Source organism: Streptococcus sp. FSL E2-3488, from assembly GCF_038003585.1.
GTDB classification, from domain to species: domain Bacteria; phylum Bacillota; class Bacilli; order Lactobacillales; family Streptococcaceae; genus Streptococcus; species Streptococcus thermophilus.
Window position 1 is genome coordinate 1,441,786 of record NZ_JBBOPL010000001.1, and the last position, 115,343, is coordinate 1,557,128.

Consider the following 115,343-nt stretch of genomic DNA (forward strand, 5'->3'; position numbering starts at 1 on the left):
ATCAGCATCCAAGGCAATTTTCTTAGAAGGTCCTTTAAAATCTTCTGTCAAATCGGTTTGTTGATCAGCCAAACCAAGTACACGAACTGCTAAACGGCGAGGTGTTGAGAAGGTTTGAATGCTTTCATATGAAAGGCGATTTTCACCCAAGAAAGCTGCCATTTTCTCACCCAGTTGTTTTTCACTTGGTGTGACTACGTAGGCTGGCAACTCTTCAAGTCCTAGTTCTACTAATAAGTTTTTTGTCATGTTTTTTCCTTTACATCTTCTTCTTTTTGATAGGCACCTTAAGATACTGGGGACGTTGCTAACCAACTTTGTGAGGGGCTGTAGGGAAATACTATGTCTACTTGCCATAGATTTCCAACAGTCTCATCAAAGTGGATTTAATCAACTGATTTTTGAACTTGAGGTTTCAAAAATCTCCACCAGGCAGTACGGCGGCACCTCTATCCCTTTAGCAAGCCTTTGACTTGCCTCTGGGTACCAATATGGGCTCACTCTGTTCGCCCTTTTCCTTTCTTGTAACTCTCTTTATTCTTCCTCTTCTGCGAGGAGTTTTTTGCGTGTGGCTTCGTCGAGAAGTGGGTAACCAAGTTTTTTACGTTCTGCAACGAAGGTCTTGGCTACAACACGCGCCAAGTTACGGATGCGAGCGATATAGCCAGCACGTTCTGTAACAGAAACAGCACCACGAGCATCAAGCAAGTTAAAAGTGTGTGAACATTTCAATACGTAGTCGTAGGCTGGGTGAACAAGACCCAATTCCAAAGCACGTCCTGCTTCTTTTTCAAATTTTTCAAAGTTCTCAAGAAGCATATCTTGGTCTGAGACTTCAAAGCTGTATTTTGAGTGCTCATATTCTGGTTGAAGGAAGATTTCTCCGTATTTAACACCTGGAGCCCACTCAATATCGTAAACAGAGTCTACTTCTTGGATGTAAGAAGCCAAACGTTCCAATCCATATGTGACCTCAGCGGTAACAGGTCCAGTTGCCAAGCCACCAACTTGTTGGAAGTAGGTAAACTGAGTAATTTCCATACCGTCAAGCCAAACTTCCCAACCAAGACCAGCTGAACCAGTTGATGGGTTTTCCCAGTTGTCTTCAACGAAACGAATATCGTGTTCCAATGGGTTGATGCCCAATTTTTCCAATGACTCCAAATAAAGTTCTTGAATGTTTGATGGTGATGGTTTCATGACCACTTGGAATTGGTGGTGTTGGTAGAGACGATTTGGGTTTTCCCCGTAGCGACCGTCTGCTGGACGACGAGATGGCTCAACATAAGCCGCATTCCATGGTTCCGGACCAATGGCACGAAGGAAGGTGTAGGGACTCATCGTACCCGCACCCTTTTCATTATCATAAGCCTGCATGAGCATACAACCCTGGTCATTCCAGTATTGTTGCAAAGTAAGGATGATCTCCTGGAAAGTCAATTTTTTAGACATGATTTACTCCTTTATCTTTGAGACTCAGGATGCAAAAAGAACCTTGTCTCTGCTCCCAAGTCGTTCGACCTAGGGGCGTCAGAAACGCGGTTCCACCCTAATTTATTACTTCATTTTATCTGTTTGTACTCAGCTCTTCGCTGAGAGAAAGCGCCGTTGCCTACTTTGTTCTACTTGGCTTTCACTATCCCAAGCTCGCTAGAAAAACGCCATAAGCTTTTCTTTCTTATCAGTATTATAGCAAAAATAGAGAAACTTGTAAAATAAAATTCTAACCCTTCTTACCAAGTCCCATTTCCTGACGGACATGTGCATGGGTATCTTCATGGAGAATATCATTATCAATAATCGAAGCTTCTCGAAGTTGTTTTGCCTTTTCCTTATCCTGAGATGTTAAATCTTGTTCAGAATCATAAGCTTTCTCGACAATACCTAAAAGATGATTTCGAATTTCTTTTTCCTTGCGAATTCCGCCTTTTTTGCGGTAGCTAGCTACAACTAGGACAACCAACATCAACAACCCCAGATAACCAATAATGGGATACATAACTGCCACCAGTTGACGGAAACCCATAAAGGATATAGCAAAACCAGCCAGGGCAAAGGCAGCCACAAAGAACTTGTATCGTTTATCACTCCACGCTGAGAAGCGTTTTCCAAGGGCATAGTAAAGACTAAAGACGGTATTGAAAATCAAACCAAAAATCACAAAGGCGTAGAGTTGTCGCAAAGATAGGGTTCACTTCCTTAGCAATAGCCAACATAGGAACATCCGATCTAGCAATTTTATCACTGTTAGCAAAGAGAATCAAGGTCGTGATGAAGAAAATCATACCAACCATGAAGCCTCCCCATGCTCCGCTCTTTTCAGCTTCATCAATTTTGAAAATAGAGCCTCCCATAACAAAGGCCATCGCTATAGCCGACATGACACAAACAGAAAAATAATTGATCACAGACATCCAAACGCTTGGGAAGGGTGATTGAATGGTTTGAGACACCTTATTCATCTCTACAAAATCCCAGTTACGCCCCAGAAACATTGGTCACGAAAATCATGGCAATCATAATCAAAATCAGAGGGGTAAAGACTCCAATAACACCGATGATTTTCTTGAAATCTAATAAACTAACAAAGATAGTCAAGGCTGTACAGAGGAAGACGCCTACCCAAATCGGCATACCAAACTGCTGATTTAAATTAGCCCCTGCACCTGCCGTCATAACAAAACCAAAAAGAAAGCATGTGATAATCAGAGCAATGTCCAGAATACAGAATACGATAAATAACGGGATGGCTAATCTCAGCCAGAACGACTGAATGGTCATCAGAACGGTAATAACTTCCTAGAGAAATCATCAAACGGCCAAAACCAACATGTAGAACGCCAAGGACAATAACACCTATCAACCCCCAGACTCCAAAACTGACAAAATACTGCAAGAGGTCCTGTCCAGAAGATACTCCTGCACCAATCATTACACCGATATAAGCCAGGGCAATGCTCCAAATACGTTTTGACATATTACCTCCTATAAAATAAAAGCTATTTCCATTTTACACCTTTACTGTTATAATTCTGTAAAAAACAAAAAAAGTACTTAAATAAGAAAGCACTGCTTATAGTATTACTTCTCCCAACCTTTACACCCATCAATATAGGTTGCTTGTAACTCCAAGGAATCATCTAAGACGATGAAATCGGCTGGGAGACCAGCTTTAAGGCTGCCACAAATATTTTCTAGTCCAACCGATTTAGCAGGAATACTAGTTGCCATTTGTAAGGCTTGAGCAACCGTCACGAGTCCCCAATCAACCACATGTTTGACACCGTCTTTGAGTTGTAGGATAGAGCCAGCTAGGTTACCACCTTTCTTAAGACGAGCGGTACCATTTTTCACAATAACAGGGAGCTCACCTAGCATATAGTCACCATCAGGACAACCTCCCGCTGACATACAATCTGTAATAAGGGTAACTCCTTGAGGCGTTTTTTGCTTGATGAGTACCTTACAAGCTGCAGGAACCACGTGATGACCATCCGCAATCAGTTCACCAATCGTCTCAGGAGTATCAAAGGCTGCACCAACCATACCAGGCTCACGGTGACTAAAGCCACGCATTCCATTGTAGACGTGAACCCAGACTGAAGCACCAGCTTCCACTGCTGCCATGGCTTCTTCATAAGTAGCATTGGAGTGTCCTAAAGCAATCGTTACACCTTGTTTAGTCGCTTCTTTAATAAAGTCAGCCACTCCTTCACGCTCGGGAGCCAGGGCTAATTTGATTAACTTTCCTTGAGCCGCTTCTTGCCAGGCTTGCAACTGTTCGATACTTGGGTTGCCCATGTATTTAGGATTTTGCGCTCCCCTATAGGTCTCAGTGAAATACGGTCCTTCAAAGAAGAGTCCCTGGATTTTAGCACCAGGCTCCTTACCAGCCGTCTCTGCTGTTGTCTGACAGATAGCTTTTAGCTCTTCAAATGGCGCTGTCAATACTGTCGGTAAGAAAGAAGTCACACCTGCTGAAAGCAAGGCTTGACTCATGCCTAGAAGACTTTCCTCAGAATTATCCATAACATCGTACCCCGCAAAGCCATGAATGTGAGTGTCCACAAGGCCAGGAGCAATCTGATAATCACTGTAATCTAGCACTTCTGCACCCTCTGGTACATTTTCTGTCCACTTACCAAAACGACCATCTGTGACCGCCAAGTAGCCACCTTCTTTGACCTTATGATCAAAATAAAAACGTTTGGCTGAAATATAATAAGTCATAGGACTACCTCTCATCAATTTTCTATGTTCTCAATACGCCTTCATTATATCAGAAAAGCCGAGAAAAGTTCTCGACTTTCGATATTAAATCACACCTTCTGTAACCTTTTCAACAAGGTTGATGGCATAGTCTGCGATACGTGTGTAATATGAGAGGTAATCAACATAGTTGATACCTGCCTGCGCAGTACATTCACCATTATTAAGACGTTTGGTATGAAATCATACGCAATTGTTTTTCAAGTTTTTTCAACTCTTCATGACGAAGGATAACTTGACCTGCAAGCACTTTGTCATCATCCACAACAACACGAATACTATCAAGATCAATACGGTGCGTGCGATTATAAACATCCTCAAGCTCAGCCTTAGCAGTCCCAGAGAATTCAATTCCTTTATTATGAATATGTTGTGAAAGGTTGGCACTTGCAACTGCCAGGTCACCAATACGCTCCAAGTCACGAACAGAATCTAAAACACTTACCAAAATTTCGTTTTCATAAACACTAAGAAATTCGTTAGAGATTTCAATCAAGTAAGTTGTTAACTCTTCATCAATACTGTTAACAGCTGTTTCATACTTCTCTACCTTGTCAAAGTATTTCTCATCACCTTTATCAAAGAAAGCGTATGAATCCTCCAAAGATTGAATGGCATATGATGCTAAGTGAACCAACTCTTTCTTAGCATTACCAAGGGCAATGGATGGCGCTTATGTGATAAGCAAACGATTCAAGTAAAGCGCTTCGTACTTGTTAACTTCATCCTCACCAGGAATAATTTTAGTTAACGGATAGATATCATCGAAATAAATCCTTCTTTCTTGTGATATAAGAAAGGAAAAAATGGAAGTTGCATCATGACAATCTTACCTTCTAGCACAAGTACTCTCAGCCATTGGAACCCTCTGTGTTGCCATATCCTCTTTTACAAAATCAAAAATAAGATGCCCGTCTGGCAAATTACCGACTACATTTTCACTGCCGCTGCTAACCTCTTATTGGGTGGCTATACCAGTGCCTTAACCATTAGTATTTCCATCATCAGAAATCGTTTGATGATCAAAAAGAAAATGACCAAGACTATTTTGTCCATCCTCATTATTCTTCGAACCATCGTAGGATCCTTATCTCAATCAACTTGGGGTTATTGGCTATTTGCCAATCATCTCTTCAGTCTCTTATAGTCTATCAATTGCTATCACACGAAACCTCCAGTAGCTTCGTTGGGTCATTATTGAGAATATGTTACTCTGGCTAATTTACGATTTGATCATTAAGGCTTACCCCGCTGCCATCATAGATATCACCATTACACTAACCACTCTCATTGCCATTATCCGAAATCGAAAGACCTTTAGCAATTAAAAGCTAAAGGTCTTTTTCTTATAAAGCCCAGGTGCGAATGGCGTAGGCTACACCTGCCTGATCATTTGTCAAGGTCACATATTTACTCAAAGACTTGATGTCATCACTAGCATTTCCCATGGCAACACTTTGACCTACAAACTGTAGCATTTCAAGGTCATTGGCAGCATCACCCAAAGCCATGATTTGATCCCGGTTAATGTCAAGCTTTTCAGCTAAATGTTTAAGCCCGCTAGCCTTAGTTGCCCCCTGTGGCATGACTTCAAAAATATATTCTTGACTACGAACTGTGCTATAGCTCTGATCAAGTCTATCTTGCACAGCATTTTGGAAGGCGTCCAAAGGTTCAGATTCAGCCATATACATAGCTTGGAAAATCACTTGCCCTTCCTCAAAGATTTCTTCCAAACTCCTAGCTTTCGCTTCTGTAAAAACAGTCCCAGCATCATAAGCTACTAGCTCAGGTACCTCATTACCCACAACATAATAACTTTTTTCACCAGTAAAGGTTAGAGCCACCCCTGGGAAATCTTCACAAGCCTGCAAGAGTTCTTCCATTTCAGAGCGAGATAAACTTTCAGATTCAAGCAAGGTCCAATTTTTAGTTTCATAAGTTGAACAACCATTGTTCATGATAATGTACTCTTCTTCACTAAGACCCAATTTTTCAAAATGGGGAACAATGCCTGAACGTGGGCGACCTGTACATAGTACGATTTTAATACCTGCTGCAGTCGCCTCTTGAATAGCCTTGATGTTCTCTTCAGGTATCTCTTTTTGGCTATTTAAGAGGGTCCCGTCCATGTCAATTGCAATGAGTTTCACTTGGTTCTGGTTCATATTTTTCTTATCCTTCTTAACCCTAATATGTGTCATAAATAGTTAACTGATATTGTTCAATGATGCTGTTCAACTTATCACCATAGGTCGTGTCGGTGGCATAAACACCTGTTAGGGCTGCAGTCGCATCTTTGTAACTTCTCGTTTTGGAGCGGTGTACTCCGACATAGTAGCTACCCTCAAGAAACTCCACATAGTCCTGTAGAGAATTTTCCACAGAACCATAGGAACGAAAGGCAGCATCGATATGGTAGGGATTTCCCTTACCATCATCCTCCCAGGTCGGTAAGGTTACACTTTGACCATTGTATTCTCCTTTAATTCCAAAGAAATTGTAAAGTGGCTTTTGACTTAATTGTGATTGTCCAGAGTCAGATTCTAGAATAGCCTGAGCTATCATGACAGATGCATAAAGATCATTTCTAGCTGCCAAATAGCGCGACGTCTCACCAATCTCAGCAATAAAAGCAACCGTCGTCTCATCCGTAGGCGTCATATTTTTTTCCATAGTCAATCTTGGAAAATTTAAACTAGCTAAGAGGCCCAATAAAGAAAATAGGCCAATAAAAATCAGACTCCACTTTTGGAAAAATTTAGGAAAAAGCAAGACAGACTTCTTTTTCTTTTTAGATTTCTTAGGTCTAGCTTTCGACTTAGTTTTCTTTTTTCCTTTCGGCAATCAGTCACCCCCTCAATCATACTAACTCCTGTAAGTATATCAAAATTCACTAAAAAAGACACAAACCAACTGGTTTAAGCCCTAATTCAATATGACATTAAATAGCGTCTCCGCCCCGTTCGCCAGTACGAATACGAATGACATCATCAATAGGAACAATAAAAATCTTCCCATCACCGACTTCGCCTGTCGCCACAGCGCTACGGATAGTATCCACAACCTCATCAACTGCCAGATCCTTGACTACTATTTCCACCTTAACCTTAGCCAATAAGGTCGGAACAATCCGTTGACCACGGACAAACTCCGCAAAGCCACGTTGGGTCCCATGACCCAAGACCTGACTCACAGTCATTCCCTTAGTCAAACCACTACCAGTCAAGGTATTTTTCAAATCTTCCAATTTATCCGAACGAATAATCGCTTCGATTTTTTTCATCAGTATCCTCCTACGAATCCATACCCATAAAGGTTGGGTAGGCTGTTTCCTTGTGTTCACAGTCATCAAGACCAATAGCCTCATCACGGTCACTGACACGCAAAGGTATATAGTGGCCAATTACTTTTATGATACCATAGGTTACCAGCCCCGACCAAGTAACTGTGAAAACAATGGCTAGAACTGTCACTACAAACAAACGAGCATTTCCATAGATAAGCCCAAAATTAGCCTTATCTAGGGCTAGATTTGGTGTTGTAAAAACAGCTGTACACAAACCACCAAAGATTCCTCCGACACCATGGCAACCAAAAACATCCAAAGCATCATCATAGTTAGTGCGTTTTTTCAAGACAGAAATGGCATAGAAACAAACCGGACTAACCATGGCTCCTATTAGAATGGAACTCCAGATGGAAACGAAGCCAGCCCCAGGCGTGATGGCAACAAGCCCGGCTACTAAACCGGTCGAAGCACCGACCAAAGTTGGATGACCTGTCACATATTTTTCAAGAGCTAGCCACGAAAACATGGCAGCTGCTGCAGAAAAATGCGTAGTCACAAGAGCATGAACTGCTAATCCATTGGGCGCTAGGGCAGAACCTGCATTAAAACCAAACCAACCAAACCACAGAAGACTCGCTCCCAACAGAACAAAAGGAACATTATGAGGACGGTGCTCTAAAATCCCATAGTCACGACGTTTTCCAACAACAATTGCCAAAACCAAAGCCGAAACACCTGAAGTAATGTGGACCACATCACCACCCGCAAAGTCAATCGTCCCCCACTTGACAAGAATTCCGTCTCCCCATACCATATGTGCAAAAGGATAATAGACCAAAAGTAACCAAAAGACTATGAAAATAGCTAAAGGAGTAAAGCGCATACGTCCTACTACTGAACCTGTCAAAATCGCCACACAGATAATGGAAAACATCATCTGAAAAGCCGAAAATAAGAGATCAGTAATAGCTAGACCACGACTTGAAGTCGTTTCAGAGACTCCATGTAAAAAGAGATGACTAATATTCCCAAAGAAATAGCCTTGACCACCAAAAGAAAGTGAATAACCAGCAACAACCCACAAGAGAGAGGCAATTGCTAAGGGAAGAACAGACATCATCATGGTATTAATGACATTTTTTCGACGCCCCAGACCACCATAGAAGAAGGCCAAAGCTGGTGTCATCAAGCACACCATGGCTGAACATATCAATATAAAGGCAGTACTACCTGTATCCATAAAACCACTCCAATCAAAAGAAATTATTTTTATGTTAAATAATATCACACAAAAAAAAATCCCACAAGCTTATTTATGGAATTTTTTGATAATTTTTTATTTTCTAACATCTTATGTTACCATAAAAAAAGAGCTTCTTACACTCCATGAAAAAGGTTATAAAGCTCTTGTCTATTTATTTTCCGTTCTTTAGCAATGGTTTTTATAGCCTGATTAGGCTTCATGCCAGAAGCAATTAAACCTTCAACAGCCTCGATTGGAGCAACATCTGATGTTAGATATCCTTCCCTATCATTTTCAGAAGCCCCAGCTACAATCAGTAAACATTCACCCTTGAGTGGATTACTAGCAATATAATCTAAAATTTCTAAAATAGTTCCTCGTTGGTACTCTTCGTAAAGCTTGGTCAGTTCTCTAACTAGTGTCACTTGGCGATTGCCATAGATCTCATGCATATTTTCAAGGGTATCTGCCACACGATAAGGCGACTCATAAAAAATCTGTGTCTCAGGATAAGACAGCTTTTCCTTGAAAAAATCAATCTGCTGACCTTTTTTACGGGGGAGGAAACCATAAAAAATATGAGGTTGAGGCGCTAGACCACTAGCAATCAAAGCAGTAATACCAGCTGATGCGCCAGGTAGGGCTACTACAGGAATATCCTCAGCAATGGCGGCTTTGACCAGATCATGACCAGGATCCGAAATAGAAGGCATACCCGCATCAGAAACCTGAGCCAAAGAAAGGCCTGACTTCAAACGTTCCAGTAAATCTGGAATTTTCTCGTAAGCATTGTGCTCATGAAAAGAATACTGCTTGGTTTCAATTTCAAAATGTTTGAGCAAGAGACCCGTATTACGCGTGTCCTCCGCACAAATAAGATCCACCTCTTTCAAGATTTGCACACTGCGAAAAGTCATATCCTGCAAATTCCCAATAGGTGTGGGAACCAAATAAAGGGTACCGTAGTTAGATTGTCCCTTAAAACTCTTTTGAACCTGCATGCTTAATCTCCGTACAACAATTCTGCACAGAATCCACAAGCTTCATTATTATCACGACGTTGACCATAAAAATCTGGACAAATGTGGAATCCATCATCATAAATAGCCTCGAGGTTCACCTTGCCATGAGACATTTTAGTCCCTGTCTCCTCTTGAACCACTTGACTCAAGTGCTCACGTAACTTGTCGTTCTCCAACTTGAGAGCCGTATTTTCCTCGAAAATCCCTGAGAAGTTCGCCTTAATCGCTTCTACCTCTGCCAACATTGACATCAAATTTTGTGATAATTCTTCGAATTTATCATACAATTCACGCTTTTCCATTTAGCTGAACTTCCTCCACTCCATAAGTTAGGGGAGCTCCCCCTTTTTCAAACATAACTTTAACAGTCCCTGCAATCACATCAATAGCAATGACTTGACCTCTACCTTCCTTGGTCTCAATCTCTTCACCCAAGTCAGGATAACTAGCCTTACTGTCTCGGTAAAAATCATCTTCATAACTGAGACAACACATGAGACGTCCACAGACACCGTTCATCTTACCAGAATTCAAGGATAAACTTTGATTTTTAGCCATCTTAATCGATACCGGTGGGAATTCGCCCAAAAAACTAGAACAACACAGTGCACGTCCACAAGGACCTAAACCACCATAAATTTTTGATTCCTCACGACTGGAAATTTGACGTAACTCAATTCGCGTCTTAAAATAAGCCGCCAAATCCTCGAGCAATTGACGAAAATCTACCCGCTTTTCAGCCACGAAACTGATAAGCACATAAGAGCTATTTAGAGGAAAGACTATGTCCACCACTTTCATATCTAGCTGATTTTGAGCAATTAAATCAGCCACTACTCTCATACTCTGTTCAGCCTTTAAAAGATTTTCATCATATCTAGCGAAATCTCTCTCACTAGCCAAGCCTTCGACCCTATTCAAATCCACGGGTAAACTAACCTCTGGAAAAACAGTATTTTCCATAACAACCTGGGCTAGACGCTTATCTTTTTTCTCCAAAACGACTACAAAGTCACCTTTGGTGTAATTTTTATCAGGAACAACGTATTCTACCGCTCCATTTTCTTCAAATTTGATTCCAATGACTTCTGTCATGATAATACCAAATACTCCATCGCATTTTGAAAGCTGACATTAGCAAGCCACATTTCACGTGCCTTAAAAACTAAATCTAACCATCGTCGTGCTTGTGGATTTTGTATCTCCTTTCCCAATTGATAAGTTAAAAAAGCCCATACCATCTCTTGTTCCGATTTTTCACTACACTGGACGGCCAACTTTGCAACATCCAAATAAAGAAGGTCGTGATTAGCCAGCAAGGATTGTTCAAAACGCTCCACTATATCGATGACATCAAGAACCTTTTTATCTTTAGACAAACTCAAAGCTTGCGTTTCATCCTTAGCAAAATCCGCTAAAACTTTGGCCTGTGTCAGCAACAAACCTTCTCTCTGGAGTAAGTCTTCTAAATAGGCCTTGTTCTTAGGAAAATAAAAGAGTTGCACTCGACTTTTTATCGTAGGCAAGATACGACTATCATCAGCTGTTAACAGAAAAATATAAATCTGACTCTGAGGTTCTTCGATAAACTTCAAGAGACTATTGGCCGCATTAACATGCATTTTATCCGCATCACGAATGATAAACACTTGAGCGTGGCCCTCGAAACTCGATTGGCTAAACTCTCTTGTCAGTTGACGAATAATATCTGTTTTTATAATCTGCCCTTGCGGTTCAACCAATTTAACATCTGAAAAATCTCCCTGTGCAATCAAACGACACGGACGACAGTGGCTACAAGGAAGACCATCCTCAGGAGTCAGGCAAAAGCGACTCTGCGCTAGCCAAATAGCCATGTCGAGACTTCCAAAATCACCCGAGAATAAATAAGCATGACTCAAACGATTTTCTCTGATAATTTGTGAAAACTCTTCAAAAAGTTTTCTTTGACATTCAGATAACTTCATCTTGCTCCTTATAAATAACTTTTAATAATTTCCCAGGTATCCTCTACAACTTCTTCCAAAGTTTGCGAGGCGTCGATTCTCTTAATACGTTCTGGCTCAGCTTCAGCTAAATCTAAGTATCCTTGACGTACACGTTGGTGCATATCAATTTTTTCTAAATCCAAACGATTGACTTCTCGCTCACCGTTTGCCGCAATACGAGCTAAACCAGTTTCAGAATCCACATCAAACAACAAGGTCAAATCAGGTTTATGACCATCCGTCGCATAATTATTTAACCAAGCAACTTCATCTTGATCAAGCCCTCGGCCTGCTCCTTGATAGGCTACCGAGGAATCAATAAAGCGATCCATGATAACCATATTGCCATTTTCAAGTTCTGGTAAAACTTTTTCAACCAAATGTTGGCGACGAGCAGCAATATAGAGCAAAAGTTCTGTTTTAGCATCCATAGCCGTATTATCTATATCCAGAATAACTTCACGGATTTGCTCTGCAATAGCCACGCCACCCGGCTCACGTGTCGTTATGACCTGAGCTGGATAAACCTCTCTTAAACGTGGCAAAAGCACCTTCAAAACTGAAGTTTTTCCAGCCCCATCTGGTCCTTCGATTGAGATTAGTAACCCTTTAGACATGATATTTCCTTTGTTGTTTATTCACCTTCTATTTTATCAAATTTTAGGCTAAATGAACAATCTCAGAAAGCATATAGCCTATGGTAAAAGAGTGTACATCTTAGCATGTCATCAAAACCACAAAACGTTTCAAAACTCTATTTATATAAACCACATATTTATCTTATTAGGTTTAGTTTTTTAGACATATGTTTACAAACAGAAAAGTTCGAGAACAGTTCTCGAACTTTTTATTCATTATTTAACGAAGTCAAGCAATGCCAAGAAACTTTCAGGTTCAAGTGATGCACCACCTACAAGAGCTCCGTCAACATCTGGACAAGCCATGTATTCAGCAACGTTTTCAGGTTTAACTGAACCACCGTATAGAACACGTACTTTGTCAGCGACTTCTTGACCGAAGTCAGCTGCCACAACATCACGCACAACTTTACACATTTTTTGTGCATCGTCTTGTGAAGCTGATTTACCGGTACCGATAGCCCAGATTGGTTCGTACGCAATAACTGATGAAGCTACTTGCTCAGGAGTCAATCCAGCTAAAGCAGCTGAAACTTGAGCACCTACGAATTCTGCTGCTTTACCAGCTTCGTAAGTTTCAAGGGATTCACCACAACAGATGATTGGAATCATACCGTTAGCAAAGATTGCCTTAGCTTTTTTGTTGATGTCTTCATCGGTTTCGTGGAAGTAGTCACGACGTTCTGAGTGACCGATAACAACATAGTCAGTACCGATTTCTTTCAAAACTTGTGGGCTAGTTTCACCAGTGAAAGCACCTGAATTTTCAAAGTAAGTGTTTTGTGCAGCAACTTTAAGGTTTGAACCTTTAGCAGCAGCAATAACAGTTGTCAAATCAACTGCAGGAACCGCAATACCAGCTTCAACAAGGTCAGCTGAAGGCAATTTTGACGCTACAGCTTCAACAAATGCTTTTGCTTCTTCTGGATTTTTGTTCATTTTCCAGTTACCAGCGATAAATGGTTTACGTGACATTTCACATACCTCTTCTTTTTTTATTTACTCGTTTATTTTATCACAAATCCCTTACTATTACTAGGTTTTTAGGAAAATTCCGAAAACTCGACTTGCTTTATTAAGATTGTTCTCTATAAAAGCTAACTTTAGTCAACTAAATGCAAACAAAGAAGACTCTCAGATATTTAAAGACCAAAAAGAGCCGAGTAAACTCGACTCTCTCAATTATTGTCTGACTAATAATTGTATTGGGAACTTAATATTAATTAAGCTTCGATTTCAGTTACGATACCTGAACCAACAGTACGTCCACCTTCACGGATAGAGAATGTTGTACCTTTTTCAACGGCAATTGGGTGGATCAACTCAACGTCGATAGTCACGTTATCACCAGGCATAACCATTTCAGTACCTGCAGGAAGTTCGATTGAACCTGTTACGTCAGTTGTACGGAAGTAGAACTGTGGACGGTAGTTATTGAAGAATGGAGTGTGACGTCCACCTTCTTCTTTAGAAAGGATGTAAACTTCACCTTTGAATTTAGTGTGTGGCTTGATTGAACCAGGCGCAGCCAATACTTGACCACGTTCGATTTCATCACGTTGGATACCACGAAGAAGGACACCGACGTTATCACCGGCAATACCTTCATCAAGTTGTTTACGGAACATTTCTACACCAGTAACAACTGCTTTTTGGCTTTCTTCTTTAAGACCAACAATTTCAACTTCGTCATTAACACGAACAACACCACGGTCAATACGTCCTGACGCAACAGTACCACGACCAGTGATTGAGAATACATCTTCGACCGGAAGCAACAATGGTTTGTCAGTGTCGCGTTCTGGTTCTGGAATGTATTCGTCAACAGTATTCATCAAGTCCATGATGATGTCTTCATATTTAGAATCACCTTCAAGAGCTTTAAGAGCTGAACCTTGGATAACTGGAATGTCATCACCTGGGAAATCGTATTCTGAAAGAAGGTCACGGATTTCCATTTCAACTAATTCAAGCAATTCTTCATCGTCAACCAAGTCAACTTTGTTCATGAAGACGATAAGGTGTTTAACACCAACCTGACGTGAAAGAAGGATGTGCTCACGAGTTTGTGGCATTGGTCCGTCAGTAGATGCAACTACAAGGATCGCACCGTCCATTTGAGCGGCACCAGTGATCATGTTTTTAACGTAGTCCGCGTGTCCTGGCGCATCGATGTGAGCGTAGTGACGTTTTTCAGTTTCGTATTCAACGTGTGCAGTGTTGATTGTGATACCGCGTTCACGTTCTTCTGGAGCAGCGTCGATTGAAGCGTAGTCTTTTGGTGTGTTAACTGCGCTAGGAAGACGACGAGCCAATACAGTTGTGATTGCAGCTGTCAAAGTAGTTTTACCATGGTCAACGTGTCCGATTGTACCAATGTTAACGTGTGGTTTACTACGATCGTATTTTTCTTTTGCCATTTAGGAAAAGCCTCCAATAAAATATATTTTATAGATAGACAGTAGGCAATACAGTCTAACTTTACTCTACTATTCTATCAAAATGTCATAGAATTGCAAGTATTTTATATAGTTTTCAGTTTTTCTTTATAGTAATCACAAATATTTCTTTCAATAATCCTCTTTCTACTACTTTTATAATCTTTTCATTCTATCCAAACCATGACTACACTCCAAAAGACAAAAAGAAGTCGTATGCTAACGACTTCTTCTCAAAGGTACAATTTTTTCATTTTGATTTTCAAGTTCTTGAGTCTGAGACAACCCTTCCTCAATAGCCTGAACAATATTATCTCGTTTTTCATTAGCAGCAATGTTCAAGACAAAAGCAATACCAACGGAAGTTACCAGAAGAGAGTTACCACCTTGTGAAAGGAAAGGGAAGGTAACCCCTGTCGATGGAATCAAACCTGAGATTCCACCGATATTAACAAAAACTTGCATAAGCATGAGAGCCCCCACACCAAGTGCCATCATAGAGTTAAATGGATTTCTAGCTTTTACTCCTACAATCATAATACGAAGAATAAGGAAAAAGAGAAGGGCAAGAATCAAACCTGCTCCAATGAGACCTAACTCTTCAATAACAATTGAAAACACAAAGTCTGTCGTTGCTTCTGGAAGATAACCGGTTTTCTCAATCGAATTTCCGAGACCAAGACCGAACCACCCCCCATTACTCATAGCATAGTAAGAATGAGATAACTGAAGTCCTGAACCTGTTAAATCCTTAAAAGGATTAAAATAAGCTGCAAAACGCTTGGCAACATATCCAAAGACAGGTACCTTAGCCATGTTTTGTACTCCAACCAAAGCAATCAATCCAAGAAAAGCAGACGACAGCCCTACAATACCAGCAAACAGTGCCGTGAACCAGCGATAACCAACACCAGAAATTGAAAACATGACAACCGTTGTCAATACGATGATAGCCGCATTTCCCAAGTCTGGTTGGATGGCAACTAAGCCAATCATTACCAGCAAATAGTAACGCCAGTCATTAAATTCTTCTTTAGTCCTCGGTATCCACCTATTTTTAGTTAAAGCCTGATAGTCATAATGTTCTATAGCAGACTGTTGTTTTGAGAAGGTGTGCGCCAAATACCAAACAACAATAACCTTAAGATATTCCGCTGGTTGGAAAGATAAGGGACCCAGTACAATCCATCCGTTCGCTCCATTAATTTCTTTAGTGAAAAATTTCGCAACAACCAAAAGTATAATTTCGACAATTATTACAGCTCCTAAGACCTTATCTTTTCTAAGGAAATTCAATTTCAATCGATAAATAAAAAAGATAAATAATAAGGATACTAGCCAGAAGGCACCTTGGTTCATAACTGATGCGAAAGGATTGGCTCCAAAAGTTACTAAACGAGCACTCGTTGTTGAATAAACAACAATCAAACCAACCACTGATAAAATTAAATAAGGTATCAAGATGGTATAGTCCAAAAGATGTTTCTTTTCAATTTTCATATCTAAAAAACTCATACTTTCTATTATGTTACCCTACATTTCATAAAAAAACATAAAGCTAACAGCTTATATTATAACACTTTGATATCTTAAACTAAAGTAAAATCTAAATTAACCGTTTTCATCTTTAAAACTTTTATTTAATCTTTTATACTCAAATTAATTTGTAAACTAGCTTTCTGTGGTAATATTGCTAGTTCTCATATTTTCTTTAAGGATAAATAAAAAAACGAGACTTAGGTCCCGTTTTTTTATCTTATTTTTGTACCGACATTGATACGATTAAGTGCTCGACGGAGAGCAACCTGAGCACGTTGAACATCAACATTACGATCAGATTTTGTTGCTTCTTCCAAGACACGTTCGGCACGTTGCTTGGCACGTTCGGCACGAGAAACGTCAATGTCGCGATCACGTTCTGCTGAATTGGCAATGATAGTAATGAAATCATCTTTAACTTCGATGATACCACCGTTTACGGCAATCCAATCGACGTGACTCTCGTCATCCACACGACGAACCTTGAGCTCATCCACTTCAAGTGGAGCAATCAAGTTAATATGGCCTGGCAAAATACCAATTTGACCATCTTTAGTAACCGCGTGGATAAAGCTGGCATGGTGGTCATATTTAAGACCATCTGGAGTTACCACTTGTACGGTCATTTGTGCCATATCTTCACCTCATTAGTAGCCCATAGCTTTAGCTTTAGCTACTACATCCTCAATTGGCCCTACGCTACGAAAGGCATCTTCAGGAAGATTGTCATATTTACCTTCAAGGATTTCTTTAAAGCCACGAACAGTTTCAGCAACTGGAACATAAGAACCTGGTTGACCTGTAAACTGTTCAGCAACATTGAAGTTTTGTGACAAGAAGAATTGGATACGACGAGCACGTCCAACCAATGTTTTATCTTCGTCCGACAATTCATCCATACCAAGGATAGCGATAATATCTTGCAATTCACGGTATCGTTGAAGTACTCGTTGAACTTCAGTCGCAACAGCATAGTGTTCTTCACCAACAATTTCAGGTGAAAGGGCACGTGAGCTTGATGCCAATGGGTCAACAGCTGGATAAATACCCATTTGTGTCAACTTACGTTCAAGGTTAGTTGTTGAATCCAAGTGAGCGAATGCTGTTGCTGGCGCTGGGTCAGTGTAGTCATCGGCCGGGACATAGATAGCTTGGATTGAGGTAACAGAACCTTTTTTAGTTGATGTGATACGTTCTTGCAATTGACCCATTTCAGTTGCCAATGTAGGTTGATAACCAACGGCTGATGGCATACGACCAAGAAGGGCTGATACTTCAGAACCTGCTTGAGTGAAACGGAAGATGTTATCAATGAAGAGAAGCACGTCTTGTCCTTCAACATCACGGAAATATTCAGCGATAGTCAAACCAGTAAGGGCAACACGCATACGTGCTCCAGGTGGTTCATTCATTTGACCAAAGACCATGGCTGTTTTTTCGATAACGCCAGATTCCTTCATTTCCCAGTAAAGGTCATTACCTTCACGTGAACGTTCCCCAACACCCGTAAACACGGAAATGCCACCGTGTTCTTGAGCAATGTTGTGAATCAGCTCTTGAATAAGAACAGTCTTACCAACACCGGCACCACCGAAAAGTCCGACTTTACCACCTTTAAGATAAGGGGCAAGCAAGTCGATAACTTTAATCCCTGTTTCAAGGATTTCAGTACTTGTTGACAATTCATCGAAGGTAGGTGCTTTTTTATGAATTGGTTCACGCTCTGCATCATCTGCAAAAGGTGCTTCCATGTCAATGGTATCTCCAAGCACGTTAAAGACACGTCCAAGAGTTTCTTTACCAACAGGAACACTGATTGGACGACCTGTGTCCAGAACTTCTAGCCCACGAGTCAATCCATCAGTAGATTCCATGGCAATGGTACGAACCACACCTTCTCCAAGTTCAAGAGCTACTTCGAGCACGATACGTCTAGACTTTTCTTCATCAGTGTAAACGACCAATGCATTGTTAATCTCAGGAAGTTTATCGCCAGTTGCAAACGCTACGTCTACAACAGGACCAACAACCTGAGCAATTTTGCCTGAGCTCATTGTTTTCTCCTTATGATAGTTTTCTGGATGACAATCATCCCTTTTTATTGTATGTCAAATCAAGACAAATCTCTAGCTATTCAAGTGCACTAGCACCGCCAACAATCTCAGTGATTTCCTGAGTAATGGCTGCTTGACGTGCACGGTTGTATTGAATTGTTAAATCGTTAATTATTTTCTTAGCATTATCAGTGGCAGTCTGCATTGCGGTCATACCAGCAGCATGCTCAGCTGTTTTGGCATCTACGATAGCACCGTAGATAAGACTCTCAGCATATTGTGGCAAGAGTTGATCCAAAATAGTATCACGATCTGGTTCCAATTCAAACTTGGTCAATACATGGCCTTCAGATTCATTAGGATCAAAATCAGCAATTGGAAGCATTTTTTCAACACGAACTTCACGAGACAAACTATTAATATGATGATTGTAACACACATAAAGTTCATCAAAAAGCTCATTTTGATACATTCCTACAGCTTTAGAAATGATTTTCCCGACTTGATCGAAACTAGGTTGATCTTCAAGGCCACGAAGTTCAAAAGCAACATTCATGTTACGAGCTTTGAAGAAATCTGAACCTGTTCCACCAATAGAGATGATAGCATATTCATCTTCAGAATCATGGTCACGTTTAATCATATCCAAGACAGCTTTAAGAATGGTTGAATTATATCCTCCAACTAATCCCTTATCTGAAGTAATGACAATATACCCTGACTTACGAACTGGACGTGCATCCAACATCGGATTTGAAGAACCATTAACCAATTCTGAATGTAGAAGATCTGTTGTGATCTGTCTAATTTTTGAGGCATAGATTTGGAAATCTTTAGCAGCCTGCTCAGAACGTGTCAATTTAGAAGCAGAAACCATTTGCATGGCTCCTGTAATATGACTCGTTTGCTTAATTGAAGCAATTTTTGCTTTGATTTCTCTTAGAGAGCCTGCCATATGCTGTCCTCCCTATCTCTATTTGTATTCCGATTGATCTTTGAAAGCTTGGATAGCTTCATTAAGCACAGCTTCTTCAGGAAGATCCTTAGTTGAACGGATTGTTTCAAAGATATCCTCATGATGGCTATCAAAGTAGTCATAGAGGGCTTCTTCAAAATCCAAGATTTGATCAACCGGAACACTGTCCAAGAAGCCATGTGTCAAAGCGTAAAGAATAAGAACTTGTTTTTCAACCGGAAGTGGTTTATGAAGTGGTTGTTTAAGCACTTCAACTGTACGACGTCCACGATTAAGTTTAGCTTGTGTTGCGGCATCCAAATCAGAACCGAATTGTGTAAAGGCTTCAAGTTCACGGTAAGAAGCCAAGTCAAGACGAAGGGTACCAGCAACTTTCTTCATTGCTTTGATTTGTGCTGAACCACCAACACGTGATACTGAAGAACCAGCATCAATCGCAGGACGAATACCTGAGTTGAAAAGATTTTCTTGCAAGAAGATTTGTCCATCTGTGATAGAAATAACGTTTGTCGCGATATAAGCTGAGATATCTCCTGCTTGTGTTTGGATGATTGGCAAGGCAGTAATTGAACCACCACCAAGATCATCTGAAAGCTTAGCTGAACGTTCCAAAAGACGTGAGTGGAGATAGAATACATCCCCTGGGTAGGCTTCACGACCTGGTGGACGACGGAGAAGCAATGAAAGTTCACGGTAAGCCACGGCTTGCTTAGACAAATCATCATAAACAATCAAGACATGTTTTCCGTTATACATGAACTCTTCAGCCATTGCAACACCAGCGTAAGGCGCGATGTAAAGCAATGGTGATGGTTGTGATGCTGAGGCAGTCACAACGATTGTGTAATCAAGAGCACCATGTTTACGAAGTGATTCAACTTGTGTACGAACAGTTGATTCTTTTTGACCAATAGCAACATAGATACAAATCACATCTTGTCCTTTTTGGTTCAAAATTGCATCAATCGCAACAGATGTTTTACCTGTTTGACGGTCACCGATGATTAACTCACGTTGACCACGTCCAATTGGAACCAAAGCATCAACCGCTTTAAGACCAGTTTGGAGTGGTTCAGAAACTGATTTACGTTGCATAACGCCTGGTGCAGGTGCTTCAACTGGACGAGTTGCAGTTGTCTTGATATCTCCAAGACCATCAATTGGTTGACCAAGTGGGTTTACGACACGACCAATAAGAGCTTCACCTACTGGCACTTCCATAATTTTACCAGTACGTTTAACTTCATCACCTTCACGAATTGTATAAAAATCTCCAAGAATAATGATACCAACGTCATTAGACTCAAGGTTTTGAGCCATACCGAAGACACCATTTGAAAATTCGAGAAGTTCTCCACTCATGGCATTATCAAGTCCACGAGCACGGGCAATACCATCACCGATATAAGTGACTACACCAGTTTCTGTGACGTCAAAATTTGGCTGGAAGTTTTCAATTTGCTTTTTAATTAAAGCGCTAATTTCTTGTGCATTAATTGCCAAAAGTCACACCACTTTCTATTTCAAATTCATTTTAAATGCTTGTAATTGACTACGAATTGACGTGTCAACAAACTTATTCTTTGCTTTGATGACGAATCCTCCAATGAGTTCCTCATCAATTTTTTCTACTAAACGACGTGTCTTAATCTCAAATTTTTGTGAAACTATCGTCAAAAGTCTAGTTTTTTGTTCTTCAGACAAGGGACTTGCTGATGTCACAGTGACATCGTAAGTGTTGTCTTCTTGATCAAAGAGCTCAAGGACCAATTTCAAGACATCATAAAGAATGTTAGCTCGGTCATTGAGTGAAATTACCTCAAGAAAATTGTTCATGTATACTGAACAAGACTCTTGAAAGAAACTTAAACTTTCTTTCTTAGCCTCGCTTGTCACATTTACTTGAGACAAGAAGGTTTTTAGATTTGTTTCAGCAAAAACTGTTAGGATTTGCCTTACTTCTTCTTGGATTGTTGACACGGCGTCTTGTTCAAAAGCGACTTCTACCAGACTTCTGGCATACTGCCCAACAAGAGCTTGTGTTTTCTTATCCATTAAGCATCTCCTAATTGATCAAGATAGCTATCAATCAAGTCAGATTGCGCTTTTGCATCAAGGTTTTGTTTCATGACTTTTTCTGCCAAAAGGACAGTCAAGTCAGCAACCTCACCTTTAACGCCAGCAAGTGCTTCCAACCAGCTTTGGGCGATATCTTGATTTGCTTTCTCTTTCAAGCGTTTAGCTTCATCATATGCTTCTGCAATGATTTTTAACTCTTTAGTTTTACCAGTTTTCTTGGCCTCATCAATAATCTGAGTTGCTTCTGTGCGAGCGGCAGCTAACTCATCTTGACGTTTTTGTACCAAGATTTCTGCTTCTTGACGAGCTTTTTCAGCACTATCAATATCTGTGGCAATTTTCTTTTCACGAGCGACAAAGATTCCTGTAATTTGATCCCATGCGAATTTACGAATGAGGTAATACAAGAGAAAAACTGAGCCGAGCGTAATAATGATATTACCAAGTGTCGTACTATTAATCAGTAATGACATTTCATTTCTCCCTTTCTTAATTATTCTTCGTTGACTTTATCACCAATGTAGTTAGAGCTTAGGATAATAAAGACATAGGCTTGAATGAACCCAATAAAAGCTGAAAAGGCAACCCAGACAAGGTTCAAAGCAAAGGATATAGGTGCTGCAAAAACAGACCATTTCACTAATTGAAGAATCAAGTCAATTAGTACCTCACCAGAATAAATGTTACCAAACAAACGCAAGGCCAATGATGCAAGGTTGGTAAATTGTTCCAAAATGTTCATTGGGAGCATAGCTGGGTATGGTGAAAGGTAACCTTTGAGATAGCCTTTAAACCCTTTTTTACGAATCCCCTCAATATGACTAACGAGGGTAATAATCAAAGAAAGAGTGATAGTGACACCGAAATTCGATGTTGGAGAAGACCAAAAATTGTAATGCTCACTTTTAACAGATACAAGCAAACCTAAGTTGTTTGCTGTAAACACAAAGGTGAAAATTACAAACAAGAGCAAACTATAATTTTTTGTGAATTTTCCAAGACTTTGAGAAATGGTGTTGTTCACAAATTCATAGATGAACTCGAGTACATTTTGTTTTCCCTTTGGTTTAATGGTCATATCACGACTTGACCAAAAAACCACTCCAAAAACGATAATTACTGTCAAGAGAGACATGGCAAGGATCGTCAAGTCAAAATCAATCCCAAATAATGAGACGGTTGGATTACTTGTAGTTTCCACTGCTCATCCCTCCTCCATCTTTTTTATTTGTCTATTAGACAATGTAGCTAAGGGCAAACAATACGAAGAAAGTACCTTCGATGAAGGCAACACCAGTAAACATCAATGTTTGAAGTTTACTAAACATCTCAGGTTGGCGAGCTGCAGCCTTAGCGATATTGGCAACGAGGATACCCTCACCAATAGATACACCCATAACGGCCAAACCGAGGGCTAAGATAGTTAAATTCATAGTAGAATTCTCCTTTTAATTATTTTTACCAAGCTATTTTAGTCCTATTTTCCACGAAAGTCAACGAATTGACGGTTTTTTGGACATTTTCACTGACTTTGCCTAACATTTTCATTCTTTTTGTATAAGCGTTTACTTTCAATAAAAGACACGGCATTTCACCGTGTCTCTTTGTTCTATTTCACCAATTTCTTCATCTCATCAATACGCACTACTATCGCATCGTATTTAGCTTGGTAATCTTTTTGTTTGTCGCGTTCTTTTTGGACGACTTCTGGTTTGGCATTGGCTACGAAGCGCTCGTTAGAGAGTTTCTTACCAACCATGTCAAGTTCTTTTTGCCATTTGGCCAATTCTTTTTCAAGACGAGCCAACTCTTCTTCGACGTTGAGAAGGTCTGCGAGTGGCAAGTAAATTTCTGCGCCTGTGATGATGCTTGACATAACCAAGTCAGGTACTTCGACATCTGCTGCAATTTCCAAGTGTTCTGGATTTGTGAAGCGTTTGATGTAATTGATGTTGTCATTAAAGAAGGCATCGAGCTTGCTGTCGCTAGTCTTAATCAAGATGGTGATCGGCTTGCTTGGCGCTACGTTAACTTCTGCACGTGAGTTACGAACTGATCCAATCACGTCTTTAAGGGCCTCAACGCCAGCTGCCGCTTCTTCATTTTCAAATTCTGGACGAACCACTGGGTATTCAGCTGTGACGATAGAGCCTTCTGAGATTTGACCAAAGATTTCCTCTGTCACGAATGGCATGATTGGGTGAAGGAGACGCAAGATTTGGTCCAAAGTGTAAAGTAGGACAGAACGAGTGATGACTTTCTCGTCCTCGTTATCGCTGTAAAGCACTTCCTTAGTCAACTCAACATACCAGTCCGCAAACTCATCCCAGATAAAGTTGTAAAGGATGTGTCCAGCCACACCGAATTCAAACTTGTCAAAGTTTTCAGTAACTTTTCCGATAGTTTCGTTGAGATTGTGGAGAATCCAACGGTCTGTGACATTACCTGCTTGACCAGCAGCCACTTTAGCTACATTTTCACGCGCCACATCCAAGGTCAACCCTTCATTGTTCATAAGGATGTAACGAGAGATGTTCCAAATCTTGTTAATGAAGTTCCAAGAAGCATCCATTTTCTCGTAGGAGAAGCGCACGTCTTGACCTGGTGCAGAACCGTTTGAAAGGAACCAACGAAGGGCATCAGCACCGTATTTTTCGATAACATCCATTGGGTCAATACCGTTACCAAGGGACTTAGACATCTTACGTCCTTGCTCGTCACGGATAAGACCGTGGATAAGGACATTCTTAAATGGTTGGCGACCTGTGAATTCCAATGATTGAAAGATCATACGAGACACCCAGAAGAAGATGATGTCATAACCAGTGACAAGTGTTGAGGTTGGGAAGTAACGCTTGAAGTCTTCTGAGTCGACATCAGGCCAGCCCATAGTTGAGAATGGCCAGAGGGCAGAACTGAACCAAGTATCCAAGACATCTTCGTCTTGTTTCCAGCCGTCACCTTCTGGTGCTTCTTCGCCAACGTATATTTCACCTTCAGCATTATACCAAGCAGGGATTTGGTGACCCCACCAAAGCTGACGAGAGATAACCCAGTCGTGGACATTTTCCATCCATTGAAGGAAGGTATCATTGAAACGAGGTGGATAGAAATCAGCCTTATCGTCTGTGTCTTGGTTAGCGATGGCATTTTTAGCCAGTTGGTCCATCTTAACGAACCATTGTGTAGACAAACGTGGTTCAACAGGCACACCTGTACGTTCTGAGTGACCAACTGAGTGAGTCATCTTTTCGATTTCGACAAGGGCACCGATTTCTTCCAATTTCTTAACAACGGCCTTACGTGCTTCAAAGCGGTCCATACCGTTGAATTCGCCAGCCAATTCATTCATGGTGCCATCATCATTCATGACATTGACTTGTGGCAAGTTATGGCGTTGACCAACTAAGAAGTCGTTAGGGTCATGAGCAGGAGTGATTTTAACCACACCAGTACCAAATTCAGGGTCTGCGTGTTCATCGCCAACGATTGGGATTGGCTTGTTCAAAATTGGCAAGATAACATTTTTACCAATCAAGTCTTTATAACGATCATCATTTGGGTTAACAGCTACGGCAGTATCCCCAAACATGGTTTCAGGACGAGTTGTTGCCACTTCCAGGGCACGTGAACCGTCTTCTAACATGTAGTTCATGTGGTAGAAGGCACCTTCCACATCCTTGTGAATGACCTCAATATCAGAAAGGGCTGTGCGGGCTTTTGGATCCCAGTTGATGATAAACTCACCACGGTAAATCCAACCTTTTTTGTAAAGCTCTACAAAGACCTTGCGAACGGCTTTTGATAACCCCTCGTCAAGGGTGAAACGCTCACGAGAGTAGTCTACAGAGAGGCCCATCTTACCCCATTGTTCCTTGATAGTTGCCGCATACTCGTCTTTCCACTCCCAGACTTTATCAAGGAATTTTTCACGACCAAGGTCATATCGAGAAATGCCACTTTCGGCCAAACGAGCTTCAACCTTAGCTTGAGTGGCAATTCCAGCGTGGTCCATACCAGGAAGCCAAAGCGTATCAAAACCTTGCATACGTTTTTGACGGATAATGATATCCTGCAAAGTTGTATCCCAAGCGTGACCCAAGTGAAGTTTTCCGGTTACGTTTGGTGGTGGAATGACGATGGAATAAGGCTTAGCCTTTTTATCGCCTGAAGGCTTGAAAACATCTTCATCAAGCCATTTTTGGTAACGACCAGCCTCAACCTCAGCTGGATTGTATTTAGGTGAAAGTTCTTTAGACATGTGTGTGTCCTTTCTAGTTATTTCTATTTTTAATGTTGGTCTTGGACTTCCCATTCACTCTTCAGCAATCCATATATCAGACTGTCACAACGGTTGCCCTGGGCATCTTTGCGATCCCTTATGCGAGCTTCATGGGTGAAACCAAGCTTCTCTGCGACTCGTTGACTTTGGACATTGTCCCCAAACAGGCCAGTTCAATCTTATGAAGGCCCAACTCCTTAAAAGTTAGGTCAATCAAAGCACGCACGGCTTCTGGTACATAACCTTGCCCCCAATAGTCTGGGTGCAAAGTATAACCAATCTCCAGCACATCATCGTCGTGGCGATGATTGAAATCAACAGAGCCAATAACTGTATAGATCCCTTTAACCACAATGCCATAGTCTGCTAAGAGATTGTCTTTTCGATTACGCTCAGGAAGGATATGCTCTAGATAATAAATCTCATCTTCCAAGGTATGGACAGGCTGAAATCCTGCTGGATAGGGGACTTCTGGCAAACTAGCGTAGGCATAGATATCCGCAGCATCTGCCACTTTGCGGACTCGTAAAACGAGACGCTCCGTCTCAATTCAATCAGGTGGTAATACTGCTCTTGTCATCTTTCTTCCTCGCTTTCTTGATGAAGCTTCCCATGGGTTCAACTCGGTTATCCAGATAGCAATAGACACGCTTATGACCATCACCCATAAAGTAAGTCGGTGCAAAGCGGTCATTTTTAAAAGGGCCCCTGCCATCTAGCAAATCAGAATCAGCAAGGCGATCTAAAATCTTAGCAAAGATATGGCAGGTACCATCTTCCTCAATAATTCTGTCGACCTTACAATCCAGAACGACTGGGCAGGCATCCAAGATAGGTGCTTGTGTCAGTTTAGAAGGTCGGAAATCTAAGCAGAGTTCAGCAATCTTTTCACGGTGACTAATAAATCCAGCCTGCTCCAGCTGAAGTATGAAACTTTCATCAGGAATATTCACAGTGAACTTCTGATAATGTTTAATCTGGTCTGCTGCATTTTCCTTGCTACCTACTCCGAAGACAAGCCAATCTCCTAAACTGTAGGAAGAACTACAGGTCGTCACATTATAACCATAGGTCTGATCCTGATAACCCAAGATAAAAATAGGAAAACCATAATACAATTTACTAGTCTCAAAAGATTGCTTCATGACAACCTCCTTTGATAGCAATGTTGACCTCGCTTTCGCTCCGTCTGCACCAATATCTTTAAATTCACCTGCGACCTTCGGTCTTGGTTCTTTAAAAGCTATAAAAAACCCCTGTCATAAACATGACAGGGACGAATATGTATCCGCGGTACCACCCAGTTTTGAGTGGCAACCACTCACACCTCTCTTTATTCAATTTGACCATCAGCAACCAGCTTTGACATTTGTGCGGATTTCTCAGTACCACCGCTTCCTGTGACAAATGGGCTTCAAAGCACCTCTGAATAGTCTTATTCTATCACATTTTTAATCTCAAGACAAATGAAATTGTGGGGACCTGAATTTGCAAATAAGTTAGACTACCGATTTTACCTTAAAAGATGAATCCATTTCCTCATTTTATTCTCATTAGAAAAGTCCTGTCTGTCGATAAGGATCTCATCTTAATTTTCTTCCTTAGCTCTTTCTTCTTTGAGCCATTTTTCATAGCTTTCAAGTAGATTTATAGCCATTTGGGTTGCCAAGGCAACTGAGAAGGCTTCCGTACCTTCGGTTGTTTCATTTTGGACTTCCAATTTACTTTCTTCGTAAATGTCTTTGAGAGTCTTATTGCTAAGCGTATCTTTAAATGCTTGGAATTCTTTCATGGTCAAATTTTCCTTTATTCTACGGTACTCTCTAAAATTGCTGTTATCGTTTTCACTTTAAGTTTACAACATTTCAGAGAAATTGCAAGGCTTCTCCTTAATAAATAAGGAGAACTTTCCCACTATCTACGGATCTATTGCGCAGCTGCAGTAGCTTCTGTGAGATACTCTGTCGTATAGACTACAATAGCTCCTGAATCAGCATTTACCGCGTATTTATAACGTAGTCCACTAGCAGCATAATCAAAACTGATATTGTAGACTTTACCGTCTCCTTCGGTCTTCAACTCCGTTTTCAAGTTTGTTACAGAGCCTTCATCTAGGCCAGCATGATTAAGAGCTGTCGTTTGTGCAGTTTCTTTGGACACTGCCGTCTCGTCCTTACTTTCGCTAGATTGAGTCTCGTCTTTAGGCTCTCCACCTTTTTGAGCACCGTCAACATCTTTAGACATTGAATGGTCACTCTTATATTTCAAAATAGACCCTGACAGACCGTCAATCGTATACTCAAAATGATTGTCTGACGTTGTGAAACTAATCTCATAATTTCCATGAAATCCAGAACGTGATTTTGAGACTGTTGATTGAGATATCTCAGAAGTTTTGACACCTGCATTTTTGTAAGCAATGTCTGCAGCATCTTGTTCTGACAAGCGATAACCTGAGCCGTTAAAAACAAACAAGGCTGCAGCGATGGCAACTGGAATAGCGAGCAGAAGCAGATACCTCACTAGCTTTTTCATTTTTCGCATAAAATTCTCCTCTATTTTAATCTAATACTACTATTATATCTTAAAGTTCTAAAATTGTCAGATAAACTTGGCTCATTTTTAGGTCGGCATTATAAAAAGTTCCCGATAGCTATCAGGAACTTCTACGAAATGTTACTATTTGGCCAGTTACAAAGACTAGTATGGCCATCCAGATAAAGAAGAAGCCTTTCAACTCTCCAAAGCTGACCGTCTCACCAAAAATGAGGATGGCTACGAGAAGTTGAATCGTAGGACTAAGATACTGGATGAAACCAATAAGGTTAAGCGGTGCCCTTTTGACTGCCTCTGAGAAGCAAAGCAATGGAACGGCCGTCACCACACCGGATATGGCTAGGAGAAACATTTCCATGCTCGAATAGGAAGAAAATGATTCTGGAGAAAAGAAAACGAGATAGATAGCTACAAAAGGTAGTAGCAAGCCACTTTCTACTAGCATGGCTACGTCACTGGAAATCCTAACCCCTTTTTTGATTAGACTATAGAAACCAAAGCTCAGAGCTAACCCCAATGAAACCATGGGAAGTTTTCCTGTATTGGCAATAAGAACCAGTACTCCTATAAAGGCCAATACTACTGCTGCCCACATGGTCCTACTCAATGATTCACGAAGAAAAATGAGGGCAAACAGGATAGAAACAATAGGCAAAATGTAATAGCCCAGGCTAGCCTGCGTCGCTTGACCATGACCCACAGCATAGATATAAATCAACCAGTTAGCTGCTATGAAAAAACTAGCAAGTAGCATACGAAGCAAGGCTTTCTTATCTTGCCAAAGTTCTACAAGCTCCTTTTTGAAACGTGTATTTTGCTTAGCGACTAGGGCGTAAATCAGCATAGTCACCACTGTAAAAACAATCCGCCACGAGAAGGTGTTGTAAGCCGAAACACCTGCTAAAAGCTTCCAAAAAAGGGATAGAAATCCCCATTGAATATAGGTGGCTAGACCAAAGAGTAGCCCTTGATTTTTTCTAGTCAACGACAACACCTCCTTTATCCACAGATAGGATGAGGGTTTCACCATCTAAACCAAGACCATCGATAGCCGTTTTTAGAGCCTCAGCTTGATCATTTGGTGTCAAGGTCATAACTGTTGGGCCAGCCCCTGAAAGATAGGTCGCATAAGCACCGTATTGACCTGACAATTCCTTAATAGTCGCAAATTCTTTAACCAATTTTTGACGGTAGCGTTCGTGGAACATATCCCCTTGAATAGCATGTCCCGCCTTAACCAAATCGCCTGCAAAGAGGGCAGCAATGGCAACGTTGGCAATAGATGATGCAGCTACAGCTTCTTTGTAAGACAGGTTACTTGGAAGTACCCCACGTGAATCAGACGTTTTAAGTTCATAGCTCGGAATGAAGGCTACAAAGGCACACTCTGGAAAGTCTGTCACGATGCTATTAACATGTTCATCCACATAAGAGGCTACAACGAGATTCCCAAAAATAGCTGGGGCAACATTGTCCGGGTGACCTTCAATCTTGGTTGCAATATCAAGTTTATCGTCATCTGAGAGCTTCAGATCTGCCAATTGATTGGCTAACTCAATCCCTGCGACAATAACTGAGCTAGAAGAACCTAGCCCACGCGCCATGGGAATATCTGAGGCCATCACCAATTTATGGGGCTGCAAATCAGACTTAACTTGCAAGGCCGTTGAAATGAGGAGGTTATTTTCATCTAAAGGAATATCTCCCAAATCATGTTCAATATGCCATGCATCCGCTGGTTCAAGCACCTCGATTGTCAAATATTTAGAAACGGCAACACCCACAGAATCAAAACCTGGACCAATATTGGCAGATGTTGCTGGAACAGTAATTTTCATAATAATACACCGAGAGGAGGAAAGCCATCAGCGACTTTTCTCCTTGAATACCTTTCTTATACGCACCAGTATGGGCTTATCAATTAGTTAGACAAAACTTTCAATGTATTGACAACTGTGAAATCTTCTGCTGCTTCAAGTTTTTCAGTAACAGCTTTGAGTTGTGTCTTAGACATAGCATGTGTAATCACAACGATACGAGCTGTTGTGCCATTTGCTTTTTGTTGCAAGACTTGTTCAAACGAAATATCTTCTGAGTTGAAGATTTCAGACAAGTGAAGGATTTTACCTTTTTCATCTGGCGTATCAAGGGCAAAGTAGTAATTGCTCTTAACGTCCGCTGGATTAGCCAATGGCAAGTCACGACGGAACTCATTAAATGGTTTACCCACATTGCCATCTGAAAGACGACGAGCAATACGGATAATGTCTGCCAAAACAGATGTTGCTGTTGGTTTTTGACCAGCACCTGGACCGTAATACATAGATTCACCGATACCGATAGATTCAACAAAGACTGCATTCATAACATCGTTGACGCTAGCAAGTGGGTGATTTTTTGGCAAGAATGTTGGTGATACTTCTGCTGAGATACCTGATTCTACTTCACGCACATCACCAACCAATTTGATAACATAACCCAATTCTTGAGCAACAGCCACATCGTCTGTAGAGATGTTCGTAATGCCTTTGTGAGAAACGTCGTCAAAATCAATTGTAGCACCAAAACCAAATTGGCTAAGGATAACAGCTTTATAAGCGGCGTCATACCCTTCAACGTCGTTGGTTGGATCACTTTCAGCATAACCAAGTTCTTGAGCAGTCTTGAGGGCGTCCTCATATGACCAACCTTCATCAACCATCTTAGTCATCATAAAGTTAGATGTACCGTTAAGCACACCAAGGATACGAGTCACCTTGTCAGACGTCAAAGAGTTAGCCAAAGTACGCAAAATTGGAATACCACCGGCAACAGCAGCTTCGTAGTAGAAAGCCACCCCCTTATCTTGAGCAAGAGCAATTAACTCTTTTCCATGAGTAGCAATCAAGTCCTTATTGGCAGAGACAACGTTTTTACCTGCTTCAAGCGCTTTTGTGATGAAGGTACGAGCTGGCTCGATACGTCCCATCAATTCTACAACGATTTGAATCTCTTCATCGTTAAGGATTTCGTCAACATTTGTGACAAAATTGTAGTCGTTTCCGGCAGCGATAAGACGATCTTTTTCCTCGTCATCTTTAACCAAAACTTTGGCAATTTCAAGTTGGTCACGTGAAGCTGCAAAAACCTTTTCACCATTTTCCTTCAAGAGAAAAGGAATACCGCTAGCTACTGTACCAAAGCCAAGCAATCCAATTTTAATAGACATTTATGATCTCTCCTTAAAAACATACATTTTTTTAATTGTACCATATTTCTATCGGAATTGACAGAATATTTCTGTCATTTAAGGAGACAAGTATTCTTTTTTTACTGAAAATTCTGTGCATTTTCACCCCATTTTTGTTAGAATAATAGCTTGACCTATTTGAAAGGGGATACAATGACTTCTCAAAAGAAAAAAACAAGTCAAGTTAAAAGAAAAAAATTGAAACTACTTCTGCTTGTCCTAAACCTGGTCCTTCTTGGTCTATTGGCCGTTTTTATGCTAAACCGACCAAATCAGTCGACAAACAACCAACAACAGAATCAGACCAGTCAATCTAAGAGTACAGCTAAGTGGAAAACCTATGATGACCCTGTTCAAATCCCTATCCTCATGTACCATGCTGTTCACGTTATGGATCCATCTGAGGCCTCTAACGCTAACCTCATTGTTGCTCCGGACAATTTTGAAGCGCAAATTAAGGCCATGGTAGATGCAGGATACTACTTTCTAACGCCTGAAGAAGCCTACAAAGCCTTCTCTGAAAATGCCCTACCTTCTAAGAAGGTTGTCTGGCTGACCTTTGACGATGGTAACGAAGACTTCTATACAATTGCCTACCCGATTCTCAAAAAATACAAGGCGAAGGCAACCAATAATATAATCACTAGCTTTGTTAAGAAAGGGAACGTTGGAAATCTGACCGTTAAACAGATGAAGGAAATGATGGCACACGGCATGAGCTTCCAATCTCATACGGTCAATCACCCTGATTTGTCTGTCACTGACAAGGCGACGCAAAAGGATGAATTAACGAATTCTATTGACTTTCTTGAGGACAAACTCAACATCAAGGTCAACACCATTGCTTATCCATCAGGTCGCTACAATCAAACAACACTGGACCTAGCTAAAAAAACTTACAAGTTAGGACTGACAACTAACGAAGGATTAGCGAGTGCCAATGATGGCCTTCTCTCACTTAATCGTGTCCGTATTCTGCCAACAACAACAGCTAAAGGACTTCTAAGCAAGATTACTACTGACAATAAGTAAAAGAAATCACTTGACTGTAAATCAAGTGATTTCTTCTTGTCTAGTCAAATATTTCTGATAGGATAGCCACACCTTTTTCGATTTCAGCATCACTTAGAGTGATTGGAGGCAGAAGACGGATAACATTTGTCCCTGCAGTTAAGACAATTAATCCCTTATCTCTAGCAGCTTGTACCAGTTCACTTAGATTTCCAGTAGTCTCAATTCCAATCATGTAGCCCAATCCACGCACAGAGGTCACTGTCTCTTTATCAGACAAGACCTCTTGCAATTTAACTTGTAGCTTGTTCCCATTTTCAAGGGCAGTATCCAGAAAACCTGGAGTCAACATGACTTCAAGCGTAGCCTTGGCCGCTGCCATAGATAGTTTATTGCCACCAAAAGTAGAGCCGTGACTTCCATAAGAGAAAGCCCCTCCAAGAGATGACTTAGCAAGCATGGCACCAACTGGTACACCATTTGCCAAACCTTTGGCCAGGGTAAAGATGTCTGGCTCAATATCGTAATGTTCATAAGCAAAGAGCTTACCAGTACGACCAATACCAGTCTGAACTTCGTCTACGATGAGATAAATACCAGTTTCCTGACAGTAATCAGACAAAGCCTTGACAAAGGCCTTGTCCGCTGGTTGAACACCTGATTCTCCTTGAACCAACTCAAGCATAATGGCCGACGTTTCTTTATTGGCTAGAGCCTTAACACTGTCCATGTCGTTAAAAATGGCATAGCTAAAGTGGGGCACGCCTTCACCAAAACCTTGTTTGATTTTATCCTGACCAGTGGCAGACATGGATCCGAAGGTTCGACCGTGGAAGGAATTTTGGAAGGTAATGATTTCTTGTTTACCCGATGCCTTACGGGCGATTTTTATGGCTGCCTCATTGGCTTCTGCACCACTGTTACAGAAAAAGGCCAGATAGTCCTTGTCACCAGTTAAAAGACCGGCAACATCTTCTTGCAACTGATTGTAATAAAGGTTAGGCTGGTGCAAAATCTTGCCTACCTGATCTGTTAGAGCTTGATTGACACGGGGATGATAGCCAAGATTAGTCACCCCGATACCAGATGAAAAATCCAAATAGGTCTTGCCAGTGGTATCTGTCAAATAATTGCCTTGAGCCGAAGCAAAATCAATCGCTGCCCGTTTATAATTTGAAAATAATTTTGTCATCGTTTACTCCTTGATTATTGTACCATCTGTAAGGTTATCACCAATAATGACCTGATCAACACCAGATTCAACCGTCTGAACAGCGCTTTGAATTTTAGGAATCATGCCTCCAGTAATCACACCTGAATCTACTTTTTTCTGAACATCTACAATATTCAAATGATTCAAAACCTGCCCATTCTCTAAAACACCCTTGACATCTGTCATGAGAATAAGCTTTTTGGATCCTAGACTAATAGCCACCGCTCTTGCAAGGTAATCGGCGTTGATATTCAGCAAATCACCCTGCTCACTGTAACCTAAGCTAGGAATCAATGGTATCTTGCCTTGAGATAGAAGTGCCACTAGGGTCTGATTAGTAATAGACTTGACCTCTCCCACGTAACCATAGATCTCTTGATCTAAAAAATCAGCATGAACAAGATCTGGCAGCTCATCTACAACCTGATAGATTGGAAAACCCGCTTGTGTCAACTGACCCGCCAAGTTTTTCCCAACTATGTCAACCAAGGCTTCTTTAATTAAGACCATATCTGACTGACTCGTCACACGTAGACTATTGACCTTGTGAATTGTGATGTCATGTTCCTCCATGAGTTGATTGATAGCAAAGCCACCCCCATGGACGATGATTATTTTTTGACCAGCCTGCTGCCATTCTGACAGTTTAGCCAGTATCTCAGGAGTTAGCTGTTTACTGGCTACTCCACCAATCTTAATTACAATATATTCGGTAGTCATTAGTTAACTCCTTTGTCATAAATAGTCTAGGTGTGGTAGAGAGCGTTAATTTTAACGTAATCGTAAGAGAGGTCACAACCCCATGCCGTCCCTTTTTCTTGGCCCGAATGAAGGTCTACTGTTATGGTCACTTCATCCCCGTGCATGATGTCTTTCATTTCTTCATCATCAAAGGTCACAGGACTAGAGGCTAGCATGACTGGCAGACCGCCAAGCATGATATCAACATTGTCCACAGGCACATCCACACCGGCATAGCCAACAGCAGCTAAAATACGCCCCCAGTTAGGATCTTCACCAAAGATGGCTGTTTTGACCAGACTTGAACCGACTACAGATTTTGCCATCATACGGGCATCAAGGGCATTAGGAGCATTGACCACATCAACCTGGATGAGCTTATTGGCGCCTTCACCATCCTTGGCAATCTTCTTAGCCAGTTCTTGCATCACGAAATTAAGCATTTTCGAAAATTTATCGAACTCTGGTGTATCTGGCAGAATCTCATCATTGAGCGCGCAACCATTGGACATGACAAGAACCATATCATTGGTCGAAGTATCCCCATCAACCGTAATCTGATTAAAGGTCTTTTCAACATTTTGGCTCAAGGCCAATTGAAGAGTATCGCTAGAAATATTAGCATCACAAGTAATAAACCCAAGCATTGTCGCCATATTAGGGTGAATCATACCTGAGCCCTTAGCAACACCAGCCATAGTGACTACATCACGTCCAAAAGTCTCCGTCACAGCAATAGTCTTAGTCGCTGTATCTGTCGTCAAAATCGCCTTGGCAAAATCATTCGCGTTTCCATTTACCACCAACTTGGAAAGACCATTTTTCAAGGTATCCATTGGTAGCAACTCACCGATAATCCCTGTAGAAGCCACACCAATCATATCAGGTTCAACACCTAGCTTTTCAGCTGTCCACTCCTGCATGGTGTATGCATCTTCTAAGCCTTGGGTCCCTGTACAAGAATTGGCTACACCTGAGTTAACGACAATAGCCCTCATTTTACCAGCTTTTTTCACCGAGGTCTTGGTTACAATCAGAGGAGCTGCAATAACCTTGTTGGTCGTGTAAACACCTGCAACACTAGCTGGCTTTTCAGAGACAATCCAACCAAAATCCATCTTTCTCTTTTTAAATCCTGCATGTAGCCCATCTGCTGAGAATCCTAGCGGGCTAGCAATTGTTCCATCTATGACTTTCATATTTTTTCTCCTAACTCTATGCTTACATCTACAAGTATGACGGTTTCATATGTAAACCTTCCGTCTCATCCCACCCCTGCATGAGGTTGAGATTTTGCACTGCCTGTCCAGATGCTCCTTTTAGCAGATTATCAATGACTGAAATAACTGTCATAACATTGGTTTTCTCATTATAGGCAAAGCCGATGTCTGTAAAATTCGATCCAATGACATTATGTAGTTCTGGTAAGTTTTCTTGTACACGTACAAAAGGTTTATCATCATAGGCTTTTGCAAAGGCTGAAGCGATATCAGAGACAGCTACGTCCTTCTTCAATTTGCAATAAACTGTAGCCATGATTCCACGATTAACCGGTAAAAGCGACGTTGAAAACTGAATCTCCGGCATATCAGCATCAAAAGCCTGCAAAGTTTGTACAATCTCTGGAATATGCTGATGATGATTGAGCTTATAAGTCATGTAATTATCGTGAACATTAACAAAATGACTAGACTCACTCAAAGCTTTACCCGCACCAGTTAAACCAGACTTGGCATCTACAATGATACTATCAGTCTCAATAAGACCGGCTGCCACCAAAGGAATCATGGCTAACTCTGTCGCTGTCGCATAGCATCCAGGATTGGCAATAAATTTCTTACCCTTAACATCTGTATATTCTGACAATGCATATGTAAATTTATTCAAAATCATTTTCTTGGCAGGTGATTTTTTATACCATTCTTGATAAACATCTGCTGGCAAGCGATGATCACCAGACAAATCAATAATAGGAAAATCAGCCTGAACAAATTCCTCTGCTAGCGAACTAGCAACTCCAGAAGGTGTAGCAAAGAAGACTAAGTCTGCCTTTTCTATAATCTCTTGCGCATCAAAATATTCTATTTTTAAATCACAAACACCTGCCAAATAGGGGTACACATCAGACAATCGTCGGCCCACTTCCTTGGTTGCGTGAATAGAAACAAGTTCTACTTTTTTATGATTATTCAAAATTTTAACTAACTCTAAACCACTATAACCAGTGATACCAACGATTGAAACTTTCATTTATGCGCTCCTTTTTTATAAATATGTGATTAGTTTATTGTATTTTTATTCATTTGTCAAGAAGGAAGTGCAAAAATATGAAAAACAAGCAGTGTTTTTTTAACTGCTTGTTTTCATAATTGCTATCTACTTATTAAATAAATGCAGGTCGGCAATACGATTGACAGCTTCGACCAGACGCTCCGGCTCTACCAAAAGCCCGATACGAACATAAGCATCACCTGCTGGTCCAAACCCTTTTCCTGGTGCCACAGCAACATGGGCCTTCTCAAGCAAAAGATCTGCAAAACTTTCACTGGTATAGCCCTTAGGTACAGGCATCCAAGCGTAAAAGGAACCTCTGGATGGGAAGGCTTGCCAGCCAATCTTAGCAGCTACCTGAACAAAAGCATTTCGACGGCTATCATAAACCGCATTTAGTTGGGCCACTGCCTCTTCAGATTTAGGATCTAAAAGGGCTGCAATCCCAGCTTCCTGCAAAGCGGGAAAAACCCCCACAAAAAGATGGTCTTGAATCAGATTCAAGGCTTCAATCATTTCAGCATTTCCACCCGCAAATGCCAAACGCCAACCTGCCATATTAAAGGTTTTTGAGAAAGTATAAAACTCAATGCCTACATCCTTGGCACCAGGAGTTGCCAAAAAACTAGGATTCTCATAACCCTGATAGCCCAAAGCCCCGTAAGCCAGATCACTCACCACCCCTACCTCGTAGGTCTTAGCCCAGGCAACCAATTTTTCATAAAAATCCTTTGTCGCTACAGCCCCCGTAGGATTATTAGGGTAATTGATATAGATAAACTTAGCACGGCGAGCTATCCCCTCAGGAATAGCTTCCAAATCTGGCAAAAAATCATTTTCAGCCGTCAAAGGAAAAGTTTCATAGGCTACACGACCCAGACTCACTCCCGACAAGTAATCAGGATAACCTGGATCAGGTAAGAGCAGGAGATCACCAGGATTCATCAAAGCTAGGGGCAATTCCACAAGACCAATCTTAGCCCCACCCATGACACAAATTTCACGCTCCGAATCCAAATCAACCCCATAATGGTTCTTGTAAAAACTAGCAGCTGCTTCCTTAAAAGGACGATTGCCACGAAACTGCGAATACTTGTGATTGGCAGGATTTTTCGCTGAGACACGCAAGGCCTCAACAATATGGTCATAGGTCGGTTGGTCGGGATTTCCCTGACCAAGATTGATAATATCTGCTCCTTCTGCCACCTTGGCATTCACCTTAGCAACTAACCCTGCAAAAAACTGTTCTGGCAATTCTTTCAATAAATCCGATTCTTCAAATAACATAAAATCTCCCTAATAATACAAGTCCGTGCGACGGTCCTCAAAAACGGGAATTTGACCTCGCACTCGGTCCACCTCTTCAAGATTAATCTCAGCCGTAAAAATGCCCTCCTCATATTCCTTAGCCTGCAAGACTACATTTCCTAGTGGATCTATAATCATAGAATGCCCTGAAAAGACATCATCTGGATCTGGTCCTGCTCCGACACGGTTAACGGCTACCACAAAGGCTTGATTTTCAACCGCACGCGCCTTTAATAAAATCTCCCATTGCTGCACTCGAGGTTCTGGCCACTGCGCTACCACAAAAAGCACCTTGGCCCCTTGTGCCATCTGTGTTCGCACCCACTCAGGAAAACGAATATCATAACAAATGACACTTGCCGCTATCACACCATCAAGCTCAAAAATAGACTCCGCATCCCCAGCAGACATATACCGGTCCTCTGCCATAAGACCAAAGAGATGGACCTTACTGTAGATATTGATTAGGTTCCCAGACTTGTTGTAAACATAAGTCGTATTGTAGAATTTTCCGTCTCTCTCAATAGCAACAGACCCTCCAAGAATAGCAACAGCATGTTCTCTGGCAAACTGAGACAAGAATTCTTGAGATTCCAAACCTTCCTTATCTGCAAGCCCATCCAGTTCATCTAAAGCGTAGCCTGTATTCCACATTTCAGGAAGTACAATGACATCGGGATTAGCAACAAGTGCTCTTTCCAACATCTCTTTCACGTGCTTTTTATTTTCCACAGGCTGTCCGTGGGCAACATCCATCTGTACCAATGCAATTTTCATAGTAACCTCGATTCTATGTTAACCATTATAGCACTCCAAAAGACATCACAAAAATTGAAAAATTCAATCATCTGATAAAGAGAGGCTATCAAAAAAGGCTGGACACATTGTCTAACCAGACTTTTTATCTCATTAAGCAATATTGACGTAACGACGAGCACCACTCATTGTCATGTATGAGAGCCATGTGCGGCCATCGGCTGTCAAAACCTTATCATAGATGACATGGTCTCCCTTGCCAAAAACAAAAGTGGGTTTGAGGTCTTCTTTTGGTTCCTTCTTAATATCTGTATCGCGTGTAAAGTAGAAAGTTCCTGTCGCTGGGATGTTCAAAGCACCTGTTGTGGCCTAAGCGTCATTAGAAGGATTCCCATTCCCATTACCACTATTACCGTCACCACTACCAGCTTCCACCGGTTTCACTTGAGCATAATAACGCACACCAGAGTATGATTTGTAGCTAATCCATTGGTAGCCGTCAGCTGTCACGACTTGGTCGTAAAAGACGCTGTCCCCCTGGATTCACATAGAATTCAGCCTTGGCAGAAACCTTCGGTTGATTCTTTATTTCTGTACGCTCCTTGTAGACATAAGTTCCTTGGCTTAGAAGGCCGCTTGCTGTAGTTGTATCCGGTTGGCTCACCAAACTAGTATTGACAGCTGCTCTCGTTAAGGCAGATACATCAAAGTTAGTGACTGTTTCAGATGAAGTATTTGTACCACTTGCTGCTTCTGAGCTGGCAACTGTTGATTCAGATGTTTTATATGCTGCTTGTGAGATACTAGCACTCACTTCACTTGTAGCCTCGCTAGTAGCAGCTTCACTAGCGGTTTGGCTAGTTGTTGAGACTTGGCTTGCTTTATTACTTGACGCTACTCCATCTGTTGCTACGCCACTGAAAATATCAGTCGCTGTCATAGCATCACTATCTGAAGTCGCACGCAAAATGGTATCTGAGGTTGTTGCTACTTCGTGGTGTTCGTCAGCCAAAGCTTGGCTCGCAAAGACCAAACTAGCTCCTAAAAGAACTGACGCAGCCCCAAAAGAATATTTACGAATTGAAAAACGTTATTGTTCGTGTAAAAATTTTTCTCGTTTCATATCAATTATTCTCCCTATCAAATTGATGTTACAGGTTGATTGTAACGCTAGGTAACAAACATTACAAGTGTTTTACAAAATATTACTAAATATTTCTCACTTGCCCACTAGTATACCAATTTTTTTGACTTGTTCCCACTTTAATCATAAACTCATAAACTATCCGATTTTCGTCATAATCGACAAAAATGACCGACTTATATTTATATATTCGTTATTTTCTAAAAATCAAAAGTAAAAAGATTACTAAACAAATAGTAATCTTTTTCGTACTAGTTAAAGAGAGTGATGTTACAACTCTTAAGAAATATCCACCACATAGCGTCTTAAACGCTATAGGTTACATAAGACAACCAGGTGTGGCCATCAGCTGTTAGGACCTTGTCATAGCGAACGGACATGACCTTATCATAGTAGGCTAACTCTGGGCTAGCAACACTTGGTTGAGCCTTAATAGAGCTAGGTTTTGTAAAGGTATAGGTTCCAGTTATCGCTAGGCTTGGGCTTGCTGATTGAGCAACTGCTGTTGCCTTACCATCAATAGCAATGTAACGGCGGTTACCTCCACGACTAACATAAGAGAGCCATGTATGACCATCTGCAGTCACCACTTTGTCATAGTTAACAGACATACCAGCATCATAGTAGGCCAACTCTGGGCTTACGACACTTGGTTCTGCTTTAATAATAGAACGTTCTTTGAAGGTATAAGTTCCTGAGTCAGGAAGGCTATGGCCAGTAGTTATATGAGTTTCTTCAACCTTGGCAGGAACTGTGTGAGTTGTGCCACCCACACCAACTAATTTACCATTAGTTTCAACAAAGTAAAGATGTACATTGTAGAGACCACGTTCATTCTTGTGGTCACTTAGACCGACATTAACCTTGTAGTTACGATTATTAAGACGAGTCGCATTGTACCAAATGATGTCATCTTGGCCATTCCTTTCAGACCAGATTGGAACAGACACTCCTACGACACCATTTTGATCTGATACATTACTGATAACCACGCTAAAGTCACCATTATCATGACTTTCAATAGCCATGTCGCCTCTTGGTTTAGCCAGAGACTCTACGACAACACCTAGGTCGACATAACGACGAGTACCATTGTATGACACATAAGAAATCCATTGGTGATTGTCTCTCTTCAAGACCTTGTCATAGATAACATGGTCGCCTGAACTAAAGACAAAAGTAGGTTTGATATCCATGACTGGAGCTGTACGAATTTCAGTTGTACGACGGAAATAAAACGTACCGTATGATGGGATATCAAGAAAAACATCAGCAGTCACTAGACCATCTGCACCAGGATGACTAGCATTAGTTGAGACAGTCCGAAGACTAGTATCGACAGCTTCACGGTCAGTAGGTCTAGCTTCAGCAACTTCTGAAGTCGCTTAACGGTCAATTTCACTTGCCACTTCTGAACTAGCCACTGACGTCGCTTCAGAACGTGGGCTAGCCACCTCTGATTTAGAAACAGAAGCAACTTCACTGCTGGTAAGATTAGGTCTTGGTGCTTCCGATTTTGACACAGGTTCATTGAGAACATCGGTAACAGCTTCCTAAGTTGCCTGCTCAAATTGTGGTGCTTCAGAATTATTTAAAATAACTTCATAGTCCTTGCTGGAACTTACGCTATTGGCTTGTTCCTGAGCCAAAACATGTCCACCAAGCATCAAACTTGCACCAATCAAAACTGATGTAGCTCTAAAAGAATATTTACGTATTGAGTAACGTTGACGTTCCTTAAAAACATATGCCTTTCTCTTTTTGATCACTCTCACTTTCTAGGCTGTTTGATAAAAAAATAGGAACCGTTTTCACACTTTTATTATACCCCTTTGAAATATTTTTTTACAATTATTTCAATATTATTACTAATTTTTTTAAGAAAAAAGATAGGATTTTCATCCTACCTTTTAAGTTTCTTTTATTGTATCACATCTTAAAACTGTTCTGCTACTGCTGAGAGAAGATCTTGGATACTGTTAGCATCGCTACCACCGGCCATAGCCATATCTGGTTTACCACCACCACGACCTGATACGATTGGTGCAAGAACCTTGATAAGATTACCTGCGTGAACGTTTTCAGACTTACTTGCTACAAGGACATTAACTTTTTCTCTGATGTGAGCCGCAAGGACAAGAACATCTGAGTAGTCTGCTTGTTTCCATTGGTCAGCAAAAGTACGAAGGGCACCAGCATCAGAAACTTCTACTTGGCTAGCAATGTAACGAACACCGTTAGCTTCTTTAACATCTTTGAAGACGTCACCAGCGGCAGCGGCAGCTGCTTTTTCTTTAAGAGTAGCATTTTCTTTTTGAAGGGCATGCAATTGCTCTTGAAGGCTAGCAACCTTGTTAGGCACTTCTTTCAATTGTGGAGCCTTAAGTGTTGCTGCGATTGATTTGAGGGCATCTTCTTCTTCACGATAAGCAAGGTAAGCTTCACGTGATGTAACTGCCAAGATACGACGTGTTCCTGAACCGATACCTTCTTCTTTAACAATCTTGAACATACCAATTTCAGCTGTGTTGGCAACGTGAGTACCACCACAAAGCTCAACAGAGTAGTCACCGATTGAAACGACACGAACACGCTTACCATATTTTTCACCAAAGAGGGCCATAGCTCCCATTGACTTAGCAGTGTCAATATCTGTTTCAATAGTTGTTACTGGAGTTGCTTTCCAGATTTCTTCGTTGACCTGTTCTTCGATAGCACGTAATTCTTCTGGAGTTACCGCCTCAAAGTGAGTGAAGTCGAAACGCAAGAATTCTTGCTCGTTAAGAGAACCGGCTTGGACTGCGTGATTACCAACGATGTTGTGAAGGGCAGCATGCAAGAGGTGAGTTGCTGTGTGGTTTTTCATAACACGGTGACGACGTGAGTGGTCAATTTCAAGTTTGTAGTTAGCTCCGACAACAAGTTCACCTTCAACCTCAACAGTATGAAGAGCTTGTCCATTTGGTGCACGTTGAACATCAACAACACGCGCAACAGTAGTACCCGCTGCATCTGAAATAGTACCGTGGTCTGCTACTTGTCCACCCATTTCAGCGTAGAATGGTGTTTGTTCAAAGACAAGAAGAGCCTTGCCAGAATTTACACTATCATGACGAGCATCATCAGCAACGATTACGCTCAAACGACTTTCTGCAGTTTCCGCTTCATACAAGAACTCAGATGGTTCAGTGATGTTAGCAAGAGTTTCATTTTGCATACCCATAGACCCACCTTTAACCACGCTAGCACGTGCACGGTCTTGTTGTTCTTTCATGGCAGCTTTGAAACCTTCATGGTCAATCTTGAAGCCTTCGTCTTCAGCTAATTCTTCTGTCAATTCCACTGGGAATCCGTAAGTATCGTAAAGTTTAAAGATATCTTTACCTTCAAGCGTATCTTTACCAGATTTCTTAAGGTTAGCAAGAAGTTCATCAAGCATGCTTGAACCTGCATCGATAGTACGTGCAAAGGTTTCTTCTTCACGTTTAACAATTTTCTCGATAAAGTCTTTCTTCTCAAGAACTTCTGGGTAATAGCTTTCCATGATTTGACCAACAGTTGGGACAAGTTTATACAAGAAAGCATCAGAAATACCAAGACGACGACCGTGCATTACGGCACGACGGAGAAGACGACGAAGAACATAACCACGGCCTTCATTACCTGGAAGGGCTCCATCACCGATAGCAAAGGCCAATGAACGTATGTGGTCTGCGATAACTTTGAAGCTCAATGTTTCACCATCTGGATCATAAGCTTTACCAGACATTTTTTCAATTTCACGAATAATAGGCATGAAAAGGTCTGTTTCAAAGTTTGTTTTAGCCCCTTGCATTACGGCTGCAAGACGTTCAAGACCTGCACCCGTATCAATGTTTTTATTAGGAAGCTCTTTGTATTCTGAACGTGGAACAGCTGGATCTGCATTAAATTGTGACAAAACGATGTTCCAAATTTCAATGTAACGGTCGTTTTCAATATCTTCTTCAAGCAAGCGAATACCAATATTGTCAGGGTCAAATTCTTCTCCACGATCAAAGAAGATCTCAGTGTCTGGTCCAGAAGGACCTGCACCGATTTCCCAGAAATTATCTTCGATTGGAATCAAGTGACTTGGCTCAACTCCACAAGCAATCCAACGGTTGTATGAATCTTTATCATCCGGGTAATAAGTCATGTAAAGTTTGTCTTTTGGAAGATCAAACCACTCTGGGCTTGTCAAAAGCTCATAACCCCACTCGATAGCCTCATCACGGAAGTAATCACCAACTGAGAAGTTACCAAGCATTTCAAACATTGTGTGGTGACGAGCTGTCTTACCAACGTTTTCGATATCATTGGTACGGATAGCCTTTTGTGAGTTGGTGATACGTGGATTTTCAGGAATCACAGAGCCATCAAAATATTTCTTCAAAGTGGCAACCCCTGAGTTAATCCAAAGAAGAGTTGGGTCGTTAACTGGAATCAAGTTAGCTGATGGTTCAACAGCATGACCTTTTGATTTCCAGAAATCAAGCCACATTTGGCGAATTTGTGCTGAAGTAAGTTGTTTCATTATTTCTCCTTAATTATTTCTTAATTTATACCATTTAGAAAATACTAAAAGAATAAAAGACAAAACCACTAAACGAAGGGCGACGTGAACCGCGGTACCACCTTCATTCAATGACCTTGTCATTCTTATTTTTCTTTAATTATAAACTTTGAGTAGCAAGTAATCTCATCCGTCCATGGCTCGCAGCGACCGCCACTTTTCTGTATCTGAATCAATGATTACCTTTCTCAAAGGGAAGACTCAGAGTTTCCTAACATTAAAACTCTTTGTTACTTTCCATTTTAACGTGTTTTAGGTCTTAGGTCAAGTTGATAACAACATTATCAACTTGATCTTATGATTTATTTGCTAGAGCTTGATGTTGAACTTGATGAAGCTCCAGAACTAGTCACATACTGGTCAAGAATTCCACTAAAGGCTTTATCTACAACCTTAACATTGTATTTTTTAAGAACCTTGGCAATTACTGAGTTAGTGAAATTAGTATCAGCTTTCTTACCATTGATGATTATCTTAGTCAAATCATCTTTATAGTTTTTCCAATCTGCATTTTTCTCAGATTTTGAAACAGTTTTGACGACGTAGTAAGTTGCAGCACCAGTTGAGCTGTTTGAAACAGTTACTACATCAGAAACGGCATTAGCATCTTGCTTGAAGGCCGCTGTCAAAACATCTGTTGGAAAGTCTTGAGAAGCCGAGTTAACTGTCTTAGAAGTTACTTTCAAGTTGTTATCCTTAGCAACTTTCGAGAAGTCTGCTCCTTCTGCTTTAGCTTCAGAAGCTACTTTATCTGCCACGGCTTTATCAGTAGTTGAAACTACTTGCACCTCTGTATTTGGTATGTAATTATCATAAGCAGCCTTGTAATTTGCTTCCGTCAAATATTTTTGTGCAGCTTGGTTAACAGCGTACTCAACCAATTTCTGTGTACGGATTTGAGTACGGTATGACTCTTCTGTCTGACCATAGGCTGCAAGCACTTGTGAAAATTGGTCTCCGTATTGTTTTGAAGCTTGTTTATAGGCTTTATCAACATCTTCTTTGCTGACCTTGTTACCGTATTCTTTTTCAAGAACCTTTTGCAACGTTACACTCAAAACACTTTGTTGTGTTTGGTTGCTACCTTTAAGCAAATTAAAGACATCCCCAACAGTAACAGTATCACCTTTCATAGATACTAAGATTGTTTCTTCAGTCGTTTTGTTTCCTAGATAAACATACATAGCACCAGCACCAACAAGGGCTGAAACAGCTACAAGGGCAAGACCTCGGAGAAAGGGAGCACCTGATCTTGTTTTAACGGCATCACGAGTTTTCTTAGTTTTAACACGTTTAGCTTTTTCTTTCGCTTTTTCTCTGGCGAGGGCAATGCTTTCCTCTTCTTCTTTTTGACGATCAAGTTGCTCTTGTTCTGTATCTTTATCTGCTACAACCTCTTCAACAGTTTCTTCTGTTGACTCAAGGTTTTCATTTTCTTTAGCCATTTTATCTACTCCTTAAATTGTCAAAATCTCTATTATTATACCACACTTACTTAAATAATGCTTAATCTGGCAAAATAATATTTTCAGAATTTTTCCGAATCATAAGAAGTCCATCACTCATAGGTATCAAACTAGCAGTCAAATCAGGGTTATCTAAAGTCGCATCAAAAAGGCGATGCAAGCCACGATAGATAGTTCGCTGACCACGACGAACCTCCATGATGTCTTTGGCAATATCCCCACCTTGGAAAACATCATCAAAGACAATGACACCACCAACTGTAAGATGTTTTAAGATTTCAGGCAGAAAGACAATATATTTAGACTTGGCTGAGTCCATAAAGACAAAATCATAATTTGTGTCTAAGTCTTGCAATACCTCGGCAGCATCTCCTTCGACCAAGGTAATTTGTTTGCGACTGTCATACTTAGCTAGATTTTCCTTGGCAAAGCCAATCATTTCTTCATTACGATCAATTGTCGTAATCTGAGCATCAGGTGCATATTCAGCCATAAGAAGGGCTGAAAAACCAATAGCTGTTCCTACCTCAAGAATTTTCTTAGGCTGTAAGGTCTGCAACAAAAATCGGAAATATGCAACAACCTCGTGTTGGATAATCGGAATATTCTCCTTACGAGCAAAGACCTCCAGTTCAGCCAAGTGCCCTGTACTCTCCTTAAGATGCTTTCGCATGTAGTCCACGATATCCTTGTTTACTATAGGACGACGCATGTTGTGGTTTGCATTTTTACTATATGATTTAACCATGTGTATTATTATATAAAAAATCCCTATCGAGTGCTAGAGATTTTGATTAATAGAAACATCTTTTTTGACATTCCCAGTCATTAGATTGTAAAAACCTACATTTAAGACAGCCACTCTTAAACCTAAAAAAGAACCACTCTTTTCCAGAATGATTCTCTCAATATAGTATACTGACTTCTTTTTAAGAAAGATGAACACCTTTTTCAACCAAAGCTTCCAATTCAACTAAGCGGTCTTCGAAAACCTTGAAAGCTGCATCCAAGTAATCAGTGTTGGTCATGTCAACGCCAGCTTTCTTGATAACTTCCAAAGGATAGTCTGAGCTACCTGCCTTAAGGTACGTAAGGTAAGCTTCTTTATCTTCTTCATTACCATGAACAATCTTTTCTGCCAAGTAGCTTGCTGCTGCAAATCCTGTAGCATATTGATAAACATAGTAATTCATGTAGAAATGCGGAATACGTTCCCACTCAAACTGAATTTCATAGTTATCTTCAGCTTTAAGGTTATAGTATTTCTCATTGAGGTCTGCATAAAGCTTATTCATGAAGTCTGCTGTCAAGATTTGACCCGATGCATCCGCTTCATGGATAGCATGCTCAAACTCGGCAAATTGCGTTTGACGGAAGACGGTTCCCTTAAATCCATCTAAATAGTGGTTAAGGATAGCAAAACGTGTCTTATCATCGTTAACTTCTTTAAGAAGTGTTTCTGTCAAGATATTTTCATTAGTTGTAGACGCAATTTCAGCCAAGAAGATTGGGTAATCTCCGTAAACATATGGTTGTGTCTGACGTGTGAAAGTTGAATGCAAACTGTGGCCAGTCTCGTGAACCAAGGTAAAGAGATTGTCCAAAGTGTCTTGCCAGTTCAAAAGCATGAAAGCATTGGTATCATAGGCACCACCTGAGTAGGCGCCTGAACGTTTCCCTTTGTTAGGGTGAACATCAATCCAACGTTCCGTAAAGGCTGCATGAACCTCTTTACTATACTCCTCACCAAAGATAGCCAAGACTTCCTCTGCTTTCTTGAGGGCTTCTTCATAAGTAAGAGCAGTCTCTGTCTCAGAAAGTGGTGCATAAACATCATACATCTTAAGCTTATCAAGTTCCAACACCTTCTTACGCAAATCAAGGTAACGGTGCAAAAGTGGCAAATGCTTATTCACTGATTCTAAGAGTGAGTCGTAAACACTTTCTGGAATAAAGTTAGCTGCAAGTGCTGCATGACGTGCCGAATTATAGTGACGAACTTTAGCCATATAATTGTGAACCTTGACAACGCCTTGAAGTGTTTGTGCATAGGTATGTTGGAACTGCTCATAAGTTCTATACATAGCTTCATAGGCTCCCTTTCGGACTTCACGATTCTTAGATTCCATGAGGGTGGTAAAGTTACCATGTGTCAACTCAATCACATCCCCTTGACCATCCGATACCCATGGAAAGAGGATATCAGCATTATCCAAGACGTTGAAGGTATCCGTTGGACCGTTAAAAATATCACCAGCTGCTGCCAAGAGTTCTTCTGCTTCTTGAGAAAGAACGTGGTCTTTGTTTGCCAAAAGACGTTCGAAATAGTGGTCATAAAGTCCAAGACCTGGCTCTTGTTCTTTGAAGGATACTAATTTTTCAGCTTCCAAAGCCATAAATTCAGGCTCAAAGTAGGCAAAGGCTTCACTCAACTGTGAGTATAGGTTTGAGGCTTTGGCATTGTACTCTTGGTAAAGACCTACCGTTGTATCTTGGTCATTTTTCATTGACGCATAAACGTAGATTTTTTCCAAACGACGCATCAAACTCATATAAAGTTCTGTTGCCTCAAGCAAATTCTTGGCTGAGTCCAAGAGGTGACCAGCAAAGGAACTAGCCTTCTTCAAATCCTGAACAATGCTTTCATATTCAGTCTCCCAATCAGCGTCTGTCGCAAAAATGGTAGTCAAATCCCATGTATATTTTTCTTCTAAATGACAACGATTGTCTGACATAATATTCTCCTTAATTGTGTCTATAATCTACTATTTTAGCATAAAAGTTGGGAGGGCACAGGGTTTGCTTGTAAGAAAAATCCCTTTTTCGATAATACTGCATGAAAAGCTTTTCAAAACCATCAATAGATAATCTAATTTGGACAAATCCATGCTTAGACTCAGGAAACCGCACTTGTGGAAAAAAATCCTGATCGGACAAACTTAACAAATTCATCCCCTTAAGATAAGCCTCCTCCTGTCTTCTCATCCATCTTGGATTTTTCCCCATTAATTCCCGTTGAATAACATGTGAGACTTTCTTTCGCTGAGTCACTTGATAAGTCTCCACCTTTCTGGCCTGATAAGGAAAACGTAATATGGTCATGAGATTTTCTATTAAAGACCAGGTCTTAGTTAAGTAATAAACTCTCCCAAAAATATCCTCATAGATGAGATACTTAAGTCTAATCTCTTCCCTCTCCCAATCAAGTTCCCAAAGGTGGAAACCTATCTTAGTTGTAAAATAAAGAAAATCACGCTGTAGATCTGTTAAACGCTGTCCCAACCACAGTTCTTGCCCCAAAAGCCATCGTACCTCGTAACCTATTTGATGGTAAGCTAAAGTCCGCTCTCTTAAACGTTTCTGTGATAAACGAGAACACTGGACTTCCAAGGCTAAGGAATCTCCAACGAATAAATCCGCAATCTGACCTAACTCAGGCAGAACCTTTTCAATACAAACTCTTTCACCATGATTGTCCAGGGATTGATACACAGTGGCTTTTAGGGATAAATGTTGGGCCGATTCATTTTCTGAGAAAAACTGACAATCCTGCAAAGATTTATGGGCAAAATGCGGGCATATCACCTTTCCCTGTCTCAACAATACAATTCCTTGACAGCCAGGGCACCTATAAGTTTCCTCACGATTCAACCCATTTTCAAGAGCCGAAACCAAGAGCCCTTTCTGATTTTTAGCGATTAACATGACTCCCTCCTTTATACACTCTATTACGTATTCGCAAAAAATGTCATAAAATGAAAAAAAGCATCTAGATTTCTCTAGATGCATCCCCTATTCAAATTAAAACTTGCTCCCTGCTGTATGGAAACATAGGTTCATAGGTGTATTACCTACTTTAAGATACAAGTGCCGATCAATCCATTTGAACTCTTTTCAATTTCTAGAGGTAAATCCCCAATCTACCCTGAAATTAAAACTCGAAAACAGTCTCTATCCCACACGACCATTGAAAATAGTCAATGTAGCATAGACAGATGCTCTCACAAACATCTAGTCAAATTCCATCTCTAAAACACTATTCCAATATGCTTCTTACCCTCTAGTTCCTAATTCTCATCAAGGACTTACTTCCTTTAGTCAATAACAAGATAAAACAATTTTTAGATTTGGATAATCACCATCCAAAATCCTGATTTACTAACATTGAACCACAATTTCCCTAGGTGCAGTTCAATACCAACAAACGCAAAACCGTGTTGGTACAAAATGGTTTCTATCAAAGAGTATCTTGTGATTGATAGTCAGTCAATCTAAAAAGCTTTCCCTCTAGCTTTTGTGCAAATCGTCACACTGCGTACAAAATACTATTTTCTAGAAGAGTATCAGCTAAAATAGCTACTCTCAAAACATACCACCTGTTAAGAAAAGATTTAGTCCGCCTTCTGATAGATCTATTTGCAGGTACTGCTTTATTTTCTTTCCCTCTCCATTTAAAAAAGTACTCTCCCTTAAACTCGCCTTCCAAAATGGGATTAGATCTCCAAAACATGTGTTAGAAGTCGTCTTCTTATCATCCTGATTTTTTGGATTGGCTCGTCTAGAAAATCTCACCCACCAACCTTTAGACGCAACCCTTGTTCAAGTTTACTATGCCTCAGCTATCGGTATATTCTTTTCCGCTATTTATCTACGTACTGGCATCCTCTGATGGACTATTGTTCTGCACTTTTTGGTTATTTTTACTAGTTTCCTTCTGTCACAAGCGACACAGGCTGCTCCAGCTACAAGTATCTGGTATTTCATTCTCTGGTTACTACTGATTACCATAGTACTCTGCCTCATTCGTCCTAAAAAATTGGAAGCCATTAGACGTCTTAGCAACTGACACTTTATACAGCATTCCATCAGTACTCCTATAAGACCTGACTTTATAAAAATTTCATATCAGGTCTTCATCTATTCCTATCAGGATTTTACTGATATTAGACTTCTCATTTTGTTATAATATAGGTCACAATCATATTTTAAAAAGGGGTTGCTTATGAATTTTCAACAATGTCGCTATGTTCATACTATCTCTGAAACAGGATCATTTAGTAAGGCTGCTAAGAAGCTTTTTTTGACCCAACCCAATCTTTCAGCATCCATTCGTGATTTAGAGGAAGAACTGGGAGTTCTACTCTTTGAGCGCTCCAATACGGGAGCCAAACTGACTGATGATGGCCATGATTTTCTAAAATACGCCAAACGTATCCTTAGGGAGCTGGATCTACTAAAAGGACGCTATCACAAGTCCTTTAAGAAATCGTTCACCATTGCCAGTCACCACTATGATTTTTTGTCACTTCCCATGGCTCATATTGCCAAACGTTTCCGTAGTGATTATCAAGAATTTCAATTAATCGAAACAACAACTAGAAAGATTCTCAAGAGCGTAGAGAGTTTCGAAAGTGACTTGGGGATTATTTATCTCAATGAAGATAACGTCCACATCCTAGAGCGCAGTTTCAAACACATGGATTTGACTTTCACTCCACTTGGAGACTTTAAAACCAAGATTTTCTTGGGACGTCAACATCCCTTAGCCAAGAAAAAATCTCTAAATCTCAAGGATTTAGAGGGATATCCACAAGTCCGTTTTCGTCAGGAAAGCTCTGGAATTCATCTCACCGAGGATCCGCTGGAAGTCCTGCCTGACCAGCAAGTTATCTACAGTAATGACCGAGGCAGTGTCATGAATCTGCTATGTTCCTCTGATAGTTATGCTTCTGGCCTTGGTATTGTCAACAGTTTTATCAAGGACCAGATTGTCCTAATCCCACTTAAGGATAGTACCAAGCACACTTTGGGTTTTGTAACCAACAATAAACAAAAACAATCTACAATTATTCAAGCATTTATCGAAGAAATTCGAGATAGCTTACTACCCCACCACTAAGGAGACCTTGATGCTATTAGTAAACTAAACAGATACCCTAATGCCTATGGACCTGATGGAAACGTAGAACAAATTAAACATTTATTGAAATATAGTGTATAAAAAAACGAGTTCGACTGAACTCGTTTTAATGTTAAAAATATCTCTTTTCATTACTCTTAGGTGAGTAGGGGTATACAACGAAATCAAAATAAGGAATGGAACGGAAGGCTTACCATTCAAAATCAATTCGTTTTCCCACTCCCACTTAAGGAAATACTATAAAACAGAATTACTGTTAGCCAATCACACTTCCATTTGGAACAGATGGATCTACTGTCAAGACAGTGAGTTTACCGTCATGTTCAGCAGAAAGAATCATACCTTGGCTGACATATTTCTTCATCATCTTACGTGGTTTAAGGTTCGCCACGACTTGAAGTTTCTTGCCGACCAATTCTTGTTCGTTTGGATAGAATTTAGCGATACCTGAGAGGATTTGACGGTCTTCACCGTCACCAGCATCAAGACGGAAACGGAGCAATTTGTCTGAACCTTCGACTTTTTCTACTTCTTTAACTTCAGCAACACGGATTTCAACCTTGTCAAAGTCTTCAAATTTGATTTGGTCTTTTTCAGATTTAAGTTCGACTTCTTCTGGGTTCCATTCTTTTTCTTGTGGTTTGCCTGCGTTCATTTGAGATTGGATGTAGGCAATTTCTTCGTCCATGTCAAGACGTGGAAAGATTGGAGTTCCTTTTGAAATAACTGTAACATTTTCTGGGAAACCTGAAAGTTCAAGATTTTCAAGGTCAAATACCACTGGCAATCCGAGCTGTTCCATGATGGCATTTGAAGTGCTCATCATGAACGGTTGGATCAGGTGGGCTACCACACGAAGGCTAGCTGCCAAGTGAGCCATCACTGCTCTCAATTGTTCCTCGTCACCATCTTCTTTCGCAAGTACCCAAGGGGCTGTTTCGTCAATGTACTTATTGGTACGTGAGATGATATTCCACACAGCATCTAGGGCGCGTGGGAAGTCCACAGCATTCATTTGTTTGTGGAACTCTTCGATATTTTCAGCCACAACCTTAGCCAAATCAGCATCATAGTCTGTAACATTCTCAATATAGGCAGGTACTTGACCATCGAAATACTTGTTAATCATGGCAACTGTACGATTAAGAAGGTTTCCGAGGTCATTAGCCAACTCATAGTTGATACGGGCCAGATAGTCTTCTGGCGTGAAAGTACCATCTGAACCGACTGGAAGACTACGCATGAGGTAGTAACGAAGGGGATCAAGACCGAATCGCTCTACCAACATTTCTGGATAGATGACATTACCTTTAGACTTAGACATCTTACCGTCTTTCATGACAAACCAACCATGAGCAACAAGACGTGTAGGCAATGGTAAATCAAGTGCCATCAAGATGATTGGCCAGTAGATTGAGTGGAAACGAAGGATGTCCTTACCAATCATGTGGATGATTTCGTGGTTTTTATCATTTTGCCAGAAAAGGTCAAAATTACCATGCTCATTCTGGCCATAACCGAGGGCAGTAATATAGTTGATAAGGGCATCAATCCACACATAAACCACATGTTTTGGATCTGATGGTACTTTAACTCCCCAAGAGAAGGTTGTACGTGATACCGCCAAATCTTCCAAGCCTGGCTCAATGAAGTTTTTAAGCATTTCATTCATACGACCATCAGGTTGGATAAATTCTGGGTGTTCTTTATAGAAGGCCGTCAAACGGTCTGCGTAGTTGCTGAGTTTAAAGAAATAGGATTCTTCAGACACTAGCTCCACTTCATGTCCTGATGGAGCCACACCACCAATGACATTGCCCTCTTCATCACGATAAACTTCTGCCAACTGACTTTCAGTGAAGAATTCTTCGTCTGAAACTGAGTACCAACCAGAGTATTCACCAAGGTAGATATCACCTTTTTCCAAGAGACGCTCGAAAACTTGAGCAACAACTTTTTCATGGTAATCGTCAGTCGTACGAATGAATTTATCGTATGAGATATCCAAAAGTTGCCAGAGATCCTTAACACCAACAGCCATACTATCCACATACTCTTGTGGTGTGATTCCTGCTTCTTCAGCCCTTTGTTGAATCTTTTGGCCGTGTTCATCAAGCCCAGTAAGGTAGAAGACATCATAGTTCATCATACGTTTGTAACGTGCCAAGACGTCACAAGCAATGGTTGTATAGGCAGAACCAATATGCAATTTACCAGATGGGTAGTAGATAGGTGTTGTGATGTAGAATGTTTTTGTCATTTTAATTTCCTTTCATGTGTTAACAAATGGGCTAACACTGATGATATAACATCTTATTATAGCACGTTTTGGACACTAAAAAAACCAGACTAGCTGATTTTTGCTCTTTTAATATTCACCTAGGAATGAAAGAATTTTTTATCGTCCCTAACATCACGCTCATAGTCGTAATCCAGTTTTTTCTCTTCTTTTGTTAGACGTTTAAAGATTTTTCTTCTGAAAGTTTGCCTTTTTTATCATAGGTAAGGACATTGATTTTATCGTCATTAACCTTATAGTGAACTGTCTCTTTATGAAATTCCTTATAAGACTTAATATAAACTTTTTTACTATCGTCGATATCAGATTTAGTGGTATGTTCGTCCACCTTATAATGATTATCTACAGTTTTCTCAACGACTTTTGTATAATCGACCAAAGATATTGTTAGTTCGAGCGTTATAGACCAGTTGTCAAAACGGAAAGCTTTTTCAGTATCACAATCCAAGTTAACCTCACCAGCCAAGGTATATTCATAAAATTTCAACTGATTGCCTTTAACTTTAACAAAATTACCGTCTTTTAACTTACTTTTCTCATAGAATTTCATACCATCAATCATCTTTTTTCGTCCTTATCATAATATCGATAATTTTCTTCTAAGATTTTCACCTCCCTCTAGGTAGATATAAGCATAACCACCAAAAGAAAGTGAAATTATTACATCTGCTCCAATAACAGAAGCAATAACGACTGTAACTTTCTTAGATAAGCCTTTTTTAGATGCCACAACTGGTGTCACTTGTTCAGTTACTGGCTCACTCACCTGAACTTGTGGCTGACTATTCTCTGACACAGGCTCTGAGGCTATAAATTCGCCGTTCGCTTTAGCTTGTTGAATTTCTTCTTCGGTTAGTTTGCGATTATTGATTGTTTTGAAATAATCTAACCACTCATTTTTTGTTCATAAAAGTCCCCTTTTTATTGATCTTTCTATTCTACAAGAAAAGAGACTTTTAAGCTATTTGACTATTTTCATACAAAGAAAAGCAATACCAGATTAGAAACTCAAGTCTCTTTCTAATACCACTTTACTTATTTATGAAATTAACTGATTAGATTTTATCAATTCCTTTTTTTTGCTACTATCGCTATCGTTAGAGCCTGATTCAGAATCACTGCCATAACCATAATCAAAGTGATCCTTGTAGTTATCATATTGATCACTATATTTTTTCAAATCTTTCTTATAATCTTTGATGGCATCCTTATATCCTTATAGTCATCCCAGCGCTCCTCAGAGTCTCACTTACTCATACGTTTATAAGTAACACGTGATTGAAGTTCTCCATCCTTGTCATAAATAGACAGAGTATACTCGTTTCCTGTTTTGACGTAAGTACGTTTTTCTTTTAGAGATTTCTTATATGATTTTACAGATTCTTCAGCAGCTTCTTTAGCAGCATCTTTAGTGTAGAATGAATAATCCTTGGACAGTTTCTTCACGAAATCTTTGGTAGTAGATTCAAACTCTTCAACCGTTAAAACCTCTGTCTGAGTCTTGTTCCATGGATCAAACTTCTGAGGGATATCACTTTCATACTCTAACAAGCTAACGTAAGATGATTTATTGTCTTCAAGATAAGTATAGTATCTAGAATTATTATTTTTAACTTCTACAAAAGAGTAAAAGTAAACATCATCAAAAGCGTCTACCATCTTATCTTTATCATCATTACGTTAAGAATAGGCTACTACCTCGTATGTTCCATCCGCAATCTTACCTGATTAGTAACGCCATATTGAGTAACCATCAACGATAAGTAAAATCGCTGTCAAGGATCCTAAGACTGATACCAAAATAATCTTAGTTTTCTTAAACATAGCTCTTTTAGGGGACACTACTTGTTGGAAAGTTGCTGCTGTTTGGGCAAACTGAGGCTATTGTGTCATAGCAATCACAAGTTAAGCTGGCTTAGTCGGCCTTTGTTCCCTCACTTGTCCATTTGAGCTTAAAATGTTAGGTCGCTCAAGTATAAACTCGCCAGTTGCTTGAGCTTGATATAACTCTGCCGGAGTTGGTTTATGACCGTTGACTAATTCAAGGTACTCAATCCACTCTTGCTGGTTTATAATAATCTCCTTTTTTATTGGTCTACTGTTTTATTGTACTAAAATAAATGACCAAATAGTATTTGACAATTATCATAAAGACTGTAAGTCTTTTTATAATTTTTTTAGACAATGATTCTACACAGTAAAGAACTACTAGGTCAGTTTACTTATCAACGCCAGCTGAGATAATCACTTTCAGTTCGCCAATCAAATCTATACTCTAGTACAAATTTATATGCATTTTCATAACCCAAATGAAAGTCATCAGCTTCACTCGAATCCAAACGCTCAAAAACTCTTCAAGAAAAAATATTGGCATCCATATCATAAACATTTATTACGAAGCCGTTAGATCTTTTCTCATAAGTCTTTTTCTCAAGATTCTTTTAGTGAAATAAAAGGTTCCCCATCCCCATAAGAAAGAGAATAAAATTGAGATTTCATATTCTCAACAACTATAAACTCTTTATGTAAGGTATCATTATCTCTTCTCCCCCGCTTAGTCCAATTTACCAACTCATCTGAATATGCCAAAGTAGCTTCCTATTTTACCATCTGATAGGTACCGTCTATAATATGGTTCTCTTGATACTTCCAAAACCTTCCACCTCTAATAGCTATTAAGACTATCACCATAAGACCTAGAACCAAAATAATAGCAACCTTTCATTTTGGGCTTTAGTCATACTTCTTTCCTCTAAATTAGCCTATTCTTTAGTACTATTTTAGAAAAAAATAGAGAGAAAATCTGTTACTTGACTAGAAAAGCAAAAGAGGTAGAAAACACTTACTCTCAAACCTCTTTTCATCTATTTACTTTTTAACATCCTCAGCACCAATGACTGGGTATTCGGTCAATCCTGATGCTACTTCTTCAGCCTGGTCTGATCCCTCTGATTTTTCCTCAAGATTAAACTTAGGTGCATCTTTTTCATAAGCATTAATGATATCGGCAACAACTGGATGACGTACGACATCACTAGCAGAGAAATGGACAAAATCAATAGCCTTGATTCCCTTCAATTTCTCCATGGCATCGACAAGACCAGACTTAACACGACGTGGAAGGTCAATCTGACTCATATCTCCATTAACAATCATCTTAGAATTAAAACCAAGACGGGTCAAGAACATCTTCATCTGCATGATGGTTGTATTTTGCGCTTCATCAAGGATTACAAAGGCATCTTCGAGGGTACGACCACGCATATAAGCAAGAGGGGCAATCTCAATAATTTCACGTTCCATGAGGCGAGTCGTCTGCTCTTTGCCAAGAATTTGATAAAGGGCATCATAGACGGGACGAAGGTAAGGATCTACCTTTTCCTTGAGATCGCCAGGCAAAAAGCCAAGACTTTCACCTGCTTCAACCGCCGGACGTGTTAAAACAATACGTTTAACCTGACCACGTTTAAGAGCTGTGACTGCAAGAGTGACCGCTAAAAAGGTTTTACCTGTACCAGCTGGACCAATCCCAAAGACCACATCATGGCTTTTAATGCTATCAACATAAACCTTTTGCCCCAAGGTCTTCACTCGAATAGGCTTACCACTGTTGTCCTTGATAATCTCTTCTTCATATAAAGCGACAAACTTGTCAATCGAACCATCTTGAGCCATGGTTAAGGCCGCGACAACATCTGAAGTGTTAACTAGCATTCCTCGTTCCACTAAAACAAGGAGAGCTTGAATGGTCAAGCGGGCCAATTCGACACTTTCTTCGTCATCCCCAAGGATTTGCACACGCTCTGTTCGAGCATGTATGATAACATTTAGGTTTTCTTCAATGAGTTTTAAATGACGCTCATTGGTTCCAAAAAGCGACAAGACATCATCTGGGTGATTTAGGGTAATTTCAACAGAATACTCTTGCAAATAGAGTTCCTCTTTCTTAAGTATTTTTATCCATTATATCAAAAAAATCACGCCAGGCGTGACTTTTTGTAATTCTTAATTATGCATTGAACGATATGTGAATGTGGTCATAGTGGTTTTCAGTAATGCTACCACGATCAGGCATTTGGTTCCAAGTATTGGCTGGTCCATAGATATTATCTACTGGTGCGTAGAAATGTTGTCTGTAGATGACATATGAGATACCTGCATTTGCGATATTGTCTACAGCATATTGAGCGACTTGATTACCAACTTCTGAACCAACTGGTACCATAACGTCAACGGCACGTCCTTTACCATGGTCTTGTGGGTCACCTTCACGGTAACCACCGATATTAGTAAGACCAAATTTTGCTGCTACATCTTGACGGAAAGCTTCAGCCTGTGGTTGAAGATTTGGATCCGTTGGAAGTGTATTTGTTGATGCAGGTTGTGTTGCTGGTGTCTCTGAAGTTGCTGGGGCTTCTAAAGCCACTTCTGATGTCACTGCTGGTTGTTTTGCTGGCGCTTCTGATGTTGCTGGTGCCTCTGATGCAGCTTCTGATGTTGCTGCTAATTCTTGGTTAGACGACAAAGCAAATAACTTTAAATTCGTATAAGACATGATTTCCTCCAAAATATCTACTAGACCATTCTACCTTTTTTAAGTTGATTTTCAACGCCAAATAAATGGTGTCACATGAACTTAACAAGGATAAAAATACTTCCCCTTAGTCTAGAATTTTTTTCAAACACCATTATTTTCTCAGGATGAATATATTATTTATATAAAATAAAAGCGATTCGAGAATATCCGAATCGCTTTTGTTGTACTCATTATGGATAAATATAATATACAGAACCACCATGCGCTGATGATGTTGGATCAAATGTACCACGGTAGTTACCGATTAACATGTTACCAGCATAGTTCGATTCCATAACTTGAATTGAATTTACACCTGATGCTGATGTAACATAAGCTACGTGACCATAACCACCACCATCATTTGGCCATACCGCAATCGCACCGGCTACTGGAGTTGTACCTACTGAGTGACCAGCTGCTTGCGCACTAGCAATCCAGTCTTTAGCATTACCCCAATTATTACCAGCCCATGGAGCCAATGATTTCGCACCCCAAGTACATTGTCCAACTGGATATGTATTAGGAGTTGATGCAGCTTCTGATGTCGCTGCTAGTTGTTCTGCTGGAGCTTCTGATGTAGCTGGTGCAGCTTCTGATGTTGCTGCTGGTTGTTCTGCTGGCGCTTCTGAGCTCTCTGGTGCAGCTGCTGGTTGTTCTGCTGGCACTTCTGAGCTCTCTGGTGCCTCTGATGCAGCTGCTAGTTGTTCTGCTGGCACTTCTGATACAGCTGGTGCTTCTGATACAGCTTCTGATGCAGCTTCTGGTTGTTCTGCTGGCGCTTCTGAGCTCTCTGGTGCAGCTGCTGGTTGTTCTGCTGGCGCTTCTGAGCTCTCTGGTGCCTCTGATGCAGCTGCTAGTTGTTCTGCTGGCACTTCTGAGCTCTCTGGTGCCTCTGATGCAGCTGCTAGTTGTTCTGCTGGCGCATCTGATGCAGCTTCTGATGCTGCTGCTACTTCAGTTGTTTCAGCTTGTGCAGATGTTTCAGTTGCTGGAGCTTCCTCTTCTGCAAGTGTTTCTTCAGCTGATGAAGTAACATGATCAATAGCGTCTGCAACTGGTTGTTCAGTATCTGCGTAAGCTGGAGTATCTGATGCTGATGCGATAGCCTCTGTTACTTCTGAAACAACTTGTGTTGATTCTTCTTTAGCAGGTGCTTGAGTAGCTGTCAAGCTAACAGTTTCAACTGGAGCTGACAAATCAGATGCTACTACAGATTGACCATTTACAGTCACTTCGTTAGTTGTCAAGTTAGATTCTGCTACTACAGGTGTGTCAGAAGTTTCTGAAGATGGTGTTTCAACTTTAACTGATACTGCTTGATTATCGGCGTTGTATGTTGTTGTCAAAACTGTTCCAGGGAAAATCAAGTCAATGTTTGTAATTTCTTTGATATTAGCCAAAACATTCATATCGATTCCCATCGCTTCAACAATACTACCTAAAGTATCACCATATTGAACAGTGTAAGTTTGTTGATTATCATTTACAGAGATATCTGCCTTGATTTGATCTACTGAACGTGCTGTCCAGTGAGAAGTTTCATCGGCATGTACGTGGCTAGCAGCAAAAAGCGAAAGTGCTGCAGTCGAGTAAAGAAGTGCCTTTGTAGTTTTAGATTTTGATAACATGTATAATTCATTCCTTCTTTAACGATTTTAATATCTACAATAATACCACACTTTCCATCAAAAAAATTGTGACTTACTGCTCTTTAAAGCAATTACTAACTAGTTGTAACAACCCTGATTTATTGAAAAACATCTGAGATATTTGTAAAAAAAATGTAACAATTTATTTCAATTCAAATGCTAACCACTTAATAAAAAATTGTAAAAAACAGTTACACCTATGGTAAAGCCCTATCCCTATCAATGTGCTAGATAGTCTTCCCAAATCTGGTCAAATTGGCCTAGATTGAAAGAGAAACTAGCATGATCTTCCAAGTAACGACTAACTTCTTCAAAATCATCGGTATGCTTAGGAAAGGTTGAATCTTCAAAAGCCAAATCGGCTAAAATAGCTACCGGTTCATTTGATTTTGGATTACGTTGAGCCATCAGCCAAGTATAAAAGGATTTTCTCATACCTTCTCCTAACCGATTAATTCTGTTCCAAACTGATCTTGTTTGACTTTTTTAGCCTTCATCAGACCACCCAAGGCTTTTTTGAATTGTCCCTTAGAAATACCAAAGGTCGCCTTGATATCTGCTGGTGACGATTTATCATTAAGTGCCATAAAGCCACCGTTACTCTCTAAATAGGTCAAAATCATCTGTGCATCATTCTCGAGCATTTCAAAAGAACGTGGTTTAAGAGAAAGGTTAAGGGTGCGATCAACCTCTCTAAATCCAATCACACGCGCTTCAAGGACTTGACCCAAGCGCGGCTCAGCATAACGTTCTGATGGATGGATGAAGCCAAGCATGTTATTCTCTGGCAGATAGACAAAGGTTCCTGACAGTTTAAGACGGTAGGCAATGGCTGGCCATTTTTGATTTTGCATATTATCGTAAGCAGGACCAGCTATGCGTTGAAAGACCTCAGGTTCAGCAGGAAGCCCCCAAATACGATCTTTTTTATCCACATCTAGTTTTATATAGAGTTTATCCCCCTTCTTGGGCCAGAGCTCTTTGAGTTCAGGTAAAACATCAAGAGAGACAACGATTTCCTTATCTGGAATTCCCACGTCTACAAAGACACCTAAATCTTTTCGGACATCAGTGACCTCTCCCCAATCGTAAGATTCTCGAGTTGCCTTGATTTCCTTTTGAGTCAAACGTAATTTTTGCTTACTATCTGTATAGGCGAAACCTTTCACCATGTCACCAATGGCGTGTTCTCCCTCATCTTTAGCCAAAGCAAAGGTCACACCATCCTTTTGAACAAAGTAAAAGCGATCATTTTCATCAGTTACTAGTGCAGTAATGATGGTTCCAAGTAGTGTATTCATCTTTTTTCCTCTAAAAATAGAGTCGGACAAGAAAGCTAACATATTCCATGCTCTTTTGCTTTCTGTCCCACTCTCCTTATTTTCTATTGATTAAACAGTAAGAAGTTCTTTTTCCTTCTCTGCTATCATGCTGTCAATCTTATTAACAGCATCATCAGTTGCTTTTTGGATATCTTTTTCCAAAGTTTTCAATTGATCTTCTGTAATTTCTTTTTCTTTTTCTTGCTTTTTAGCTTCATCCATAGCATCACGACGGATGTTACGGATAGCGATTTTAGCATTTTCACCGACTTTTTTCACTTCTTTGGCTAACTCTTTACGAGTTTCTTCTGTAAGTGCTGGGATAACCAAGCGGATTACAGAGCCATCGTTAGCTGGGTTGATACCAAGGTCAGATTCATTGATGGCACGTTCGATATCAGCGATTGATCCTTTATCAAATGGTGAAATCAAAAGAACACGTGCTTCAGGAACAGTGATTGAAGCCAATTGGTTAAGCGGTGTTGGAGCACCATAGTATTCCACAGTGATGCGGTCAAGAAGTGATGCATTGGCACGACCTGCACGGATAGCTCCGAATTCACGGGCCAATGACTCGTGTGTGTGGGCAAAACGTTCTTTTGCTTTTTCAATAATTGCGTTTGTCATGAGTTCTCTCTTTCTTATTTACGTAATTCTGCTTTGTTAGATACAGTTGTCCCAATTTGTTCACCAAAAATAACACGTTTGATATTTCCAGGTTCGTTCATATTAAAGACAACAAGATCAATGTCATTATCCATTGAAAGGGTAGAAGCTGTGGCATCCATAATTTTCAAACCACGCTTGATAACTTCTACATGTGTCAATTTGTCAAATTTGACAGCATCAGCGTTTTTACGGGGGTCATCATTGTAGACACCATCGACACCATTTTTAGCCATAAGGATGGCATCGGATTCGATTTCAGCGGCACGAAGTGCTGCCGTTGTATCTGTTGAAAAGTATGGTGAACCAATACCTGCTGCAAAAATAACGATACGCCCTTTTTCAAAGTGACGAAGGGCACGGCCACGAATATAAGGCTCAGCCACAGATTTCATATCAATCGCTGTTTGAACACGTGTATCGACACCCAATTGTTTCAAACTGTCAGCCATAACAAGAGCATTCATAGTTGTCCCAAGCATTCCAGTATAGTCAGCTTGAACACGATCCATTCCTGCTTCAGCTGCGGGTTCTCCACGCCAGAGGTTACCACCACCGATAACTAGAGCAATTTGAATACCTGAATCCGCTACCTCAGCAATTTCTTTAGCTATAGCTTGGACGGTTGGAAGATCGATCCCAACACCTTTTTCACCAGCTAGAGCTTCACCTGAAAGTTTAATGAGGACACGTTTGTATTTTGGTTCTGCCATGATTTCTCCCTATTAACTATTATATTTCTGATTTGATTCTTAGCTGAGATTTATCATTTCTAATCCATCAGTTGCCATCATTTTAAAGGTTGCAAAGGAACTCATTTGACCTTCTCCTTTTGACGATTTGGATAAGAAAATGGTTTCTTTTTTGCAAAGCAAACACTAAATCTTCATCCTTACTATTTTATCATAAATTAGGATTTTCACCTAGTCAAATATTAAAAAAATATGTTTACAAGATGACCGTAAAGGTGATGGTGTCATTTTTATAGGAGGCAAGGATTCGCCCCCTTAAATAATTTGACCATGCTTTGCGCCATGGATAGACCTATGCCGAAACCACTGTGCTCTTTGTTATTATGAGACTCATCAATACGATAAAAGCGCTCAAAAACTTACCATAATCAACTTCCTTGCCTTCTTTATAGGTATTTAACACTTCTAAACGATCCCTTTTACACGTTCTTCCAATCTGACGAAGTCTTACCGTAACCGTTCCTTCTGGATCACAATACTTGTTAGCATTATCCACTAGGAGAGTTATAAGTTCAAAGAGAGATTTTCCCTCGGATTTTACATGGATATCTGGAGTGATATCCATAACGAAGGATTTGCCATCTCGGACGACAGGTCCCTTAAAGTCCTCGGCTGCATCCTCTGTAATATAGGAGAAATCCACATTTTGAAGAACAATGTCCGGCTGCTCCTCCAGACGAGATAAAGCCACAAGAGAATTGATTAGTCAAACGTGCCACTTGGTCATTAGTTGACTTGATCCATTCATTCTCCCCTGTCATGAGTTCCTGTAGCTCCGTATTAGCAGAAATAATAGCTAACGGTGTCTTTAATTCATGACCAGCATGGTGATAAAACGTCGCTGCTTTTCATAATTTCGAATGAAGGGGCGAATGACGATTCCTGACAAAGCACTGACAATGATGACAAAAAAGATAAAAGCAAACAGTGATAAAAGAATAGAAAGATTGAACAAGGCTTGGGAAGAATTATAATAAGAGGTCGTGTCCAAAAAGACTACCAAAACCTTATTTTCACTGACCTTACTAACTTGACAGCTAAGATTGATATTTTTTCTCTAATCGTTCCAAGATTATTGGTCAAACGGTCTAACTGTCAGGGCATATCTAGCCACTTCATCGTTGTTTATTAGGAACATAGGACTGGTATCCTTACTAACAACCATATCACCCGATAAAATAACGCTGAAAAATCGAAAACTGTTCGAAGGAATCTCATCTCCTTGATTGGTCTCAATTTTTGTGGTTTTTTCCGAAGCTTCCATTATTCTCTGTGAGTGTGTTGAGGACCTTGGTAATTTCCTGCTCCGTCTGAAAAGACCTCACAGTGTTGATGATTCCCACCAAAGGGTTCAAGCGAGAAGCGAATCCCTATCCCTTATCTTTGATAATCCGGAGTCACTGACAACATCATCAGGTACCAGTCGTACTCTGCAGAATCTTCTATATTTCTTTCAGACTCTTCAACGAAGTTAAAATACTTGAACAATCTAATAATACTTATAAAACGGAAAAGCTTGATCGCCCCATTTTGAAGATTGTTAAGCATAGATACCGTCTGATGCTGTAAAATAGCTGCTGCAACAATGTGACCATCCTCTTCAGCCACCAAACAAGAGTCCATTTTTATAGCAAAACGGATCAATATTTTCTGCAAAGCTAAGACAAACTCATCATACTGTTCAGGATTCTTTAAATTACTAGCATTCATCGAGAGGCAGGGATAATCTTCAAAAGCATCTGCGCACACTCATGTCACTTTTTAAACTTCATCTTGTCTTGCTTTGCAATATTGCATCTTATCTCATAATCTGTCTGTTTCTTTTCAGTATAACACAAAACGCATGACTTACAATCATACGTTTTATGGAATTTTGTTAAATCTTATAATTTTATAAGAATATCCTAGGCCACTTCTTCCGTAAACTGACTATTATAAAGATCAGCATAGAATCCATTTGCTGCCATGAGCTCATCATGATTTCCCTGTTCAATAATGTTACCATCTTTCATCACAAGGATGAGGTCCGCATTTCGAATGGTTGATAAGCGGTGGGCAATGACAAAGGATGTACGACCCTCCATAAGCTTGTCCATAGCCTTCTGAATCAATTCTTCTGTTCGTGTGTCAACTGATGATGTTGCCTCGTCCAAGATAAGAAGAGGGGCATCCTTAAGAAGTGCACGCGCAATGGTCAAAAGTTGTTTCTGACCAACTGATAAAGTAACAGAATCATCCAAATAGGTATCGTAACCTTTTGGAAGTGTGGTGATGAAGTGATGAACACCCACGGCCTTGGCTGTAGCAATAACTTGCTCGTCAGAGATATTTTCTTGGTTGTAAATCAAGTTATCTCGAATCGTTCCTTCAAAGAGCCAAGTGTCTTGAAGTACCATAGAAAATTGATCATGGACGGTCTCACGCTTCATGTCGTTCGTATCCACACCGTCAATGGTGATACGGCCTTTATCGATATTATAGAATTTCATAAGCAGGTTAACAATGGTTGTCTTACCAGCACCCGTCGGACCAACAATAGCAATCTTTTGTCCTGGCTTGGCAAGAGCTGAAAAATCATGAATGATAGTCTTTTCAGGAGTATAACCAAAGGAAACGTGGTCAAAGACTACTTGACCCTTGGTATCTGTCAACTCAGCTGTCTTGACTGACTCGTCGTCCATATCTTTTTCTTCCAAAAATTCAAAGATACTACCAATAGCTGCAGTTGCTGATTGGAGTTGTGTAATCCCTTGTGCAATTTGAGAAAGAGGTTGAGAAAAGATACGAACATAGGTCATGAAGGCTACCACATCACCGATGGTCAGGCTTCCGTCAATTACCTTAACAGCACCTACCAAGCAGACCATGACGTAACCAAAGTTACCGATGAAAATCATAAGTGGCATCATAATACCAGAGATAAACTGAGATTGCCACATTGAATTATAGAGCTTATCATTAAGCCCCTTGAAATCTTGACTGCTTTCTTTAGATGCATTGTAGCTCGTTACAACTGCTTGACCTGTGTAGATTTCTTCAATGTACCCATTAATGTTAGCCAAATTTTCTTGTTGGCGTTTAAAAAGTGGTTGCGAGAAGCCCATGATAAAGGCTACTAGAACAAATCCTATCAAGACAGAACCAATCGCAGTGAAAGCCATAGTAACATTTGAGTAGAACATCATAATAATGGCTGCTACCAAGAGAACGCTTGAAGTAATTAGAGTACCCAGACCCTGACTAAGCGATTGTCCCAAAAGGTCAACGTCATTAGTCACACGAGAGAGTGTGTCTCCTTGAGAATGACTATCAAAATAATTAAGAGGTAAGGTGTTGATTTTCTTTTGGATTGCTGTACGGAAACGTTGTGAAAATCGTTGCGTAATTGTTACAACGGTAAAACTTTGTAAGTAACCAACAATGGCTGAAATGGCATATAAAACAGCCAAGGTTAAAGCAATGCTGCCCACCTTGTCTAAATCGATGCCCGGAATAACCCCCATCTTAGTTGGCGTAATCCCATCTGTAATAAGATTGGTGATTTCTTTTAATTTATCAGGTCCAATAACAGTTATAACTGCTGAAATAATGGCTCCAACAATCGCAAGGACAAAGGGAACTTGGAAACCTTTAATGTAGGGTTTTAAACGTTTATAGGACGATGTTTTTGGCTTATTTTCCATCTTCTAACTCCTCCTTAGACAATTGTGAATAGGCAATTTCTTGGTAAACCTCATTGTTAGCCAAGAGTTCCTCGTGGGTTCCTTGACCAACGACCTTACCTTTATCAAGAACTAAGATTTGGTCAGCATCCATAATAGTAGAGATGCGTTGCGCAACAATCAACTTGGTCATATCTTGTGTTTTTTCAGCCAATTCTTGACGCAACTTGCGATCGGTCTTATAGTCCAAAGCTGAGAAGGAATCGTCAAAGATCAAGATTTCAGGCTTACGGGCAAGTGCACGCGCAATAGCCAGACGTTGTTTCTGACCACCTGAGAAGTTAGACCCAGCTTGAGCCACTTCTGCCTTAAGTTGACCTTCTTTATTTTCAACAAAGTCTTTTCCTTGAGCCAATTCGAGAGCTTCCCAAATTTTAGCGTCATCAAGAGGGCTGTTATTGCTGGTTCCCATCGTCGTATTTGACGTGATGTCCCCTGAGAAAAGTACTGCCTTTTGTGGGATATAACCAACAATATTGTGCAAGGTTTCGTGATCGTAATATCTCACATCTACACCATCGACCTTTATAGTTCCTTGCGTTGCATCGTAAAAACGTGGGATAAGGTTGACAAGAGTTGATTTACCAGATCCAGTCGAACCAATAAGAGCAACCGTATCTCCTTTTTTAGCTTTGAAGCTAATATGCTCCAAAACAGGCTCTGAAGTTTCAGAATAACGGAAGGAAACGTCTTCAAATTCAACAGTTCCGACTTCTTTAGGCTTTTCAGAACTATATTCAGGGTAAGAAACTGAAGATTGAGTATCTAAAACTTCATTGATACGTCCAGCTGCTACAACTGCTCGTGGAAGAAGGAAGAAGACAACCATCATCATCATGAATCCCATAACAACCTGCATGGCATAAGATGAGTAAACCACCATGTCTGAGAAGAGATGAACCTTGTCTTCCATGGCACCAGCAATCTTAGTTGGATCTGTTGGAATCTTAACATCTTCAATCAGATGCGCACCAATCCAATAAATAGCTAGCGTCAAACCACTAGATACAGCAGTCATTACCGGTGTCAGCAAGGCAAAAGAACGACCGATGAAAAGATTGTTTTGGGTTAGATCAGTATTGGCCTTTTCAAACTTATCCTCTTGATAACTCTCGGCGTTATAGGCACGCACCACACGAATCCCAGTAAGAGATTCACGCGTCACACTATTGAGTTTATCTGTCAGAGTCTGAATCAAACGTTGCTTAGGCATGACCATAATCAAGAGGAAGAGCATAAGAATGGCAATTACTGCCACAGCCACAAGCAAGGCAAGAAGCCAATTCCCATTTTTATCAGCAATCTTTGTAATAGCCCAGATTGCCATAATAGGTCCCTGTGTAATAACCTGTAACCCCATGGTCAGTGCCATCTGTAATTGTGTAATATCGTTTGTCGTACGGGTCAAAAGACTAGGAATAGAGAATTTCTTAATCTCGGCATCCGAAAAATCTAAAACCTGATGGAATATATCATCACGAAGACGAGTGGTAAAACTAGATGCTGTTCTGGCAGCTAGAAAACTAACCACTACAGAGGCCATAAAGCCCGCAAAAGACATTAAAAGCATTCGCATCCCTGGGGCATCCATATTCCAAGCAAAAATATCCGATGCCTTAGTCCCCTTGGTTGATAAGAGGGTTATAATGTCAGACATATAGTCTGGAATTTTCAAGTTTAGATAGACGTTCAAACAAACAAATATCACAGCTAAGACAATCATACTTAACTCTTTTGCCGTCAAACGTTTAAAAATTTTAAACATAAGTTACTCCTTATTTTTCTCTAAATTCTTACGAATTTGGTGAAAGACTCGAAATGCTGTTTCAGCATCTTCTTTCGAAATACCATCTAATAACTGTCCATAGATAGCCTCTCGGAAATGTCCGACGTCTTGAGCCTTCTTTTTGCCTAAGTCTGTCATATGAACATACTTGTAGCGTTTGTCCTTGTCAGATGTCACCAATTCAACAAAACCATTTTTCTCCATACGTTTGACCAAATTACTAGCCACTGACTTGGAAATAGATAGTTTTTTCTCAATATCTTTGATAAATATTTCTTTATCTTGGTTCTCAAACAAGTACCTAACGGCAAACCCTTGTGGACCAGCTAAATGCTCAACGCCATACGCTTTACCTAACTCTTGCACGCGAGACTCCATAGTATTGATGAATTCTCTGAAGTCACTAAAAGGATCTTTTCCATGCATCGCAAGCTCCTCCTTAAATAATTCTCATGGGAACTACTTTAGTTCTTATAAGAACTATTGTCAAGAAAAAAAGTTCCTATGAGAACTAAAAAAGAGTGAGGTAGAAATTTTTAGTTCCTACTCTCACTCCCATAACTATCCTAATCGATGTTTCGAAATCTAATATTAAGCACTTCCTAAACCATGCTAGCTATATAATAACACCCTCCAAATGATCCAATTCATGCTGAATAATTTGGGATGTCATACCAGAAAAACTCAACTGTTTTGGCATCCATCGTTCATCTAAATAGGCAACCTCAATCGATTCATAACGTCTGGTTGGGCGACTTCCTTCTAAAGACAAACAAGACTCCTCCGTTTGAAAAGATGAAGACTTGCTTACCAAAACAGGATTAAACATAACCAGATTGACAAAACCGATATTGACGATAATAACACGCTTTTTGACTCCGATCATATTGGCTGCCATACCCACACAGGCATCCTTATGAAACTCCAGCGTATCACGTAAATCCTTTGCCAAATAGAGGTCTTCTTTAGTCGCTTCTGTCGATTTTTGTCCTAGAAAAAAGACATCCTTTACGATAGTTTTTATCATCTATTTACTCCCATATTGTTTCTTATCTAAACTATGAAATCATATGTCCTTTATTTATCAGCTTCATATCCAAAGACATGAAAAAATAGCTACCCCATTCCTTATCTCTGAACCAAGGGATTTCAATTACATATATAATTTCCTCAACTTATTATATCAAAAATAGCTGACTTCTAGGAAAACAGCTAAAAAAGAAACCCGCAGGCTTCTTTTCTTATTTTATAGAGAGGCTTATTAACCAGGTCAGGCCTATTAATTAAACAATACCTTGAGCTGACATTGCATCTGCAACTTTAAGGAATCCAGCAATGTTTGCACCCACAACAAGGTTACCTTCTTGACCAAACTCTTTAGCAGCAGCTGCAGCATTTTCATAGATACCCTTCATGATATCGTAGAGTTTAGCATCAACTTCATCGAATGTCCATGATGTACGTCCGCTATTTTGTGCCATTTCAAGAGCTGATACAGCAACACCACCAGCGTTAGCAGCTTTGGCAGGACCGAATGATACACCAGCTTTAAGGAAAACATCAATAGCTCCCAAAGTTGAAGGCATGTTAGCACCTTCTGAAACAGCAAGAACGCCATTTGCTACAAGTGTTTCTGCATCTGTTTCATCCAATTCGTTTTGTGTTGCACATGGGAAAGCCAAGTCAGCTTTGATAGACCAAACTGTCTTTTCACCACCAGCAGGTGTGAAAGTTGCATTTGGACGAGCTTCTGCATATTTCACGATACGTTCACGTTTAACTTCTTTGATTTCTTTCAACAAATCAACGTCGATTCCATCTGGATCATAAACAAAACCAGATGAATCAGAACATGTCACAGCTTTAGCACCTAGACTTTGCAATTTTTCAATAGCGTAAATCGCAACGTTACCTGCACCTGAAACAACTGCTGTTTTACCGTTAAAGTTTTCACCACGTGCATTAAGCATTTGTTCTGCAAAGTAAACAGCACCATAACCAGTTGCTTCTGTACGAGCAAGTGATCCACCCCAGTTCAAACCTTTACCAGTAAGAACACCTGTGTATTCGTTACGAATACGTTTGTATTGACCATAGAGGTAACCAATTTCACGTCCACCAACACCGATATCACCAGCAGGCACGTCTGTATCTGCACCGATGTGTTTGCTCAACTCAGTCATGAAGCTTTGGCAAAAACGCATGATTTCGTTGTCTGATTTACCTTTAGGATCGAAGTTTGATCCACCTTTACCACCACCGATTGGTTGACCAGTCAATGAGTTTTTAAAGATTTGTTCGAAACCAAGGAATTTAATGATTGATTGGTTTACTGATGGGTGGAAACGAAGACCACCTTTATAAGGACCAATAGCTGATGAGAATTGTACACGGAAACCACGGTTTACCTGTACTTGACCTTTATCATCAACCCATGGTACACGGAATGAAACGATACGTTCTGGTTCAACCAAACGTTCCAAAAGGTTTTCTTCGATATATTTAGGATATTTATCGAAGACAGGGACAAGTGAATCGAAGACTTCTTCAACTGCTTGAAGGAACTCAGCCTCGTGGCTGTTTTGAGCTTTCACTTTTTCAAAAACGCTAGCAACGTATTCTTTACCTGTTGTCATATCAATGTTTCCTTTCAAATAATTACCTTAGTAATTTAATCACATGAATAGTATAAATTTTCAGAATCTTCTTGTCAAGTGTTTTTTGTCATTTTTTTGATTTGCATGTTAGAATTTATGACATAGCTAATTCTTCCTCTTTTGTAAAAAACTATCACGTCAATAATGTAAGCGTTTTATTTTTTTGGGGTTATTCTTTCAAAAATTTTCTCCTTATTTAAAGACTTGAAGCTGAATTTGTTTGAAAAAACAATTTAGTTATTTTACTATTTCATCTATTTACATTACCTCGAAACTATACCACCATTAATTTAGTAAATTTACTATATTTAAAAAGGATAACCCTATGAAAAGAAAACATCTATCAGGAAAGAGTATTGGTATTGTTTTTGGAACCTTTGCACCAATGCATGTAGGACATGTCGACCTCATCACAAAGGAAAAACGCGCTAACGACAACGTCCTTGTCATCGTAAGTGGCAGCAACACACAAAAAGATCGTGGGACACGCACAGGCCTGTCGCTCAACCGACGCTTTCGTAATGTCCGTGAAGTTTTCTACGATGATGATGAACTAATCGTTGTGGATAAACTAGACGAAGCCGATATGTCTCCCTATCCAGAAGGTTGGGTGCCATGGGTTAACCGCGTCAAAGACCTTATCACTAAGAATACGGATGGTCCCGAAAAAATTACCTTCTATGTTGGAGAGTCAGAGTACGTGATCGAGCTCAATCGCTACTACCCTCAAGCTCAGGTAGAACTCATCGAGCGTTCTATTATCAATATCTCTGCTACTGAGATTCGCGATAATACTATAGAAAATTGGCGATTTATCACTAAACCTTTCCGTCGCCACTTTACTCGTAAGGTCCTAGTTGTCGGATATGCCAGTGGAGGAAAAACAACCCTTGTTAAGGATTTAGCTCGTACTTACAACGCCCCTTGCTCACTTGAATATGCCAGAGAATATCAAGAGAAGTATAATGTTCGAGATGACGAGTTGGATACCAATGATTATATTCACCTCTTAACCGATCAATATGCCCAGACAGCTGAGATTATTGACAACGGGCAACACTCATGGCTTATTTTTGCAGACACCAACTCAACGGTCACTAAGGTATATATTGACTACTATTTGAAAGAAAACATCTCACAAGAAGAGTTTTATCTATTAGATCGACTCTATCAGGTAACCCAAGCTCGTGAAAAGTGGGATTTGATTTTTGTGATACTACCAAAATCAAACTATGTAGATGATGGTTCCCGTGACATGACTATGGCTGATAACCGAACACGGGATTGGTTTACCAAACATCTCTTGGACCTACTATCACCATTCAAGGATAAAATCGTTATTTTAGGAGAAAACTGTGATAGTGACAGTTTTTTTGCTGACAACTACCATTACGCCAAGAAGACAATTAAAGAACGTCTGCATATCGAAATCTAATGGATTGCTTCAGCAAAAGCATTTTCACTTAAAATTAACAATATAGACTAGGAGGCTAAAAATATGTCTAAAACCTTTGAAAATTCTGGTAGCGAAAAAGACTTCCTGAAAATCTACAGTAATGAAGAATTGGATAAGTATGCCAAACCCTCAGTAACTGTAGACTCAGTCATCTTCCGCTATTTTGAAGGAAGAGTCCAAACCTTGCTTATCAAACGAAAAAATCATCCCTACATGGGAAAATATGCTCTTAGTAGTGGCTTCGTTCAAGAGCAAGAAGACCTCAATACGGCTGTCTGTCGTGAAGTACGTGAGGAGACATCAGTTCAACTGAACACTGATCACATCGAGCAACTCGTTACAGTAGGAACACCTTATCGAGATCCTCGTATGTGGACCATTACAATAGCTTACCTCTGTTTCATGACTTTTAATGATATTCAAATGGATAAGGCTGCCGATGATGCAGCGTCTACGCATTGGTTAGATATCGCTATGGTCAATGGCAAGTTGCAGCTTACTGATGGTGACAAGACGCTGTATCATGATGACCTCGCCTTTGACCACTGGGAAATCCTTTTGATTGCTATGGAACGTATTAAGGGAAGATTCGAATACTGCCCAACTATCCTCAACATTATGCCAGAGGAAAATACCTTGACCGCCTACCGTCAGCTGTTTGGGACCTTTAATGAAACATACCTTAAAATGGATTCCACAAATTTCTTACGTCGCTTTAAACATCTTTTCCAAAAAACAGGACGCCAAGTAGCTACCAGAACTAAAAAAGCCGCTACCTACACTTATCAGACCCAACCAATTTAAAGTAGGTTTTGTTTGACAATTTTTACCTTACGTAGTAGTATTAAGAAAAAATTAATAAGAGGTAGCATATGAAAAGTTTTACATTAATTAGCGGGATTCTCATTATTCTTTTAGGTGTCTTTTTCTTCGCTAATCCTACAAGCCTTCTTGCCATTGTTGGTTGGATTTTTGCTCTAATGATGCTCATTTCTGGGGGTTCAAGTCTCATGGTTTATTTCAAACGTGATAACGAGAACCGTTCCTTCTTCCAATTACTCCAAAGCGTCATTTCGATTGTTTTTGGTATTATTTTGCTATCGGCATCGGCATGGGTACTCTCAGGTGTCGCTGTGACCATCATCGCTTGGTGGCTCCTTGTCTCAGCCTTTACCCAAGGCTTCCAAGCTTATCACCAACGTCAGTTTGGTTTTTCAGGGCAACCTGCTTTGTCAATCGCCTTGATTTGTTTAGTATTTGGAGTCTTGCTCTTTTGTGCACCATTTTTCTCAGCCTTTCTTATTGGTCGCTTTGCAGCCTCCTTAATTATCTTTGCGGGTGTATCTGTCCTCTCCTTTTCATTCCGCTTATGGTAGAACAAAGTTATTTCACTACGTAATAATATAAAAAAGCCTTGCATATGCAGGGCTTTTAGTATGCTTTGAATGTTAAAGAGTTTATCCCTCTAGCCCACTCAAATACTCATAACGTTCGTATTTTTCAAGTAAGGTTTCATTAGTGGTGTCTAAACCACGTTGAAGACTTGCTAGCTGTCCATAATCACTAGCATTTTCAAGCATGGCTGCCTCAATCTCTTCGATTTTAGCTTCGAGGTCGGTAATTTCATCCTCGATAGTCGCCCACTCTTGTTTTTCAAAATAGCTCATGCGTCTTTTATCTTCTTTGACTTTCTCAACCTTAACGCTAGCTTGCTCTTTTTCTTTCTCTAGAAGGGCTGATTGCTCTTGTAAGAAGGCTTTTTCATCAAGGTAGTCAGTATAGTTGCCAAAGAACTCACGCACCCCACCCTCCTCAAAAGCTAGAATCTTGTTAGCCACCTTGTCCAAAAAATAGCGGTCGTGACTGACGGTTACAACAGGGCCACCAAAACCATTGAGGAAATTCTCCAAAACAGTCAAAGTCGCAATATCCAAATCATTTGTCGGCTCATCCAAAAGCAGAACATTAGGCTTTTCAATCAGAATCTTGAGTAGATAAAGACGTTTCTTTTCTCCACCAGATAGCTTGGCAATCTGTGTTCCATGGGTAGAACGAGAAAAGAGGAATTGCTCTAAGAGCTCTGTGATGCTGGTGGTCCCAACAGTTGTTTTGACTTCATCTGCGACTTCTTGTAAGTAGTTAATGACACGCTTGCTCTCATCCATATCTTTAATTTGCTGTGAGAAATAGCCAATACGTACAGTCTCACCAATATCTAAGACACCAGCTGTGGGAACAAGGTCACCATTAATCAGATTGAGCAAGGTTGATTTTCCGACACCGTTATCCCCAACAATACCGATACGGTCACGGTTTTGCATGATAAGATTGAAGTCACTGAGAATTGGCTTACCATCTTCATAAGCAAAATCGACATGTTCGAAGTTAACTACCTTCTTACCAATACGGCTAGTCTCAAAGTTAATTTCAAAATCGTCATTATTGAGCGTTTGGTGAACCTCACCCTTAAGCTCCTTAAAACGATTGATGCGAGCCTGTTGCTTAGTCGCACGTGCCTGTGGTTGCGTTCGCATCCATGCCAACTCCTGCTTATAGAGTTGCTTTTTCTTATGAAGAGCTGCAGCATCACGCTCATCTTGTTCAGCCTTGAGTCGCACGTAATCTTGATAATTCCCTTGGTACTCAATCAGATTTGCCTGGTCTAGCTCAAAGATGCGTGTTGCCACACTATCCAAGAAATAACGGTCGTGGGTAATAAAGAGGACCGTTTTTTTGGAAGACTTGAGAAAATTAGTCAACCAAGCAATGGTATCAATATCCAAATGGTTGGTTGGTTCGTCCAAAAGTAAAAGATCAGCATCATTCAAGAGAACCTGAGCCAACTGCACACGGCGTCTGAGACCACCTGAGAGGTCTCCAACCTTTTGAGAGAGGTCTGACAAACCTAGCTTAGATAAAACCGTCTTAACCTCGCTCTCAATGGACCAAGCATCAAGACTATCCATCTCAGCCATAACCTTCTCTAAACGAGATTGATTATCCTCAAAATAATCCGCCACGAGGGTCTCATATTCACGAATCAAGGCCATCTCACGAAGGTCTGATGACAAGACCGTATCAAGCACTGTCTTGCCATCATCAAATTCAGGCTCCTGAGTTAAATAAGCAATCTTATAACCATTAGCCTTGGTAAAAGGTGACACGTCACCATCAAAACCAATACGCTCTGATACAACATCTAACAAGGTTGTCTTACCAGTCCCATTGACACCAATAATCCCAATACGATCCAGATCATGGATAATAAATGAAATCTCTTTAAAAACCGTCTTGTCCCCAACGGACTTGGTCAATTTTTCAACAATAAAATCTGACATCTTACTTCCTTTTTACAAATAACACCGCTACGGATCCTACGCATGTTCTGTAGCGGTGTGTCATTTTTATTACGTCTTTAGACTTGTTTCATAGCTTGAACAAAGGCCATGATGGATTCCTCATCATTAGCTAATTCACCATCAACGATAGCATTTTCGATAGCTCTGAGAGTACGACCAAGATCTGGACCAGGTTTGAATCCCAGCTCCTTCATCAGCTTGCCACCATTAACAACGATCTCGTGCTTATCATGAATGAGCAACTGACCATCCAACTCGGCAATACGCTCATAATCCACATCTAATCTCTGAGCCTGTCTCAAGGTTTCAGCTTCCTTTAAGAGGTCCTTACCATAATGATAAACATCTTGTTTGGTCACTTCCCTCTCCATTCGGAATCTAAAAATCTCAATCAAAGACTGAACGGTCTTCTGAAAATTGACAGATGTCTTCCATTTTTTAAGAAAAGAGCGTGGATTATCGTGCTTGAGAGCCAGAAGAGTTGCCGCCCAGGCCTGCTCAGAACTCGTAAATCTAAAGTCTTCAGCATAATCTGCTACAAAAGACTGCCATTCCTCTGCTGTCTCTTGAAAATCTGGCAGATACTGATATGCCTTAGTCGCTAGAAGAGCCTTAACCCCTTTTTTCCAATGTGGTGCCAAGAGCAACTTATCAAACTCGATGAAACTTCGCTCAATCGAAATCTTTTCCAAAAGAAAAGCATGACTAGTCATAGCCTCAAAAGTCTTTTCTTCAATATCGAAGTCTAAGCTCGCTGCAAAACGTAGCCCACGCATGATGCGAAGGGCATCTTCGTTAAAGCGTTCCTCAGCCTTACCAACAGCCCTTAAGACACGGTTGTCCAAATCAGCAAGACCATTGAACTTATCAATAACCTCAGCATTTTCATTAAGAGCAAAAGCATTGACTGTAAAATCACGACGCTTAAGATCCTCTTCCAATGAACGTACAAAGGACACGCTAGACGGACGACGGTAATCCACATAGACATCTTCTGTTCGGAAAGTTGTCACCTCATACTCACCGCCATTTTCTAAAACCAAAACAGTCCCATGCTCAATACCGATATCTACCGTACGCTCAAAAATCTGTTTGGTCTCCTCAGGATAAGAAGACGAAGTAATGTCAACATCGTGAATAGGACGGTTGAGAAGGGCATCGCGGACTGAACCACCAACAAAGTAAGCCTCAAACCCTGCAGCCTTAATTTTCTCTAATATTGGTAAAGCCTTCTGAAATTCAGAAGGCAAATAACTTAATTTCATAGTAAATGTTCCAAACCATAAACAAGCTGATCACGTTTAACCACTTCTTTAATACCAAGATTGACCCCGCTCATAAAAGAAATACGGTCATAAGAATCGTGACGCAAGGTCAATCCTTCTCCTTGGGCACCAAAGATAACCTCTTGGTGAGCCACAAGACCTGGCAAACGAACACTGTGAATACGGAAACCATCAAACTCAGCACCACGTGCTCCAGCAAGTGTTTCCATTTCATCCTCAGCTCCCTGACGTTTGCTCTCGCGAACCTCACGAATAAGTTCAGCTGTTTTCACTGCTGTACCTGATGGCGCATCTTTCTTTTTATCGTGGTGAAGCTCAATGATTTCAAGATCTGGGAAATATTTACTAGCTTCTGCTGCAAACTTCATAAGAAGGATAGCACCGATAGCAAAATTAGGAGCAATCAATCCACCTATAGACTTGTCTTTAGAAAGATCTGTCAATTTCTGAATTTGTGCTTCAGTAAAGCCTGTTGTTCCTACAACCGGTGCAAAGCCATTTTCCAAGGCAAAACGGGTATTTTCATAGGCAACAGCAGGAATGGTGAAATCTACCCAAACATCTGCATCGAAACCAACCAAATCAGCTTTATCCGTGAAGACAGGAACACCATCCACTTCCTTTTCTGCCGCAAACGGGTCAAGCAAGGCAGCCAAGGTCAATTCATCATCTCCCTTAACCATTTCAACCGCAGTTGAACCCATTCTTCCTTTAAATCCGGCAACAATAACTTTAATAGACATATTATTTTTCCTCTCTATTGATCTCGCTCATAGGCGAGCCTGATTCCAGATGGAACGTACTTATTTGGTAAATTTAGGTGTTAAACCTAGCACTAGCGCTCCCTCGACCAAGTGCGTCGCAATCACGGCACATAAGGATACCACCGATGAAACAGTAATCCCTTGAGCTTCCAGCTGACTTTTAAAAGCCTCAGCCTTTTCAGGAGCATTGGTATGAAGGATGCTAAGCTCCATTTCACGATTGTCTTCGGCTAGGGCAACCAAGCGTTTCATAGCTTTCTTCTCTGTACGTACCTTTTCAAAAACAACGATTTCGCCTTCAGCATTAAAATGTAAAATGGGTTTGATAGATAAGATATTCCCCAAAATAGCTGAGCCATTCGACAGGGGGCCACCCTTAACAAGGTGATTAAGATCATCCACAAGAATATAAGCCGTCGTGTTTTCTACTTGCTTCTCGAGCTTCTTCAAAATATTCTCGAATGACATTCCTTGCTCTGACCAATGCAAAACGTTTCTAACCATAGCACCCATAGCCCATAGGAGCTGCCGTGATTTTAGTCTCGTGAAAAGCAACCTTCAACTTGGCATGATCTTCAATCAAAAACTGACTATTAGCCCAAAAACCAGAAATCCCCGAAGAAAGGAAAAGCCCAATGACATGGGTATATCCTTGCTCCCCCAACTCCATGAGAAGGTTATCCAAGTCGGCTAGATTAGGTTGTGACGTCTTGAGCAGTTCCTCAGAGTTTGCCATTTTCTCATAAAACTGATTCACATCCAAGTTCTTTCCTTCAACAAAAGGCTGTTCCTCAACGATAACCGGAATATCTAAAATATAAACATCAGCATGCCCCTGAATTTCAGTAGGTAGATTAACCGATGAATCCGTAATAACTGCTAAAGACATCTTAGAACTCCAAGTTAATTCCTGGACGATCCAAGGCGATTTCAGTCACTTCATAAGTCAAACGCTGAAGTGTATCCAATAGCGGTGCTGCTAAATACTCAGCTTCTTCTTGTGAGAAATCTTTTGGGTTATTGACGATACGGTTTTGAATATGGTTCATTTGAGAAATAATCCCTGAGATAACAAACTCATCACGAACAATCATAAATTGCAAAACAGCTACAACCGACGTATTGTTAGCTTCTTTATCTTTATGGTGCAACTGAAACGTTACTTCAACATTTGTTTTAGGAACACCATTCTCTTTTTCCCACTCATGGTTACGAACATCATAGTGGTAACGGTTAACAAATACTTTTTCGTGAATTAAATCCATTAGTTATTATTCTCCTTGATAAAATCACTCTTTATTATAGCATAAATATGTTTTATTATGGGAATATTATTGACAGAAAAATGAGTATTTAAACTGATTTTGACAGTACTAATAAGCACTAGCAAACTAAAAACTTTGACTTGACCGTCAAGCTACTAAAACAGAGCTCCTTCACCAGAAAAGAGCCCTTATATTAATATCTAACAGTCCCTCAGAGAACGTTTCTGTTGTCCCTGTTCATCAAAATTCTCAGGAGCTAACCAATTCTCAAATCGTTCTTTAAGCCTTGGCCACTCACTATCAATAATCGAGAACCAATCCGTATTTCGACTACGTCCCTTATAAATAGCATGATTACGAAAACACCCTTCATAGGTAAAACCAAGTCTCTGAGCTGCAGTCACAGAAGGACGGTTGAGACTGTCACATTTCCACTCATAACGACGATAGTTGAGGCCTTCAAAGACATATTTCATAACCAGATATTGAGCTTCTGTGGCTACCCGAGTTTTTTGTATAGCAGGAGCCAAAATCACCCGTCCCATCTCTACACTACGATTTTTGGGTGTAATAGCCATGAGTGAGAAAGTACCCATAACCTTCCCTGAAACTTTATCCCTAATGGCAAAGAAATAAGGGTTAGAAGACTGCTCATAGTCTTCCAAACACTGGCGTACTGCTTCTTCAGATTCAAAAGGATCCACATACATATAGGTCCAGTCTGAAAGAATCTGATTGGTAAAGTAGAAGTCTAGAATATCTTCATAGTGTTCTGCTACCGTCAAATGTTCAACACTACAATAGCGACCGTCCAAGAGAGTGATGTCTGGCATCCTCCCTGGAGTGGCATCCACTAAGCTTGGACCGACCTCTTGTTGGTACTGATTTAAAGGCATAGGTATCTTCCTTTCATAAATAAGAAAAGCCTACACAAAAGTGCAGACTTTAGCTGAATTATTTAGCAACTGGGTATACAGATACTTGTTTTTTGTCGCGACCTTTACGTTCGAAACGTACAACACCTTCAACTTTAGCGAAGAGTGTATCATCACCACCACGGCCTACGTTTACACCTGGGTAGATGTGTGTACCGCGTTGACGGTAAAGGATTGATCCACCTGATACAGTTTGTCCATCAGCTGCTTTAGCTCCAAGACGTTTAGCTTGTGAATCACGACCATTGGAAGTAGAACCCCCACCTTTTTTGTGGGCGAAAAGTTGCAAGTTTTCAAGAGTTTTCAACATAAGATTTGTGTCCTTTCTTAGTGATTAGTCGTTAGCTTACGCGTTGATAGCGTTGATAACAACTTTTGTATAAGGTTGACGGTGACCTTGTTTACGGTGGCTACCTTTTTTAGGTTTGTATTTGAAAGTGACAACTTTCTTTTGTTTACCTTGTTTTTCGATAGTTCCGACAACAGTAGCTCCCTCAACAACTGGAGTACCTACTACAGTTTTATCACCACCGACAAGAACAACTTCGTTAAAAGTTACTTCTGATCCAGCTTCAGCGTTGATTTTTTCAACGTAGATTGCTTGACCTACTTCAACTTTAACTTGTTTTCCACCAGTTTTGATGATTGCGTATGTGCTCATGATGCACCTCCTATTAAAATTTTTAATATATCTGAGGTTTCCCTCTGTGAAGACTCGCCTAGTACTGCGGGGACGAACCCACTTACAAAAACAGTAGTCGTGCGGTTGCACAGGACGTGCATTTAGTCAACGTTACAATTCTATCATTTTTCCCCGATAATGACAAGAGAAAAAGTTTTTTGATTACCCTTATTCTGCCAATTTAAGTTTAATCACCTAATACGCCATCTAGTCCACTCTTACACCATGCTTACCTAGGAAAGTCTTAGCCAAATCTTGCTCAATTTTATCTAAAGAAAGACTCCTATCAGTTATTAAAATCTGATACCGCTCCGTTCCTTCAAAATAGAAATGGTTCAAAGACTGATAGCCATTATTTTCATAAAAAGCCAGACGTTTTAGTCGTTGAGTACGGTTAGAAGCATCCTCTTCATCCATAGGCTCAATCGTAAGCACACATGGTCGTCTTTCTGCTTCTTCCCTACTTGTGCTAAAATTTGACTACCGTAACCCTGCGACTGTTTACTTTCCTCAACCGCAAGAAAGAGTAGGTAGACCAGGTTATTAGTACAGATTGCATAGGTAAAACCAATAAAAACTTCCTGATCAAAATAAGCCAAGAATGATTGCCCATTTTTCAAACTATTCCAAGACAATTGCCGGAGTGGGAGTCTCTCCTCCACAGGGAAAGCCGCTTCATAAAGTGAAGCGACCTTCCTGAATGTTGGTGTCAGAGGACAAATGTTACGAACTTCTAGTGTCATTTCCCTAACCAATAACCTTCTTATAATCTTCTGGTGTCGCCACATGAGCATGCTCACGTTGACGATCAAGCAAATGACTAAGAAAGTCACGGTTCCCCAAGGCTTCTTTAAGTGTTTGTTTAAATTGCCCAGCATTCATAGGTGAGAAAATATTGCTTGGTGCAGTATAATCTGGACCATGGCTTGTGTTCGTAAAAGCTAGGATAAGCAAGTTATTTTCAAAGGCAGCACGTGTCGCCGACAGGATTTCATTTTGGTGGTTAATATCCAAATAGAAATCAGCCTGTTGATAGAGATGCTTAACCTGCTCCGTTGTAATATTCGGATAAAGGCTAACATTACTATATTTAGCTAAATCCATCAGGCGGCTTGACATTTCAGTGATTGCCCCAATATGGTAGTGCATGGTAGGTACTTCACTAACAATGCTTTCCAAGTGTTCAATCTGATCTGAGTTAGTCAAGATAAGTGCTTGATTTTGGAAATTATTCTGACGGGCAAATGGATACATGAAGCCAAGGAAAGCCACACGAGAAGCCTGCTCGGAACTAATCAGTTTTAGAAGATTTGTGTAAGCTGTGTATTCTTGCACAACAATCTTAGTTTGACGGTGATTGCTATCAAGAAGGAGACGCATGTTCCCAGGAACAGTGTCAGTAATAGGCTCTTGCCAGAAGAGGACATCTTGACCAGTATTTGGAAGATTCATAGCTGTCAAGAAAGGTGTTGATAAGGAGTTATAAAGGATACGCCGCAAATCATAACCAGCTTCTTTAAGATAAAAGACTACAAACTCTGATTTATTTTTGAAAATGTAGACCTTGTCTTTCCAATTCAAGATAACGTCTTTGGTCAAATGGTTAACGACGATAACTTCCTTGTTGTCTGGAGTGAAATAACTAGTAATGGTCGCTTCTTGCTTAATATTGTAAGTTGTTTGTGAGAAACGATACCCCTTGTTATTGTAGTGATCAGTCACACGCAAGCGACCCGACTCATCATACCAATCCACAGCTTTAACTAGACGCTGATGAGCAGGATGCGCATAGTGAATATGGCCACGTTTCTTATCAAAACGGAAGATTTCCGCGTTGCTATTTGTTCCTAAAATTTCCCAATAATCAGGCACGGGTACTTGATTAAAGTAAAGTGCAGAACCCTGAACCTTATCAAAGCCTGTGAAAAAAAGGTAAGGTGAGGTCACATCGCTAGGTAGAAAGCCATTATCTGAAAGACAAACTGTTGTATTCACATAGCCAGCGACAATCAGCGAGTAATGGAGATCCCAACTACCTTGACTATAGTATTCAAATAAATTAATCATGATCAGTCATCTCCCTTACTAAGTTAAGCCACTTCTGCTCGATTTCCTCTGTCAAAAAGCCTTTAGCGATATCATAAGAGACTTGATGAATATGATCTAAATCTGAACGATTGAAGAAAGCTACAATTTTCTCTGCCAAGGCTGCTACAATAGCAGGCTCATCATCTTTTTCAAATCGAGGGATTAAGTAACCATTTTCATTATCCTTGATAAACGTTTGGTTTCCATAACGGACATCAAAACCAATCATACCAAGGCCCGAACCAACAGCTTCTAGAAGTGTCAAGCCAAAACCTTCACTCTTAGAACCTGATAGGTAAAGTTCGTAATCCTTGTAGACTTCTATTAAATCCTGGTGACCCTTGAGATGGATGTAATCCTGAGCTTGATTTTCCTCGATGATTGCCTTAAGCTTGGCTTCTTCAGCACCTGTACCAAAGATATCAAAGTTAACTTGTGGCAGACTTTCTTTAGCCTTGACAACAGCCTTAACCAGCCAATCCACGTGCTTTTCATTGGCCAAACGTGAAGCTGTGATGATTGAGAATGGTTTACGCTCTCCTTCAGGCTCTCTCAGTTTATCCACACTTCCCACAGGAATCGTTACGATATGAGGTTTAAATGGTGTATATTTGTTGAACTGATCTAGCATAATGCTACGTTGACACTCTGTCGCTGTGATGAAGAAATCAACCTTATCTGCATTGCTGAATTGGTACTCATAGAAGTTATTCCAAAGAATAGTCTTGTCTGTCACAGCATTTTCACTAAAGTGCTCTGCATGGACAACAACTCCAAGCTTAGCTGGTTTAGTATTACGGAAAACAGCCTGTCCTGTACCAGTTGCACGGTCCAAAATGACAATGTCTTGATCGGTTAGACCTAGTTGAGACATAAAGTAGGCAATAAACTCCTGCTTGGAAGACAAAATCTTATCTGGGAAACGGAAGACACTATCCTTACCATCAACAATCTCATCGTAAGCAATACTGCCATCTTCATTGAAGAAACGGCGTTGATAGAGGTGAGCCTTATTATCTACCGGTGTGTAGTACTCTGTAAACATCTTAGTATATGAATAAAAGTCTTTACGAATTAGGCAGCCACGCGATACTTTTTCCACACGATGGACAATATCTTCACCCTCTTTACGCAAATAAGCGGCGTAAAAAATATCTTCCTTGGTACAAAAGAGTTTAACCACTTTGCCATTAATCTCACGACGCGTAATGTCATAAGGAATTTCCTTTTCCAAATCCTTGACAGTATAGGTCGTTGGGGCAATCTTAAGGTCTGTAAAATAGCTGTAAAGCCAGATGATATCTTCATCTGAAAATCCCATGTTACGGGCCAAATCAGAAAGATTGTCCTGCAAGAACATATCCATAAAGACAAACTTAGCCTTAATACCTGTGTTTTTGAAAATTGTAGAACGGTAGGCCTGGGCATACTCAACACCACTTGATGCCCAACCGATTCCTAAATTGATGTTATAAACAGTCATGCAGTTTCCTTTCTAGGTAAAAGTTCAACATCGACATTTCTTTTTCGATACAGCTAACTCTAATGATACCTGGGCGATAACAAACTGTCTCTATATACTCTTAGACTAAAGTAAGTCTTCAATAAGTGTATCCACTTCGTCTTGCGCTTCTTCAATAGGTGTGATTTCAGTCACCATGATTCCTGCAACCGCACGTTCAACTAAGCCTTCAACATCCATACGACCTTCATATCGTTCAACGTTCTTGATTTTTGGATTAGTTTTTGGACGGTCAGGTGCAAAAATGGTACAGCAATCCTCAAAAGGTTGGATGGAGATATCAAATGTGTCGATTTTTTGTGCCAAATCAATGATTTCCAACTTGTCCATAGTAACAACTGGGCGAATCACGGGCGTGCAGGTTACAGCATTGATAGCCTGCATAGACTCCATAGTCTGACTGGCAACCTGTCCAAGACTCTCACCATTGATGATCACGAGACCACAGCGTTCTTCACGAATTCGGTCTGTAATACGCATCATAAAGCGACGTGTCAGGGTCATCAAATAAGCCTCTGGTGCTTTTTCTTTGATTTCCTCTTGAATCTCAGTAAATGGTACTTCTATGAACTGAATATTACCACCAAACTTGGTCAACTTACGGGTCAAATCTTGAGCCTTTTTAAGTGCACCTGGACTTGTATAAGGTGGGCTTGCAAAGTGAACAGCCTCGATATCCACACCACGTTTAAGGGCTAAATAACCTGCAACAGGCGAATCAATCCCACCTGAAAGCATGAGCATTCCTTTACCAGCAGTCCCTACAGGTAATCCACCTGCTCCCTTAATTTCTTCATGAGAAATATAAGCAGCCTCAGAACGAATTTCTACCTTCAGATTAACATCTGGCCCCTTCATCTGTGCCTTAATGTCAGGAAATGCATCAATTACAGCATTTCCTAAAGTAAGGTTGAGCTCGCGACTATCTAAAACAAAGTCGTGATCACTACGTTTGGCAGTCACCTTAAAGGTAAGGCCGTCACGATAGAGGCCAGTCATAATGTCTTGAACAGCTTTTTTCAATACTTCGACATCTTTTTCAAATTTGTAAACAGGGCTAAAGGCCTGAATCCCGAAAATCTGCTTCAAAGACTCTGCGACTGGTTCGTAGTCTGTGCCATTGAGATAGATGTGTCCACGGTCTCGATCAAAAGTCACTTTAACTTCTGGATAGATAGATAACACATCTTTGATGTTATTTCTAAGTTTATTGATAAAACGCATACGGTTTTTGCCCTTAGTTGACAATTCACCGTAGCGAACCATAATTTCTGAATACGTTAATGCCATTCCTTTTCCTTTTATACTTGAATTTAGTTTTCTTTTTTTATCGATTAAATCTTGCTATCTTACTTTTTGCGTCTTAGCATAGACCTGCTTGAAAATCGTGAGAAACTGTTCTACTTGTCCCATATCATTATCATCATCAAGACTAATACGAACAGCCGTTTGGGCTAACTTGGTTGGAATACCCATAGAAATGAGGGTCCCCGCTGGCTTACCTGCCTTGGATGAACATGCCGAGGTCGTTGAAATATAGATTTGATGCTCTTCAAAAGCATGGACAACCACCTCACCACGAACTCCCTTAATTCCAAAGGTCAAAATATTAGGAGCAAAGTCTTCACCCTCGCCTGAGAAAATAGTAATGTCCTCATACTTAGCCAATTCATCAAAGATAATCTTTTTCATCTTAGCAATTTTGGGAAGAGAAAATTCCTCTTTATCAGTGACTAAGCGCAAGGCCTTAGCCATACTCGCAATTCCTGCTACATTTTCAGTCGTTGAACGAAGGTCTTTTTCTTGACCACCACCTGTTAAGAACGGCGTAATCTTTTTGCCAGCTTTCTTGTAGACAAAACCGACACCTCGAACGGCATGAAACTTATGACCAGAAAAAGTTGCAAAGTCAACACGGTCTGTTAAATAAGCTGATACAGGAATCTTCCCAATAGCCTGAACTGCATCCACATGGAAAGATATGGTAGGCTCATTAGCTAGAAGAGCTGAAATTTCTTGGATGGGTTGGATTGAGCCGATTTCGTTATTAACGGCCATAACCGAAACCAAGATAGTGTCAGGGCGTAATAGTCCAGCAAGAGCTTCCACATCTACGAAACCTTGTGCATTAACGGGTATATAGGACACTTCAAAACCATGCTCTGAAAGCCATTTAGCAGATTCTTTTACCGCAGGGTGTTCAATATCGGAAACGATGATATGTTTGCCATAAGGCTCTTTTTCGAAGGCCACACCCTTGATAACCCAATTGTCTCCTTCGGTTCCACCAGACGTAAAGAAAATCTCATCGGCTGATTTTCCAATGAGGTCCGCAACTTGCTTACGAGAAGCCTCCAAAATACGTGTCGCAGATGTTCCTAATTGGTGTAAACTGGATGGATTCCCAAAAATTTTCGTGGACACTTCCTGATAGGTTCTAAGTGCCTCTGGATAGGGCATGGTTGTGGCTGAATTATCAAAATAAATCATGTTTTTTCCTCAAATAATAGTTACTCCCTATTATAGCATAATTTTTTTAGCATTTTTTGAGAGAAAATCATATAATAGAGAGTACGAAATATTTTTAAGGAGAGAATCATGTCTGAAAATTACTCACGTCGTAACCATTCATCAAAAGAAGAAAAAAAATCTGCACCAAAGGTGACCAAACACGTTACAAAAGGCTTCACTGTCTTCCAAAAAGTACTCACTGTTATCGGGACAATCTTGTCAATCATTGTCGCTTCCATCACTATTATGAATTTCACATCATCTAAAAAAAAGGACACTTCTGATTCATCATCCAATCAGTCAACTGTGGTCATTAAAGAAGGCAACAATAAGACCCAAGAATCAAATGTCGCCTCATCTAGCCATGGCAATGCAACTGACTCAGAAACAGAGACAAGCAGCCAAGCTGGTAATAACACCTATTCTTCATCAGCAGATACAACAACTGGTGGAAATACAACTACTTCTTCATCCGTAGCCACTGCAGACAAAACAACTGGTGGAAATACAACTACTTCTTCATCCGCAGCCACTGCAGACAATACAACTGGTGGAAATACAACTGGCAATACGACAACTGGTGACGCCACAACTGGTGGCGCTGTTTCCAACTAAAACAAAGAAAAGGTTAGGAAACCCCTGACTTTTTTCTATAATCCTATGAACTATACAGAAACTCTAAATTTCATCCACTCCTTCAAAGGCAATGGACGTCGCCCCAAACTTAAACGTATGCGCTGGCTCCTGAAACAAGCTGGAAATCCTCAAATGCACTATCCAACAGTCCATATTGTCGGAACCAATGGTAAAGGCTCAACGACTAGCTACCTACAAAATATCCTAACAAAATCAGGCTATCAGGTCGGGACCTTTACCTCCCCTTATATTACTCGCTTTAACGAACGTATTAGTATCAACGGCACAGAGATTCCAGACAAGGATCTGATTAACATTGTTGAGAAAGCTCGAGTTCTTCTCAATGATTTAGAAAATAACACTGATTTGGGTCGACCAACGGAATTCGAATTGGTCACCTTACTCATGTTTCTCTACTTCGACCTTAAACAGGTTGATATTGCTATCATTGAAGCAGGGATTGGGGGACAGCTTGATTCAACCAATGTGCTTTCGCCGGAGCTTGTCATCTGCACTTCAATTAGCTTTGATCACACTGAAACTTTGGGCGATAGCCTAATAGATATTGCTAGACATAAAGCGGGCGTCATGCGAGAAAACACTCCTATATTACTCGGTCGCGTTTCTGAAGAAGTTTCACATCTCTTCAAACAAAAATCCCAGGAACTTCAGGCTCCTATAGCAAACATTGATCGAGAAATCCAGCTTCTTTCCACAGACAATCAAACTCTTCGAGTTATTTATAGTGATTGGGAGAGCCCAAATCTTAATCTCCCCATGCTAGGAAAACATCAGGAAAATAATACTGGCCTAGCTGTCACTGCTGCCCATCTCTTGACTCAAAGATTTCCTAAGATTACCAATCAAAGCATTCAAGATGGTATTTGTGACACACACTGGCCTGGTCGTAGTGAGTGGATTAGAAACAACATTTACCTAGATGGTGCCCATAATCCTCAAGGAATTGCCAGCCTAAAACAGGTATTAAAAGATAACTTTGCCAACCGTCGAATTCACATCCTCTTTGCAGGACTTCGACGAAAACCTTTGACTGACTTACTTGATGAGCTTAAAGACTATCATATAACAGTAACCTCCTTCAATTTCTTTGAGGCACTGCCCTTGGATGATTACCCTCAACACTTAGAACGCTCAACTGACTACAGAGACTGGTTAACCCAATCTGAGTCTGCAAATTCTGATAATTTATTTGTCGTCACTGGATCCCTTTACTTTATTTCAGAAGTCAGGAACTACCTAATCAACGAAAAAAAGGCCTAAAGGCCTTTTTTCGTTAAGACAAGCCAAAGTGACACAAAAGATATAGGTTACCATTTAGCCACAAAAAGTCTATCCATTTAAGTAGACAGACTTCACCTATTTATCTCATTGTTACAAACTCTTCTGAACCGGTTGGATGAATGGCAACCGTATTATCAAAATCAGCCTTAGTTGCTCCCATCTTAATAGCCACAGAGAATCCTTGAATCATCTCATCGACACCATACCCAATACCGTGAAGACCGATGATTTTTTCATCCTCACCTAGCGTTACTAATTTCATGGTTGACAGCTGACGATTATCCCCAAGAGCCGTATACATTGGAGTGAAACTAGATTTATAGACCTTGATATTCTCTGCACCATATTTAGCAATTGCCTTTTCCTCAGTCAACCCAATAGCACCAATGGCCGGATGACTAAAGACCACAGTAGCTACATCTGTGTAATCAAGCTTAGCATCAACTTTATTATTGAAAAGTCGCTCTGACAATTGTCGACCAGCCTTCACTGCAACTGGAGTCAAATCAAGTTTACCAGTCACATCTCCAAGAGCATAGATACCAGGAACAGATGTGTTTTCAAACTCGTCTGAATAAATGTTACCTCGTTCAGTCAACTCAACGCCTGTCTTTTCAAGACCAAAGCCAGAAGTATTCGCTGCACGTCCGACAGCCCAGATAAGGCAATCAACTGTAATAGTTTCTTCATTGTCAAAGCTAATAGTCAGAGAATCGTCTGCATTTTTCACTACCTCTGTTGCATTAGCATGCATATGAAGTGTAGGGCCAGACTTAGCCATCTCATCAACTAAAACATCGATAATGTCTTTATCAAAGGTACGCAATGGGCGATCCTTACGAACAAATAGGTGAGTATCACTGCCAAGAGCATTGAGAACGCCGGCAACTTCGACTGCGATATAGCCAGCACCAATAACAGCTGTACGTTTTGGCACCTCATCTAGCTCAAAGAAACCATCTGAGGTAATTCCGTATTCACTGCCTGGAATATTTGGATAAAGGGGATGACCACCTGTTGCAATTAGGATATGTGGTGCTGTATAAAGCTCGCCCGCTACTTCAACCGTATGAGGGTCAACAAATCTTGCATACTCGTATACACGTTCAACGCCATTGCTATCAAAACCACGCTCATAAGAACCATGGATACGGTCGATATAAGCCTGACGATTGGCCTTAAGCGTTGCAAAATCAAATTTATTAAGCGTCACATCAAAACCATACTCGCCTGCATAACGGTGAAGGGTTTCAGCAACCTGAGCACCATACCACATGACCTTTTTAGGCACACAACCTACATTAACACAGGTACCACCGACCTCTTTCCCTTCAAAGAGAATAACCTTAGCACCATGCATAGCAGCACGATTGGCACTGGCAATACCACCAGAACCACCACCAATGACAATATAATCGTATTCTTTCACCATATTTTACCTCTTATGTTTCTTTATACAGCGTATTAGCTACTAGATAAGCCATTTCTGCCTAAATTTTATCATAAAATAGGTACCCTGACAAAAATCTGCTACGACACAAAAAACAATCCCGTCACAACGAGATTGTTCTGTCAAATCTTATTTATCAAGTGGTTTGCGGAGGAATCCGAAGAGGATACCTGATACCACAGCACCAATCAAGATGAAGATAAGGTAGAGAAGAGCATTTGATGTGAGGGCAATAACGAAGATACCTCCGTGTGGTGCCATCAATTTGATTCCTGCCATACCTACAAGAGCACCTGTAAGGGCTGAACCGACGATAAAGCTTGGGATAGCGCGTGCTGGGTCAGCTGCACCAAATGGAATCGCACCTTCAGTGATGAATGAGAGTCCCATAACAATGTTTGTCAAACCAGAGTTGCGTTCTTCTTCAGTAAATTTATCTTTAAACAAGAGTGTCGCTACAAAGACTGCCAATGGAGGAACCATACCAGCTGCCATAACTGCTGCCATGACAACTGAACCACCTGAAGTTACTGTTGCTGCGAGAGTACCTGTACCAAAGACGTAAGCTGCTTTGTTGACTGGTCCACCCATATCAACTGCCATCATACCTCCAACAAGGAGACCAAGGAGAACTGCTGAGCTTCCTGACAAGCTTGACAAGAAGTTATTAAGACCAGTATTAATTGCTGCCATTGGGATATTGACTGCTAACATCAAGAAACCTGTAGCAAATACACCAATAAGTGGTAAGAGCAAGATAGATCGGATTCCTTCCAGAGCACGTGGAATACCTGCCAAGAGTTTGCGAAGAACAAGGATAACACCACCTGCAAGGAAACCACCAACAAGAGCTCCAAGGAAACCTGAAGATACACCGGCAAGTGAAAGGGTTGCTTTACCACCTGCAGCAAACGGAACTCCACCAAAGGCAGCACCACTTGAAGCGATAGCACCAGCTACGAAACCTGAAACCAAACCTGGTTTCTCAGCGATAGAGTAAGCAATGTAACCTGCAAGCACTGGAAGCATAAAGCCAAAGGCAGCGCCACCAATTGCTTTGAATTGAGCAGCAATTTCGTGGTAAGAACCAAGTTGTGACAATTGATCTTTAGGAACACCCATGATTTGGTCAAGCAAGAAGGCAAGCGCAATCATGATACCACCACCGATAACGAATGGAAGCATTTGTGATACCCCACTCATTAAGTGTTTATAGAAGGCACCACCGAGGCTCAATTTCTCTGTTGATTCTTGAGCAGCTCCGGCATTTTCAGCGTGGAAAACTTCAGCTTTACCGTCCAAGATGTTTTGGATTAATTCTTGAGGTTGACGAATAGCTGCAGCAACTGGTTTAGAAATCAATTTCTTACCATTAAAGCGTGCTGTTTCAACTGCCTTGTCCGCTGCAATGATAACACCAACAGCCTTGTTGATTTCTTCAGCGGTCAATGGTGTTCCAACGCCTGAGGCACCGTTAGTTTCAACACGAACATTGACACCCATTTTTTCACCTGTTTTAATCAATGATTCTTCAGCCATGTAAGTGTGAGCAATACCGGTCGTACAAGCTGTTACTGCTACAATAAGTGGTTTGTCGCTTGAAGCTGCTTCTTTAACAGCTTGTGCTTTCTTAGCTTCCTCAGCTTGCGCTTCTTCTTCGCCAATATTAAACGCTTCAATCACTTCATCCGCAGATGTTACCTGACGCAAGCGGTCTGCAAAACCATCTTGCATGAGGTATTTTGACAATTCAGCAAGTGCAGCCAAGTGAATGTCATTTGCCCCCTCTGGAGCTGCAATCATAAAGAAGAGGTCGGTAGGTTGACCATCAAGTGATTCGTAATCCACACCTTTATTAGATTTAGCAAAAAGTACAGTTGCTTCTTTTACTGCAGCATTTTTACTGTGTGGCATAGCAATTCCATCACCCAAACCAGTTGATGTTTGTGCTTCACGAGCCATAATGCCTGATTTGAAAACATCAAAGTCAGTCACGACACCATTATCAACCAAGCTGTTAATCATTTCATCAATAGCAGCTTCCTTTGTAGTTGCTTGAAGGTCGAGCAACATGACTTTTTTGTTCAGTAAGTCCTGAATTTTCATAGTTTTTCTACCTCTACTTTATTATATGTTTCTTTAATAAATTCAATTGTCGCCAAATCATCTGAGAAAGCTGTAGATGTTCCACATGCTACCCCCCACTTGAGAGCCTCAATTGGGTCCCCTGATTTGACAAATTCACCAGTGAAACCAGCAACCATTGAGTCACCTGCACCAACAGAGTTCTTCACTTTTCCCTTGATTGGTTTGGCAAAGTATGCAGCCTCTGGTGTGACAAGCAGAGCTCCATCACCTGCCATTGAAATAATAACGTTTTGCGCCCCCTTAGCAAGAATTTCACGCGCATATTTTTCAACATCAGCCAAACCATTAAGTTTAACATTGAAAATGGCTTCAAGTTCATGGTTATTTGGCTTAACCAAGAGCGGTTGGTAGACCAATGAATCAAGCAAGGTTTGTCCTTCAAAGTCACAAACCACCTGTGCCCCAGTTTCACGAACCAGTGGAATCAATTTGTTATAGACCTTGTTTCCAAGATTGCTTGGTGCAGATCCAGCAAAAACAACCACATCGTCAGCACTTACACTTGAAAGGATAGCTTCAAGCTCAGCTAACTGATAATCATTGATGACAGGTCCAGTACCGTTAATTTCAGTTTCTTGGTCAGCCTTGATTTTAACATTGATACGTGTATCTTGGTCGACAGCTACAAACTTAGTTTTAATACCTTCAGCATCCAAACTATCTGTAACAAAACGTCCTGTAAAACCACCGATGAAGCCCGTAGCAGTATTGTCAATTCCTAAACGTTGTAGAATACGGCTGACATTAATACCCTTACCACCAGCGAATTTATCATCACTCTCCATACGGTTAACTTCACCAATCTCTACCTTGTCGATACGAACAATGAAGTCGATTGATGGGTTTAGTGTTACAGTATAAATCATACTTCAATAACCCTCGTTTTCTCTTTTAATTCTTTAAGGAGCCCTTCTTCCGAAGCATTTGTGATTATGGTTACTTTCTCAACCTCGGCTACCTTAGCATAGGTAATCTGACCAAGTTTAGAGGCATCAGCTAGCACATAGGCTTTTTGCGCATTAGCTATCACTGTTCGTTTAATAACTGCCTCTTCCATATCTGGCGTTGTGAAATAATTGGCATCAACTCCATTAGCACCAATGAAAGCACAATCAAAATTCAGTTGTCTGATTTGTTCCAGAGCTGTACTTCCAATAGAGGCATCTGTTGAATGTTTAACCTTACCACCAATAATCCTAGTACTAATACCGAGATCTACCAGCTTAACAGCATGATAGATAGAATTAGTCACAACCGTCACCTGACGATTGCTCAAATGTGGAATCAAAAGTTCATTCGTTGTACTAGCCTCAAGAAAAACGACATCACCTTCCTTAATCAAATCGGCAGCATAGCCAGCTAATTGAGCCTTTTCTTGAACATTTCTGATAGCTTTTTGGCTATTGGCAATTTCTTCCTTTAGACTATGAATACTTTCAGCACCACCATGAACACGTTTAAGTTTGCCATCTGCCGCTAACTCATCCAAGTCACGACGAATTGTCGACTCAGACGTATCACTTAATAAAACTGTCAGGTTTTCCAAAGTGACAAAACCATCTTGTTTCAACTGAGACAAGATAATCTGCTTACGTTCAGACTTTAGCATAATCTCTCCTTCTGTAATCGTTTACAAAATCTATTATACTAAATTTATAATAGCTGTCAATAAAGAACCTCAAAAAAAATCAAAATATTTCATTATAAAACGCTAACCTATCAAAATGAAGCAATTTGATAAGAAAGTTCATACATTTTTAACAGGGCTAATTTTTTCACTTTTACTACAAAATAAAAAAAGCCTTTCGGCTTTCTTATCTTATTTGGCTCTATAATTTCTGTAGTGGGTAAAACCTGCTAAGAAGTTATGGAGCTTTTGAGTATACAAAAAGTCCCATCTGACTTAAAATTTAAAGCGACGAAACCATAAATAGAAAGAATCATATGAGACAACTCTATCATACTACAGAATTAATCGGAATTAAAGACAAAAATATCACTTTAACTAAAGTTTTTCAACACGAGACACATATTGAGGTGCAAGCTACACTTGATTACACTCCTCCTAAGTGTTGTCATTGTCAAGGAAAACAAATCAAATACGACTTTTAAAAGCCTTATAAGATTCCTTTTATTGAGATTGGTGGACTCCCTAGTCTTATTCGTTTGAAGAAGAGAAGATTTCAATGCAAAGACTGCCATAAAGTGACGGTTTCTGAGACCTCCCTTGTTCAGAAGAACTGTCAAATCTCTGAATTAGTGAAGCAGAAAACAGCTCAACTCTTGCTTAATCGAGAAGCTTTGACGCACATCACTGAAAAACTTGCCATCTCGACCTCAACTGTGTATCGTAAGCTTAAACAATTTCAGTTCAAAGATGACCATTCTACCTTACCTGAAGTACTGTCTTGGGATGAATTCTCTTATCAAAAGGGAAAGCTAGCCTTTATTGCTCAGGATTATGAGACTAAGAAAATTATCACTATTCTTGATAACAGACGACAAACAACCATTCGTAGTCACTTTTTCAAATACTCTAAAGAAGCTCGAGAAGGGGTGAAAATTGTTACTATGGATATGTCTGGTAATTACATCCCTTTAATCAAAACTATTTTTCCCAATGCTAAAATTGTTCTTGACCGTTTTCACATTGTCCAACATATGAACAGAACGCTAAAACAGACACGCATTCAAATAATGAAATAATTTGAGAAGAAGTCTCTTGAATATCGTGTTCTAAAATATTACTGGAAACTCATTCAAAAGGATAGTCGAAAACTATTACCTGACGCCTTTTCTTCGAGGACTTTCAGGGAAACCTTAACACCTAAAGAGTGTTTAGACAAGATTTTTAAACACGACAATTTTTTGGATTAATTCAGGAAGCTTTACCTCAACTCAATCACTCATTTAAAACAACTCTAACAACTTTAAAAAACGTATTTACATCGCTTTGAACAGCAAAAAAGCGAGAACATCATTTGTTCTCGCTAGAGCTTAACTTTGCCACCCTCTACAGTTGACAAAGAGCCTCTTATTTGGCATAGTCAACCGCACGGAATTCACGAATGACTGTAACCTTAATATTTCCTGGGTAATCCAAGTTTTTCTCAATTTGTTCACGTATCTTGTGAGACAAGATCGTAACTTCATCATCTGAGATTTTATTTGGATGAACCATAATACGAATTTCACGACCAGCTTGAAGGGCGAAGCTTGTTTGAACACCGTCAAAGCTTGATGCAATCTCTTCCAAATCACGAAGGCGTTTGACATAATTCTCAACGGATTCATTACGAGCTCCTGGGCGAGCCGAACTCAAAGCATCTGCTGCAGCTACAATAACTGCAATCACACTCTCAGGTTCCACATCTCCATGGTGGCTGGCAATGGCATTAACCACGACTGGATGCTCTTTATACTTACGTGCAAACTCAGTACCAATCTCAACGTGACTACCTTCGACCTCTTTGTCAATAGCTTTCCCCATATCATGAAGAAAACCAGCACGACGAGCTAGAGCCACATTCTCACCCAATTCACTGGCCATAATACCTGCTAGTTTACCAACTTCAACTGAGTGACGAAGTACGTTTTGACCATATGAAGTACGGAACTGCAATCGTCCCATAATCTTGATTAGGTCAGGGTGGAGATTCATAGCCCCAATTTCGTAAGCTGCCTCTTCACCATATTCGCGGATACGGTTATCCATTTCCTTACGACTTTTCTCAACCAACTCCTCAATACGAGCTGGATGGATACGTCCATCCTTAATCAAGGCTTCGAGAGTCATGCGAGCAATCTCACGACGGACTGGATCAAAACCAGAAAGAACAACCACTTCTGGAGTATCATCGATGATAACATCAATACCTGTTAAGCTTTCAAGGGTACGAATGTTACGCCCCTCACGGCCAATGATACGACCTTTCATATTATCATCTGGGAGGTGAACAGTGGTTACGGTTTGTTCAGTAACATAATCCCCAGACAAACGTTGCATAGCTTGCGCCAACAAGTTTTTGGCCTTCTTATCAACAGTATCTATGATCTGTGCTTCTGCATCTTTGATACGTGTTGCAATCTCATGAGTAAGATTATTTTCAGTCTCTGTTAAGATTACCTCACGCGCCTCTGCAATGGTCATTTGACCAATACGTTCAAGTTCAGCTTGCTTCTCAGCCTCCAACTGAGTCACATTCTCTTCACGCTCATTAAGATGTTTAGATTTGTCAGCAAGACTCTGCTCTTTTTTCTCGAGGGCGAGTTCTTTACTTGATAGATTTTCATCCTTACGATCAAGGCTGGTTGCACGTTCTGTTAAACGATTCTCCATTTGTTTAAGCTCTTGACGTTCAGATTTGAATTCTTCTTCAATATCTTCTCGATATTTTCTAGCTTTCTCTTTTGCCTCTAACAAGAGCTCTTTACGTTGAGCCTTACTTTCGCGTTCAGCAGTTACACGTAGATAATCTGCATCATGTTCTGCCTGACTACGAAGATTCACAGCGTCTTGTTCTGCCTTTAGCAAGATAGTTTCTGCTTGTTCCTTAGCTTTGCTAAGTTTGATAGAAATTGCTAAACATCCAACGACTAAACCAATGAGTGCAAAGACAACTAAAATTATCATGTTTATCATGTCTTCACCTCAACTTTTCTAAGGTTTCCCTAAAGAAAACCGCTTCTAGTTTATCATATTTATAGCTTTTTCTCAAATAAATACTAGAACTTTAAACTGATTTTGTGGTATCATAACTCTATAGAATAGGGAGGTATTACCATGCCAAAAGACGTTACTGTTGAAAGTTTTGAACTTGATCACACCATTGTAAAAGCACCTTATGTCCGTCTTATTTCAGAGGAAGTTGGACCTAAAGGAGATATCATCACAAACTTTGATATCCGTTTGATTCAACCTAATGAAAATAGTATTGATACAGGTGGTCTTCATACTATCGAACACCTACTCGCTAAACTGATCCGTCAACGTATCGATGGCCTTATTGATTGCTCACCATTTGGTTGCCGTACAGGTTTCCATATGATCATGTGGGGAAAACAAGATCCTACGGAAATTGCCAAAGTTATCAAATCTAGTCTTGAAGCTATTGCAAACGAAATTACTTGGGAAGATGTTCCAGGAACTACTATTGAATCTTGTGGTAACTATAAGGATCACAGCCTTCATTCAGCTAAGGAATGGGCTAAACTTATCCTTGAACAAGGCATCTCAGACCAAGCCTTCGAACGTCATACCGTCTAAAAAACATTGGGATATAATTCCCAATGTTTTTTAATATTTTCTAAAACGTTGATAACGCGCTTCAAGTAAGTCTTCTGTTGATAATTGGCTTAATTCTGCCAACTCGTCTACGATGGCTGTCTTAATCGCTTCAATAATTTCCCTAGTAAAATAGCCACGCTCTGGGATAACCTTATCAACGATTCCCATGTTAAGCAACTCGCCTGATGTAATCTTCATCAACTCTGCCGCCTCTTCTGAACGTGAGCCGTCTTTCCAGAGGATAGTTGCAAATCCTTCAGGACTCAAGATAGAATAGATGGTATTTTCAAGCATCCAAACCTTATCGGCTACTGCCAAGGCAAGAGCTCCTCCCGAACCACCTTCACCAATGATAATGGCAATAATTGGCACCTTAAGATCGCTCATTTCCATAAGGTTACGAGCAATAGCCTCACCCTGTCCACGTTCCTCTGCTCCGACACCAGGATAAGCACCTGCAGTATTGATAAAGGTAACAACTGGACGACCAAACTTTTCAGCCTGTTTCATAAGGCGAAGAGCCTTACGATAACCCTCCGGATGAGGTTGACCAAAGTTACGATTGAGATTATCTTGTAGGTTTTTACCTTTTTGGATACCCACTACTGTAACGGCTTGGCCATTTAAGCGACCAATACCACCGATAACGGCACCATCATCACGGAAATTACGGTCACCATGAAGTTCGATGAAATCATCAAAGATTTCTTTAGCAAAGTCCAAAGCCGTTAAACGGCCTTGATCACGTGCTTCTTTTAAAATACGTGCTACGTCGCTCATTGAACACCTCCATGGAATGATAAGAGCGTGGCAATAGTATCAGCCAACTCTGTACGTTTGACAATGGCATCAACAAAACCATGTTCCTGAAGGAACTCGGCCTTTTGGAAATCATCTGGCAAAGTTTCACGAACTGTATTTTCAATGACACGACGACCTGCAAAGCCAATCAAAGTTTGTGGCTCAGCCAAGATGATATCGCCTTGCATGGCAAAACTTGCTGTAACCCCGCCAGTGGTTGGATCTGTCAAGACAGTCAAGTACAGCAAGCCAGCGTTTGAATGACGTTTTACTGCTGCTGATATCTTAGCCATTTGCATCAAACTCATGATTCCCTCTTGCATACGGGCACCACCAGAAGCTGTAAAAATAACTACTGGAAGTTTTTCCAAAATCGCATACTCAAAGAGTTTTGTGATTTTTTCACCAACAACGGTTCCCATTGAAGCCATGATAAAGTTGGAATCCATGATAGCCAAGGCTGTTTTTTGTCCCTTTATAGTTGCAACACCCGTCACAACTGCTTCATCAAGACCTGTTTTTTCCTTGGTGGCAGCTAGCTTCTCCATATAACCTGGGAAATTTAATGGATTTTCAGTTTTAATACCTGTAAATAATTCTTGGAAAGATCCCTCGTCAACCGTTAAATCAAGACGTTCTTTTGCGGAAATACGGAAGGCATAAGAACAGTTTGGACAAATTTTAGCTTGTCCCAAGTCCTTTTGATAAATAGCTTGCTTACAGCCAGGACATTTGGCAAAAAGATCATCTGGTACTTCTGGCACATGGTGATCAACCCCATTACGTACATAACGGTTAGGATTGATACGGATATACTTTTCTTTTCGATCAAATAATCCCATAAACCCTATTCCTCACGATTCTGATATTCTGGTAGGAAAGTTTCCATCAAGAATGATGTGTCATAATCTCCAGCGATAACGCTACGGTCTGAAATCAAATCTAACTGGAAGTCAGCATTTGTCACAACTCCATCGATTTCAAGCTCGTAAAGAGCACGTTGCATCTTCATGAGTGCCTCAAATCGATTTTCTCCATGAACAATGATTTTTGCAATCATTGAATCATAGTAAGGTGGAATGGTATAGCCTGGATAGACAGCACTGTCCACACGAAGACCAACACCACCACTAGGTAGGTAGAGATTGCTAATTTTCCCTGGGCTTGGTGCAAAGTTGAACTTAGGATTTTCCGCATTGATACGACACTCAATGGCATGTCCCTTGATTTCAATATCATCTTGAGACACAGATAATTTTTCACCTGCAGCAATACGGATTTGTTCTTTAACAATATCCACACCACTTACAAATTCAGTAACTGGGTGCTCAACTTGAACACGAGTATTCATTTCCATAAAGTAAAACTGACCTGATTTTTCATCAAGAAGAAACTCGATAGTACCCGCATTTTCATAATTAACAGCCTTAGCAGCACGGACAGCCGCAGACCCAATTTCATGACGAAGTGTCTTACCAATGGCAACAGAAGGTGATTCTTCCAAGACCTTTTGGTTATTACGTTGAAGAGAACAGTCACGCTCACCTAGGTGAACAATATTACCATAGCTATCTCCCAAAATTTGAACCTCAATATGACGAGCTGGGTAAATAACTTTCTCAATATACATTGCCCCATTACCAAAGGATACTTTAGCTTCCTGTGACGCAGATTCGAAGGCAGGAGCCAACTCTTCTTTAGTGTTGACCTTACGAATTCCTTTACCGCCACCACCTGCAGAAGCCTTAAGCATCACTGGGTAACCTAGACGATTGGCAACTTCTAAAGCCTCTTCAGCCGTAAAGACTTCACCATCTGAACCAGGGATTACAGGGACATTAGCCCTAATCATTTCAGCGCGAGCATTGATTTTATCACCCATTTTGTCCATAATCTCACCTGAAGGACCAATAAACTTGATGTTCATTTCCTCACAGAGAGTAGCAAATTTAGAGTTTTCACTCAAGAAACCAAACCCTGGATGAATAGCTTGAGCCTCAGTTACAATAGCTGCTGACAAGACACGGTTCATATTCAAATAAGAATCAGTTGATTTTGCCGGACCAATACAGATAGCTTCATCAGCAAGCATAGTATGGAGAGAATCCTTATCCGCCTCAGAATAGATAGCGACCGTTTGGATACCCAATTCACGCGCTGCACGGATAATACGCACTGCAATTTCACCACGATTGGCAATCAATAATTTTTTAAACATAAAACAAGATAACATCAGACATCTTTATGATAGTCTGTGTTGATTTCCTTTCTATGTGATAGACCAATGTCTAAAGAAAAATCCTTTCCGACTGTCGCCAGAAGGATTTTCACAAAACATTAGCTTCCAATAGCAAAAGTCAAAGTACCTGATGCAGCAAGTTTACCATCGACTTCAGCCTTAGCTTCAACAACAGCAATTGTTCCACGACGTTTAACAAACTTAGCTGTCATAACAAGTTGGTCACCAGGAACCACTTGTTTTTTAAATTTAACCTTATCCATACCTGCATAAAAGACTAATTTGCCCTTGTTTTCAGGTTTAGACAATTCAAGAACACCAGCTGTTTGCGCAAGAGCTTCCATGATGAGGACACCTGGCATAACTGGGTATTGAGGAAAATGTCCATTAAAGAAAGGTTCATTGATCGTTACATTTTTAATAGCTGTGATTTCGTCTTCTGAAACTTCTAGCACACGGTCAACCAAAAGCATTGGATAACGGTGTGGTAAAGCTTCACGAATAGCATTAATATCAATTGTCATTTGATGCGTACCAATCCTTTTCCGTAGTCAACAACTTCTTCATTCGCTACCAAGATTTCAGTAATAACACCATCTTTAGGTGCTGGTACTTCATTCATCACCTTCATTGCTTCAACGATAAGAAGCGTTTGACCTTTCTTAACAGTATCACCAACAGAAACAAAGGCTGGTTTTTCAGGTGATGGAGACAAGTAAGCCACACCAACAAGTGGACTTTCAACCACTTCACCTTCAGCAGCTTGAGCAGAAGCTTCTTCAACTGGTGTTGCTGGAGTTTCAACAGCGGCAGGTGCTGCTACTGGAGCAACTGGATCCTGAGGAGATGACGCAACCACTTCAACTGTAGGAGCTACTGGGGAAGTAGTTACTGAACTTGTTTGATTTTTACTCAAGTTCAACTCTTCTCCATTGTTTTTATATGAGAATTCACGCAAAGTTGAGGTATCAAATTGAGCCAACAAATCTTTAATTTCAGAAATATTCATAAATTAGCCCTCCCAACGTTTAAAGGCAAGAACAGCGTTGTGTCCACCAAAACCAAAGGTATTTGAGATTGCATACTCAATATCAGCTTCTTTACCTTCACCGTAAACAACATTAGCTTCAATGTAGTCAGACAATTCTTTTGTACCAGCAGTTTTTGGTACAAAGCTGTGACGAATAGCTTCAATTGTTGCAATAGCTTCAACAGCACCAGCAGCACCAAGCAGGTGACCTGTAAATGATTTAGTAGATGAAACTGGAACATCTTTACCAAGTACAGACACAATAGCAGCACTTTCACCTTTTTCGTTGGCTGGTGTTGAAGTACCGTGAGCATTGACATAGTCAACATCTTCAGGCTTGATACCAGCTTCATTGATAGCCAATTTAATTGCTTTAGCAGCTCCTGAACCGTCTGGAGTTGGCGTTGTCATATGATAGGCATCACAGTTTGATCCGTAACCAACAATCTCAGCCAAGATGTTGGCACCACGTTTTTGCGCATGCTCCAAGCTTTCAATAACAAGAACCCCAGCACCTTCACCCATAACAAAACCATTACGGTCTTTATCAAATGGAATTGAAGAACGTTCTGGATCTTCTGTTGTTGAAAGGGCTGTAAGAGCGTTAAAACCTCCAATACCAATTTTAGTGATTGAAGCTTCCGCACCACCAGCCAAGACAACATCGTGAAATCCAAATTTAATTTCGCGGAAGGCTTCACCGATAGCATCATTGGCAGAGGCACAGGCAGTTGTCACTGATTTACATACCCCTTGAGCACCAATCTTAAGAGCAATGTTCCCTGCACCCATGTTTGAGAGAGCTTTAGGAATAAACATTGGCTTGATACGTTTCATACCACGTTCATACATGCGGATAATTTGATCTTCAAGTTCTTGTAAACCACCGATACCAGATGACACGATAACACCAACGCGATCACGATTTACTTCTTCCATATTAAGTCCTGAATTTTCAAGTGCTTCCATAGCAGCATAAATCGCATAAAGTGAATAAGTGTCCATACGGTTAGTATCTTTTTTCACAAAATACTTGTCGAATGGGAAATCTTGGATTTCACCAGCGTTAAAGACTGGGATATCAGAAGCATCAAACTTGGTGATTGGCTTAATACCAATCTTACCGTCATGAAGACTGTTCCAAAATTCTTCTGGTGTATTACCGATTGGCGAGGTTACACCGTAACCTGTAACAACAACACGATTTGTAGACATGTATATTCTCCTTTTTCGGATGGATATTTTAGTATATGATTTTTTGGATAATGAAAATCAATTATTGCATGGTCATACCACCATCAATAGCGATTGTTTGACCTGTAAGATACTCTTGCCCTGCTAAGAAAGCCGCAACTTCTGCCACTTCTTTTGCCTGACCAATACGTTTCATTGGTACTTGAGCAATCATAGCGTCTTTCATTTTCTCTGGGATTGCATCAGTCATATCAGACTCAATGAAACCAGGAGCAATAGCATTAACACGAACACCACGAGCTGCAACTTCACGAGCTACTGATTTAGTGAAACCAATCAAACCAGCTTTTGAAGCCGAATAATTAGCTTGACCAACATTTCCCATAAGACCTACAACAGATGACATATTGATAATGGCACCTTGACGAGCCTTAGACATTGGTTTCAAGACTGCCTGTGTCATATTGAAAGCACCAGTCAAGTTGATTTTCAAGACGCGTTCAAAATCTTCTTCAGTCATCTTCAACATCAACTTATCGTTGGTGATACCAGCATTATTAACTAGTACATCAACGCTTCCAAGTTTTTCAATGGCTTCTGCTACCATACGTTTAGCATCCTCACCATTAGAAATATCACCTGAGATACCAACAACAGTTACACCATAGTCCACAAATTGCGCAAGCAAGTCCTCAGAAATTTCAGAACGTCCATTTAGGACAACGTTGGCACCAAGACTAGCAAATTGATGTGCCACAGCTAATCCAATACCACGTGTTGAACCTGTTACAAAAACATTTTTATTCTTAAGTTCCATGTTTACCTCGTTTTAAGCATTAAGAAGGGCATCAAGACTAGCTTGATCTTCAACATTTTGAGTTGGTAAGGTTTTATCAATTTTCTTCAAGAAACCTGACAAGATTTTTCCTGGCCCAATCTCAATCACTTCATCTACACCAAAATCTTGGATAGTGGCAATCGAATCATAAAAACGTACAGGTTCCATCACCTGACGAGCCAAAAGAGCTTTAACGTCTTCTGACTTCATAATTTGAGCCTCAGTATTACCTACCAATGGGAGGACAAAGTCATTGAATGACACTTTTTCTAGTTCTGCTGCCAATTTTTGACTAGCTGATTCAAGTAAAGCTGTATGGAATGGGCCTGATACATTAAGAGGAATCAAGCGTTTTGCACCTGCTTCTTTAAGTAATTCTACAGCATAATCAACAGCCCCAACTTCACCACCAATTACAATTTGTGCTGGGGTATTATAGTTGGCAGGCGTTACTACACCCTTTTCAGAAGCTTCTTGACAAATCTCTTCAATCAAATTTGGATCTGTATTCATGACAGCAACCATTTTTCCACTTCCAGCTGGAGCTGCAGTTTCCATGAATTCCCCACGTTTAGCAACTAAGGCTACTGCATCTTCAAACGAGAGGGCACCAGCTGCAACCAGGGCAGAATATTCCCCAAGAGAAAGTCCAGCAACAATATCAGGAGCAATACCATTTTCTGCCAAGAGACGATAAATAGCAACTGACGTTGTCAAAATAGCTGGTTGAGTATAGCGTGTTTGATTAAGTTTTTCTTCGTTAGAATCAATCAATTCACGCAAATCATAACCTAAAATACGACTAGCCGTATCAAATGTTTCTTTGACAATGGGATATGCCGCATACAAATCACTTGCCATACCCAATTTCTGAGCTCCTTGACCACCAAATAAGAAAGCACGTTTTGTCACTATCATAATCCTTTCGATGTTTTTAGACGTTTACATCTGCCCAACGAGCAGCTTCTTCTTTAATTACCTTTGCAGCACCTGTGTACAAATCTTCCAAGATTTCTGCACACGTTTCTTCTTTACGAACAAGACCTGCAATTTGTCCAGCCATAACTGAACCATATTCCACATCTCCATCAACAACGGCATTACGAAGTGCACCTGCACCAAGCTCTTCAATTTCCTCTTGAGTTTTCTTACCAGCTAAGAAATCTTTTTCGGCCTGATTGTACTCTGTAGCCAACTTATTCTTAATGGTACGAACAGGGTGTCCTACAACAGAAGCGGAAATCACAGTATCGATATCTTTAGCCTTCAAAATCTTATCCTTGAAGTTTTGGTGAGCGTTAGATTCTTTGGCAACAGCGAAACGCGTACCAACCTGCACAGCTTCTGCTCCAAGCATGAGAACAGCAGCCATACCACGTCCATCAGCAACACCACCAGCCCCAATAACCGGGATAGATACCGCATCTGCAACTTGTCGAACAAGAGCCATAGTTGTCAATTTACCGATGTGACCACCAGCTTCCATACCTTCTGCAACAACAGCATCCGCTCCAAGTTTTTCCATGCGTTTAGCAAGTGCAACTGATGGGATAACTGGAATAACTGTGATACCGGCTTCGTGGAAACGTTCCATATATTTACCTGGGTTTCCTGCACCAGTTGTAACAACTTTTACACCTTCTTCAATAACAAGGTCAACAATATCGTCAACAAATGGCGACAAAAGCATAATATTAACACCGAATGGTTTGTCAGTGATTTGTTTCACCCTGTCAATATTAGCTTTTACCACTTCTTTAGGGGCATTACCGCCACCAATAATTCCGAGTCCACCAGCATTTGAAACGGCTCCAGCCAAGTCACCATCAGCAACCCAGGCCATACCACCTTGGAAGATTGGATATTTAATTCCTAACAGTTCTGTAATACGAGATTTCATTTTTCACCTTTTTTCGATTTTCTGATCAAATAAATAGTTTAATAATCAAAGTAATTTTATAAACAAATGAGAATATCCCTAATAAGAATATTCTCTATGCTCTGCTTATTTAGTTTTCTCTTCTACGTAAGCAACAAGGTCACCAACCGTATTAAGACCTTCTTCAGTTTCGATTTGAATATCGAATTCATCTTCGATTTCTGAGATAACTTGGAATACATCAAGTGAATCAGCATCAAGTTCGTCAAAAGTAGTTTCTACTTTTACTTCTTCTGCATCTTTCCCAAGTTCTTCAACAATGATTTCTTGTACTTTTTCAAATACTGCCATTTTATTTTCTCCTTTAAGATAAATATATTTCTTATAATCTATGCTGGTGCATAATTTATATAACTAGATTTTAACAATTAGACTGCCCCATGTCAAACCCCCTCCAAAACCTGAGAGAAGAATTGTTTGATCACTGCCTAACTTAAGAGTCTCATTCGCCACATTCTCAGAAAGCAAGATTGGAATACTTGCTGCACTGGTATTACCATAAGACATCATGTTAGCCAGAAATTTATCACGACTAACATCAATTTTCTTAGCCATAGTATCCAAAATACGAATATTAGCTTGATGAAGAAGGAAGTAATCAGGTTCACCTTTTTCTTCAACCAATGCTTTAATACTCTTCGAAACAGTCTTCACAGCAAAATCAAAGATTGCTTTACCATCCATTTGCATATAGGGATTAGGCTGCTCAGTACCATCAGAATAAGGCGAAATAACTGCAGAAGCTCCCGACTCAAGACCGCCCTTGCTACCATCGGTATTTAAAGATTCACCAAAAAAGTGTTCTTCTTCAGATTCTTCTAATAAAACACCGCCAGCCCCATCTCCAAAAAGAACTGCTGTTGCACGATCAGACCAGTCTAAAGTTTTTGAAAGAACTTCAGCACCAATAACTAAACCTTTTTTGTAAGCTCCTGACTTTATCAATTTTTCTGCGGTTGCCAAAGCAAAGACAAAACCACTGCATGCCGCAGTAATATCAAAAGCGAAGGCATTAACTGCTCCAATTGTTCCTTGAACACGTGCTGCCACTGACGGCATTGAGTTATCAGGAGAAATCGTTGCAACTAAAACAAAGTCTAGCTCTTCAGGAGATAATCCCGACTTTTCCAACAGCTGATAAGCAACATTGGTAGCTAAATCACTTGTATTCTCATTTAATGAAATGCGACGTTCTTGAATCCCTGTACGTGAGCGAATCCACTCATCACTGGTATCCATGATTTTAGATAGGTCATCGTTGGTCACGACCTGAGCAGGTGCATAATGGGCAACCTGACTAATTTTTGCAAATGCCATTATTTCAACTCCTCAAGAAAGGCATGGAGATTTTCCAAACCTTTGCTCATAACCTTTAATTCCTCGTCGTTAAAGCCTTCTGTAATCGTCTTCACCATTGATTTATGGAAAGCACGGTGAAGACGATATACCAGACGACCTTTTTTAGAAAGTGATAGATGGACCACACGACGATCAACAGATGATCGCGTACGAATAATATATCCTTTCTTTTCAAGTTTATTGAGAGAAGTTGTTACAGTACCAAGGGTTAACATAAGCTCTCTAGCAACTGCACTTGGTGTCGTATCTGGATGTGTACCAATAACATCAATGGTATGCATTTCCTTGAGGGAAATATCATTAAACTTTGAATTTTTCAAACTTGCTTCTTCGATAATAACGACGTTATTAAAAATATCAACAAGATAGCCATTAATTTTATCGTAATCCACACCAGACTCCTTTCAATAAGATTTGATTATCAAATTATATCAGACTCAAACTAATTTAGCAAGTCCAATTTGAAAGCTTTAGTTTTAATTTCTGAAAACAAGTTTATTTTCCTTGGAATTTAGGGCGGCGACGTTCACTATAAGCACGTACACCTTCTTTAAAGTCCTCTGTAAATGCAAGAGATTTCTGCAAATCAAGCTCTAGCTTAGCGTATTTTTCCCAACCTGCAAATTCAGATTCCCAAACCATTTCTTTAATTGCTTTGAATGAATTAACTGAAGAACGATTTAATTTCTTAATCAATTGACTCACTGTTTTCTCAAGTTTTTCTGAATCGACTACCTTGTAAGCAATCCCCCAATCTAAAGCTTTCTCAGCTGACACAGGCTCTCCTGTCATGGTAATTTGAGTAGCACGATTAATACCAATTGAACGAGTCAAAAGGTAAAGACCACCAGCATCAGGGGCCAAACCAACACCTACAAAAGCTTGAATAAATTTAGCTTTTTCAGATGCAATTGTGAAATCTGCTGCAACTGCTAAGTTAGCAGCGGCACCTGCACAGGGCCCATCAATAACCATGATGACTGGCTTAGGCAATTTTTTCAGAGCAAAAGATATTTCATTCACTTGCTCAGCAATACGAACCAAAGATTGTACATCATCCACAGCAACAGCTTTTTTCATTTGATCAAGGTCTCCACCAACAGAAAAGACTTTCCCCTTAGCATTGATAACCAAGAACTTCACAGATGCATCTTCCCCTGCTTCCTCGATTGCAGCCATAATCTCATCACAAACTTGAATGTTAAATCCATTTTGCACTTCAGGGCGATTGAGAGTTAATGTTGCCACTTCCTCTTCAACACTATAAAGAATTGTTTCGTAAGCCATTTTAGCACTCCTTCCGATAACTAGTTACTATATCAAAACCGCATGTTATTTAATTTTTTATCACAATTTTATTTGATATATAGATAATTTGATAATCAAATCATAAGTCGTTATTTCCTAGTATATCATAGTCCACCTAAAGGTCAATATAAACTTATAATTTTTTAATTTGATACCTCAAAACACCGAGGAGACAAGCTCGGTGTTGTTTTCTATTTTATTAAGTCTAAAACATCTGTAAGACTATCCAATAAACCTTTTGCAGCACTTTGATCCATACCAAACTGATTATCTCTAATCGCCCAGACCTCTACATCTGCAGCTACTCCAGCAGCAATTCCTTTTTCACTATCTTCAATGATAAGAGCACGACTTGCTTGCACGTTTAATTGCTTTAACGCTGTCAAATAAATCTCTGGATTGGGTTTACTCTCTTTGAATTCCTCTCCTGAGAGAACAATATCAAAGAAACCTTGCAAACGATTTTCCTCCAAAGCTCTAAAGATATCTGCTTTCACTGAGCTAGAGGCTAAGCCTATTTTCAACCCTTGAGATTTCACTTCATTTAAAACCTTTAAAACATCAGGAAAAATTAATTCTTTATAGGGTAAGGGATTATTTTGTTTATAAGTATTGTACTCTTCTTGTAAAGTTGACACATCCCACTTATCATAATCATCTCTAAGAATATTTTCCCAAACCTGCTTAGTATTTCCACCTATAAAGAAAGACGGGGGTAAATGATCTATTGAAATACCCTTTTGGCCTAAAAAACTTGCCCGTCGATCATAATAATATTTTTCAGTGTCAAAAAGGACACCATCCATATCAAAAATAATTGCCTCTACCACGGGACATCCTCCTTTTCTTCCTTTATTGTATCATAATCAGACTAAATCTTACTCGCTTTTAAAAACAATGTGACAAATTATCAGAATTTTGCTATAATTGTAGAATAATTTATAATTTTTTTGGAGTAACTATGAAAGTCATCAAATTTGGCGGAAGCTCACTCGCTTCAGCAACACAATTAGAAAAAGTCTTAAACATTGTAAAATCTGACCCTGAACGCCGCTTTGTCGTTGTCTCTGCCCCTGGTAAACGTAACGATGAGGATACCAAAGTTACAGACGCCCTAATTAAATACTACAAACACTATATAAAGGGTGCTGATGTTAAAGCTGACCAAGAATGGATTATTAACCGCTACCAAGCTATGGTTGATGAACTAGGTTTCAAATCAAAAGAGATGGTAAAAATTGCCAAAGCTATTACTGACCTCGCTACGCTTCCCATCGAGGATAACGATTTCCTCCATGATACCTTCCTAGCTGCTGGAGAGGACAATAATGCAAAATTAATTGCTGAATATTTCCGCAATAACGATATTGAAGCACGCTACGTTCATCCTCGCGAAGCTGGTATCTTGGTCTCAAGTGAGCCAGGCAACGCCCGTATTCTTCCGGGTTCATATGATAAGTTAGAAGAACTTCGTGAATCAGATGAGGTTCTGATTATTCCTGGATTCTTTGGGGTCACCTCTGATAATCAAATCTGTACATTCTCACGAGGAGGCTCTGATATCACAGGCTCTATCGTAGCGGCAGGTGTTAAAGCTGACCTATATGAAAACTTTACAGATGTAGATGGTATTTTTGCAGCCCACCCAGGTGTGGTACATGAACCGCACTCTATTCCAGAGTTGACTTACAAAGAAATGCGTGAGTTGGCATATGCTGGATTTTCGGTTCTTCATGATGAAGCTCTCCTCCCAGCATATCGTGGTAAGATTCCATTAGTTATCAAAAACACCAATAATCCGGACCACCCAGGCACACGTATTATTCTTGAACACCAGGGAGCAACTGTTCCAGTTGTTGGTATTGCTAGCGATGACAAGTTTGTCAGCATCAATATGAGTAAATACCTCATGAACCGCGAGGTAGGTTTCGGACGTAAGGTGCTACAAATCTTGGAAGATTTAAACATCCGTTGGGAACACATGCCTTCTGGAATTGATGACCTTTCAATCATTATTCGAGAACGTGAACTTACCCCAATCAAAGAACAAGAAATCCTCTCTTATTTGACGCGTGAACTTGGTGTTGATGAAGTTGAAATTGAACATGGCCTTTCTATCCTAGTGATTGTTGGTGAAAATATGAGAGACCACATCGGTGTTACAGCGACAGCAGCCAAAGCACTCTCTGAAAAAAACATTAACCTTGAAATGATTTCTCAGGGATCAAGTGAAGTTTCTGTAATGTTTGTAATTGAAACTGAACAAGAGAAAGAAGCCGTTAGAGCGCTCTATGACGCATTTTTCCGTAGTAACAACTAATTTTATAACCTATCTCCTACAAAGGATAGGTTTTTCTTTATAATGAAAATATAGTCAACTCTCACGATACCTAGTCTAATAATAAATTTTCTAATCAATAACGCACAATTTATTCCAAATCAAAAAGCACTAACTTTCGTTAGTACTCTTTTTACAAGATATTTTCGTAAGTTTCACGAACGGCATCTGGCCAAACTGAAGTTTGAACCTCACCTATATGTTTTTTACGTAGCAAGAACATAGCCATACGTGATTGACCAATACCACCACCAATTGTTAGTGGGAATTGGCCATGTAACAAGGCTTGGTGCCAATCCAATTTCAAACGATCTTGGTCACCAGTAATTTCAACCTGACGTTTAAGTGCATCTTCATCAACACGAATCCCCATTGATGATAACTCAAAAGCATGTCCTAATTGCTCATTCCAAACCAAAATATCTCCATTCAAACCATGATAACCCTTCTCAGACTCAGTTGTCCAGTCATCATAGTCAGGTGCACGACCATCATGGGGCTTCCCGTCAGGAAGAACACCACCAATACCAATCAAGAATACAGCACCATATTCTTTAGTTATGGCATTTTCACGCTCTTTCGGTGTCAAATCAGGGTACTTCTCAACAAGCTCTTCTGAATGGATGAAAGTAATTTTCTTAGGTAAGACGGCTTCAATATCGTAACGCGCCTCAACAGCAAGCTCAGTCAAACGAATAACTTTGTAGATTGTCTCGACGGTTTCCTTCAAATACGCAATATTACGATGTCCATCAGGAATAACCTTTTCCCAATCCCATTGGTCAACATAAACGGAGTGCGTTGCATCCAATGAGTCTTCATCTGGACGAAGAGCCTTCATATTAACCACGAGCCCTTCACCTTCATTAAAACCAAAACGAGCCAAAGTATGGCGCTTCCATTTTGCTAATGAGTGAACAACTTCGTATGTTGCGTCAGGAATCTGAAGTACATTAACAGTTACAGGATTTTCAATACCATTTAAATTATCCTGCATACCATCCCCGACCTTACTCAAAATAGGCCCTTGCACTTCAACGACGTCAAGTTTATCAATTAAATACTGTGTGAAAGTATTTTTTACAAAAGAAATTTCCTTTTGTTGATCAATGAAGCTCTTCTTCATACGCTCCTCCTTTAAAAAATCGATAGTCCTATTATACTCCTATTTTTTAGAAAAATAAAGAAATTTTCCAATAATTTTGAAATTTTTTGTTTATCATGTTAGTTTTTATTACATTTCTTAGTCAGCTTTACAACTGCTTCTGTCCGAGCAGTGTGAGGAAACATATCTACTGACTGAATATAGTTCACATCATATACCTTAGCTAAAGAAACTAAATCTCTTGCCAAAGTAGATACATTACATGAGACATATACCATTTTTTTGGGAGTATATTCCAGTATAGTTTTAAGTAACTTACTATCCAAACCCGTTCTCGGTGGATCTACAATAAGAGCATCCGCTCGATACCCTTCCTTATACCAGCGAGGAATAATATCTTCAGCTTTTCCTACCTCATAGTGAGCATTATCCAGTCCAAGTGACTCAGCATTTTTTCTAGCATCTTCGATAGCTTCCGGAATAATATCCATCCCCCGAATGGTGCTCACTTTTTTTGCAAATGCAAGTCCAATAGTACCAACACCACAATAAGCATCAATAAGGTGTTCAGACTTATCCACTTCCAAAGCTTCAACTGCCTGACCATAGAGCACTTCAGTTTGCTTAGGATTCAACTGGTAGAAGGCACGAGGAGAAAGTGCGAAGTTATAGTCTAGAACCTCTTCTTGGATTGTATCTTGACCCCAGATAATTTCTGTCTCTTGGCCATAAATCTCACTGGATTTCGAATAGTTATAATTGACAGCAACTGTTACAATTTCAGGATAACTTAAAGTTAACTCCTTCACCAACTTAGTCAAAGAAACAGGATTAGATGTTACAAAAATTAGCTGGACCTGATTAGACCCTAAAGCACGTCGTATCATAACTGTGCGAATCCCGGAAATTTTGCGCTCATTATAAATCGGTAGCTTGTATTTATCTAGCAAATTTGTCACTTTATTCATAATCGCTTGCGTTAACTCATCTTGAACCAAACAATCATCAATATTGATTAGTCGATGACTTCCTTCCGCAAATAAGCCAGCCTTAACTGAGCCACCAAAAGAACGTATTTGAAATTGTAGTTTAGCACGATAATGTTGTGGTTGCTTCATTCCTATTGTTGGACGAATCTCATAAGACTCAAAATTAGCCGGTTTGAACTTTTTCAAAGCTTGTCCTAACAGGTCCGTTTTAAACTCTAATTGTTTATCATAACGAAGATGCATCAACTGGCAACCACCACACTCTTCATAGACACCACATTCAGGATCAACACGAAACTTGGAAGCTTTATTAATTTTTAATAGTTTTGCCTGAACAAAGTTTCTCTTAACCGAAACAATCTGACAAAACACCTCTTCTCCTTTCAAAGCTCCAGGAACAAAAACCAGCGTTTTTTTATAAAAACCAATACCCTCACCATTGATCCCCATTCGTTTAATCTTAAGCGGGATACATTGTTTCACTTGTAAATTCATACTACCATTCTAACATTTTGATATAATAATAACTATGAAAATCACAAAAATAGAGAAGAAAAAAAGGCTCTATCTCGTTGAGATAGATAAAAAAGAGAGTCTCTATGTTACAGAAGACACCATCGTCAAGTACATGTTAACAAAAGAAAAGGCACTTAGTAAAGATCAGCTAGAAGATATTAAGAACTTTGCACAGTTCTCACATGGTAAAAATCTGGCCCTCTATTTTATTTCCTTTAAACAACGTACTGAAAAAGAAGTAAGAGACTATCTTTTTAAACATGAAATAAATCCACATATAATTCCCCAAATCATTGATAATCTAAAGAAAGACCATTGGATTGATGATTATAAACTCCTAGAAAGCCTAGCTCAACAGAATTTAAATTCAGGAGATAAAGGTGCCTATGCCTTGAAGCAAAAATGGCTACAAAAAGGCTGTGAGAAACAAGTCATTGACGAGGTATTAACCCAATTTGATTTCTCGGAAGTAGCAATTAAAGTAACTTCAAAACTATTACGAAAATATCAGGGAAAATTACCAACCAAATCTCTAAAGGATAAATTGATTCAGAACCTCATTAATAAAGGCTTTTCATTCCAAGAAAGTAAGAACGCTATTAACCAACTAGAACTAGAAGCCGATGAAGAAAATGAACAAGCTCTCCTTTATAAAGAAATAGAAAAGCAATATCAAAAATTTAGTAAAAAATACGACGGTTATGAACTTAAGCAACACCTCACACAATCTTTGTTCCGAAAAGGTTATGACTTCGATGCTATAGCCTCCGCTCTAAGAGAATATTTCTAAGAATTTCCCCTCTTTTCTCAAAATTATGATACAATAATGAAGATAACCGCTATTGTAGAAAGAGGACGCCATGAAATTACCAAAAGAAGGCGACTTTATCACAATTCAAAGTTATAAGCATGATGGTAGATTGCACCGTACTTGGCGCGATACTATGGTACTAAAGACAACTGAGAATGCTGTTATTGGCGTTAACGATCATACCCTCGTTACTGAAGCTGATGGGAGACGATGGGTAACTCGTGAACCTGCTATTGTTTATTTCCACAAAAAATACTGGTTTAATATTATAGCCATGATCAGGGATAACGGCATTTCCTACTACTGCAATTTAGCCAGTCCATATGTTTTGGACCAAGAAGCGCTAAAATATATTGACTATGACTTAGATGTCAAAGTTTTCGCTGATGGTGAGAAAAAATTGCTAGATGTAGATGAGTATGAAATACATAAAAAAGAAATGCATTACTCTCCTGATATTGACTATATCTTAAAGGAACATGTTAAAATCTTAGTAGATTGGATTAACAATGGTAAAGGGCCATTTTCACAATCTTATGTTAACATCTGGTACAAACGTTATCTTGAACTAAGGAATCGTTAAAGTTGTCATAAAAAAGACTAGTAATAAAACTAGTCTTTTTTTGCACAAAAAACTAATGCTTCGGAGTCTAAATCCATATTTAGAATATAACGCCCATCTTCTACTTGAATAAGATATCCTAATAGTTCTAAAGCATCAACA

105 protein-coding genes, 9 pseudogenes and 1 other annotated feature (2 of these 115 only partly in view) are annotated in these 115,343 nt (G+C 40.1%); of the genes and pseudogenes, 13 read left to right on the forward strand and 101 right to left on the reverse strand.

Annotation, left to right across the window (positions count from 1 at the left end):
• The 5 genes and pseudogenes from glyS to MHH90_RS07410 form a co-directional block, all read right to left on the reverse strand.
• A protein-coding gene (glyS, locus tag MHH90_RS07375) for a glycine--tRNA ligase subunit beta (RefSeq protein WP_022096943.1) crosses the window boundary here: on the reverse strand, positions 1 to 249 show its beginning. 1,788 nt of this gene lie to the left of the window's left edge; only the first 249 of its 2,037 coding nucleotides appear in the window; the start codon lies at positions 247 to 249; the stop codon falls past the left edge of the window.
• A gap of 285 nt (positions 250 to 534) precedes the next feature.
• Entirely contained in the window at positions 535 to 1,452 is a 918-nt protein-coding gene (gene glyQ / locus MHH90_RS07380; protein ID WP_084828555.1) for a glycine--tRNA ligase subunit alpha, read from the reverse strand.
• A gap of 271 nt (positions 1,453 to 1,723) precedes the next feature.
• Positions 1,724 to 2,977, reverse strand: a pseudogene (locus MHH90_RS10285) (YkvI family membrane protein).
• 104 nt (positions 2,978 to 3,081) lie between these two features.
• The gene (gene nagA / locus MHH90_RS07405) at positions 3,082 to 4,230 is read right to left on the reverse strand and encodes an N-acetylglucosamine-6-phosphate deacetylase (RefSeq protein ID WP_011680844.1); all 1,149 of its coding nucleotides are present in this window, start codon (positions 4,228 to 4,230) and stop codon (positions 3,082 to 3,084) included.
• Positions 4,231 to 4,432: 202 nt separating this feature from the next.
• Positions 4,433 to 4,906, reverse strand: a complete 474-nt coding sequence (locus MHH90_RS07410; RefSeq protein WP_260223951.1) for a PhoU domain-containing protein — start codon at positions 4,904 to 4,906, stop codon at positions 4,433 to 4,435.
• Positions 4,907 to 5,126: 220 nt separating this feature from the next.
• On the opposite strand from MHH90_RS07410, the pseudogene MHH90_RS07415 reads away from it, so the two are divergent.
• Positions 5,127 to 5,597, forward strand: a pseudogene (locus MHH90_RS07415) (YgjV family protein).
• Positions 5,598 to 5,615: 18 nt separating this feature from the next.
• Here MHH90_RS07415 and MHH90_RS07420 read toward each other — a convergent pair.
• The 28 genes and pseudogenes from MHH90_RS07420 to MHH90_RS07555 all read right to left on the reverse strand — a co-directional run bounded on the left by MHH90_RS07420 (position 5,616) and on the right by MHH90_RS07555 (position 31,584).
• Positions 5,616 to 6,437, reverse strand: coding sequence for a Cof-type HAD-IIB family hydrolase (locus MHH90_RS07420; RefSeq protein ID WP_011680842.1), 822 nt, complete (start codon positions 6,435 to 6,437; stop codon positions 5,616 to 5,618).
• 22 nt (positions 6,438 to 6,459) lie between these two features.
• Positions 6,460 to 7,116 carry a glycoside hydrolase family 73 protein gene (locus tag MHH90_RS07425; protein ID WP_011680841.1) on the reverse strand — a complete coding sequence of 219 codons (657 nt, stop codon included), beginning with the start codon at positions 7,114 to 7,116 and terminating at the stop codon, positions 6,460 to 6,462.
• A gap of 97 nt (positions 7,117 to 7,213) precedes the next feature.
• Complete coding sequence (locus MHH90_RS07430) at positions 7,214 to 7,555, reverse strand: P-II family nitrogen regulator (RefSeq protein WP_011680840.1); 342 nt, start codon at positions 7,553 to 7,555, stop codon at positions 7,214 to 7,216.
• Positions 7,556 to 7,565: 10 nt separating this feature from the next.
• Positions 7,566 to 8,801, reverse strand: coding sequence for an ammonium transporter (locus MHH90_RS07435; protein ID WP_011680839.1), 1,236 nt, complete (start codon positions 8,799 to 8,801; stop codon positions 7,566 to 7,568).
• Between the two features lie 137 nt (positions 8,802 to 8,938).
• Positions 8,939 to 9,805 carry a 16S rRNA (cytidine(1402)-2'-O)-methyltransferase gene (gene rsmI / locus MHH90_RS07440; protein WP_002949974.1) on the reverse strand — a complete coding sequence of 289 codons (867 nt, stop codon included), beginning with the start codon at positions 9,803 to 9,805 and terminating at the stop codon, positions 8,939 to 8,941.
• Positions 9,806 to 9,807: 2 nt separating this feature from the next.
• Entirely contained in the window at positions 9,808 to 10,128 is a 321-nt protein-coding gene (gene yabA / locus MHH90_RS07445; protein WP_002946304.1) for a DNA replication initiation control protein YabA, read from the reverse strand.
• Positions 10,115 to 10,921 carry a regulatory iron-sulfur-containing complex subunit RicT gene (gene ricT, locus MHH90_RS07450; RefSeq protein WP_101415551.1) on the reverse strand — a complete coding sequence of 269 codons (807 nt, stop codon included), beginning with the start codon at positions 10,919 to 10,921 and terminating at the stop codon, positions 10,115 to 10,117. The genes yabA and ricT overlap by 14 nt, the downstream gene beginning before the upstream one ends.
• Positions 10,918 to 11,793 (reverse strand): DNA polymerase III subunit delta', encoded by an 876-nt coding sequence (locus MHH90_RS07455; protein ID WP_014727360.1) that lies wholly within the window; start codon positions 11,791 to 11,793, stop codon positions 10,918 to 10,920. The genes ricT and MHH90_RS07455 overlap by 4 nt, the downstream gene beginning before the upstream one ends.
• An 8-nt stretch (positions 11,794 to 11,801) precedes the next feature.
• Positions 11,802 to 12,431, reverse strand: coding sequence for a dTMP kinase (gene tmk, locus MHH90_RS07460; protein ID WP_014608059.1), 630 nt, complete (start codon positions 12,429 to 12,431; stop codon positions 11,802 to 11,804).
• 237 nt (positions 12,432 to 12,668) lie between these two features.
• Positions 12,669 to 13,427 (reverse strand): triose-phosphate isomerase, encoded by a 759-nt coding sequence (tpiA, locus tag MHH90_RS07465; RefSeq protein ID WP_002946314.1) that lies wholly within the window; start codon positions 13,425 to 13,427, stop codon positions 12,669 to 12,671.
• Positions 13,428 to 13,675: 248 nt separating this feature from the next.
• Positions 13,676 to 14,872 (reverse strand): elongation factor Tu, encoded by a 1,197-nt coding sequence (tuf, locus tag MHH90_RS07470; RefSeq protein ID WP_084825811.1) that lies wholly within the window; start codon positions 14,870 to 14,872, stop codon positions 13,676 to 13,678.
• 237 nt (positions 14,873 to 15,109) lie between these two features.
• Positions 15,110 to 16,390 carry a cell division peptidoglycan polymerase FtsW gene (ftsW, locus tag MHH90_RS07475; protein ID WP_180483501.1) on the reverse strand — a complete coding sequence of 427 codons (1,281 nt, stop codon included), beginning with the start codon at positions 16,388 to 16,390 and terminating at the stop codon, positions 15,110 to 15,112.
• A 251-nt stretch (positions 16,391 to 16,641) separates the two neighbouring features.
• Positions 16,642 to 17,064: a F0F1 ATP synthase subunit epsilon gene (locus MHH90_RS07480; protein ID WP_340725866.1), complete on the reverse strand. Its 423-nt coding sequence runs from the start codon at positions 17,062 to 17,064 to the stop codon at positions 16,642 to 16,644.
• A gap of 12 nt (positions 17,065 to 17,076) precedes the next feature.
• Positions 17,077 to 18,483 (reverse strand): F0F1 ATP synthase subunit beta, encoded by a 1,407-nt coding sequence (gene atpD, locus MHH90_RS07485; protein ID WP_011226937.1) that lies wholly within the window; start codon positions 18,481 to 18,483, stop codon positions 17,077 to 17,079.
• A 76-nt stretch (positions 18,484 to 18,559) separates the two neighbouring features.
• Positions 18,560 to 19,438, reverse strand: a complete 879-nt coding sequence (locus MHH90_RS07490) for a F0F1 ATP synthase subunit gamma (protein ID WP_002949964.1) — start codon at positions 19,436 to 19,438, stop codon at positions 18,560 to 18,562.
• A gap of 18 nt (positions 19,439 to 19,456) precedes the next feature.
• Positions 19,457 to 20,962: a F0F1 ATP synthase subunit alpha gene (gene atpA / locus MHH90_RS07495; RefSeq protein ID WP_011225596.1), complete on the reverse strand. Its 1,506-nt coding sequence runs from the start codon at positions 20,960 to 20,962 to the stop codon at positions 19,457 to 19,459.
• Positions 20,963 to 20,977: 15 nt separating this feature from the next.
• A complete protein-coding gene (locus MHH90_RS07500; RefSeq protein ID WP_011226936.1) occupies positions 20,978 to 21,514 on the reverse strand; it encodes a F0F1 ATP synthase subunit delta in 537 nt (178 codons plus the stop codon).
• Positions 21,514 to 22,011, reverse strand: a complete 498-nt coding sequence (gene atpF / locus MHH90_RS07505) for a F0F1 ATP synthase subunit B (protein WP_023909457.1) — start codon at positions 22,009 to 22,011, stop codon at positions 21,514 to 21,516. The genes MHH90_RS07500 and atpF overlap by 1 nt, the downstream gene beginning before the upstream one ends.
• 20 nt (positions 22,012 to 22,031) lie before the next feature.
• Positions 22,032 to 22,739, reverse strand: coding sequence for a F0F1 ATP synthase subunit A (gene atpB, locus MHH90_RS07510; RefSeq protein ID WP_023909456.1), 708 nt, complete (start codon positions 22,737 to 22,739; stop codon positions 22,032 to 22,034).
• Between the two features lie 34 nt (positions 22,740 to 22,773).
• Positions 22,774 to 22,971, reverse strand: a complete 198-nt coding sequence (locus MHH90_RS07515) for a F0F1 ATP synthase subunit C (protein WP_023909455.1) — start codon at positions 22,969 to 22,971, stop codon at positions 22,774 to 22,776.
• Between the two features lie 176 nt (positions 22,972 to 23,147).
• The gene (locus MHH90_RS07520) at positions 23,148 to 25,799 is read right to left on the reverse strand and encodes a valine--tRNA ligase (RefSeq protein ID WP_340725867.1); all 2,652 of its coding nucleotides are present in this window, start codon (positions 25,797 to 25,799) and stop codon (positions 23,148 to 23,150) included.
• 29 nt (positions 25,800 to 25,828) lie between these two features.
• A pseudogene (locus MHH90_RS07525) lies at positions 25,829 to 26,370 on the reverse strand (GNAT family N-acetyltransferase).
• Positions 26,371 to 26,374: 4 nt separating this feature from the next.
• Positions 26,375 to 26,965 (reverse strand): flavin reductase family protein, encoded by a 591-nt coding sequence (locus MHH90_RS07530; RefSeq protein WP_113870415.1) that lies wholly within the window; start codon positions 26,963 to 26,965, stop codon positions 26,375 to 26,377.
• Positions 26,966 to 27,408: 443 nt separating this feature from the next.
• Positions 27,409 to 27,612 (reverse strand): hypothetical protein, encoded by a 204-nt coding sequence (locus MHH90_RS07535; RefSeq protein ID WP_002949930.1) that lies wholly within the window; start codon positions 27,610 to 27,612, stop codon positions 27,409 to 27,411.
• Positions 27,613 to 27,746: 134 nt separating this feature from the next.
• Positions 27,747 to 28,364: a PepSY domain-containing protein gene (locus MHH90_RS07540; RefSeq protein ID WP_011680832.1), complete on the reverse strand. Its 618-nt coding sequence runs from the start codon at positions 28,362 to 28,364 to the stop codon at positions 27,747 to 27,749.
• Between the two features lie 112 nt (positions 28,365 to 28,476).
• Positions 28,477 to 29,361, reverse strand: coding sequence for an EamA family transporter RarD (gene rarD, locus MHH90_RS07545; RefSeq protein WP_084825621.1), 885 nt, complete (start codon positions 29,359 to 29,361; stop codon positions 28,477 to 28,479).
• A complete protein-coding gene (gene thrB, locus MHH90_RS07550; protein WP_023909449.1) occupies positions 29,354 to 30,214 on the reverse strand; it encodes a homoserine kinase in 861 nt (286 codons plus the stop codon). The genes rarD and thrB overlap by 8 nt, the downstream gene beginning before the upstream one ends.
• Positions 30,215 to 30,297: 83 nt before the next feature.
• Positions 30,298 to 31,584 (reverse strand): homoserine dehydrogenase, encoded by a 1,287-nt coding sequence (locus MHH90_RS07555; RefSeq protein WP_002949921.1) that lies wholly within the window; start codon positions 31,582 to 31,584, stop codon positions 30,298 to 30,300.
• A 174-nt stretch (positions 31,585 to 31,758) separates the two neighbouring features.
• On the opposite strand from MHH90_RS07555, the gene MHH90_RS07560 reads away from it, so the two are divergent.
• Positions 31,759 to 32,637 (forward strand): polysaccharide deacetylase family protein, encoded by an 879-nt coding sequence (locus MHH90_RS07560; RefSeq protein ID WP_100262392.1) that lies wholly within the window; start codon positions 31,759 to 31,761, stop codon positions 32,635 to 32,637.
• Between the two features lie 40 nt (positions 32,638 to 32,677).
• Here the strand turns inward: MHH90_RS07560 and MHH90_RS07565 are convergent, their stop codons facing one another.
• The 13 genes and pseudogenes from MHH90_RS07565 to MHH90_RS07645 form a co-directional block, all read right to left on the reverse strand.
• Entirely contained in the window at positions 32,678 to 33,808 is a 1,131-nt protein-coding gene (locus MHH90_RS07565) for an acetylornithine transaminase (protein ID WP_300976360.1), read from the reverse strand.
• A gap of 3 nt (positions 33,809 to 33,811) precedes the next feature.
• Positions 33,812 to 34,549, reverse strand: coding sequence for an acetylglutamate kinase (gene argB / locus MHH90_RS07570; RefSeq protein WP_064355419.1), 738 nt, complete (start codon positions 34,547 to 34,549; stop codon positions 33,812 to 33,814).
• 26 nt (positions 34,550 to 34,575) lie between these two features.
• Complete coding sequence (argJ, locus tag MHH90_RS07575) at positions 34,576 to 35,769, reverse strand: bifunctional glutamate N-acetyltransferase/amino-acid acetyltransferase ArgJ (protein WP_002949910.1); 1,194 nt, start codon at positions 35,767 to 35,769, stop codon at positions 34,576 to 34,578.
• 28 nt (positions 35,770 to 35,797) lie between these two features.
• Positions 35,798 to 36,820 carry an N-acetyl-gamma-glutamyl-phosphate reductase gene (gene argC / locus MHH90_RS07580; protein ID WP_014608051.1) on the reverse strand — a complete coding sequence of 341 codons (1,023 nt, stop codon included), beginning with the start codon at positions 36,818 to 36,820 and terminating at the stop codon, positions 35,798 to 35,800.
• A 126-nt stretch (positions 36,821 to 36,946) separates the two neighbouring features.
• Positions 36,947 to 38,128, reverse strand: coding sequence for a pyridoxal phosphate-dependent aminotransferase (locus MHH90_RS07585; RefSeq protein ID WP_340725868.1), 1,182 nt, complete (start codon positions 38,126 to 38,128; stop codon positions 36,947 to 36,949).
• Positions 38,129 to 38,137: 9 nt separating this feature from the next.
• Positions 38,138 to 38,926: a carbon-nitrogen family hydrolase gene (locus tag MHH90_RS07590; RefSeq protein ID WP_014608049.1), complete on the reverse strand. Its 789-nt coding sequence runs from the start codon at positions 38,924 to 38,926 to the stop codon at positions 38,138 to 38,140.
• 132 nt (positions 38,927 to 39,058) lie between these two features.
• A pseudogene (locus tag MHH90_RS10290) lies at positions 39,059 to 39,986 on the reverse strand (SH3 domain-containing protein).
• Between the two features lie 368 nt (positions 39,987 to 40,354).
• Positions 40,355 to 41,818, reverse strand: a pseudogene (locus tag MHH90_RS07610) (SH3 domain-containing protein).
• A gap of 167 nt (positions 41,819 to 41,985) precedes the next feature.
• Positions 41,986 to 44,604, reverse strand: coding sequence for an alanine--tRNA ligase (gene alaS, locus MHH90_RS07625; protein ID WP_340725871.1), 2,619 nt, complete (start codon positions 44,602 to 44,604; stop codon positions 41,986 to 41,988).
• A 341-nt stretch (positions 44,605 to 44,945) separates the two neighbouring features.
• Positions 44,946 to 46,088 carry a peptidyl-prolyl cis-trans isomerase gene (locus tag MHH90_RS07630; protein WP_340725872.1) on the reverse strand — a complete coding sequence of 381 codons (1,143 nt, stop codon included), beginning with the start codon at positions 46,086 to 46,088 and terminating at the stop codon, positions 44,946 to 44,948.
• Between the two features lie 61 nt (positions 46,089 to 46,149).
• The gene (locus MHH90_RS07635; protein ID WP_179974294.1) at positions 46,150 to 46,857 is read right to left on the reverse strand and encodes an O-methyltransferase; all 708 of its coding nucleotides are present in this window, start codon (positions 46,855 to 46,857) and stop codon (positions 46,150 to 46,152) included.
• Positions 46,858 to 47,038: 181 nt separating this feature from the next.
• Complete coding sequence (pepF, locus tag MHH90_RS07640) at positions 47,039 to 48,844, reverse strand: oligoendopeptidase F (RefSeq protein WP_014608042.1); 1,806 nt, start codon at positions 48,842 to 48,844, stop codon at positions 47,039 to 47,041.
• 10 nt (positions 48,845 to 48,854) lie between these two features.
• The gene (locus tag MHH90_RS07645) at positions 48,855 to 49,814 is read right to left on the reverse strand and encodes a competence protein CoiA (RefSeq protein WP_011680817.1); all 960 of its coding nucleotides are present in this window, start codon (positions 49,812 to 49,814) and stop codon (positions 48,855 to 48,857) included.
• A gap of 1,297 nt (positions 49,815 to 51,111) precedes the next feature.
• Here MHH90_RS07645 and MHH90_RS07650 point away from each other — a divergent pair.
• Positions 51,112 to 52,008, forward strand: coding sequence for a LysR family transcriptional regulator (locus MHH90_RS07650; protein ID WP_014608039.1), 897 nt, complete (start codon positions 51,112 to 51,114; stop codon positions 52,006 to 52,008).
• A 277-nt stretch (positions 52,009 to 52,285) separates the two neighbouring features.
• On the opposite strand, the gene metG is transcribed toward MHH90_RS07650, so the two are convergent.
• The 19 genes and pseudogenes from metG to gdhA all read right to left on the reverse strand — a co-directional run bounded on the left by metG (position 52,286) and on the right by gdhA (position 71,440).
• On the reverse strand, positions 52,286 to 54,289 hold the full coding sequence (metG, locus tag MHH90_RS07655) for a methionine--tRNA ligase (RefSeq protein ID WP_011226921.1): 2,004 nt from the start codon (positions 54,287 to 54,289) through the stop codon (positions 52,286 to 52,288).
• A 193-nt stretch (positions 54,290 to 54,482) separates the two neighbouring features.
• Positions 54,483 to 54,890, reverse strand: coding sequence for a hypothetical protein (locus tag MHH90_RS07660; RefSeq protein WP_014621219.1), 408 nt, complete (start codon positions 54,888 to 54,890; stop codon positions 54,483 to 54,485).
• Between the two features lie 15 nt (positions 54,891 to 54,905).
• On the reverse strand, positions 54,906 to 55,124 hold the full coding sequence (locus MHH90_RS07665; protein WP_014621218.1) for a hypothetical protein: 219 nt from the start codon (positions 55,122 to 55,124) through the stop codon (positions 54,906 to 54,908).
• A 449-nt stretch (positions 55,125 to 55,573) separates the two neighbouring features.
• Positions 55,574 to 55,987: a hypothetical protein gene (locus MHH90_RS07670; protein ID WP_014608035.1), complete on the reverse strand. Its 414-nt coding sequence runs from the start codon at positions 55,985 to 55,987 to the stop codon at positions 55,574 to 55,576.
• Positions 55,988 to 56,758: 771 nt separating this feature from the next.
• Entirely contained in the window at positions 56,759 to 56,917 is a 159-nt protein-coding gene (locus tag MHH90_RS07675) for a hypothetical protein (RefSeq protein WP_011680811.1), read from the reverse strand.
• 279 nt (positions 56,918 to 57,196) lie between these two features.
• On the reverse strand, positions 57,197 to 58,258 hold the full coding sequence (locus MHH90_RS07680) for a PhoH family protein (protein WP_011680810.1): 1,062 nt from the start codon (positions 58,256 to 58,258) through the stop codon (positions 57,197 to 57,199).
• 79 nt (positions 58,259 to 58,337) lie between these two features.
• Positions 58,338 to 58,838 (reverse strand): annotated as a pseudogene (locus tag MHH90_RS07685) (hypothetical protein); the annotation flags it as partial.
• Between the two features lie 257 nt (positions 58,839 to 59,095).
• Positions 59,096 to 60,535: a COG3942 and LysM peptidoglycan-binding domain-containing protein gene (locus MHH90_RS07690; RefSeq protein ID WP_340725873.1), complete on the reverse strand. Its 1,440-nt coding sequence runs from the start codon at positions 60,533 to 60,535 to the stop codon at positions 59,096 to 59,098.
• Between the two features lie 240 nt (positions 60,536 to 60,775).
• Positions 60,776 to 60,991 (reverse strand): YozE family protein, encoded by a 216-nt coding sequence (locus MHH90_RS07695; RefSeq protein WP_002944188.1) that lies wholly within the window; start codon positions 60,989 to 60,991, stop codon positions 60,776 to 60,778.
• A gap of 8 nt (positions 60,992 to 60,999) precedes the next feature.
• Positions 61,000 to 61,857 carry an RNA-binding virulence regulatory protein CvfB gene (cvfB, locus tag MHH90_RS07700; RefSeq protein WP_014608029.1) on the reverse strand — a complete coding sequence of 286 codons (858 nt, stop codon included), beginning with the start codon at positions 61,855 to 61,857 and terminating at the stop codon, positions 61,000 to 61,002.
• 90 nt (positions 61,858 to 61,947) lie between these two features.
• Complete coding sequence (gene frr, locus MHH90_RS07705; RefSeq protein WP_002949868.1) at positions 61,948 to 62,505, reverse strand: ribosome recycling factor; 558 nt, start codon at positions 62,503 to 62,505, stop codon at positions 61,948 to 61,950.
• Positions 62,506 to 62,519: 14 nt separating this feature from the next.
• Entirely contained in the window at positions 62,520 to 63,257 is a 738-nt protein-coding gene (gene pyrH / locus MHH90_RS07710; protein WP_002949867.1) for a UMP kinase, read from the reverse strand.
• A 235-nt stretch (positions 63,258 to 63,492) separates the two neighbouring features.
• Positions 63,493 to 64,651, reverse strand: a pseudogene (locus tag MHH90_RS07715) (sensor histidine kinase).
• 22 nt (positions 64,652 to 64,673) lie between these two features.
• Positions 64,674 to 65,045 (reverse strand): GNAT family acetyltransferase, encoded by a 372-nt coding sequence (locus MHH90_RS07720; protein ID WP_340725874.1) that lies wholly within the window; start codon positions 65,043 to 65,045, stop codon positions 64,674 to 64,676.
• Between the two features lie 155 nt (positions 65,046 to 65,200).
• Entirely contained in the window at positions 65,201 to 66,979 is a 1,779-nt protein-coding gene (locus tag MHH90_RS07725) for an ABC transporter ATP-binding protein (RefSeq protein WP_014727347.1), read from the reverse strand.
• Positions 66,969 to 68,783, reverse strand: a complete 1,815-nt coding sequence (locus tag MHH90_RS07730; RefSeq protein ID WP_111679283.1) for an ABC transporter ATP-binding protein — start codon at positions 68,781 to 68,783, stop codon at positions 66,969 to 66,971. Before MHH90_RS07730 ends, MHH90_RS07725 begins: the two co-directional genes overlap by 11 nt.
• 3 nt (positions 68,784 to 68,786) lie before the next feature.
• Positions 68,787 to 69,230, reverse strand: a complete 444-nt coding sequence (locus tag MHH90_RS07735; RefSeq protein WP_100262378.1) for a MarR family winged helix-turn-helix transcriptional regulator — start codon at positions 69,228 to 69,230, stop codon at positions 68,787 to 68,789.
• Positions 69,231 to 69,420: 190 nt separating this feature from the next.
• A complete protein-coding gene (locus MHH90_RS07740) occupies positions 69,421 to 69,831 on the reverse strand; it encodes a peptide deformylase (RefSeq protein ID WP_084828532.1) in 411 nt (136 codons plus the stop codon).
• Positions 69,832 to 70,087: 256 nt separating this feature from the next.
• Positions 70,088 to 71,440: an NADP-specific glutamate dehydrogenase gene (gdhA, locus tag MHH90_RS07745; protein ID WP_002949856.1), complete on the reverse strand. Its 1,353-nt coding sequence runs from the start codon at positions 71,438 to 71,440 to the stop codon at positions 70,088 to 70,090.
• A gap of 346 nt (positions 71,441 to 71,786) precedes the next feature.
• On the opposite strand from gdhA, the gene MHH90_RS07750 reads away from it, so the two are divergent.
• The 3 genes from MHH90_RS07750 to MHH90_RS07760 all read left to right on the forward strand — a co-directional run bounded on the left by MHH90_RS07750 (position 71,787) and on the right by MHH90_RS07760 (position 74,293).
• Positions 71,787 to 72,896, forward strand: coding sequence for an AAA family ATPase (locus MHH90_RS07750; RefSeq protein WP_340725875.1), 1,110 nt, complete (start codon positions 71,787 to 71,789; stop codon positions 72,894 to 72,896).
• A gap of 63 nt (positions 72,897 to 72,959) precedes the next feature.
• Positions 72,960 to 73,721 carry an NUDIX domain-containing protein gene (locus tag MHH90_RS07755; RefSeq protein ID WP_340725876.1) on the forward strand — a complete coding sequence of 254 codons (762 nt, stop codon included), beginning with the start codon at positions 72,960 to 72,962 and terminating at the stop codon, positions 73,719 to 73,721.
• Between the two features lie 68 nt (positions 73,722 to 73,789).
• A complete protein-coding gene (locus tag MHH90_RS07760) occupies positions 73,790 to 74,293 on the forward strand; it encodes an HdeD family acid-resistance protein (RefSeq protein WP_023909429.1) in 504 nt (167 codons plus the stop codon).
• 81 nt (positions 74,294 to 74,374) lie between these two features.
• Here the strand turns inward: MHH90_RS07760 and MHH90_RS07765 are convergent, their stop codons facing one another.
• The 14 genes and pseudogenes from MHH90_RS07765 to MHH90_RS07825 all read right to left on the reverse strand — a co-directional run bounded on the left by MHH90_RS07765 (position 74,375) and on the right by MHH90_RS07825 (position 87,308).
• On the reverse strand, positions 74,375 to 76,255 hold the full coding sequence (locus MHH90_RS07765; RefSeq protein WP_111679279.1) for an ABC-F family ATP-binding cassette domain-containing protein: 1,881 nt from the start codon (positions 76,253 to 76,255) through the stop codon (positions 74,375 to 74,377).
• A 77-nt stretch (positions 76,256 to 76,332) separates the two neighbouring features.
• Complete coding sequence (locus MHH90_RS07770; RefSeq protein ID WP_111679277.1) at positions 76,333 to 77,541, reverse strand: CCA tRNA nucleotidyltransferase; 1,209 nt, start codon at positions 77,539 to 77,541, stop codon at positions 76,333 to 76,335.
• A complete protein-coding gene (dapB, locus tag MHH90_RS07775) occupies positions 77,538 to 78,305 on the reverse strand; it encodes a 4-hydroxy-tetrahydrodipicolinate reductase (RefSeq protein ID WP_004197279.1) in 768 nt (255 codons plus the stop codon). The genes MHH90_RS07770 and dapB overlap by 4 nt, the downstream gene beginning before the upstream one ends.
• Positions 78,306 to 78,365: 60 nt before the next feature.
• Positions 78,366 to 79,215, reverse strand: a pseudogene (locus MHH90_RS07780) (DegV family protein).
• Between the two features lies 1 nt (position 79,216).
• Positions 79,217 to 79,591, reverse strand: coding sequence for a DUF1149 family protein (locus MHH90_RS07785; protein WP_011680796.1), 375 nt, complete (start codon positions 79,589 to 79,591; stop codon positions 79,217 to 79,219).
• 200 nt (positions 79,592 to 79,791) lie between these two features.
• On the reverse strand, positions 79,792 to 80,487 hold the full coding sequence (locus MHH90_RS07790) for a GNAT family N-acetyltransferase (RefSeq protein ID WP_340725878.1): 696 nt from the start codon (positions 80,485 to 80,487) through the stop codon (positions 79,792 to 79,794).
• Positions 80,488 to 80,545: 58 nt separating this feature from the next.
• Positions 80,546 to 80,836 carry a 50S ribosomal protein L27 gene (gene rpmA / locus MHH90_RS07795; RefSeq protein ID WP_002885483.1) on the reverse strand — a complete coding sequence of 97 codons (291 nt, stop codon included), beginning with the start codon at positions 80,834 to 80,836 and terminating at the stop codon, positions 80,546 to 80,548.
• Between the two features lie 36 nt (positions 80,837 to 80,872).
• The gene (rplU, locus tag MHH90_RS07800) at positions 80,873 to 81,187 is read right to left on the reverse strand and encodes a 50S ribosomal protein L21 (RefSeq protein ID WP_002885597.1); all 315 of its coding nucleotides are present in this window, start codon (positions 81,185 to 81,187) and stop codon (positions 80,873 to 80,875) included.
• Positions 81,188 to 81,227: 40 nt separating this feature from the next.
• Positions 81,228 to 81,304: a sequence feature (ribosomal protein L21 leader region), on the reverse strand.
• Positions 81,305 to 81,415: 111 nt separating this feature from the next.
• Complete coding sequence (locus tag MHH90_RS10295; protein ID WP_217903060.1) at positions 81,416 to 81,625, reverse strand: hypothetical protein; 210 nt, start codon at positions 81,623 to 81,625, stop codon at positions 81,416 to 81,418.
• Entirely contained in the window at positions 81,586 to 81,951 is a 366-nt protein-coding gene (locus tag MHH90_RS07805; protein WP_223899670.1) for a GNAT family N-acetyltransferase, read from the reverse strand. Before MHH90_RS07805 ends, MHH90_RS10295 begins: the two co-directional genes overlap by 40 nt.
• A 4-nt stretch (positions 81,952 to 81,955) precedes the next feature.
• Positions 81,956 to 83,275: an accessory Sec system glycosylation chaperone GtfB gene (gene gtfB, locus MHH90_RS07810; RefSeq protein WP_100262578.1), complete on the reverse strand. Its 1,320-nt coding sequence runs from the start codon at positions 83,273 to 83,275 to the stop codon at positions 81,956 to 81,958.
• Positions 83,268 to 84,779: an accessory Sec system glycosyltransferase GtfA gene (gene gtfA, locus MHH90_RS07815; protein ID WP_014608019.1), complete on the reverse strand. Its 1,512-nt coding sequence runs from the start codon at positions 84,777 to 84,779 to the stop codon at positions 83,268 to 83,270. The genes gtfB and gtfA overlap by 8 nt, the downstream gene beginning before the upstream one ends.
• A 105-nt stretch (positions 84,780 to 84,884) precedes the next feature.
• Complete coding sequence (gene thiI, locus MHH90_RS07820) at positions 84,885 to 86,108, reverse strand: tRNA uracil 4-sulfurtransferase ThiI (RefSeq protein WP_014608018.1); 1,224 nt, start codon at positions 86,106 to 86,108, stop codon at positions 84,885 to 84,887.
• Positions 86,109 to 86,162: 54 nt separating this feature from the next.
• Entirely contained in the window at positions 86,163 to 87,308 is a 1,146-nt protein-coding gene (locus MHH90_RS07825) for a cysteine desulfurase family protein (protein WP_002949814.1), read from the reverse strand.
• A 108-nt stretch (positions 87,309 to 87,416) separates the two neighbouring features.
• Here MHH90_RS07825 and MHH90_RS07830 point away from each other — a divergent pair, with 108 nt between their 5' ends.
• Entirely contained in the window at positions 87,417 to 87,944 is a 528-nt protein-coding gene (locus MHH90_RS07830; protein ID WP_014608017.1) for a DUF6556 family protein, read from the forward strand.
• A gap of 45 nt (positions 87,945 to 87,989) precedes the next feature.
• The gene (locus tag MHH90_RS07835; protein WP_023909427.1) at positions 87,990 to 89,246 is read left to right on the forward strand and encodes a bifunctional folylpolyglutamate synthase/dihydrofolate synthase; all 1,257 of its coding nucleotides are present in this window, start codon (positions 87,990 to 87,992) and stop codon (positions 89,244 to 89,246) included.
• 100 nt (positions 89,247 to 89,346) lie between these two features.
• Here the strand turns inward: MHH90_RS07835 and gorA are convergent, their stop codons facing one another.
• The 4 genes from gorA to MHH90_RS07855 all read right to left on the reverse strand — a co-directional run bounded on the left by gorA (position 89,347) and on the right by MHH90_RS07855 (position 94,474).
• Positions 89,347 to 90,699 (reverse strand): glutathione-disulfide reductase, encoded by a 1,353-nt coding sequence (gorA, locus tag MHH90_RS07840; protein ID WP_014608015.1) that lies wholly within the window; start codon positions 90,697 to 90,699, stop codon positions 89,347 to 89,349.
• 147 nt (positions 90,700 to 90,846) lie between these two features.
• Positions 90,847 to 92,823 (reverse strand): PTS fructose transporter subunit IIABC, encoded by a 1,977-nt coding sequence (locus tag MHH90_RS07845; RefSeq protein ID WP_014608014.1) that lies wholly within the window; start codon positions 92,821 to 92,823, stop codon positions 90,847 to 90,849.
• Complete coding sequence (pfkB, locus tag MHH90_RS07850; protein ID WP_014608013.1) at positions 92,820 to 93,731, reverse strand: 1-phosphofructokinase; 912 nt, start codon at positions 93,729 to 93,731, stop codon at positions 92,820 to 92,822. The genes MHH90_RS07845 and pfkB overlap by 4 nt, the downstream gene beginning before the upstream one ends.
• Positions 93,728 to 94,474 carry a DeoR/GlpR family DNA-binding transcription regulator gene (locus tag MHH90_RS07855; RefSeq protein ID WP_014608012.1) on the reverse strand — a complete coding sequence of 249 codons (747 nt, stop codon included), beginning with the start codon at positions 94,472 to 94,474 and terminating at the stop codon, positions 93,728 to 93,730. The genes pfkB and MHH90_RS07855 overlap by 4 nt, the downstream gene beginning before the upstream one ends.
• Before the next feature lie 335 nt (positions 94,475 to 94,809).
• On the opposite strand from MHH90_RS07855, the pseudogene MHH90_RS07860 reads away from it, so the two are divergent.
• Positions 94,810 to 95,866, forward strand: a pseudogene (locus MHH90_RS07860) (ISL3 family transposase).
• A gap of 33 nt (positions 95,867 to 95,899) precedes the next feature.
• On the opposite strand, the gene MHH90_RS07865 reads toward MHH90_RS07860, so the two are convergent.
• Positions 95,900 to 97,507 (reverse strand): ribonuclease Y, encoded by a 1,608-nt coding sequence (locus MHH90_RS07865; RefSeq protein WP_014621187.1) that lies wholly within the window; start codon positions 97,505 to 97,507, stop codon positions 95,900 to 95,902.
• Between the two features lie 141 nt (positions 97,508 to 97,648).
• Between MHH90_RS07865 and MHH90_RS07870 the strand changes: the two genes are divergently transcribed.
• Positions 97,649 to 98,131: an S-ribosylhomocysteine lyase gene (locus MHH90_RS07870; protein WP_002885585.1), complete on the forward strand. Its 483-nt coding sequence runs from the start codon at positions 97,649 to 97,651 to the stop codon at positions 98,129 to 98,131.
• Between the two features lie 30 nt (positions 98,132 to 98,161).
• Here the strand turns inward: MHH90_RS07870 and MHH90_RS07875 are convergent, their stop codons facing one another.
• The 14 genes from MHH90_RS07875 to MHH90_RS07940 form a co-directional block, all read right to left on the reverse strand.
• Positions 98,162 to 98,932 carry an acetyl-CoA carboxylase carboxyl transferase subunit alpha gene (locus tag MHH90_RS07875; RefSeq protein ID WP_014608000.1) on the reverse strand — a complete coding sequence of 257 codons (771 nt, stop codon included), beginning with the start codon at positions 98,930 to 98,932 and terminating at the stop codon, positions 98,162 to 98,164.
• The gene (gene accD / locus MHH90_RS07880; protein ID WP_002946040.1) at positions 98,929 to 99,795 is read right to left on the reverse strand and encodes an acetyl-CoA carboxylase, carboxyltransferase subunit beta; all 867 of its coding nucleotides are present in this window, start codon (positions 99,793 to 99,795) and stop codon (positions 98,929 to 98,931) included. Before accD ends, MHH90_RS07875 begins: the two co-directional genes overlap by 4 nt.
• 5 nt (positions 99,796 to 99,800) lie before the next feature.
• Entirely contained in the window at positions 99,801 to 101,171 is a 1,371-nt protein-coding gene (locus MHH90_RS07885) for an acetyl-CoA carboxylase biotin carboxylase subunit (RefSeq protein ID WP_002949788.1), read from the reverse strand.
• A gap of 119 nt (positions 101,172 to 101,290) precedes the next feature.
• Positions 101,291 to 101,716 carry a 3-hydroxyacyl-ACP dehydratase FabZ gene (gene fabZ, locus MHH90_RS07890; protein ID WP_002885470.1) on the reverse strand — a complete coding sequence of 142 codons (426 nt, stop codon included), beginning with the start codon at positions 101,714 to 101,716 and terminating at the stop codon, positions 101,291 to 101,293.
• Positions 101,713 to 102,201 (reverse strand): acetyl-CoA carboxylase biotin carboxyl carrier protein, encoded by a 489-nt coding sequence (gene accB / locus MHH90_RS07895; RefSeq protein WP_014607998.1) that lies wholly within the window; start codon positions 102,199 to 102,201, stop codon positions 101,713 to 101,715. The genes fabZ and accB overlap by 4 nt, the downstream gene beginning before the upstream one ends.
• Before the next feature lie 3 nt (positions 102,202 to 102,204).
• Positions 102,205 to 103,437 carry a beta-ketoacyl-ACP synthase II gene (gene fabF, locus MHH90_RS07900; RefSeq protein WP_011225530.1) on the reverse strand — a complete coding sequence of 411 codons (1,233 nt, stop codon included), beginning with the start codon at positions 103,435 to 103,437 and terminating at the stop codon, positions 102,205 to 102,207.
• A 61-nt stretch (positions 103,438 to 103,498) separates the two neighbouring features.
• The gene (gene fabG / locus MHH90_RS07905) at positions 103,499 to 104,233 is read right to left on the reverse strand and encodes a 3-oxoacyl-[acyl-carrier-protein] reductase (protein ID WP_002949780.1); all 735 of its coding nucleotides are present in this window, start codon (positions 104,231 to 104,233) and stop codon (positions 103,499 to 103,501) included.
• 12 nt (positions 104,234 to 104,245) lie between these two features.
• Positions 104,246 to 105,166 (reverse strand): ACP S-malonyltransferase, encoded by a 921-nt coding sequence (gene fabD / locus MHH90_RS07910; protein ID WP_011680781.1) that lies wholly within the window; start codon positions 105,164 to 105,166, stop codon positions 104,246 to 104,248.
• A 22-nt stretch (positions 105,167 to 105,188) separates the two neighbouring features.
• Positions 105,189 to 106,154, reverse strand: a complete 966-nt coding sequence (gene fabK / locus MHH90_RS07915) for an enoyl-[acyl-carrier-protein] reductase FabK (RefSeq protein ID WP_014607997.1) — start codon at positions 106,152 to 106,154, stop codon at positions 105,189 to 105,191.
• A 105-nt stretch (positions 106,155 to 106,259) separates the two neighbouring features.
• Positions 106,260 to 106,484: an acyl carrier protein gene (locus MHH90_RS07920; protein WP_002885495.1), complete on the reverse strand. Its 225-nt coding sequence runs from the start codon at positions 106,482 to 106,484 to the stop codon at positions 106,260 to 106,262.
• A 63-nt stretch (positions 106,485 to 106,547) separates the two neighbouring features.
• On the reverse strand, positions 106,548 to 107,510 hold the full coding sequence (locus MHH90_RS07925; RefSeq protein ID WP_002949773.1) for a beta-ketoacyl-ACP synthase III: 963 nt from the start codon (positions 107,508 to 107,510) through the stop codon (positions 106,548 to 106,550).
• Complete coding sequence (gene fabT, locus MHH90_RS07930) at positions 107,510 to 107,944, reverse strand: fatty acid biosynthesis transcriptional regulator FabT (RefSeq protein WP_011680779.1); 435 nt, start codon at positions 107,942 to 107,944, stop codon at positions 107,510 to 107,512. Before fabT ends, MHH90_RS07925 begins: the two co-directional genes overlap by 1 nt.
• Before the next feature lie 103 nt (positions 107,945 to 108,047).
• Entirely contained in the window at positions 108,048 to 108,839 is a 792-nt protein-coding gene (locus tag MHH90_RS07935; protein ID WP_002949770.1) for an enoyl-CoA hydratase, read from the reverse strand.
• 212 nt (positions 108,840 to 109,051) lie between these two features.
• Positions 109,052 to 109,690, reverse strand: a complete 639-nt coding sequence (locus tag MHH90_RS07940; RefSeq protein ID WP_011680778.1) for an HAD family hydrolase — start codon at positions 109,688 to 109,690, stop codon at positions 109,052 to 109,054.
• A gap of 131 nt (positions 109,691 to 109,821) precedes the next feature.
• Between MHH90_RS07940 and MHH90_RS07945 the strand changes: the two genes are divergently transcribed.
• The gene (locus MHH90_RS07945) at positions 109,822 to 111,180 is read left to right on the forward strand and encodes an aspartate kinase (protein WP_002949766.1); all 1,359 of its coding nucleotides are present in this window, start codon (positions 109,822 to 109,824) and stop codon (positions 111,178 to 111,180) included.
• A 151-nt stretch (positions 111,181 to 111,331) separates the two neighbouring features.
• On the opposite strand, the gene asnA is transcribed toward MHH90_RS07945, so the two are convergent.
• Entirely contained in the window at positions 111,332 to 112,324 is a 993-nt protein-coding gene (gene asnA, locus MHH90_RS07950; protein ID WP_011226888.1) for an aspartate--ammonia ligase, read from the reverse strand.
• 98 nt (positions 112,325 to 112,422) lie between these two features.
• Positions 112,423 to 113,787 carry a 23S rRNA (uracil(1939)-C(5))-methyltransferase RlmD gene (rlmD, locus tag MHH90_RS07955; RefSeq protein WP_014607995.1) on the reverse strand — a complete coding sequence of 455 codons (1,365 nt, stop codon included), beginning with the start codon at positions 113,785 to 113,787 and terminating at the stop codon, positions 112,423 to 112,425.
• Between the two features lie 34 nt (positions 113,788 to 113,821).
• Between rlmD and recX the strand changes: the two genes are divergently transcribed.
• Together recX and ntdP are read left to right on the forward strand one after the other, a co-directional pair.
• Positions 113,822 to 114,598 (forward strand): recombination regulator RecX, encoded by a 777-nt coding sequence (recX, locus tag MHH90_RS07960; protein ID WP_011680776.1) that lies wholly within the window; start codon positions 113,822 to 113,824, stop codon positions 114,596 to 114,598.
• A 70-nt stretch (positions 114,599 to 114,668) separates the two neighbouring features.
• Positions 114,669 to 115,202, forward strand: a complete 534-nt coding sequence (gene ntdP, locus MHH90_RS07965) for a nucleoside tri-diphosphate phosphatase (RefSeq protein ID WP_002949762.1) — start codon at positions 114,669 to 114,671, stop codon at positions 115,200 to 115,202.
• Between the two features lie 29 nt (positions 115,203 to 115,231).
• Here ntdP and MHH90_RS07970 read toward each other — a convergent pair whose 3' ends face one another.
• Positions 115,232 to 115,343 carry the 3' end of a DUF1803 domain-containing protein gene (locus MHH90_RS07970; RefSeq protein WP_011225520.1) on the reverse strand. It continues 548 nt past the right edge of the window, so only the last 112 of its 660 coding nucleotides appear in the window; its start codon lies off the right edge, out of view — the gene reads right to left on this strand; the stop codon is at positions 115,232 to 115,234.

What these genes read in the sequence shown, in the direction of transcription:
- glyQ (WP_084828555.1), bottom strand. Translation starts at nt 1,452, where the DNA reads ATGTCTAAAAAATTGACTTTCCAGGAGATCATCCTTACTTTGCAACAA.
- nagA (WP_011680844.1), bottom strand. Translation starts at nt 4,230, where the DNA reads ATGACTTATTATATTTCAGCCAAACGTTTTTATTTTGATCATAAGGTC.
- MHH90_RS07420 (WP_011680842.1), bottom strand. Translation starts at nt 6,437, where the DNA reads ATGAACCAGAACCAAGTGAAACTCATTGCAATTGACATGGACGGGACC.
- MHH90_RS07430 (WP_011680840.1), bottom strand. Translation starts at nt 7,555, where the DNA reads ATGAAAAAAATCGAAGCGATTATTCGTTCGGATAAATTGGAAGATTTG.
- MHH90_RS07435 (WP_011680839.1), bottom strand. Translation starts at nt 8,801, where the DNA reads ATGGATACAGGTAGTACTGCCTTTATATTGATATGTTCAGCCATGGTG.
- rsmI (WP_002949974.1), bottom strand. Translation starts at nt 9,805, where the DNA reads ATGCAGGTTCAAAAGAGTTTTAAGGGACAATCTAACTACGGTACCCTT.
- yabA (WP_002946304.1), bottom strand. Translation starts at nt 10,128, where the DNA reads ATGGAAAAGCGTGAATTGTATGATAAATTCGAAGAATTATCACAAAAT.
- ricT (WP_101415551.1), bottom strand. Translation starts at nt 10,921, where the DNA reads ATGACAGAAGTCATTGGAATCAAATTTGAAGAAAATGGAGCGGTAGAA.
- MHH90_RS07455 (WP_014727360.1), bottom strand. Translation starts at nt 11,793, where the DNA reads ATGAAGTTATCTGAATGTCAAAGAAAACTTTTTGAAGAGTTTTCACAA.
- tmk (WP_014608059.1), bottom strand. Translation starts at nt 12,431, where the DNA reads ATGTCTAAAGGGTTACTAATCTCAATCGAAGGACCAGATGGGGCTGGA.
- tpiA (WP_002946314.1), bottom strand. Translation starts at nt 13,427, where the DNA reads ATGTCACGTAAACCATTTATCGCTGGTAACTGGAAAATGAACAAAAAT.
- tuf (WP_084825811.1), bottom strand. Translation starts at nt 14,872, where the DNA reads ATGGCAAAAGAAAAATACGATCGTAGTAAACCACACGTTAACATTGGT.
- ftsW (WP_180483501.1), bottom strand. Translation starts at nt 16,390, where the DNA reads ATGAAAATTGAAAAGAAACATCTTTTGGACTATACCATCTTGATACCT.
- MHH90_RS07480 (WP_340725866.1), bottom strand. Translation starts at nt 17,064, where the DNA reads ATGGCACAAATGACCGTACAAGTGGTAACTCCAGATGGTCTTAAATAT.
- atpD (WP_011226937.1), bottom strand. Translation starts at nt 18,483, where the DNA reads ATGAGCTCAGGCAAAATTGCTCAGGTTGTTGGTCCTGTTGTAGACGTA.
- MHH90_RS07490 (WP_002949964.1), bottom strand. Translation starts at nt 19,438, where the DNA reads ATGGCAGGCTCTCTAAGAGAAATCAAAGCAAAAATTGCTTCAATTAAG.
- MHH90_RS07500 (WP_011226936.1), bottom strand. Translation starts at nt 21,514, where the DNA reads ATGGATAAGAAAACACAAGCTCTTGTTGGGCAGTATGCCAGAAGTCTG.
- atpF (WP_023909457.1), bottom strand. Translation starts at nt 22,011, where the DNA reads ATGTCATTACTGATTAATAGTACGACACTTGGTAATATCATTATTACG.
- MHH90_RS07515 (WP_023909455.1), bottom strand. Translation starts at nt 22,971, where the DNA reads ATGAATTTAACTATCTTAGCCCTCGGTTTGGCCGTTATGGGTGTATCT.
- MHH90_RS07520 (WP_340725867.1), bottom strand. Translation starts at nt 25,799, where the DNA reads ATGTCTAAAGAACTTTCACCTAAATACAATCCAGCTGAGGTTGAGGCT.
- MHH90_RS07530 (WP_113870415.1), bottom strand. Translation starts at nt 26,965, where the DNA reads ATGAAGCAATCTTTTGAGACTAGTAAATTGTATTATGGTTTTCCTATT.
- MHH90_RS07535 (WP_002949930.1), bottom strand. Translation starts at nt 27,612, where the DNA reads ATGAAAGAATTCCAAGCATTTAAAGATACGCTTAGCAATAAGACTCTC.
- MHH90_RS07540 (WP_011680832.1), bottom strand. Translation starts at nt 28,364, where the DNA reads ATGCGAAAAATGAAAAAGCTAGTGAGGTATCTGCTTCTGCTCGCTATT.
- thrB (WP_023909449.1), bottom strand. Translation starts at nt 30,214, where the DNA reads ATGAAAATTACTGTTCCAGCAACATCTGCCAATATTGGTCCAGGTTTT.
- MHH90_RS07555 (WP_002949921.1), bottom strand. Translation starts at nt 31,584, where the DNA reads ATGTCTATTAAAATTGGATTGCTTGGCTTTGGTACAGTAGCTAGCGGT.
- MHH90_RS07560 (WP_100262392.1), top strand. Translation starts at nt 31,759, where the DNA reads ATGACTTCTCAAAAGAAAAAAACAAGTCAAGTTAAAAGAAAAAAATTG.
- MHH90_RS07565 (WP_300976360.1), bottom strand. Translation starts at nt 33,808, where the DNA reads ATGACAAAATTATTTTCAAATTATAAACGGGCAGCGATTGATTTTGCT.
- argB (WP_064355419.1), bottom strand. Translation starts at nt 34,549, where the DNA reads ATGACTACCGAATATATTGTAATTAAGATTGGTGGAGTAGCCAGTAAA.
- argJ (WP_002949910.1), bottom strand. Translation starts at nt 35,769, where the DNA reads ATGAAAGTCATAGATGGAACAATTGCTAGCCCGCTAGGATTCTCAGCA.
- argC (WP_014608051.1), bottom strand. Translation starts at nt 36,820, where the DNA reads ATGAAAGTTTCAATCGTTGGTATCACTGGTTATAGTGGTTTAGAGTTA.
- MHH90_RS07585 (WP_340725868.1), bottom strand. Translation starts at nt 38,128, where the DNA reads ATGTTATTTGAAGAATCGGATTTATTGAAAGAATTGCCAGAACAGTTT.
- MHH90_RS07590 (WP_014608049.1), bottom strand. Translation starts at nt 38,926, where the DNA reads ATGAAAATTGCATTGGTACAGATGGATGTTGCCCACGGACAGCCTGTG.
- alaS (WP_340725871.1), bottom strand. Translation starts at nt 44,604, where the DNA reads ATGAAACAACTTACTTCAGCACAAATTCGCCAAATGTGGCTTGATTTC.
- MHH90_RS07630 (WP_340725872.1), bottom strand. Translation starts at nt 46,088, where the DNA reads ATGGCTAAAGAAAATGAAAACCTTGAGTCAACAGAAGAAACTGTTGAA.
- MHH90_RS07635 (WP_179974294.1), bottom strand. Translation starts at nt 46,857, where the DNA reads ATGGTTAAATCATATAGTAAAAATGCAAACCACAACATGCGTCGTCCT.
- pepF (WP_014608042.1), bottom strand. Translation starts at nt 48,844, where the DNA reads ATGTCAGACAATCGTTGTCATTTAGAAGAAAAATATACATGGGATTTG.
- MHH90_RS07645 (WP_011680817.1), bottom strand. Translation starts at nt 49,814, where the DNA reads ATGTTAATCGCTAAAAATCAGAAAGGGCTCTTGGTTTCGGCTCTTGAA.
- MHH90_RS07650 (WP_014608039.1), top strand. Translation starts at nt 51,112, where the DNA reads ATGAATTTTCAACAATGTCGCTATGTTCATACTATCTCTGAAACAGGA.
- metG (WP_011226921.1), bottom strand. Translation starts at nt 54,289, where the DNA reads ATGACAAAAACATTCTACATCACAACACCTATCTACTACCCATCTGGT.
- MHH90_RS07660 (WP_014621219.1), bottom strand. Translation starts at nt 54,890, where the DNA reads ATGATTGATGGTATGAAATTCTATGAGAAAAGTAAGTTAAAAGACGGT.
- MHH90_RS07670 (WP_014608035.1), bottom strand. Translation starts at nt 55,987, where the DNA reads ATGGTAGACGCTTTTGATGATGTTTACTTTTACTCTTTTGTAGAAGTT.
- MHH90_RS07690 (WP_340725873.1), bottom strand. Translation starts at nt 60,535, where the DNA reads ATGTTATCAAAATCTAAAACTACAAAGGCACTTCTTTACTCGACTGCA.
- MHH90_RS07695 (WP_002944188.1), bottom strand. Translation starts at nt 60,991, where the DNA reads ATGAGAAAATCCTTTTATACTTGGCTGATGGCTCAACGTAATCCAAAA.
- cvfB (WP_014608029.1), bottom strand. Translation starts at nt 61,857, where the DNA reads ATGAATACACTACTTGGAACCATCATTACTGCACTAGTAACTGATGAA.
- frr (WP_002949868.1), bottom strand. Translation starts at nt 62,505, where the DNA reads ATGACAAACGCAATTATTGAAAAAGCAAAAGAACGTTTTGCCCACACA.
- pyrH (WP_002949867.1), bottom strand. Translation starts at nt 63,257, where the DNA reads ATGGCAGAACCAAAATACAAACGTGTCCTCATTAAACTTTCAGGTGAA.
- MHH90_RS07725 (WP_014727347.1), bottom strand. Translation starts at nt 66,979, where the DNA reads ATGGAAAATAAGCCAAAAACATCGTCCTATAAACGTTTAAAACCCTAC.
- MHH90_RS07730 (WP_111679283.1), bottom strand. Translation starts at nt 68,783, where the DNA reads ATGTTTAAAATTTTTAAACGTTTGACGGCAAAAGAGTTAAGTATGATT.
- MHH90_RS07735 (WP_100262378.1), bottom strand. Translation starts at nt 69,230, where the DNA reads ATGCATGGAAAAGATCCTTTTAGTGACTTCAGAGAATTCATCAATACT.
- MHH90_RS07740 (WP_084828532.1), bottom strand. Translation starts at nt 69,831, where the DNA reads ATGATAAAAACTATCGTAAAGGATGTCTTTTTTCTAGGACAAAAATCG.
- gdhA (WP_002949856.1), bottom strand. Translation starts at nt 71,440, where the DNA reads ATGACAACAGGTAAAGAATACGTTGCTAGCGTTTTTGAAAAAGTGAAA.
- MHH90_RS07750 (WP_340725875.1), top strand. Translation starts at nt 71,787, where the DNA reads ATGAAAAGAAAACATCTATCAGGAAAGAGTATTGGTATTGTTTTTGGA.
- MHH90_RS07755 (WP_340725876.1), top strand. Translation starts at nt 72,960, where the DNA reads ATGTCTAAAACCTTTGAAAATTCTGGTAGCGAAAAAGACTTCCTGAAA.
- MHH90_RS07760 (WP_023909429.1), top strand. Translation starts at nt 73,790, where the DNA reads ATGAAAAGTTTTACATTAATTAGCGGGATTCTCATTATTCTTTTAGGT.
- MHH90_RS07765 (WP_111679279.1), bottom strand. Translation starts at nt 76,255, where the DNA reads ATGTCAGATTTTATTGTTGAAAAATTGACCAAGTCCGTTGGGGACAAG.
- MHH90_RS07770 (WP_111679277.1), bottom strand. Translation starts at nt 77,541, where the DNA reads ATGAAATTAAGTTATTTGCCTTCTGAATTTCAGAAGGCTTTACCAATA.
- dapB (WP_004197279.1), bottom strand. Translation starts at nt 78,305, where the DNA reads ATGTCTATTAAAGTTATTGTTGCCGGATTTAAAGGAAGAATGGGTTCA.
- MHH90_RS07785 (WP_011680796.1), bottom strand. Translation starts at nt 79,591, where the DNA reads ATGGATTTAATTCACGAAAAAGTATTTGTTAACCGTTACCACTATGAT.
- MHH90_RS07790 (WP_340725878.1), bottom strand. Translation starts at nt 80,487, where the DNA reads ATGCCTTTAAATCAGTACCAACAAGAGGTCGGTCCAAGCTTAGTGGAT.
- rpmA (WP_002885483.1), bottom strand. Translation starts at nt 80,836, where the DNA reads ATGTTGAAAACTCTTGAAAACTTGCAACTTTTCGCCCACAAAAAAGGT.
- rplU (WP_002885597.1), bottom strand. Translation starts at nt 81,187, where the DNA reads ATGAGCACATACGCAATCATCAAAACTGGTGGAAAACAAGTTAAAGTT.
- MHH90_RS10295 (WP_217903060.1), bottom strand. Translation starts at nt 81,625, where the DNA reads ATGGATGAAGAGGATGCTTCTAACCGTACTCAACGACTAAAACGTCTG.
- MHH90_RS07805 (WP_223899670.1), bottom strand. Translation starts at nt 81,951, where the DNA reads ATGACACTAGAAGTTCGTAACATTTGTCCTCTGACACCAACATTCAGG.
- gtfB (WP_100262578.1), bottom strand. Translation starts at nt 83,275, where the DNA reads ATGATTAATTTATTTGAATACTATAGTCAAGGTAGTTGGGATCTCCAT.
- gtfA (WP_014608019.1), bottom strand. Translation starts at nt 84,779, where the DNA reads ATGACTGTTTATAACATCAATTTAGGAATCGGTTGGGCATCAAGTGGT.
- thiI (WP_014608018.1), bottom strand. Translation starts at nt 86,108, where the DNA reads ATGGCATTAACGTATTCAGAAATTATGGTTCGCTACGGTGAATTGTCA.
- MHH90_RS07825 (WP_002949814.1), bottom strand. Translation starts at nt 87,308, where the DNA reads ATGATTTATTTTGATAATTCAGCCACAACCATGCCCTATCCAGAGGCA.
- MHH90_RS07830 (WP_014608017.1), top strand. Translation starts at nt 87,417, where the DNA reads ATGTCTGAAAATTACTCACGTCGTAACCATTCATCAAAAGAAGAAAAA.
- MHH90_RS07835 (WP_023909427.1), top strand. Translation starts at nt 87,990, where the DNA reads ATGAACTATACAGAAACTCTAAATTTCATCCACTCCTTCAAAGGCAAT.
- gorA (WP_014608015.1), bottom strand. Translation starts at nt 90,699, where the DNA reads ATGGTGAAAGAATACGATTATATTGTCATTGGTGGTGGTTCTGGTGGT.
- MHH90_RS07845 (WP_014608014.1), bottom strand. Translation starts at nt 92,823, where the DNA reads ATGAAAATTCAGGACTTACTGAACAAAAAAGTCATGTTGCTCGACCTT.
- pfkB (WP_014608013.1), bottom strand. Translation starts at nt 93,731, where the DNA reads ATGATTTATACTGTAACACTAAACCCATCAATCGACTTCATTGTTCGT.
- MHH90_RS07855 (WP_014608012.1), bottom strand. Translation starts at nt 94,474, where the DNA reads ATGCTAAAGTCTGAACGTAAGCAGATTATCTTGTCTCAGTTGAAACAA.
- MHH90_RS07865 (WP_014621187.1), bottom strand. Translation starts at nt 97,507, where the DNA reads ATGATAAACATGATAATTTTAGTTGTCTTTGCACTCATTGGTTTAGTC.
- MHH90_RS07870 (WP_002885585.1), top strand. Translation starts at nt 97,649, where the DNA reads ATGCCAAAAGACGTTACTGTTGAAAGTTTTGAACTTGATCACACCATT.
- MHH90_RS07875 (WP_014608000.1), bottom strand. Translation starts at nt 98,932, where the DNA reads ATGAGCGACGTAGCACGTATTTTAAAAGAAGCACGTGATCAAGGCCGT.
- accD (WP_002946040.1), bottom strand. Translation starts at nt 99,795, where the DNA reads ATGGGATTATTTGATCGAAAAGAAAAGTATATCCGTATCAATCCTAAC.
- MHH90_RS07885 (WP_002949788.1), bottom strand. Translation starts at nt 101,171, where the DNA reads ATGTTTAAAAAATTATTGATTGCCAATCGTGGTGAAATTGCAGTGCGT.
- fabZ (WP_002885470.1), bottom strand. Translation starts at nt 101,716, where the DNA reads ATGACAATTGATATTAATGCTATTCGTGAAGCTTTACCACACCGTTAT.
- accB (WP_014607998.1), bottom strand. Translation starts at nt 102,201, where the DNA reads ATGAATATTTCTGAAATTAAAGATTTGTTGGCTCAATTTGATACCTCA.
- fabF (WP_011225530.1), bottom strand. Translation starts at nt 103,437, where the DNA reads ATGTCTACAAATCGTGTTGTTGTTACAGGTTACGGTGTAACCTCGCCA.
- fabG (WP_002949780.1), bottom strand. Translation starts at nt 104,233, where the DNA reads ATGGAACTTAAGAATAAAAATGTTTTTGTAACAGGTTCAACACGTGGT.
- fabK (WP_014607997.1), bottom strand. Translation starts at nt 106,154, where the DNA reads ATGAAATCTCGTATTACAGAACTGTTAGGAATTAAATATCCAATCTTC.
- MHH90_RS07920 (WP_002885495.1), bottom strand. Translation starts at nt 106,484, where the DNA reads ATGGCAGTATTTGAAAAAGTACAAGAAATCATTGTTGAAGAACTTGGG.
- MHH90_RS07925 (WP_002949773.1), bottom strand. Translation starts at nt 107,510, where the DNA reads ATGGCATTTGCAAAAATTAGTCAGGTTGCCCATTATGCACCTGCTCAG.
- MHH90_RS07935 (WP_002949770.1), bottom strand. Translation starts at nt 108,839, where the DNA reads ATGGCTTACGAAACAATTCTTTATAGTGTTGAAGAGGAAGTGGCAACA.
- MHH90_RS07945 (WP_002949766.1), top strand. Translation starts at nt 109,822, where the DNA reads ATGAAAGTCATCAAATTTGGCGGAAGCTCACTCGCTTCAGCAACACAA.
- asnA (WP_011226888.1), bottom strand. Translation starts at nt 112,324, where the DNA reads ATGAAGAAGAGCTTCATTGATCAACAAAAGGAAATTTCTTTTGTAAAA.
- rlmD (WP_014607995.1), bottom strand. Translation starts at nt 113,787, where the DNA reads ATGAATTTACAAGTGAAACAATGTATCCCGCTTAAGATTAAACGAATG.
- recX (WP_011680776.1), top strand. Translation starts at nt 113,822, where the DNA reads ATGAAAATCACAAAAATAGAGAAGAAAAAAAGGCTCTATCTCGTTGAG.
- ntdP (WP_002949762.1), top strand. Translation starts at nt 114,669, where the DNA reads ATGAAATTACCAAAAGAAGGCGACTTTATCACAATTCAAAGTTATAAG.